Here is a 113,223-nt window from a genome sequence, read left to right as displayed (position 1 = left end):
GCCACGCGCCATCCATGGCGCGGGGCGGCGGCCCCCCAAATCCCTGTCGAATTCCGGCCAGCGTGGTTTAACGGGGCGCCTGAGATCAAGATCACAAGCAGATCAAAAGCAAGATCAAGAGCGGCTCGCTTCGTATCGTGGTTACGGTGTTGGTGCCTATGCCGCGATGGCGTGAGTCAGTCAGTCAGTCAGTCAGTCAGTCAGTCAGTCAGAAATAGAGTGACTGGCCCACCGCATTCGCGGGCAAGCCCGTTCCCACAGGTTTGACTGGCGTGTGGCCCTATTTATGCGTTTAGCCGTACTTGTTTTTCCAGCTCAAGCTTCAAGCCTGGTTCAAGTTTCAGTTGGCGTGCCAGTTCGTCCAGGTAGGCTTTTTCCATGAAGTTTTCTTCGTCCACCAGCATCACGCTGGCGATGTACATTTCGGCGGCCATTTCCGGGGTGCTGGCGGCGCGGGCAACGTCGGTGGGGTCCAGGGGCTTGTTGAGTTCGGCGTGCAGCCAGTGTTGCAGCTCCTGGTCGTTGTCCAGCTTGGTAAATTCGCCTTCGATCAAGGCGCGCTCGCGCTCATCCACATGCCCATCAGCCTTGGCCGCGGCCACCAGTGCCTTGAGAATGCCCTGGCTGTGTTGCTCCACCTGGTCAGCCGGCAGGCGGTCGATGGTTTGAGGCTCGCCTTGGGGCGCGTTGACCTGCTGGGCTTGCCAGTTGCCGTAAGCCTTGTAGGCAATCACACCCAGTGCGGCTAGGCCGCCGTAAGTGAGCGCCTTGCCGCCGAATTTACGCGCCTTCTTGTTGCCCAGCAGCAAGCCCATGGCCCCCGCCGCCAGGGCGCCGCCGCCGGCACCGCCGAGCATGCTGCCGAGCCCGCCACCGCTGAGCAAGCCGCCGAGGGCGCCCTTGTCATTGGATTTGCGTTGGCCGCCGGCCTTGTTTTGCAACATGTCCTGGCCAGACTTGAGCAACTGATCGAGCAATCCACGGGTATTCATTCGTAGCCTCCAGACACTTGGGTTCGTAGGACCAATAGGCCTCCAGCGTAAAACTAAGTGCCAAAAAGCCGCGATCTAGAGTGCTTCCAGATGTAACGTTCTCCTGCGATGCTGGAAATGTCTTGTTGCACATGCAACGCCATCATCCCGCCATCAACCAATTTGCCTTGTTCATCGAACCGCTTAAGCTATCCGGCGTCTGTTTATTGTCCGTTGCGTTTGGCCGAAGGCATGTCCGAACCGTTATTTCTGATCCGCTACGTGCCAGGAACGGCGCGGGATTTGCTCACGACAGGTTGTCTCTATGCACCGCAGGAATTTGCTCAAAGCATCCATGGCCATTGCGGCTTACACCGGTTTGTCGGCCAGTGGCCTGCTGGCCGCGCAGGCCTGGGCCGGGAATCGGGCTGCCGATGGCAAAGCCGTGGCGTTCGATTTCGAATCGCTCAAGGCCCAGGCCAAGCAATTGGCCACCCGTGGCTACCAGGACACTAAGCAGGTGCTGCCGCCGACCCTGGCCACCATGACCCCGCAGAATTTCAACGCCATCGGCTATGACCGTAACCATTCGCTGTGGAAGGAGTTGAACGGCCAACTGGACGTGCAGTTCTTCCACGTCGGCATGGGCTTCAAGACGCCGGTGCGTATGCACAGCGTCGACCCAAAGACCCGTGAAGCCCGCGAAGTGCATTTTCGCCCTTCACTGTTCAACTATGAAAAAACCACGGTGGACACCCAGCAACTGACCGGGGACCTGGGTTTCTCCGGCTTCAAGCTGTTCAAGGCGCCGGAGTTGGACCGCCATGACGTGCTGTCGTTTCTCGGCGCCAGCTACTTCCGTGCGGTGGACTCCACCGGCCAGTACGGCCTCTCGGCGCGTGGCCTGGCGATTGATACCTACGCAAAAAAACGCGAGGAATTCCCCGATTTCACGCAGTTCTGGTTCGAAACTCCGGACAAGGACGCCACGCGCTTTGTGGTCTACGCCCTGCTCGACTCGCCAAGCGCCACCGGCGCCTACCGCTTCGATATCGACTGCCAGGCCAACCAAGTGGTGATGGCGATCGACGCGCACATCAATGCGCGCACCGCCATCGAGCAACTGGGCATCGCGCCCATGACCAGTATGTTCAGCTGCGGCACCCATGAGCGCCGCATGTGCGACACCATTCACCCGCAAATCCACGACTCGGACCGCCTGGCCATGTGGCGCGGCAACGGCGAGTGGATCTGCCGGCCCCTGAACAACCCGGCCAAGCTGCAATTCAACGCGTTCGCCGACACCAACCCCAAAGGCTTCGGCCTGGTGCAGACCGACCATGAGTTCGCCAGCTACCAGGACACCGTCGACTGGTACAGCAAACGCCCAAGCCTGTGGGTTGAACCGACCACGGCCTGGGGCGAAGGCTCCATCGACTTGCTGGAAATCCCCACCACTGGCGAAACCCTGGACAATATCGTGGCCTTCTGGACCCCGAAAAAGCCCGTGGCCGCGGGTGATTCGCTCAACTACGGCTACAAGCTGTACTGGAGCGCACTGCCGCCGGTGAGCACGCCGCTGGCACAGGTCGACGCGACCCGTTCGGGCATGGGCGGTTTTACCGAAGGCTGGGCACCCGGCGAGCATTATCCGAAGGTATGGGCGCGGCGTTTCGCCGTAGACTTCAAGGGCGGCGGCCTGGATCGCCTGCCAGCGGGCACCGGCATCGAGCCGGTGGTGACTTGTTCCCATGGTGAGGTGAAGGATTTCAGCGTGCTGGTGCTGGATAACATCAAGGGCTATCGCATCCTGTTCGACTGGTACCCCACCAGCGACAGCGTGGAACCCGTCGAATTGCGCCTGTTTATACGAACCCAGGACCGCACCCTGAGTGAAACCTGGCTGTATCAGTACTTCCCGCCAGCACCGGAGCAGCGCAAGTACACCTGAAATTAACCGCCTGATCATTCCCACGCCGCAGCGTGGGAATGATCACAGGTGGCTTAGAACCGCGACACGCTTTTCATCGCACCAATCAGATACCGCATCGCCACCTGATCGCTCTCGGTCAGCGCCCGGTATTGCACCAGCAACTCCATCTCATCTGAACTCAACCTTCGACCCCGCAAGGACATCCGACGGCTCAGAAAAGACGCCACCGCACCCGCTACGCCATAGGACTTGGCCATGGACCGCTACTCCTGATATCAGTCAAACACTCCTGGTGCCCATTTCCAAACTCCCGGGAAGCGCAACGGCTTCGCGGACCAACCGCCTGTCTCCCTGGGCCAGGAGTCGGGCTTACCCTTAGCGTAGAAACTATCTCATCATTCGTGGGATTTTTTTAGAGTATTAACTTAAAAAATAACGGCGGTAATAAAAACCTACAGCCATTACTCACGCAGGGGTCGATACAGGTGAATGTCTAGCGGTTCTTGCGCATAAAGCTCAGCGTGGGGTTGCTGCAACAGACGGCAACCATGGCGCAGGTAAAAGTCCACAGTGTTACGCGACTCCGTCGCCGAGATATAGAGCGCTTGGGCCCCCACTTGCCGGCCGTGCTCGCAAGCCAGCGCCAACAACCGCCCGCCCAGGCCAGAACCGCGGGCACTGTGGCTGACATGCAGGAATTTCAGCTGCCGCATCAGCAGGCCCTGGTGATGGAACGGCCGATTGTCCACCACCACTGCGGCAACCAGCACCTGGCCGTCGAATACGCCCCACAACCACCCGCCGCGCTGGAGGCAGGCACGCAGCGCCACCGCATCCTGTTCAGCCTCGCCTTCGGGCCAGCCGTGCATGTCATGGTGTGTGGCATACAACACCAGTTCGCCGCAGTCCATGCGATAGCACGCCGGGATCAGCTCCGTACGATCGATGGTTGCCAGCAAAGGGATATCGTCTTCGGTTAACGCGCGTTCCACCAGCATAAGCTTCTCCTGCTTAACAACCGCCAAGGATCAGCCCTCCTATAAACGCGAGCAAGAAAAAACCCACCGTATCAGGGTGGGTTTGGCACAGAGATAAGTAGGGTCAATCCCGCAGATCCGACTCATGGATCGGCTGGTCCCGATGGGTTGCCCGCTGGTACTGCGCCGGCCAGATGGCTTTGCGTCCGCCCAGGTCATCGTCGGCATGCAACGGCCAGTACGGGTCGCGCAGCAGTTCACGGGCCAGAAAAATAATGTCAGCCTGGCAGGTACGCAGGATGTGCTCGGCCTGGGCCGGTTCGGTAATCATGCCGACCGTGCCGGTGGCGATGCCCGATTCCTTGCGCACGCGCTCGGCGAAGCGCGTCTGGTAGCCGGGGCCGGTGGGAATCTCGGCATTGGCGGCGGTACCACCGGACGACACGTCGATCAGATCCACCCCGAGGTCTTTCAGGCGGCGCGCCAATTCCACGGTCTCATCCGGGTTCCAGCCGTCTTCCACCCAATCGGTGGCCGACACGCGTACAAACAGCGGCAACTCCTCAGGCCACACGGCGCGCACGGCCTTGGTGACTTCCAGCACAAGGCGAATGCGGTTTTCGAAGGAGCCGCCGTAGTGGTCCTGACGCTGGTTGCTGATCGGCGAGAGAAACTGGTGCAGCAGGTACCCGTGGGCGGCATGGATTTCCACCACCTCAAAGCCTGCGGTCAAGGCGCGCCTGGCGGCGGCGACAAAGTCGGCGATTACTTGCTGGATCTGTGCTTCGTCCAGTGGCTTGGGCTGGGTGTGATTGGGGTCGAAGGCAATCGGCGAGGGCCCCACCGGCACCCAGCCGCCCTCCTCCGGCTTGACGCTGCCGTGTTTGCCGATCCATGGCCGGTGGGTGCTGGCCTTACGCCCGGCGTGGGCCAATTGAATACCCGCCACCGCGCCCTGGGCCGCGATAAAACGGGTGATGCGCCGCAATGGTTCGATCTGGGTGTCGTTCCACAGGCCCAGGTCCTGGGCGGTGATACGGCCATCGGCGGTCACCGCCGTGGCCTCGGTAAAAATCAGCCCGGCGCCACCCACGGCCCGGCTGCCGAGGTGCACCAGGTGCCAGTCATTGGCCAGGCCATCGTCGCTGGAGTATTGGCACATGGGTGAAACCGCGATGCGGTTGAGCAGGGTCAATTGGCGCAGGGTATAAGGTTCGAGCAGCTGACTCATGGCGCACCTCTTCTGGGTTCTGTGGGCACTGTTCAACAGTGCATAGAGCCTAGTCGACAACCATCGTTTGCACAGGGTTCAGAAAGGAAAGCGGGAGCCGATTGCCGGCTCCCGGTAGGCAGCGCCTTACATCTCGACCTGGGTGCCCAACTCGATCACACGGTTGACCGGCAGTTTGAAGAACCGCAGGTTGCCGTTGGCGTTTTTCAACATGAAGGCAAACAACACTTCACGCCAACGGGCCATGCCTTTGATGCGCGAGGCAATTACCGTTTCACGGCTGAGGAAGTAGGTGGTGCGCATCGGGCTGAAGTCCAGGTCATCCAGATGGCACAGTTTCAGCGCTTCAGGCACGTCCGGTTCATCGGTGAACCCGAAGTGCAGGATCACCCGGAAGAAGCCTTCGCCATAGGCATCCACCTCGAAGCGTCGCGCCGCAGGCACCCGTGGAATGTCTTCGTAGACCACGGTCAACAGCACCACCTGCTCATGCAGCACCTGGTTATGCAGCAGGTTGTGCAACAGCGCATGGGGCACGGCGTCGGGCCGCGCGGTGAGGAACACCGCCGTGCCCTGAACGCGATGGGGCGGCTGTACGCGGATACTGCTGATAAAGATCGGCAACGGCAGGCCACCCTCGTCGAGACGGCCGACCAGCAATTGCTTGCCGCGCTTCCAGGTGGTCATCAGCACGAACAGCACGATCCCCGCCAGTACCGGGAAGGCGCCGCCCTGGAGGATCTTCGGCGCGTTGGCGGCGAAGAACAGGCCATCCACCAACAGGCAGCAGAGCAACAGCGGCACGGCCAGCACCGGTGGCCATTTCCACAGCAGCAGCATCACCGCTGATACCAGGATGGTGGTCATCAGCATGGTGCCGGTCACCGCCACACCGTAGGCCGAGGCCAGAGCGCCGGAGGATTCGAAACCCAGCACCAGCAGGATCACGCCGACCATCAACGACCAGTTCACTGCACCAATGTAGATCTGGCCCTGTTCGGCACTGGAGGTGTGCTGGATATGCATGCGCGGGATGTAACCCAGCTGGATTGCCTGGCGGGTCAACGAGAACGCGCCGGAAATCACCGCCTGGGAAGCAATCACCGTGGCCATGGTGGACAAGCCCACCAACGGGACCAGTGCCCAGCTCGGCGCCAGCAGGTAGAACGGGTTGCGCGCCGCCTCCGGATCGCCCAGCAGCATCGCGCCCTGGCCAAAATAGTTCAGCACCAGCGCCGGCAGCACCAGCAGGAACCAGGCGCGGGCGATGGGTTTGCGGCCAAAGTGGCCCATGTCGGCGTACAACGCTTCAGCGCCGGTCAATGCCAGCACCACCGCGCCGAGGATCGCCACGCCAATACCGGGGTGAACCATGAAGAAGCGCACGCCCCATGCCGGATTCAGCGCATTGAGCACTTCGGGCTGCTGCAGGATGCCGTACACCCCCAGGCCGCCCAATACCAGGAACCAGGTAACCATCACAGGGCCAAACAGCTTGCCGATGCGGTCGGTGCCGTGTTTCTGGATCAGGAACAGCGCCACCAGCACCACCAGGGCAATGGGCACTACCCATTTTTCCAGGCCGTCGAACGCCAGTTCCAAGCCTTCGATGGCCGACAACACCGAAATTGCCGGGGTGATCATACTGTCGCCGTAGAACAACGCCGCGCCACACAGGCCACACACCACCAGGAAACTGCGCAATTTCGTGTGCTTCCCGGCAGCTCGCCGGGCCAACGCGGTGAGGGCCATGATGCCGCCCTCGCCCTGGTTGTCGGCACGCAGCACGAACAATACGTACTTGATCGACACCACCCAGATCAGCGACCAGAAGATCAGCGCCAGGATCCCCAAGACACCGTCATGGTTGACCTGCACCCCATAACCGCCGTTGAACACCTCTTTAAGGGTGTAGAGCGGGCTGGTCCCGATATCACCATAAACCACCCCGACCGCCGCCACCAGCATGCCAATCGGCTTGGCTTTTGAATGCTCGGCACCTGCTGCCTGACTACTTGCCTGACCCATCAACCACTCCTGCCCTTTGACCTGAGGTCTTTTATAAACAGCGCTTCTAAGCTGACCCTAGCATGCGCTGTTTTACTTCTCGTAACAGACGTTTTATTGACCCAAGGGCTTTACCCGTGCGCAACGGCGCGAAGCATAGCGCAGCACTCGTCGTATTTCCCCGTTCAAGTGAACGGGGTGTCGTTTTAGGCAATCAGTCATAGCGGGCACAGCAGCACTTTGGCGCCTTTTTGCCTGCATTGATCACATTTACGGCCAACCGTATATTCCTGGCCCGGCTCAGTCGTGCTGCGTGGGTGGTGTGAGCAGGAGCGCCTTGGCCGGATTACCTGATCAGTCATTCGTGCATTCGCATGGCGCGCAGTCGATATAAAAACTCAACTATCGGACTGTCTCTTTTAAGGTACACTCCTCATGTACGAAGTGAAACACGTACTGTCAATCAACGGCGTGGATATCTACCAGGCTTGGCTGGATACAGTGCAGGACACGCGTTCGAAAGCAAGAATCACCACCAGAGTGGATCGGGCGTCCCTTGGTCACTTTGGCGTTACCGAGCCAGTGGGTGATGGGGTCTTTGAGATGAAGCTCGACTTCGGCCCGGGGTTTCGCGTGTATTACGCAGTCCAGGATCGAAAAATCATTTTTCTATTGGGCGGTGGTTCGAAGGCCAGACAGCAGAACGATATCGATCAGGCCAAGGCTCTCTGGAAATCTTACAAGGTGCAGCAAAAATGACCATTCGTACCCGCCCGCACGAAGATAGCGTTCTGGAAATGCTTCGCAACGACGAGGCATTTGCCCTCGAATATTTATCTGTCGCGCTTGAGGAAATAGATGAAGCCGGTGGCGAGGACGCTTTCCTTGTCGCTATCCGTCGAGTGGCGGAAGCTCGTGGTGGGATGCTCAGCTTGTCGCAGAACACAGGACTCAATAGAGCAAACCTTTACAGGTCCATCGGCGTCGGCGGTGATCCTAAGCTCTCCACTTTGCTTAAAGTCCTCCAGGCGTTAGGTGTGGGCATGTCTAAAGTGGTATCGCACCGAACAGAACAAGACGTCCAGGCTTAAGCGCGCGCCAGTAGCTATGGGGATTACCCGGCGCAGCACTCGTCGTATTTCCCTGCATAAAGCTGGTCAAGTGCGTTAGCCGTCGATAGAATTGCGCACTTTTTGATCAGAGGCGCACCAAGCGCCCATCCGTTGCCTTGTCGTGCACGACCGGCAGCGTCATTCAATACCGAGGTTAGACATGTCCACCACCATCGCAAAAGCCAACCCTAAGGTTGGCTTTGTTTCCCTGGGTTGCCCGAAGGCGCTTGTCGACTCCGAGCGCATCCTCACGCAATTGCGTATGGAAGGCTACGACGTCGTGTCCACTTACCAGGACGCCGATGTGGTGGTGGTCAACACCTGCGGCTTCATCGACTCGGCCAAGGCCGAATCCCTGGAAGTGATCGGCGAAGCCATCAAGGAAAATGGCAAGGTCATCGTGACCGGCTGCATGGGTGTGGAAGAAGGCAATATCCGTAACGTGCACCCGAGTGTGCTGGCGGTGACCGGCCCGCAGCAGTACGAGCAAGTGGTCAACGCTGTGCACGAGGTGGTGCCGCCACGCCAGGATCACAATCCGCTGATCGACCTGGTGCCGCCTCAAGGCATCAAGCTGACCCCGCGTCACTACGCATATCTGAAGATTTCCGAAGGCTGCAACCACAGCTGCAGCTTCTGCATCATTCCGTCGATGCGCGGCAAACTGGTAAGCCGCCCGGTGGGTGATGTGCTCGACGAGGCCCAGCGCCTGGTCAAGTCTGGCGTCAAGGAGCTGCTGGTGATCTCCCAGGACACCAGCGCCTACGGCGTCGATGTGAAATACCGCACCGGTTTCTGGAACGGCGCGCCGGTGAAAACCCGCATGACCGAGCTGTGCGAAGCCCTCAGCAGCCTGGGCGTGTGGGTGCGCCTGCACTATGTTTACCCGTACCCGCACGTGGACGAGTTGATCCCGTTGATGGCCGCCGGCAAGATCCTGCCGTACCTGGACATCCCGTTCCAGCACGCCAGCCCGAAAGTGCTCAAGGCGATGAAACGCCCGGCGTTTGAAGACAAGACCCTGGCACGCATCAAGAACTGGCGCGAGATCTGCCCGGAGCTGATCATCCGCTCCACCTTCATCGTCGGTTTCCCCGGCGAGACCGAGGAAGACTTCCAGTACCTGTTGGACTGGCTGACCGAAGCGCAGCTAGACCGCGTCGGTTGCTTCCAGTACTCGCCGGTGGAAGGTGCACCGGCCAACCTGCTGGACTTGGCCGTGGTACCGGACGACGTCAAGCAAGACCGTTGGGAGCGCTTCATGGCGCACCAGCAGGCCATCAGCTCGGCACGCCTGCAACTGCGCATCGGCAAGGAAATCGAAGTGCTGATCGATGAAGTCGACGAGCAAGGCGCGGTAGGTCGTTGCTTCTTCGACGCCCCAGAAATCGACGGTAACGTATTTATCGACGATGCCAGCGGCCTGAAGCCGGGTGACAAAGTCTGGTGCACCGTGACCGACGCCGACGAGTACGACTTGTGGGCTGAAAAGCGCGACTGATCGCACGGTGATAAAAAAGCCTCGCCTCTGAGAAGATGCGGGGCTTTTTTAGGTCTATCGTATTGTCCATCAACCCCGAATACAGCAAGGGACAGCGGGCATGCGTCAGCATTCGGTGATTCACACACCTAAAACCAGCGACTACGCACGCCTGGTGCAGATCTGGGAGGACTCGGTACGCGCCACCCACGACTTCCTCCCGGACAGCTATATCGACATGTTGAAAAACCTGGTGCTGAGCCGCTATCTCGATGCGGTCATGCTGATCTGCACCAAGGACGTGCGCCAGCACATTACCGGCTTCGCCGGGGTGTCGGCGGGCAAGGTGGAAATGCTGTTTATCGACCCGCGCTACCGTGGCCAGGGGCTGGGCCGGCAATTGCTGGGCTACGCGATCGAACACATGAACGCCGATGAACTGGACGTCAACGAACAGAACCCCCAGGCCCTGGGTTTTTACCTCAAGCAAGGCTTCGAGGTGATCGGGCGAACGGACCATGATGGGCTTGGGCAGCCTTATCCGTTGTTGCACCTGCGTCTGCGCCAGCAGCAACAGGCCCGTAATGCCTGAACTGTGGGAGCTGGCTTGCCTGCGAAGGCGTCGGGTCAGTCTACCCATCCGGTGCTGGTATACCGCCATCGCAGGCAAGCCAGCTCCCACATTTAACCCGTGTTGTGTCAGTTAAGTAATTGTTATGGCCCATGTGCTGAAATGGGGCCGGGATTAACCGGCGCCAGGCAGGTACAATAGTGGCCCCCTTTTGTTACGGCCCTTGTCATGACTGACCCCATACGCCTCTCCAAACGCCTTATCGAACTGGTCGGTTGCTCCCGTCGGGAGGCTGAGTTGTTTATCGAAGGCGGCTGGGTCTCGGTGGACGGCGAAGTGATCGACGAGCCGCAGTTCAAGGTCACTGACGAGAAGGTCGAGCTGGACCCGGAAGCTAAAGCCACCGCGCCAGAGCCGGTGACCATCCTGATGCACGCCCCCGCAGGCATGGATGCTGAAACCGCCATGGCCTCGATCAGCGCCGAAACCCTTTCTGAAGAGCACCGCTTCGGCAAGCGCCCGCTCAAGGGGCACTTTCTGCGCCTGAGCGCCAGCGCCGACCTGCAAGCCAAGGCCAGTGGCCTGCTAGTGTTCACCCAAGACTGGAAGATTCTGCGCAAGTTGACCGCCGATGCCGCCAAGATCGAGCAGGAATACGTGGTGGAAGTCGAAGGCGACATGGTTGCCCACGGCCTTAACCGCTTGAACCACGGCCTGACCTACAAAGGCAAAGAGCTGCCTGCCGTCAAAGCCAGCTGGCAGAACGAGAACCGCCTGCGCTTTGCGATGAAAAACCCGCAACCCGGCGTGATCGCGCTGTTCTGCGAAGCCGTTGGCCTGAAAGTCATCGCCATCCGCCGCATCCGCATCGGCGGCGTGTCCATTGGCAAGGTGCCAGTGGGCCAATGGCGTTACCTGTCCGGCAAAGAAAAGTTTTAAGCCGTTCCCTTTTCCCGACACCGCCTGATTCCGGCGGTGTCATCAGTTGAATACCAGGATTGCCCATCATGATTCACAACGACGTACTGCGCAGCGTGCGCTACATGCTCGACATCAGCGACAACAAGATGGTCGAGATCATCAAGCTCGGCGGCATGGACGTGACCAAGGAAGACCTGCTGACCTACCTCAAGAAAGATGAGGAAGAAGGCTTCGTGTTCTGCCCGGATGAAGTCATGGCTCACTTCCTCGATGGCTTGGTGATTTTCAAGCGCGGCAAGGACGAAAGCCGCCCGCCGCAGCCGATCGAAACCCCGGTGACCAACAACATCATCCTGAAAAAGCTGCGCGTGGCCTTCGAACTGAAGGAAGACGACATGCATGCAATCCTCAAGGCGGCGGAGTTCCCGGTGTCCAAGCCAGAGCTGAGCGCGCTGTTCCGCAAGTTTGGTCATACCAACTACCGCACCTGTGGCGATCAGTTGCTGCGCAACTTCCTCAAGGGCCTGACCTTGCGGGTCCGTGCCTAAGCCATGAGTTACCAGGTCTCGCCCGTCGGCTTCGTACGCTCCTGTTTCAAGGAGAAGTTCGCCATCCCGCGCCAACCGCAACTGGCACCGGCTGCCCGTGGCGTGCTGGAGCTGGTGGCGCCGTTCGACCAGGGTGAGGCGGTGCAGGGGCTGGAGCAGGTCAGCCATGTGTGGCTGCTGTTTCTGTTTCATCAGGCCCTGGAAGACAAGCCACGCCTGAAAGTGCGCCCGCCACGCCTGGGCGGCAATACGTCCATGGGCGTGTTTGCCACCCGCGCAACCCATCGCCCCAATGGCATCGGCCAGTCGGTGGTGAAGCTGGACAAGGTGGAACCGGGGCGCCTGTGGATTTCCGGCATAGATTTGCTCGATGGCACGCCGGTGTTGGATATCAAGCCGTATGTGCCTTATGCCGATATCGTGGATGCGGCCACCAACGACATCGCCAGCGATGCGCCCGCGCTGATCGGCGTGCAATGGCTCAAGGCTGCACTGCAACAGGCGCAAGGCCATGCACAGCGCCTTGGTGAACCGTTGGTGGAGTTGATTGAACAGTGTCTGGCACAGGATCCGCGGCCGGCGTATCAGGTTCCTACCTCAGAACGGGAATACGGTGTGCGGTTCTGGGACGTGGATGTGCGCTGGCACTACCCGGAGCCGGGGATGATTTGTGTGCTGGAAGTGGTTTCGGCGCAGTAAATCGCAGAAACGCAAAAGCCCGCGCTGCCTTCACAGGCAACGCGGGCTTTTCTTTGCAACGCATTCGACTGTAGGAGCGAGCTTGCTCGCGAAAAACGAGCAGGCACCGCGTTCAGTCAAGATGCCAGCGTTATCGTTGGCGTTCTTCGCGAGCAAGCTCGCTCCTACAAGTGACCCGAAGTCACTTCTCGACGAACGCACGCTCGATCAGGTAGTCACCCGGCTCACGCATCCGTGGCGAAACCTTCAGGCCAAAGCTGTTCAACACTTCGCTGGTCTCGTCCAACATGCTTGGGCTGCCGCACAGCATGGCGCGGTCGTCCTCAGGATTGATTGGCGGCAGGCCGATGTCGCTGAACAGCTTGCCGCTGCGCATCAGGTCGGTCAGGCGGCCTTCGTTTTCGAACGGCTCGCGGGTCACGGTCGGGTAGTAGATCAACTTGTCACGCAGGGCCTCACCGAAGAACTCGTTCTGCGGCAGGTGCTCGGTGATGAATTCGCGGTAGGCGACTTCGTTGACGTAGCGCACGCCGTGGCACAGGATGACTTTTTCGAAGCGCTCGTAGGTCTCAGGGTCCTGGATCACACTCATGAACGGGGCGAGGCCAGTACCGGTGCTGAGCAGATACAGATGCTTGCCCGGCTTCAAATCGTCAAGCACCAGAGTACCTGTCGGTTTTTTGCTGATGATGATCTCGTCGCCTTCCTTCAGATGCTGCAACTGGGAAGTCAGCGGGCCATCGGGCACCTTGATGCTGAAGAACTCCAGATGCTCTTCCCAGTTCGGGCTGGCAATGGAGTAAGCGCGCATGAGCGGGCGGCCGTTGGGTTGTTGCAGGCCGATCATCACGAACTGACCGTTCTCGAAGCGCAGGCCCGGATCGCGGGTGCACTTGAAGCTGAACAGAGTGTCGTTCCAGTGATGAACACTGAGGACACGCTCGTGGTTCATGTTGCTCATGTACGGGGGACTCCTGGAAATGGGTCTGCGCCAAAGGTATGGATGCGCAATTGCACAGCATTCTAATGGCGGCGACAATATCTGTTAACTGGATTATTAAGATAAGGGTTATCGGTTATATCGATATGCGATTTACTCTCCGTCAACTGCAAGTTTTCGTCGCCGTCGCCCAGCAGGAAAGCGTCTCGCGCGCTGCTGGCCTTCTGGCCTTATCTCAATCCGCCGCCAGCACCTCGATTACCGAGCTGGAGCGTCAATCCAGCTGCCAATTATTCGACCGCGCCGGCAAACGCCTGAGCCTCAACGCCCTCGGTCACCAGCTGTTACCCCAGGCCGTGGCATTGCTGGACCAAGCCAAGGAGATCGAAGACCTGCTCAACGGCAAGTCCGGCTTCGGTTCCCTGGCGGTCGGCGCCACGCTGACCATCGGCAATTACCTGGCGACGCTGCTGATTGGCAGCTTTATGCAGCAACACCCCGAGAGCCAGGTAAAGCTGCACGTGCAGAACACTGCCCATATCGTGCATCAGGTTGCCCACTACGAAATTGACCTGGGTCTAATCGAAGGCGACTGCAGCCACCCGGATATCGAGGTACAGACGTGGGTAGAAGATGAGCTGGTGGTGTTCTGTGCGCCCCAGCATCATTTGGCCAAGCGTGGCGTGGCCACCATGGACGAGTTGACCCACGAAGCGTGGATCCTGCGAGAACAAGGCTCGGGCACGCGCCTGACCTTCGACCAGGCTATGCGTCACCACCGTAGCGCACTGAATATCCGCCTGGAGCTGGAACACACCGAGGCAATCAAGCGAGCTGTGGAGTCAGGCTTGGGGATTGGCTGCATTTCGCGGCTGGCGCTGCGTGATGCCTTCCGCCGTGGCAGCCTGGTGCCGGTAGAAACCCCGGACCTGGATTTGGCCCGGCAGTTCTACTTCATCTGGCACAAGCAGAAATACCAGACCTCGGCGATGCGCGAATTTCTCGAACTGTGCCGCGCTTTCACCGCCGGGGTGCAGCGCAGCGACGAGATCGTGCTGCCGAGTATCGCCTGATCGTCAGATCAGGATCACAACCCATACCAGGGTGATCATGGTCAGTGCCACGAATTGCGCGGCGCTGCCCATGTCCTTGGCGTTTTTCGACAGCGGGTGGCGGTCCAGGGAAATACGGTCAATGGCCGCTTCTACCGCTGAGTTGAGCAATTCGACGATCAGCGCCAACAAACACACTGCAATCAGCAGCGCCCGTTCAACCCGGCTGACCTGCAGGAAAAAGCTCAAGGGGATCAGGATGACGTTCAGCAACACCAACTGGCGGAATGCCGCCTCGCCAGTGAAAGCCGCACGCAGGCCATCCAGGGAATAGCCCCCTGCGTTGAAAATACGTTTGATACCGGTTTGACCCTTGAAAGGCGACATAGATGTAGGCAACTGAACCAAAGAAGTGGGGAAGCTAGATCACGCAAAGTCAAAAAAGCGTGAAGCGGCTGTAACTTAATGTTGCGAGATAGACTCAAGTTGCTGCAAAAGCAACGCCGCCTGAGTGCGCGTACGCACGCCCAACTTACGGAAAATCGCCGTAACGTGGGCCTTGATGGTCGCTTCCGACACACTCAATTCGTAGGCAATCTGCTTGTTCAACAAACCTTCGCAAACCATGGTCAACACCCGGAACTGCTGGGGCGTCAAGCTGGCCAGGCCATCGCGGGCGGCCTTGGCTTCATCGGACACATTGATTTCTTCAAACGCCTGGGGTGGCCAGGACACATCGCCGTCCAACACCGTGCGCACGGCTTTCTGGATATCTTCCATTGCGCTGGACTTGGGAATGAAACCGCTGGCGCCAAACTCCTTGGAGCGCACCACCACGTCGGCTTCTTCCTGGGCCGACACCATCACCACGGGGATCTGCGGGTATTGGCCACGCAGCAGCACCAGCCCGGAAAAACCGTAGGCGCCCGGCATGTTCAGGTCGAGCAACACCAGGTCCCAGTCGGATTTTTCAGTCAGGCGGGCTTCCAGTTCGGCAATGCTGGCTACTTCGACCAAACGTACATCGGGGCCAAGGCCCAGGGTTACGGCCTGATGCAGTGCGCTGCGAAACAGCGGGTGGTCATCGGCAATCAGGATTTCGTATGTGGCCATTGGTTAAATGATCCTGTTTTTTATGGGAGCCCTGATGGGTTCAGGGTTCACCAATACACGAGGCGACGGCCGGGCAGCGATCGCCACAGGGCCCGCTCAACGTCAAAAACACATGAAACGACGTCGATAATTCACGGTTGCGCCCAATCGGCGCACAGCATGCCCAGCGTAGCCTGGAGGGTCAAGCACTACGCCCGTGGGGATTTTAGCGGGTTGCGGGCTTACAGTGCCATCATGCAAACGTCGTCTGGTTATCCCGCCGGGATGTAGGGTGCAAGGCGCGTATGCACGGTGTCTGCCGCATCCAGTGGCAGTTGGAACTTGGCAGCCAGGTAATGGGTGCTGAACACATCGAGGTAGGCATCCAGCACTTCGCTGGCGACCAGGTCATCGGCCAGCTCCAGGCACAGCGCCGCCACCTCGGCGGTGCAGAAATGGTCATCGCGCTTGGAGCGCCGTAGTTTGTAACGCGACAGCTGCTCAGGCGCCAGGCTCAGCACCGGTAAATGTTCCAGATAGGGACTTTTGCGAAACATCTTGCGCGCTTCGCTCCAGGTGCCGTCCAACAGGATGAACAGTGGGCGCTTGCCCTCCTCCACGCGCACTTCACTGACCACCCGTTGCGGCGCAACGAATTCACCGGGAAATACGATGTACGGTTGCCACTGCGGGTCGGCCAGCAACCTGAGCAACTCGGGGTCGACTTCGGTACGCGACCAGGCGAATGCCGTGGTGTCGTGTATGACATCGGCGATCAGCCAACCCGTGTTGCTGGGTTTCATCGGTTCTACGTCATGCATCAACAGGCACATGGCGGACTTGGCTCCTACCTGAGGCCGCCAGGCACACAGGCAGTACTCAGGAATGACCCGGCAGCCGGGACAGCGCTCAGCACGGGAACCCCGATTGAGAAACGGCCTGACGGCACGCGCCAGACGCTGGGTACGCAAGCGGGAGACGGCGTGACTCATCGGGCACGCGGCGAAGTAGAAGAAATCGACACGGAACAAACTCGTGAAAAACAGAAGTCCAGCAGTTTACCAGCGATACGCCTGGCTGTAGTGGCAAGGGCTCACCTATAATTGCGCGCCACTGAACGCACAGCCCAGTGGCTGGTCTATGCACCAGTAACCGAATCAGGAGAGTTTCATGCTGCGTTCCATGCTGCGCCTTGTTGCCCCATCCGTCGCCCTTGCGCTGGTCTTGCCTATGGGCGCCCACGCGGCCTCGCTGCTGGAGGCTCAAATGAACAAGAAGCTGCAAAGCGTCGCGGCCGAAAGCAACAAGGACCTGCCCCGGGAAATCGATGAAAAAACCCTGGAAGTCGCCTACACCGTTGAAGGGATGCAACTGATCGATCACCTCAGCGTGCTGCCTGACCGTGCCGAACAGATGCGCGCCAACCCCAAGGCTGTGTATTTCCAGCTGGGCCGCAGTGTGTGCACCAACCCGGGCTACCGCGAGCTGATGGCCAAGGGCGCAGTGATGCGCTACGAAATTACCGAGAACAAGACCAATCGCCCGGTGGCTTCCGTCAAGTTCGCAGAGGCCGATTGCCCGGCTCCGGCGAAAAAGAAAAAGTAACCTCTGCTTGACCCTCCCGCGCTGCTTCCCAGCGGCGCGCACGCTTCCTCTGCGTTTGCCACCAACGACTAAACTGCGTAATGAACCCCCAATAAGCGGTTGCCAGCCAAGGGTTTTTCGGCCCATGATCAGTTCATCCCAGATGCCCGCCCACCACAGTTTTTAATGCTGTTCTGTCATATTTTCAGGGCAAAAAAAGGCCTGCCCTCTTGCGGCATGCCGCGACACAAGCAGTGTCGTGGCCCAGGCGACGTTCTCGTCGACTACCCAGGCCCTGTAAAGAAGGAGAAATTGAATGCCTTATGAATCGAATGATTTGCTGCTTCGTCATTTTGAAGAAAACGGGACCGACCTCACTCAGCAGGTCGACGCACAAATTCAGTTGATCGCCCCCAACAGCCCGAATATCCCTCTTTATCGAGACATGATCCTCACCGTCCTGCGCATGGCCCAAGACGACCGTGATCGCTGGAACGCCAAGATCACCCTGCGTGCCATCCGTGAACTGGACCATGCCTTTCGGGTGCTCGAACAATTCAAGGGCCGGCGCAAAGTCACGGTATTCGGCTCGGCGCGTACGCCAGTGGAAAGCCCGCTGTATGCGCTGGCCCGAGAGGTGGGTGCGGCGTTGGCACGTTCCGACCTGATGGTCATCACCGGTGGCGGTGGCGGGATCATGGCCGCAGCCCACGAAGGAGCGGGCCTGGAGCACAGCCTGGGGTTCAATATCACCCTGCCCTTTGAACAGCATGCCAACCCAACCATTGATGGCACCGACAACCTGCTGTCATTCCACTTCTTCTTTACCCGTAAGCTGTTCTTCGTCAAAGAAGCCGACGCGCTGGTGTTGTGCCCTGGCGGCTTCGGCACCCTCGACGAGGCATTGGAAGTGCTGACCCTGATCCAGACCGGCAAGAGCCCGCTGGTGCCGGTAGTGCTACTGGATGCGCCGGGCGGTGGATTCTGGCAAGGCGCCCTGGATTTCATCCGCAGCCAGCTGGAAGCCAATCGCTACATCCTGCCCACCGACCTCAAACTGGTCCGCCTGGTCTACAGCGCCGAAGAGGCGGTGGACAAAATCAACCAGTTCTACGCCAACTTCCACTCCACCCGTTGGCTTAAGCGTGAGTTTGTGGTGCGCATGAATCATCCACTGAGTGACCGCGCCCTGGCCCATATGCAGCAAGCGTTTGCCAGCCTGCGGCTCAGTGGCGAGTTCCAGCAACTCGCCTATACGGGCGAAGACCATGACGAACCGAGGTTCAGCCATTTGACGCGTTTGGTGTTCAATTTCAACGGTCGCGACCAGGGGCGATTGCGGGAGTTGGTGGATTACATCAACCTGCCGGAGAACTGGGCACAGGCCCAGGGCAAGGCACAGCAACGGATGACACCAGAAACAGCGTGATTTTTTGCAGGCAAAAAAAAAAGGCCCACTATTTTCATAGTGGGCCTTTTGTTTTTTGCTCAGTCGTCCATATCCCGACCGCTCAATAAGCGGCTGATCATGTCCATCGAAAACCCGCGATAACTCAAGAAGCGACCTTGCTTCGCACGCTCCTTGGCATCAATAGGAAGATGCCCAGCAAACTTGCGACGCCAGGTTTCCTCCAACTGCGACTGCCAACTGATACCGCACTCACGTAGCGCAAGTTCAATATCGGCACGTTGCAGTCCACGCTGGCTCAACTCTTCGCGAATCCGCGCAGGTCCATAACCGGAGCGTGCACGGTAAGACACAAAGCTTTCGAGGTAACGGGCTTCCGACAACAGCCCTTCTTCCGTCAACCGGTCGAGGGCTGTTTCGATCATCTCAGGCTCTGCGCCGCGCTGACGCAACTTACGTGTCAGTTCGACTCGACCATGCTCGCGGCGAGCGAGCAGGTCCATCGCAGTGCGCCGAACGGCGACGAGTGTATCCAGTACAACAGTCATCGCTTGCTTCAGACGTCAGTATCGGCTTCTTCCATTTCATCTACCGGCTCGCGGTTGGCAGCCGCCTTCACGTCCGGCGCTGCGGTCAACAGCTTGTCGCGGATCTGCTTCTCAAGCGTGGCAGCGATATCCGGGTTATCCGCCAGGAACTTGGCCGAGTTGGCCTTGCCCTGACCGATCTTGCTGCCGTTGTAGGCATACCAGGCACCGGACTTCTCGACGAAACCGTGCAGTACGCCCAGGTCGATCATCTCGCCGTTCAGGTAGATACCCTTACCGTAGAGAATCTGGAACTCAGCCTGACGGAATGGCGGCGCCACTTTGTTCTTCACGACCTTGACGCGGGTTTCGCTACCAACAACCTCGTCACCTTCCTTCACCGCGCCAGTACGGCGGATATCCAGACGGACCGAAGCGTAGAACTTCAGCGCGTTACCACCGGTGGTGGTTTCCGGGCTGCCGAACATCACGCCGATCTTCATACGGATCTGGTTGATGAAGATCACCAGGCAGTTGGCGTTCTTGATGTTACCGGTAATTTTACGCAGCGCCTGGGACATCAGGCGGGCTTGCAGGCCCACGTGCATGTCGCCCATTTCGCCTTCGATTTCAGCCTTGGGTACCAGGGCAGCCACGGAGTCGACCACGATCACGTCGATGGCGTTGGAGCGCACCAGCATGTCGGTGATTTCCAGGGCTTGCTCGCCGGTGTCCGGCTGGGAAACCAGCAGGTCATCAACGTTGACGCCCAGCTTGCCGGCGTATTCAGGATCCAGGGCGTGCTCGGCGTCGACGAACGCACAGGTGGCGCCCATTTTCTGCGCCTGGGCAATCACCGACAGGGTCAGGGTGGTTTTACCGGAAGATTCAGGACCGTAGATTTCAACGATACGGCCTTTTGGCAGGCCGCCAATGCCGAGCGCGATGTCCAGACCCAGAGAGCCAGTGGAAATAGCCGGGATCGCCTGACGGTCGTGATCGCCCATACGCATTACGGCACCCTTGCCGAATTGACGTTCGATCTGACCCAGGGCCGCAGCCAAGGCTTTCTTCTTGTTGTCGTCCATTAAAGTCCTCACGTAATCAATAAGGCCTGACGGCCAACACCTGTATAAGTAGACAGTATTGTTCCACAAAGATCCAAGATCGCCTACCCCTGATTGTCTATTTCTGCTGCAGCTCGTCGCAACAAGCCCTCCAGCGCGGCTTTTACCGTTTGTCGGCGGACCTCGTCGCGGTTGCCGGTGAAGTGCGCAAGCTCAGCCGTCACCTCTTCGCCCACGGCAAAAGCCAGCCAAACGGTGCCCACCGGCTTGTCCGGCGAACCGCCATCGGGGCCGGCAACACCGCTGACCGCCACGGCAAACCGCGCCAGGCTTTTTTCCTGCGCGCCGCGGGCCATCGCCTCCACCACTTCCTGGCTGACGGCCCCGACTTTGGCGAACAGTTTTTCCGGTACATTCAACTGCCGGGTCTTCTGTCGGTTGGAATAAGTGACATAGCCCGCCTCGAACCAGGCCGAACTGCCCGGGATCCGCGTGATGGCTTCGGCGATGCCGCCGCCGGTACAGGACTCGGCAGTGGTGACGTGGGCACTGAGCACCTGCAAACGGCGCCCCAGTTCGGCAGCCAGTTGAGTGATTTCCTTCACGGTCGTCTCCAGGAATGGGCGGGGGTTTGCCTACCCTACAGGAGCCCATCGACCATGCAAGGTACAGAGTGCATCAAGACGCTAATGCGCGACGGCCTGCACGTAGGCCTGGCAAGCACGCAAGGCGATCAGGGCGTTATCGCCGTCGTCGGTGATGCGGATAATTCGCTGAGCATGCGCCGGGTCAAGTCGGGCTCGCGAGGTTGCATGAACCACGCCGCCGGGGCTGGGGGCGGCAGGCACTGTGCAGCCAGTGGTGACGGTGGCGAGAAGGACTGACAGCCGCACATCAGCAGTGGCCAGGCGATCGCGCAGAGCCGCTTGATTACGCAGGGCATCGTTCAATTCCTGAATGTGTTGGTGATCGCTAGTAGAGATTTGCTGTTCAAGGGCCAGGCGTTTGGCCTGTTCAGCCTGTTGTTGCTGAAGAATTGCCTGGCTTTGTTGGCTGAGCGCCTGTGTATGTCGGACCGATTGCAGCTCCAGCTGCGCCCCGTATCGCCACGCCTGCACCTGCCAAACAAGCGCCATGAGCAGGCACACACCGACCAAGCGAAACGCACCTAGGAAACGCATAGCACCGCCTTCGCTCGCACCCATAACCGCAAACGATCGTCCAGACCGTTGAGCCCACCATTGATACGGCGAGTGATGGTGGTGAACTGGTCTTTGTCGGCGAGCTCATTGAGGCCGTTGCTTTGCCAGAACCAGGCGGCAGATTCGCAGGCCCACTGTGGCTGCTCCAGCAATTTTGGTTGTCGCAGCAGACGATCGTCACCAAACAGAGCTTGGCTGCACGCCATGTAATTACGGCGCCCGGTGATCTGGATCAACCCCCTGCCCCGATACATTTGCCCATCACCGTCCGCCTCAGGGGTGTTGCCCAGCCGCGCGGCCAAGCTACCGGTGTCGTACTTGCTCAGGTATTGATCGCTACCCAATTCGCGCACGTACTGTAACTGGGCAGACTCGTGACCGATTTGGGCGAGGAAGGCGGCGACGCGACGGGCCGTATTGATCTGATGCCCCGCAAAGGCCGCATTTAGAAAGGTTAAAAAAATGCCCGCGCGAAGGCGGGCTCCAGGCATTACACCCAGAAGCTGAGCATGTGTGATTACCATGGGTTTTACTCTAAGGAAGGATCTACACCGACAAACCGCTGGCCTGGACCGTACTCCGATAGCCACCTTTTCGCTCGCCCCTGGATTTCACCGTTTTAATCGACCAGCGCCCTTGCATGAACCTCGGCCACGACTCATCCAGCAGCAACAGGCCTTCAGCAGCCAGCGAAGGATTACCCGGGCAGACCACATCGATCTGCAACCCTTCGCGCCCCACCCGCCGCATCTCTCCTTGCGCCGCCGAGCGTGCTTCGTCCTCGCTCTGGTATCGCTGTGTCACCACTTTGAAGGGTGCGATGCCCACCTTGACGACACGCTGTTTTCCGGCTGCCGCGTCCCACCATGACGTTTGCGCGCCGTTGTATTTGGCACGGCTGGTTTCGGTGAAACTGGCGCTGATGAACGCGCGGTCACCTGGACGATTGTCATGGGTAATCGACAACCGAACATCCGGCAATGCCTTGCCCGACAGCGTCTTGATCTGGCCTTTGCGCCCCAGTACATACAGCTCATCGACAGGCTTGGCCACCGCATCGAAGCGCTTGGCCAGGCGCGTCAGAAAAGCCATGTCGCTTTCATTGGTCTGATCGATGTGCGCGATCGGCTCACCGTCGAGTTCAGGCGCCACACGCGGTGAAAAACCGTATCGGGTGGTCAGTTGGCGAAACAGCGCACCCAGGGTTATCGGCCCATGGCTGGCGGTGCGGCGCTGTTTGAATTCGTGCTCGTCGAACGGTGCCGCCGTGGCCACCAGCACCAGTCTCAATGGGAACATCGACGGCGTGCGCTGGGTAATCTTGAACACACCCTTATCCACCAGGCCCGATTCCAGATAGCCAATACGCAGGCCAATTTTGCCGCCCAGATCGGGCAGCCCTTCAAGCCCCTCGATATCGAGGGTCAACTTCAGTTGATCAGATACAAACCCCGCTGCGTCGGTATGCTCCCACTCCAATAGCCGCTCGTTGAATAACGCGGCATTGGCTCCGTATAGCTCCACTACAGGTGTAAATCCGAGTGCCATGATGGCTCCTTAATCCCAGGCAGAAACCGGCCGACTCGCAACCGGTTGCGCGTCCAATTCGGGCACCAGCACGCTGACGCCCGCCGGCAGTACCGCGCCCTGTTCGGCCAACTCCGGGTTCAAGCGCCACAACGCTTCTTCTGCGGCATCATCACTGCGCCCCAGTTCGCGGTAGAGCAACAGGTTCACCGAGTCGCCGGCAATGCTTCGAACCCTACGCATTGACGAACTCCTCCAGTAACAATGTCCAATTGATCACCATGGCCGTCCCGTCGTCGATCACGCTGGCTTGTTTTTCACTGATCGACTGGATGGTCCATAGCCCCCAGTTACGCCCCAACCCGTCCACCAAAGGCAACGGCGCCCGCAGGGCCTGCAGGGTGCGCAACTCATCCAGGCGCGCCATGCCATTGGCACGCGCAGCCTTGCCGCCCAATGCCAGCGTTTCGAGCCCCTGGCCGACCTGGCTGGATTTAGGTTTGCCGGCAATGATGTCGAGACTGACCCAGCCCCCGCTGCTACCACGATCAAGCGTGTCGTAGGCGAACCCACGGGACAGCCCGAAAATAAAAGTACCCAAGACCATCTGTTGTCGCATCACACAGCTCCATCGGTGAGTGCTGCGCCGCGTCGGGTCGCCAGCAGGTTGTCCATCGACAGCGGGGTAAATTGCGCTTCGATCTGTTGCACCACGAGCGCCGCCAGTTGTTGATGGCTGGCTTGCTCAGGCGCGGTGATGGTGATTTGCGGGGCGAAGTTGATTTGGCGGTTGTCGGCCTGAGGGGCGTTGAGGTTTTTGCTGACCTCCGTGGGGGATGGCAGGCGATCGCCCGTCCCCATCACTTTTTCAGCCAGCCACGCACCGACGTCACTGCCCACGAAAGTGCCCACGGCGCCACCGACTACCTTACCGATTGCGCCCCCGGCGACGCCGCCCATCACACCGCCCAACACTGTGCCGGCACCCGGAACAACCGAACCGATAACAGCTCCCGCCAGCGTGCCGACCGCTCGGCCTATCGCCATCCCGGCCACATCACCGACGACACCGCCGGCAACACCGCCGCCGATGGAGCCCACGCTAGTGCCAACCGCTTGACCCAGGTTTCCGGTCATCGCGCCTTGCGTCATCTCGACACCGGCCTGGGCCACCACCAAACCCAGGGGGACCCCTTTGGCCAGCTTGCTCACCTTCGCCGCTTTGCCAGAGATGCCAGGGCCGGAAGCAGACGGGCGATTACCGTTGTGCCCGTCATTACTCGGGGCTTTGCGCTGGCTGTCCGGCGGTGTGGTTTTATTCCCGGCTGCCGGCCCCTCTCCGAGCACTTTCCCTGCGACCTTTTCGAAAATCTTGTCCTTCACGGCACCGAAAACACCGGAAACCACCGGGATCAGCACCGCCCCCGCCAGGGTGACGGCAGCGGCAGCCTTGGGCAGGCCCTCCGCGAGCCAAGCCACGCCACTGACCAGGCCGTTCATGGCGGTCAGCTTGGCATCCACAACGGGGGCCAGCGCTGTATCAGAGGCAGTGCTCAAGCGCGTGGTACTGGCCTCGTAGGCTTGCCGACGTGCGTAAGTAGAGTCCGCACGAACCTCGGCCGAACGCAGCACCGAACCTTGGTCGCCCAGCGTCGAAGTGGCGTAGGTGGATTTTTCTGCGACCAGCGAAAAGGCCTGTTTCACGCTGTCGATCACCGGTACCAGGCTCAGAATCGTCTGGTTGCCGTCGAACAACTGCGTCGCCAGCACCGCCTGCCTTTCGGCAGGTTGCGACTTGAGCGCCTCCAGCACCGTAAGCACGGCCTGTGGGGCGTCCTGTTTCATGCCCGCCGCGAGTACTTTTGGATCAAGCTTGAGCTCTGCCCAGGCACTGCGTTGCCCTGCAGAGGCGTTGTCGCCTTTAGCCAGGACGGCGCTGATTTTTTCCAGCCCGGCACCAGCAACAACCTTGCTGTTACCTGCGCTCAACAACGCCGCCGAAAGCGCTGCAGCCTGTTCGGGACTCATGCCCGCAGCCTTCGCGGCAGCGCCTTGGAGTTGCACAACAGCGCCGATATCCGCCGATTCGGCCTTGAGCGATACCTGGGTGCCCAGCACGTTTGTTGCGTCGGCAAGGTCCAAGGCTTGTGCGCGATCAAGGTGCATTGACTCGCGCCAGCCGCCCATGATTTCGCCGGCATTTTTGACGTCGATCTTGAACGCCGTCGCCAGGATCGCAGCGTCGCGAGCGAACTGCTGCAGGTCTGCCCGGCGCCCAACGGGGTCGATATTGCCCGATGCGTCCTTGCGATCACTGCCGATACCGGAACGGGCGGCGGCATACTCGACCTTTGCGAGGTCGACGGCACTGGCACCACTGGCAGCCACCACCGGCTCGGACGCCATGGCAAGGTTGGCTTCACGCAATGCCTTGCGCTCATGCCGGGCAAGCATCAACAGTTGATCAATATCGGTCATCGCGGCGTCCAGCGCCTGCGAGGGTGTGCGCTTGTCTGTAGCCGCGACGGTCTTCGTAGCCTCTGCGTTCCCGGCAGTTTGAGCTTGCCGGGCGTCCATCACCTTGAGCAACGAGACGTTGAACAGCTCCAGCGTATCGACCAACCGTACCTGCCCGTCCGCCAGATGCTTGATCTGCAAGCTGGCATCGGCCAATGCCAGGGCCAAACTCGCCGCACTCCCCGGTGCCACCTCAAGCGGGCTCGGCAGCGCTTGGGTGATAGGTTTGAGACTGGCCTGCATTCCTGTCACCTGAAGTGCGCCCTGAGTCATCACGCCGTCCTTGGCAATGGCTGACCCTGCTCCATTATTACTATCTGCCATTGCGCTCTACTCCTGTTTGACGCCAAGACGACTGATTGCGATGTCGTAGCGGCGCAATGCTTTGCCGGCTTCCCAATCGAGGATTTCCGCTTCGTTTACCGAGTAAACCAGCGGCACTACATCGAGGATCACTTCGATGTCGCGCTCCGAAAGAAGTCCGCCGGTTTGTTTAAAAAATCGTCGATGCGCTCCTGCAGCTCGGTCCAGTCGGGCACGGTCAGGCCGGCAAGATCGGGAATCATCAGGCCGGTGCAGTGGGCGGTGATGAACTCGGCACGCTCTTTGTTAGTGGCTAGCTTTTTCATCACCTTGGTAGCGCGCAGGGCGGGCATTTCCAGGGGCAGTTCGGTCAGGGTTCGGCCGGCGGCTTCCAGGGGTAATAGCAGGTGGACAGGCTGGTCGTGGGTCGTCACGTCCTGTTCTTTCAAGAAGAACGAGGCCGGGCGCGTCGACATTTCGTGTACGTACTGCGCAATGCTCACGTAGTCCGGGCGTTTGAGTTGGTCGAGTTCTTTTTCCGACAGGCCGGTGGCGAGTTTCGCCAGTTCGAAGAACTGGTCGTCCTCGTCATCACCGGCCCGGGCCAGCGCGTCTTTTTGCGCGGCGTAGAACAACGGTTTGAGTTGAACCTGCTCGATCATTGCACCGGTGTCGGCGGTGATCGGGGACAGCAGGATGTGCAACGGTGGCATCCAGGCCATGGGGCAATTCCTTGTTGAACGGTATTGAAAAGTGCGAAAAATCTAAACCTGAGCATGGCCCCTGTGGGAGCTGGCTTGCCTGCGATGGCATCCACTCGATACACCAGGGATACCGAGTCGCCTGCACCGCAGGCAAGCCAGCTCCCACCTTGACCGTGCTCGCTTCAGATTGCGCCGGCCCTTAAGGCATCAGCACGGCGCGGCGGGCATCGCCAAGAATGTCGACGCCGTTGAGCACGAACTTCTGGGTGCGCACATCGATGTCGATCACCGAAATGCCATTTTCCAGACGGTTGTAGGTACGGCAGGACAGCTCCAGCGTGGTGGTGGCCTTGTCGCCCATTTTCAGCTTCGCCTCCTCCAGGGATTTGAGCTTGCCGCCCACGGTGTGGTAGGTGAAGTAGGTCTTGCCGTCCTGGTCTTGGCCGGCTTCACGCACGTTCAGCAAGATGTCGTCGCCCGTGCGCACGCCCAGGGCCAGCATGATTTCCGGGCCGGCACCTTGCAGCACCAGCTTGGCATTGAGCACCTTGCCGCTCTTGGCCATTTCCTCGGCAATAAAGCGCCCGCCGGACATGGGCTCCATGTCGAACTCGATCTTCGGCGGGGTGAACTCTTCCACGGTTGCGGACAACGGCAGGCCTTGAAGGGTGGCCGCAATGGCCTGTCTGACTCGGTTGGTAAACATTAGAGAACGTCCTCCAGGAACTGCTCGATGATTTCATCGCGGGCGTTGAGTTGATAAACCATGTGTTCGTTCGGTGCGTAGCGGCCGTAGTCGATGACGATGAACCAGGTGCCGTTTTTGTACTTCTCGACGCTGTTCAGCTCCGGGTGCAGGTACACGCTGCCGCCGGGGATGGTTTCGTCGGCCACCAGGGTTTGCAGCCAGTCGTTGATGCGCTTGACCTCCTGATCCATGAAGGACTTGGTGAGGTTCTTGGCCATGGCTTTCTGGCCGGCCTTGACCAGCTTGCGGCTGATGGCATCTTCCAGGCCGACGTAGCTGATGAACTTGCCGGTGATGGAGCGGTTACCCAGCAGCGAGAAGCCGCCGAGGATGGTGCGAGCGTAGTAGCTCACGCCGTAGCGGTTGAGCAGGTCGCCTTCGGTGGAGGTGTCGAGGATGTTGTACTCGACCACGCGGGAAACGTCCTCGGCGAAGGTCACCTGGTTACCTGGGCTTTCCCACTGCTTGACCTTGGCCAATGCGGCGATGGCCAGCGAGGATGGCGACAGGAACACGTTCTTCTTCGCGGCCTTGGAGTACACCGACGGCATGTTGTGCACCAGCAGGCAACGGTCGAAGCCCAGGTCGGCCCCGCCCAGTTCGCCGCTGTAGGTCACTTGGTCGGCAACGGACGCGTCCTTGCCATCTAGTACCACACGGGCCTTGATGCGCTTGCCGAAAGAGGCGAACTCACCAGCCACAGCCTTGGTGCCGGTAAAGCCTGGAGCGCCGATGATGGTCAGGTCTTCAGGCACGCTGCTCAGGGCCGCCAGGCCCAGTTTGCGACCGGTGACCGGGTCGTTGCCGCCGATCACATTATTGATCGTATCGGCCGGGGTAGCGCCTTCTTCGACGATGACCACATAGACCGGCACCTTCACCACTTTGAGGATCTGGTACACCGCTTGGAACAAGGTTCCCGACTCAGTGCCGGTAGGGTCCAGCAACGCCTGAGTGGTAAAGCTGTTGATGCGAAACGGCGCGTTTTTCGGGATCGACGCATGGGCATTCGGTGCAGTGCCGACCAGGCCGATGACGTTATCGCCAAGGCCACCCATGGCCTCGGGGGATTCAGTGGCATTTACAGTGATGCCGTTGTGCTCGAAGTTCAGGACTTCTGCCATGGTTATTCAGCCTTCTTGGGGGTGGAGTTGAGGGCGCTGGTCAGTTCCAGGCGGCCAGCGGTGCGCAGGGCGGATGCTTCGACGTCGAGCAGTTCCAGCTCCTCACCGGCGGTAGACCAATGGCCGTTGCCGGTGGGGAATGGGATGAGGACGGTGTAGGTTTGGCGGGTGGGCATGGGTGGAGATCTCCGGGATGGAAAATGTTAAAGCCCCTGCAGGAGGGGCTTTCGGGGGGCGAAAAAACCGCTTTCGCGGTGGGGGGCTTACTTCAGGAAGCGGGGCTTTTCAGGCCATACCACCGCGTCCGGGTCGGCACCCTGATCGGGGATGTCGCGCAGAGCTTTACGGTAGGCCACGAACACTGAGCGATCTTCGTCGGCCATTGGGTAATCAGGCATGGCCGCATAGTCGCTAGATGCCAGGTCGGCGTCCCGGGACTTACGAATGAGCGTCCACTTGATCAAAGGGTGAAGCTCAGCAGGTACAAATTCAGGTTTCATCAATATTCTCCTTAACCCAAAGCCAACATGGTTCCCCAGTCAGCGGGGTGGGCAACTACGCCCGTACAAGCGCCCGCCAGCATTACTTCAACAACTCCACCCTCGGAGTTGCGCATTGGATGAAGATGCGCGTAATACCCAAAACGCTGGGCCGGCAATACCACCTCAGAACACCAACGCCACTTACCCTTTTCGCTCTGTGTACTCCAAAAACCTGAAACAGCGCCCTCAATCACTCGAACAAAAGCTCCGAAAGTCATACACGAATTCAGACTCACGGGCGTCCCTCCGCTTGCCCTGTCGCTGTCAACAGAATAAGGAAACGCAAGCCACATGCCGCTCTGCGGGGTGCCTTGATTGTCCGACCATTTCATTTGCCAGACGTTAATACTGGTGCGCCAATATCCAGTCGAGCTTATGTCGAAATCTGGATATTGCTCACGCACATCCGCCTGTACCTGAAGCATAAAGTCGACGTCCGCCTGAGGCCGCCCCGCAGTGTGCGCCGCCGCGGTCACCGTCCGCAGTTTTGTAGCAGTTACCTGTTGATGAACAGCCCACCCATCAATCAGGGTTCCCGTGGCATCCGCTGTCATATTGAAGTTTCGCGTAAGCGCCAGCCTAGGCAACCTCTGCTCCAGGCTTACAAGCTGTGCCTCATATTTTCGACGCGAAGCTTCAAGCGCCTTATCAATATCATCGACCTTGCTCGTAACGATGTTCGTCAAATTATTTGCCGCGCTTACAACAGCGGCCAATTGCTGTTCAGTACTCACTGTTTGAACTCCCTGTATTCCATTAATATTTCCCCTGAGTTTTCAATCAAGCCCAAAGAGCGGCTTCATGGTGACAAGTAAAATGGCTCTGTCGCTAAGTCGCATTCTTTTCCAAAGCCATTACCCGAAATAGAACCCCTACACCTCGGGCCATGTTGTCGACGCTTGCCGCCGAAAGAGAAGCAAGCTCTTCGACCAGCAAAATATTGAGGTTTTCAGACCCCACTACCACCGTAACGCTATCCGCCGGCAACGGCGAGACATCCAGCGTAAACTTCTGCAGCACCCGCGCCGCCGCCGCTTTATACGTCAGCAACTTCCCCGCCACGGAATACACCGCCAACAACGTCCCGCTGGCGAGGTAAAACCCGAACTCGCCAATCTCATACTCACCATCGCCATCGAACAGCGCGGCCATCCTGAGTTGGCGCTCGCCCAGGTCTTCGTAATCAACGATGGCCACCCGTTGGCGCTCGTCACGCAAGGCCACTTCGCTGCCGTCGGGGTTGTAGCGTGCGGTGCCGGCGCCGATGTGGGTGATTTCGCCTTTGAGGCCCTGGTTCTTTGCCTGCAGCACTTCATCCAAACCTTTGGAGGTGAAGCGCACCAGGCGCGTGATTTCATCTGTCATGGCTGCGCCCTGAGGTCGTAATCGTTAATGGTGTAGTGCTGGGCAACCCCGGCACTGTTTAGTCGGGCCACCAGCGCCAGGTCCGGCAGCGCGCCGTTCAGATAGAACTCGCCGTCGCTTAAAGGCGCGTCGAGCACTTGCGTGAGCGCGAGCTGGCCTTCGGTCTCATGCACGATGGTAATCGTCGCCTGATCACGCTCACTTTTTGCCGCGTTGATGCGGCGGATCAGCCGGTTGTGATCGCCGCTGGACCAGCTGCGCCCGATGATCGCCTGCACGTCGAAGGTGTAAGGCACGCCCAGCGGACGTTGCTGGTACCAGGCGCTGATATTGGGCGTGAAGCCCAATGACTCCACCGCATGACTCAGCGCCTTGGGTGTGCCGGCCTGGCGCTGGATCTGCCAGGACAACGCTACGGTCAGACGCTTTTCCGCCTCGCTGGCCTCGGCATCCCATTCGCTGACGCCACGGTCGGCGGCCAGGTAAGGCAGGAATTCGCTGGGGGTGTGCAGCGGGTTCATCAGTGCCGGAAACGGCGGCGTGACACGCTCAATCAATGTGCCGAAGCCCAGGTCCAGGGCCTTTTCCAGCGGTGAACTGTTGGCAGGCAGCAAACTCGCTTTGGGTTCACTCATAGGGTGCGCACCTCCACCTCGACGCCCGTGCAATACGGGGCCTGGAACGCGGTGCTGACAATCGGCGCCAGCGGTTCCAGGATGTGCAGTTGCGCAGCGCCGGCGCTGTGGATGGCGTAGTCGATCCAACTGGGGTCGACCCGCCCTTCCAGGCGATGGCAGGACTCTGCGTAGTCTTGCAGCAGTTTCTGCGCCGCCACTTGGGTCAGCCCGGAGTCCGGGCCGGCGTTGATCTTGGCCACCACGCGAATTTTGTAGGGTTGAATCTGTGCGCCCTGAACGCTGACAAGGTCGGTTTCGGGCCGTACATCCGGCCGTGCGAAATGTCGACGTACACCGTCAAGCAAGTCGGCAGATGGCGTACCGTCACCCTCCCTGGAAAGCACGGTGACCATGACTTCGCCCGGTGCGATGCGTCGGGCGTTGCCGTCCTTGATCTGCGCCGCATAGCCGTCCGGGTCGAAGGTGTAGGTGACCGTCACCACACCCGGCGTCGCGCTCTGTACTTTCACCGCCGGGCGCTCGCCGAGGGTGAACACTTCGCGGCGATACTGCATGCGTGATCCCGCTGCCGGCGCGTGGGGGGCCAAGTAGTAACGCAGGCGAGCGTCGTCGTCGCTTTCCAGGGTTGGCGGCACCGGCGGGAACGCCGCCGGGTCGCCAGGGTCGAGCATTTGGCGTTCAAGGCCCATATCGGCCAGGCGTGCATCCAGGTTACTGTCGGTTGCCCACCACGCCAGCATCTGCTTGATGCGGGCGTTGTATTTGCGTTCGTGGGTTTGCAGACGCACGCAAAAAGCTTCCAGGGCCAGGGTCAGCAGTTCGCTCTCGTTGTCGAGGCTGACCTGGAGTTTGGCTGCGCTTTGCGGAGCGCGGGTGGCGACATAGTCGATGACAAACGCTTTGAATTCGGCCAGCAACGGTTCGAACTCATCCACCTTAATGATGGCCGGTTCCGCCAGTTGGTTCTGGCCGGGGATCAACATGCTCATGTCACGACCTCGAAGGATTGTTGGCGGTTTTTCCAGGTGCCGGCAAACCGCAACAGCAGGCCGGCGCCCTGGCGAGTGGCGACGATGACCTGAGGGTCGAAGTCGCCGATGCCGTTGTGGGTGTTGTAGAAGGCCTGCGCGGCGTGGCTCTGGGCGAGGATCAACAGGTCGTCGCCGAGGTTCTGGCCGAGCAACTGTGGGATCAGCGAGCCGTACAACGGGCGTTTTTGCCGAGTGCCCACAGGGGTGGTCAGCGCTCGGGTGGCGCGCTGCACAAATTGCAGCCAGTCGTCGACGGCCGCCCCGGTGTTCCTATCGATTCCAAGCATGGGGTGTCCTTATCGGGGGCTGATGACGCGTCCTTGATGGTCCACCACCGGGCCGCTGAAGTGCGCGCCGCCGGCATCCAGCAACAGGCTGGTACCGCCGATTTGCAGGGTGATGCTCTGGGCATTCATGGTCAGGCTGGCAGCGCCGACTTTAATGTCGACCTGTTCACGGGAGCCGCTGACGGTGGTTGGGCCGTTGACCCAGTTGAAGGTATGGCTGGCATCGTCGTAGTCGCTTTGGGTGCCGTCCTGGTGTCGACGCCGGGTCAGCGTCGCAACGCTGGAAACCGGCGGAAAGCGATCACTGTTAAGGCCGAACAGAGCCACGGATTGCACACCGCCCTCGCCCCCGCCGTAGTTGAGCAGCAGGCATTGTTCACCCACCGTGGGGATACGGGTTTCGGTTTGCGCACCGGCGCTGGGGTTGAAAAAACGGATCGCCGGGGTGAGCAAGTCACCATGGCTGACCTTGCAGGTGTTGCTGGCCGCGTCGACCTGCTGGCAGATGCCGATCCGGCAGAAGCTCTCGGCGCGGCGGTAGAGGTCCTCGAGCTGGGACTCCATCTCGGCCAGGCGTTCGACGATCGGTCCCAATTGCATGCGTAACAGCGCGTCGAACATGGGCTACTCCGCCAGTGGCTTGTATTGGGCCGGGTCGTCGATGTTGGAGACGTCCCAGGTGCAGGCAAATAGCGGTTGGCCTGTGGGATCGTCGAGTAGCGTCGGCCCCAGATAGAGGGTTTGCGTGAAGGAAACCGTCCAGGTGTCGTAGTCCGTTTCTACGGAAGTGCGCAAAGCGGGCGCAGCGACGATATTCGCTGGCAAATCGCACTGTGCCGGGGGCAGGTCCCATCGGTTATCCAGCACCAGGTCCATCAGTTGGCTGGCCAGGTCGCAGGCATCGAACGCCAATGCACCGGGAGCAACCATGGCCCTGAGTGAAATGGCCAAGACGTGGGCTTTGCGCCCCTCGCGAGAGCGAATGCCAGGGCCATTACCTTCGACCGTAACCATTACGCCGTTTTTTTCAGCGTCGCCCTGGAAATCCTGGTGGCTCCCCACCTTGAGGCCCGGGAGGGCTGCATGCAGCGCCGCGCCAATGGCCTGGGGCAGTTGCGATGGCTTTTCGATAAGCGTCATTTTAGTAGCGTCCTTGCAACAATTACTGCGGGTCCTGGCGGGAGCCTTGGTTGATCCCGATGCGCTTGGCCGCCCACCGCTCGTAAAGGCCGATAGCCACGTCGGCACCGGCCATGGCGGTCAGGCAACCAATGGCGCCGGCGGTCCAGATCGACATGCCGGCGGCGTAGCACAGCATCAAAGCCGAAACCCCGCAAACCATGCACGCCCCGGAACGCAGGGCCAGGCGGCGGATCAACGACCAACCGCGGGCGCCCTCCTTGTCGGCCCGCCACATCTCGCCGGATACACCGCCGATCACTGCCAGTACGATGACCAGCCAGATAGGCATCTCCGCTAACGCTTGCTGTTCACTTGTCATGTCACGCCTCCTGGCTGAGCAATAAATAGTCCGTATTTCATTTACAAATGCTTGAGTAGGTAGGCATTCCAAAAAGCCCGGTCGCCCGGGCTTTTCAGTAATGATGTCCTCGGACTTTCGGCGCTACTGGCGCGGTACGGTCCTTTCCTCGATGTTTTTCCGACCACGATCCCTGTCTGCCGGATAACTGCTTTTGGTGCTTTACGCTGCACACCCGGGTCAGTTGCCAACCCTCTGAACCGTTAAGGCCGGTTCATCGCTGCCTGTTGTTGAAGCGTTGAAACTAAAGAGCGTCGGCATCCTTGCCGGTGTTGCCTGGCATCCCTGTCATCGCTTCGATGGCGTCCTTGCCGATGTTGCGTGCCTTCCTTGTCTTCCTTGGCAGCATCCTTGCCGCCTCCACCAGGCCTTGTTGGCTGGCTTGAGATGAAGAATATGCATGTATGCATATACAGTCAATGCACAAATGCATTTATTTTTGCTATAGGAATGCACGGATGCATTGGAAGCCTGGCGGGCTTGGGCTTTGCCGGTTTTCTATGGACGAAAAAAAACCCGCACATGAGCGGGTTTCTTCTTACGCGTGGAGGTTAGCGGGCGTACATGCCCCACCAGAAAACATGACCGAGGATGCTGATCTGCTCGTCCTGGATATCCTGGAAGCTGTAGTCCTCATCGGGGTGTTCATCACGGTTGAAGCTGCGCAGGCGAATACCGGAAGGCAGGCGGTAGAGCTGTTTAACCCGCAACTGGCCGTTGTGATTGATGGCATACAGGTCGCCATCCACGATATCGCCAATGCCGCTCTTGCCGGCATTCACCCCTACCGTGGCGCCGTCGCGCAATACCGGCAACATACTGTTGCCACGTACCGTCACGCATTTGGCCTGGTCGAACTGCACACCATTATGCCGCAGGCTGCGCTTGCCGAACCGCAGGCTGGCCTTCTCGCTTTCCTCGATGACGAATCTTCCTGATCCAGCAGCCAATTCAACCTCGCGCAGAAAGGGGATCGACACCTCGTCATCATTAACGGGGGTGTCGTCGTCCCACAGGCTTATGTCCTTGAGTTCCGAATGCATCGGGTCGCGCCCATCGTCGCGCACAACGCCCACTGCTGCGCGCCCGCGCAGGTAATCAGTACTGACGCGAAAATACTCGGCGATGCGCGAGATGTGTTTATCCGACGGATCAACGATCTTGCCGCTGAGGATCCGGGACAGTGTGGATTGAGGCACGCCGGTGCGCCGATGGAGCTCCGTGGGGGAGATCCGGTCGCGATCCAGCAGTTCTCTTAAGACGATAGAAACGTTGCGTTTTTGCATAACGCGGATAGTGACGGGAGTTTCTGAGGTTGGCAAATGCTAATTTGCATATTTATGCATTAAACATCCGACTTTCAATTAATTCGAATCAAAATACTGTATATACAACCAGCTATCGGCATTCTACTATTCTGCCAGCTTGGTATTGCTGCCGATCAACACCTTGCATGTCGACAACTCAAGGCCTATGTATAAAACTCTTTGACAACGTAGCCAGCAACGACGGAGGTGCTCATGGCTTATTCAGCGCTAGCTGTTGCTAACGCCTTCATTGAACGCGCGAAGGAAGGCAAGGTTTCGGGCCTGACCCCGATGAAGCTGCAGAAACTGCTGTTCTATACACAGTCCTGGCATTTGCGCGAACGGGACCAGCCCCTGATGGATGACCACTTCGCCCGCTGGCAATATGGCCCGGTCATCCCGTCGCTTTACCATGAGTTGAAATCCTACGGTAATCGCCCGGTGACCGCGCTGCTCAGCAACCTGAAGCCCGACGCCGAAGACATTGTCTTCGTGACACCGAGGGTTCCTGAGAGCGATACCTACACCCATCGTTTGATTGACCGGATCATTAACAAATACGGCAAATGGTCCGGCACCCAACTGTCCAACCTGTCCCACGAGGACGGCACAGCCTGGGCCCTCAAGGGTGCCGACGGTTCCGCCATCGACTGGGAAGACATGGCAACACTCATTCACCCAAAGAGCCGCATCCGTGAGTGAAGAACTCGACAACCTGGAACTCACCCTGCCCCCCGCGGCAGGGCCTGACCAGGACACCCAAGCCGGTGGCGAGCAAGCCATAGGCACCGACGATGAAAGAAACCAGAACCTAAAAGACCAGAAGGCCGAACGGCAACTGCGCAAGAAGTATGCGGGACGTGCATTCTGGTTTGCCGCCTGCGGTGTGATCTTCTGGGCGGTTCTTTTGGTTTGGAATGGATGGTCGACGTATTACTCGGGTAAAGCGCCGTTCTCGGACAATGTAGTGATTGCCATCACTACGGCGACTTCAATCAATTTGTTTGCTGCGTTTCTTGGGGTGATCAGAGGGTTGTTTCCGGCCAGTGGGCGTAGATCCAAATAGTCTGATCGTATTCACGACCTGCGTTTCTATCTCGTATTGAGATATGAATGCGCGTGAGTCAGCCCCTGATTTTCAGGGCTCTGACCGGATTGTCTAACGCTGCTGCAATGCCTGATTGAACCGCTAACCTGTGGCGAGGGCGCTTGCTCCCGCTTGGCTGCGTAGCAGCCATTTTCCAGGGACGCTTCGCGCTCCAGCGGGAGCAAGCTCCCTCGCCACGGTTATGTTGGTGTTTCTTGAGGCGGCACCGCTTTCGTGGTTTACCTGGCCGCTTGCGACCTGCGAAGGTCCGACCTCGCGTGTTAACCTTGCCGCCATCGCAAAAAATGCTGGGCCAAGCGCCCCCTTTGCCCCATCACTTTCAACGAATTTGCCTATTACCCAATGAGTAAAAACTCCTCCGATCTGTCCTCCCACACCCCGATGATGCAGCAGTACTGGCGCCTGAAAAACCAGCACCCTGATCAGTTGATGTTCTATCGCATGGGCGACTTCTACGAAATCTTCTATGAAGACGCGAAGAAGGCCGCCAAGCTGCTGGACATCACCCTGACCGCGCGTGGGCAGTCGGCGGGGCAGTCGATTCCGATGTGTGGGATTCCTTACCACTCGTTGGAAGGCTACCTGGTCAAGCTGGTGAAGCTGGGTGAGTCGGTGGTGATCTGTGAGCAGATCGGCGACCCGGCCACCAGTAAAGGGCCGGTGGAGCGTCAGGTAGTACGCATTATTACGCCGGGCACGGTGAGTGATGAGGCGTTGCTGGATGAGCGTCGCGACAACCTGATTGCGGCGGTGTTGGGCGATGAGCGTTTGTTCGGCCTGTCGGTGCTGGATATCACCAGCGGCAACTTCAGCGTGCTGGAGATCAAGGGCTGGGAGAACCTGTTGGCGGAACTTGAGCGTATCAATCCGGTGGAGTTGTTGATTCCGGATGATTGGCCCAAGGACTTGCCGGCAGAGAAACGTCGTGGGACCAAGCGTCGTGCACCGTGGGATTTCGAGCGCGACTCTGCGCTGAAAAGTCTGTGCCAGCAGTTCTCGGTGCAGGACCTTAAAGGCTTCGGTTGCGAAACCCTGACCCTGGCCATCGGTGCCGCAGGCTGCTTGCTCAGCTACGCCAAGGAAACCCAGCGCACTGCTCTGCCTCACTTGCGCAGCCTGCGCCATGAGCGTCTCGACGATACCGTGGTGCTCGATGGCGCCAGCCGTCGCAACCTGGAACTGGACACCAACCTGGCCGGTGGGCGTGATAACACCCTGCAATCGGTGGTGGACCGTTGCCAGACCGCGATGGGCAGCCGTTTGCTGACCCGTTGGTTGAATCGTCCGCTGCGGGATTTGACGGTGCTGCAAGCGCGCCAATCTTCCATTACCTGCATGCTCGACGGCTATCGCTTTGAAAAACTGCAGCCGCAACTGAAAGAGATTGGCGATATCGAGCGCATCCTGGCGCGGATCGGCCTGCGCAATGCGCGGCCCCGCGACTTGGCGCGCCTGCGCGATGCCTTGAGCGCCCTGCCGCAGCTGCAAGTCGCGATGACCGAACTGGACACGCCGCACCTGCAACAGCTTGCCGTCACCGCTGGCACTTACCCGGACCTCGCGGCGCTGCTGGAAAAGGCCATTATCGACAACCCGCCGGCGATCATTCGTGACGGCGGCGTGTTGAAAACCGGCTACGACAGCGAGCTGGATGAGCTGCAATCCCTGAGCGAAAACGCCGGGCAGTTCCTGATCGACCTGGAAGCCCGCGAAAAAGCCCGTACGGGCCTGGCCAACCTGAAGGTCGGCTACAACCGCGTGCATGGTTACTTTATCGAGCTGCCGAGCAAGCAGGCCGAGTCGGCGCCTATCGACTATCAACGTCGCCAGACCCTCAAAGGCGCCGAGCGTTTTATCACCCCTGAGCTCAAAGAGTTCGAAGACAAGGCGCTGTCAGCCAAAAGCCGCGCCCTGGCGCGGGAAAAAATGCTCTACGAAGCCTTGCTCGAGGACTTGATCAGCCGCCTGGCGCCGTTGCAAGACACCGCCGCCGCCCTGGCGGAGCTGGATGTATTGAGCAACCTCGCCGAACGTGCGCTGAACCTGGACCTCAATTGCCCACGGTTTGTCAGCGAACCGTGCATGCGTATCGTGCAAGGTCGTCACCCGGTGGTAGAGCAGGTGCTGACCACGCCGTTCGTCGCCAATGACCTGTCGCTGGACGACGATACCCGCATGTTGGTGATCACCGGTCCGAACATGGGTGGTAAATCCACTTACATGCGCCAGACCGCGCTTATCGTGTTGTTGGCGCATATCGGCAGCTTCGTACCGGCAGCCAGTTGCGAATTGTCCCTGGTAGACCGCATTTTCACGCGGATCGGCTCCAGCGATGACCTGGCCGGCGGCCGTTCGACCTTTATGGTGGAAATGAGCGAAACCGCCAACATTCTGCACAACGCCACCGAACGCAGCCTGGTGCTGATGGACGAAGTGGGCCGCGGCACCAGCACCTTCGACGGCCTGTCCCTGGCCTGGGCCGCGGCCGAACGCTTGGCGCATCTGCGTGCGTACACGCTGTTCGCCACGCACTACTTCGAGCTGACGGTGTTGCCGGAAAGCGAGCCGCTGGTGGCCAACGTGCATCTCAATGCCACCGAGCACAACGAGCGCATCGTGTTCCTGCACCATGTGCTGCCAGGGCCGGCGAGCCAGAGTTATGGTCTGGCCGTGGCGCAGTTGGCCGGTGTGCCGAACGAGGTGATCACCCGTGCCCGCGAACACCTCAGCCGCCTGGAAACAACGGCGCTGCCCCATGAAACCGTGGTCGCCAGCCCTGCCAAGGCCAGCAAGAAACCTGCCGCGCCGCACCAGAGCGATATGTTCGCCAGTTTGCCCCATCCAGTGCTGGATGAGTTGGCAAAACTTGACCTGGATGACTTGACGCCGCGTAAAGCGCTCGAAATGTTATATGCACTGAAGACTCGGATATAACGCAGACGCTTGCAAGCTGATAGAATCTCGCGCGGTTTGGGATGCTGCGGGCTTTTAGCCTGGTCCGCAGACTATCGCTCTCAAACCTCGCGAACCCCACCACAAGGGGTTTCGCTGCCGCCGCCTGAGGAGAAAATTAGAAATGACCTTCGTCGTCACCGACAACTGCATCAAGTGCAAGTACACCGACTGCGTAGAAGTCTGTCCGGTGGACTGCTTCTACGAAGGCCCGAATTTCCTGGTTATCCACCCGGATGAGTGCATCGACTGCGCCCTGTGTGAACCAGAATGCCCGGCCGTCGCGATTTTCTCCGAGGACGAAGTGCCTGCGGGCATGGAGCAATTCATTCAATTGAACGTCGAGCTGGCCGAAGTGTGGCCAAACATCACCGAGCGCAAAGATCCGATGCCGGATGCCGCTGAATGGGATGGCAAGCCCAACAAAATTGAGCAACTAGAGCGCTAAAGCGCCGCTGCCCAACAAAAAAAGGCCCCTTGAGGGCCTTTTTTGCGTTCGGGTGCCTGCATTCACTTTTCTACAGGCAAAAAAAAGGGGCGGTATGACCCGCCCACATTTTTTCCCTAGTCCCTGTATTCCTTTTCATCATCCTGATGAATCGCATCCTGCGACGTTCCTTCAAACCATCGTTCCTTGATGGCTGTGCCAATCCGTGGACACGGGGCTGATGTTAGAGCGTTCCCAGAGAAGTTCAACGCGATCCCCACGGCGGGCTGACAAACTTTTCCGCTCGCCAGAATTAAAATAATCTTTATTTTTCAAAAGCTTAGATAATAGCTTCGTCGATTCAAGACGTACGTAACCGCTAAAAAAACCAAACACTTACGGAAAAGTAAGCGAATGCTTACACGCGCATTACGCAAAGTAGCAGCAAGCCCTATTGGCGCCCCACCTGTAGGAGCGAGCTCGCTCGCGAAAAACCTGAGAGCACCACGGATCGTCAGGCTTTTCGCGTAACCGTTAAAGCCTAATCAATCGTCGCTCACGGTAATGGTCGGCATCGCCGGCGTCGTCGCTTCCTGCAAAACAATCCGCGCACCGACGTGACGGGCCAATTCCTGATAGATCATCGCGATCTGCCCATCAGCCTCTGCCGCTACGGTAGGTTTGCCACCATCGGCCTGCTCGCGAATCTCCATCGCCAATGGCAACGATGCCAACAGTTCAACGCCATACTGGGTAGCGAGCTTCTCGCCCCCACCTTCACCGAACAGATGCTCGGCATGCCCGCAGTTGGAACAGATGTGCACCGCCATGTTTTCCACAACACCCAGCACCGGGATGTTGACCTTGCGGAACATCTCCACACCTTTCCTGGCGTCGAGCAGCGCCAGGTCCTGAGGCGTGGTGACAATCACTGCACCGGCCACCGGAACTTTCTGCGCAAGGGTCAACTGAATGTCGCCGGTGCCTGGCGGCATGTCGATCACCAGGTAGTCGAGGTCGCCCCAAGCCGTTTGTGTGACCAGTTGCAGCAACGCACCGGAGACCATCGGCCCGCGCCAGACCATCGGCGTGTTGTCATCGGTGAGAAACGCCATGGACATCACTTCCACACCCAGCGACTCGATGGGCACAAACCATTTTTGATCCTTCACCTTCGGCCGCGTGCCTTCGGCGATGCCGAACATCACGCCCTGGCTCGGCCCGTAGATGTCGGCATCGAGAATGCCCACGCGCGCACCTTCCCGCGCCAGGGCCAGGGCCAGGTTGGCCGCCGTGGTCGATTTACCCACACCGCCCTTGCCGGACGCCACCGCCACCACGTTCTTGACGTTGGCCAGGCCCGGGATCTGCGCTTGGGCCTTGTGCGGCGCGATCACACATTGGATATCGACCTTGGCCGAACCCACGCCGTCCAGGCCCTCGATGGCCATTTGCAACATCTGCGCCCAACCGCTTTTGAACAAACCCGCGGCATAACCCAGTTGCAACTGCACCGACACCTGGTCGCCCTGGACCTCGATGGCACGCACACAACCGGCACTGACCGGGTCCTGGTTCAAATAAGGGTCGGTGTACTGGCGAAGAACGGCTTCCACCGCTGCGCGATTGACGGCGCTCATGGGCTACTCCCGAAAAAAGACTGACTGAAACAGGCGGCTATCCTAACCGTTCCAGCCGCCGAACGGCATGCTTTCGAAGGTGCGCAAGACACTGAAACAGCGTCACGGGGTGAAATAAATTTCCCGGCGCTTTATAGTGGCCGACCTCCGTTTCATCAAGTAGCCGAGCCCCATGTCCGAGCCACGCAAGATCCTCGTTACCAGCGCCCTGCCCTATGCCAATGGTTCGATCCATCTTGGCCATATGCTTGAGTACATCCAGACCGATATGTGGGTGCGCTTCCAGAAGCATCGCGGCAATCAATGCATTTATGTCTGCGCGGACGACGCCCACGGTTCGGCCATCATGTTGCGCGCCGAAAAGGAAGGCATCACCCCGGAACAACTGATCGCCAACGTGCAGGCTGAACACAGCGCCGACTTTGCCGAGTTTCTGGTGGACTTCGATAACTTCCATTCGACCCACTCGGACGAAAACCGCGAGCTGTCGAGCCAGATCTACCTGCGGCTGAAAGAAGCCGGGCACATCGACCAACGTTCGGTGACCCAGTATTTCGACCCGGAAAAGAAGATGTTCCTGGCCGACCGTTTCATCAAGGGCACCTGCCCGAAATGCGGCACCGAAGACCAGTACGGCGACAACTGCGAAAAATGCGGCGCGACCTACGCACCGACCGACTTGAAGGATCCCAAGTCAGCGATCTCCGGCGCCACTCCGGTGCTCAAGGACTCGCAGCACTTCTTCTTCAAGCTCCCGGATTTCCAGCAAATGCTGCAAACCTGGACGCGCAGCGGCACCTTGCAGGACGCCGTGGCCAACAAACTCTCCGAATGGCTCGACAGTGGCCTGCAGCAGTGGGACATCTCCCGCGACGCGCCGTACTTCGGCTTCGAGATCCCGGGCGAGCCGGGCAAGTACTTCTATGTATGGCTGGACGCGCCGATCGGCTACATGGCCAGCTTCAAGAACCTGTGCGACCGCACCCCGGAGCTGGACTTCGACGCGTTCTGGGGCAAGGACTCCACCGCCGAGCTGTACCACTTCATCGGCAAGGACATCGTCAACTTCCACGCGCTGTTCTGGCCAGCGATGCTTGAAGGCTCGGGCTATCGCAAGCCGACCGGTATTGCCGTGCACGGCTACCTGACGGTCAACGGCCAGAAAATGTCCAAGTCCCGTGGCACCTTTATCAAGGCGCGCACCTACCTGGACCACCTGTCGCCGGAATACCTGCGCTATTACTACGCGTCCAAGCTGGGCCGTGGCGTCGACGACCTGGACCTGAATCTGGAAGACTTCGTACAGAAGGTCAACTCGGACCTGGTGGGTAAAGTCGTCAACATCGCCAGCCGTTGCGCCGGGTTTATCCACAAGGGCAACGCCGGTGTACTGGTAGCCGAGAACGCCGCACCGGAACTGACCGACGCCTTCCTGGCCGCCGCGCCGAGCATCGCCGACGCTTATGAAGCCCGCGACTTTGCCCGCGCCATGCGCGAGATCATGGGCCTGGCCGACCGCGCCAACGCCTGGATCGCCGACAAGGCGCCGTGGTCACTGAACAAGCAGGAAGGCAAGGAAGCTGAAGTCCAGGCGATCTGCGCCACCGGAGTCAACCTGTTCCGTCAGTTGGTGATCTTCCTCAAGCCGGTGCTGCCATTGCTGGCCGCCGATGCCGAGGCGTTCCTCAACGTACCGCCGTTGAGCTGGAACGATCACACCACCTTGCTCGGCAATCATCAGTTGAACGCGTTCAAGCCCTTGATGACCCGAATTGACCCGGTGAAAGTCCAGGCAATGACCGACGCTTCGAAAGAAGACCTGGTCGCCAGCCAGACTGATACCGGCCAATCCACGCCGGCGGGCAATGGCGAGCTGGCCAAGGACCCGATTTCCCCGGAAATCGATTTCGACGCCTTTGCCGCCGTGGATCTGCGCGTGGCGCTGATCATCAAGGCCGAAGCCGTGGAAGGTGCCGACAAGCTGCTGCGCCTGACGCTGGATATCGGCGACGAGCAGCGCAACGTGTTTTCCGGCATCAAGAGCGCTTACCCGGACCCGTCCAAGCTCGATGGCCGCCTGACCATGATGATCGCCAACCTCAAGCCACGGAAAATGAAGTTCGGCATTTCCGAAGGCATGGTGATGGCTGCGGGCCCTGGCGGCGAAGAAATCTACCTGCTGAGCCCGGACAGCGGTGCCAAGCCGGGTCAACGCATCAAGTAACCTCTGCAAAATGCCCCGCTGTTGCTAACGGCGGGGCTTCTCAGCTTGCCCTCCTCCCTGGGCCGGGCGTCAACGCTATGATCACAGCATGAACCTCATTCAACGTATCGACGCGCTGCTGCCGCAGACTCAATGCGGCAAGTGCGGGCACCCGGGTTGCAAGCCTTACGCAGAAAGCATCGCTAAAGGCGAAGCCATCAACAAGTGCCCGCCCGGTGGGCAGGAAACCATTGAGGGGCTCGCGCAACTGCTGCGCCTGCCGGTACTGGAGCTGGACACCAGCCGTGGAGATGCGCCTGCGCAAGTCGCCTATATCCGCGAGGGCGAATGCATCGGCTGTACCAAATGCATCCAGGCCTGCCCGGTGGACGCCATTGTGGGTGCCGCCAAGTTGATGCACACCGTGATTGTCGACGAGTGCACAGGTTGCGACCTGTGTGTTGCGCCCTGCCCTGTCGACTGTATCGAGATGCGCCCGCTTGCTGACGTTGTGCCTATCGTCGGTGACTTGGCCAGCAACGATGATGAACGGCGTGCACGCGACCTCAAACGCAACCGGGCGCGGCGACGCTTCGAACAACGTAACGCCCGCCTGCAACGTGAAGAAGCCTGCAAGCTCGCCGAACGCCTGGCACGAGCCAAGCGCGCAGCGCCGATGGAGGTTGCACCGGTCGATAACACTCAGGCCGCTCAGGACGCTGCGATCAAGCAGGCCAAAAGCAGCGTCGCCATGAGTCGCGCTCAGTTGCACAAATCCTTGAAAGCGTTTGGGCATCCGCCGACCTTTGAGCAACAGTCGCAATTGATTATGCTGCAGCGACAGCTCGAGGCATCCGAGCAGGCGCTTGCCGCACTGGAGGCCAACACCTCACCGCAGCCACCGAAGACGGCCACAAAAAGCGCCGAGTTCAAGCGCGCAAAAATCCAGCTGGCCATGCGCCGTGCAGCGTTGAAGAAGGCTCAGGATCACCATGCTGAAGAGCATCAATTGGCAACCTTGAAAGCTGCATTGAATGACGCCGAGCAAACGCTGCAAGATGCCGAGGCCAACGGCTGACCCACTGCGCTGTGTATTACTAACATCACGCCGACCGCCTGCAAGGAAACGTCTGTCCCTATGAATGCCGCAAAACGCCTGGAAATCTTCCGCAGGTTTCACGAAGACAATCCGGAACCGAAAACCGAACTGGCCTACTCCTCACCGTTCGAATTACTGATTGCGGTGATCCTTTCGGCTCAATCCACGGACGTTGGCGTTAACAAGGCCACGGCGAAGTTGTACCCTGTGGCCAATACACCCGCCGCGATTTACGCTCTGGGTGTGGAAGGCCTGTCCGAATACATCAAGACCATCGGCCTGTATAACAGCAAGGCCAAGAATGTGATCGAAACGTGCCGCCTGCTGTTGGAGCTGCATGGAGGCGAGGTACCACAAACCCGCGAAGCCCTCGAAGCCTTGCCTGGCGTGGGCCGCAAAACGGCAAATGTGGTGCTCAATACGGCGTTTCGGCAGTTGACCATGGCGGTGGACACGCACATTTTCCGCGTCAGCAACCGAACCGGCATTGCACGGGGCAAGAATGTGGTTGAGGTGGAAAAGCAATTGATGAAGTTCGTGCCCAAGCCCTATCTGCTCGACTCCCACCATTGGCTGATCCTGCACGGACGCTACGTTTGCCAGGCCCGCAAGCCGCGCTGCGGCAGCTGCCGTATCGAAGACTTGTGCGAATACAAGGACAAGACCTCCGACGATTGAGCGATCATTGGTTTTTGTGATCAGACGATTGAAAAAATCTTTTTTACCCGTTCGCGGATTATCGCTATAAGGAGCCCCAACGGCAGTCTTAGCCTGGAGTTGACCTTATGAGCGCTGGCAACGAACAACTGGAAGTGGAAGACGACCTCGTTGAGTCGGATGACGATGTGGTAGAGGCACCTGTGGCAGAGGTGGCCAAGACCAATTTAAGCAAACGCCGCACTATCGACAATCTTCTGGAAGAGCGACGCTTGCAAAAACAGCTGGCCGATTACGACTTCGATCTCTGATCGAGCCGTTGACGGCCGGAAGCCTCCCTGACGGAGGCTTTTTTCTGCCGGTTACACGGGTATTCAAGGGGGGCAATATCCTCCTAGACCAAGCCGTTGCGCTGGGCCAGTTCGATCAGGTCCACGAGGGACCTGGCATTGAGCTTGAGCAGCAAGCGCGTCTTGTAGGTACTGACGGTTTTGTTGCTGAGGAACATGCCATCGGCAATTTCCTTGTTGGTTTTGCCACGGGCCAGTTGCTGCAGCACCATCATCTCCCGTCCCGATAAGCGTTCGACCATGTCGGCTTCACTGGCATTGCCCATGGTTGACCGCACTGAGTTGAGCGCCTGGTTCGGGAAATAGCTATAGCCGGAAAGCACCGCCTTGATGGCACTGAGCAACTCTGTCAGATCCTGCTGCTTGCACACATAGCCGGCGGCACCCGCCTGCATGCAGCGCATGGAAAAATGGCCAGGCGCCTGGGACGTCAGCACCAGCACCTTGAACGAGACGGCTTGCTTGGTCGAAGCCAGCCGACAAATAACTTCCAGACCGTCGAGCTTGGGGATTCCGATATCCAGTATCACAATATCCGGCATATGTTCCCGTGCAAGTTGCAACGCATCGACACCGTTATCAGTCTCGGCAACGACCTCATAACCATGACGCTCCATTAGCATGCGCACAGCAAGACGAATGACGGGATGATCATCCACGATCAGCACTTTATTCATGAGAAAGTCCAATTTCGCTGTTCGAATTATTTAGAGCAAACACAATAGCCTAGTCGATTACTAGTTGGCATAGCATTCCCCCCCGAGCAAGAGCAGGCAGAGACCCAACCCACAAGAAGATAGGAATTAGCCTACAAAAATTCGCCAACTTAGATGCATAGAGCTTTATGGTTGCTTTCAGACCTTTCTCGACGCGTACATATTTTGATTGAAAGATCATGACCATCAGCCCGTGAAAGTAAACGTGCCGCACAAGTCTTTCAGGAAATACCCCTTGTTTGTCGCAATGGCGCCAGCAAACCGCCCCGAAAAAACTATCCGCATTAGTTCCATTTAACATATTTCGACACTTCCATAATTCCTACAGAAAATTCAACAACTCACATATCCATTGCAGCTACATGAGTGAATTTTCTGTCAGACATAGTTCCTCCTCAGATGTAAAAAATCATTCAACCTTAAAAACATAAAGATAAACTGGATAATAATTGCGCAAGTTACGGAAAAATCCTTAAACACACGCTAAACGCTAATAAACAGCGCCGCATCTAAAATCCAGGCAAAAAAAATGACCCCTTGCAAAAGGGGCCATTTTTCACGACGGGCGCACGGTTCAGAACAACGAGCGGCCCTTGTTGGCAGCAATGCGCATGCGCAGTGCGTTCAACTTGATGAAGCCTGCCGCGTCCGCCTGATTGTAGGCGCCGCCGTCTTCTTCGAAGGTGGCGATGTTGGAGTCGAACAGCGACTCATCGGACTTGCGGCCGGTGACGATCACGTTGCCCTTGTACAGCTTCAGGCGCACGACACCGTTCACGTGGGCCTGGGAAGCGTCGATCATCTGTTGCAGCATCAGACGCTCAGGGCTCCACCAGTAACCGGTGTAGATCAGGCTGGCATACTTGGGCATCAGCTCGTCTTTGAGGTGCGCGACTTCACGGTCCAGGGTGATGGACTCGATGGCGCGGTGGGCACGCAGCATGATGGTGCCGCCCGGGGTTTCGTAGCAACCGCGAGACTTCATGCCCACATAACGGTTCTCGACGATGTCGAGACGGCCGATACCATGCTGACCGCCGATACGGTTCAGGGTCGCCAGTACGGTGGCCGGGGTCATTTCAACGCCGTCCAGCGCAACGATGTCGCCGTTGCGGTAAGTCAGTTCCAGGTACTGCGCCTTGTCTGGAGCGTTCTCCGGGGAGACCGTCCATTTCCACATATCTTCTTCGTGCTCGGTCCAGGTGTCTTCCAGCACGCCGCCTTCATAGGAAATGTGCAGCAGGTTGGCGTCCATTGAGTACGGCGACTTCTTCTTGCCATGGCGCTCGATCGGAATAGCGTGCTTTTCAGCGTAATCCATCAGCTTTTCACGGGACAGCAGGTCCCATTCACGCCACGGCGCAATGACTTTAACGCCTGGCTTGAGTGCGTAGGCACCCAGTTCGAAACGTACCTGGTCGTTGCCCTTGCCGGTGGCGCCGTGAGAAATGGCGTCGGCGCCCGTTTCGTTGGCGATCTCGATCAGGCGCTTGGCGATCAGCGGACGTGCGATGGAGGTACCCAGCAGGTACTCACCTTCGTAGACAGTGTTGGCGCGAAACATCGGGAAAACGAAATCGCGGACGAACTCTTCGCGCAGGTCGTCAATGTAGATCTCTTTCACGCCCATGGCTTGCGCCTTGGCACGTGCAGGTTCGACCTCTTCACCCTGACCCAGGTCAGCGGTGAAGGTCACCACTTCACAGTTATAAGTATCCTGCAGCCACTTGAGGATCACCGAAGTGTCCAGGCCGCCGGAATACGCGAGAACGACCTTGTTTACGTCGGCCATGCCATCACTCCACGGGGTTGTACGGAAAGGCGACGATTCTACCGATCAAAACCGTGAAATTACAGGGGCGCGACAGCAAATGAAGATAAAGCGACAGATTATGTCGAGTGGGCGACCGATGGTCGCCTCTTATGAGGTAGCCGCCGAGTTGCTCGGCGCAGTGGCCTGAGGCGCCGGTTTCTCTGGGGCAGCCACCCGCTCAAGCTGAATATTTACACGGCGGTTACGCGCACGGTTGGTGGCATTAGTGTTGGGCGCCAAGGGGTAGCTTTCGCCATGGAAGCGCATCGTGATTTGCGATTCCTGAATGCCGTTGGCCTTGAAGTAGTCCATCACCGCCAGGGCGCGGCGCCGTGAGACGTCACGGTTGGTCAGGCGATTGCCACTGTTATCGGAATGACCGTTCAACTCGACATGATTGACCGTGGGATCGGCTTTCATGAATGCCAGGATCACCGACAACTTCTTCTTGGCCGCCGCGTCCAGCTCAATACCACCACCGGGGAAGCCCACTTCAGTCTGTTTGACCTGGTCGTAATTCATGGGCAGCAGCTTGGTGGTGCACACCTGATAATCGTTGTAAGCCTTGTTGAACTTCACAGGCAGCAGGCGAATTTCCGAGTAGCCGCCTTGACGCCCGTAATGCCGCACGGTCGGGCTGCGCCCTTCAAGCAAACCCGTGAACAGGCGGCCGGCCTGGGCCTGGGAGCTATTGAACAGGACGTCGCCGCTGCCGACACGCACGGCCCCAAGGTTGATATCACCTCGGCCCGGCTGCCACGGCGCGGCCGCGGCCAATAAGGTTGCCGAGCCGGCGCCAAGGGTGCCGCCATAGGTTTTCAGACGAAACGTTGCCTGCTCGCCGGCCCGGCGCACGAACTCACCGGAACCAAAATCGGTGATCGGCTGGGTCAGGCGGCACTCGAACTGATCGCCCTCTACCTTCCACTCAATATTCTCCAGACGTGTCTGGAACGTGAGGGCCGCCGCAGGCAGGCTGGCGAACACACTGAGCAGGGCTAGATAATACTGGCGCACGGGAGGCTCCACTGGTTTCTACAACACTTCAAAGCGTCATACATCGTTAAGGCATACCCGGAGATATCGGTAGCATCCGGCAAAACTTGATAGCGAGTGCCTGCAAGAGTCTTTTCCGGTAGCATTCCCACCAGATTGACCCGCCTGGAATCCCCAATGTCCGACCGCCTGACCCTGCTGCGTCCCGACGACTGGCATATTCATCTTCGCGATGGTGCTGCGTTACCCCAAACCGTGGCCGATGTGGCCCGCACGTTTGGCCGTGCCATCATCATGCCTAACCTGGTACCTCCGGTGCGCAATGCCGCAGAAGCCGACGCCTATCGCCAGCGCATCCTCGCTGCACGACCGGCCGGCAGCCGCTTCGAACCGTTGATGGTGCTCTACCTGACCGACCGCACCCAGCCTGAAGAAATTCGTGAAGCCAAGGCCAGCGGTTATGTGCACGCCGCCAAGCTGTACCCGGCAGGTGCGACCACCAACTCCGATTCCGGTGTAACCAGTATCGACAAGATCCTGCCGGCGATCGAAGCCATGGCGGAGGTCGGCATGCCATTGCTGATCCACGGGGAAGTCACCCGTGGCGACGTGGATGTGTTCGATCGCGAAAAAATCTTCATCGATGAACACATGCGTCGTGTGGTCGAGTTGTTCCCTACGCTCAAAGTGGTGTTTGAACACATCACCACCGCCGATGCGGTGCAGTTCGTCAGCGAAGCGTCGGCCAACGTTGGCGCGACCATCACCGCTCATCACCTGCTCTACAACCGCAACCACATGCTGGTGGGCGGGATTCGGCCGCATTTCTATTGCCTGCCTATTCTCAAGCGCAATACCCACCAGGTCGCACTGCTGGATGCCGCCACCAGCGGCAGCCCGAAGTTCTTCCTCGGCACCGACTCTGCGCCACACGCCCAGCACGCCAAGGAAGCCGCATGCGGCTGCGCCGGCTGCTACACCGCGTTTGCCGCCATCGAGTTGTACGCCGAAGCTTTCGAACAGCGTAACGCGCTGGACAAACTCGAAGGTTTCGCCAGCCTCAACGGCCCGCGTTTCTACGGCCTGCCGGCGAATACCGACCGCATTACCCTGGTCCGTGAAGACTGGACCGCCCCTGCCAGCCTGCCGTTTGGCGAGCTGACCGTTATCCCGCTGCGCGCCGGTGAAACACTGCGCTGGCGCCTGCTGGAGGAAAGCAAGTGAGTGAAGACCATTACGACGACGAACAAGAGCACGGCGGTGGCGGCTCGCGCCATCCGATGGCCGAGCGTTTTCGCGGCTATCTGCCGGTCGTCATCGACGTAGAAACCGGTGGTTTCAACTGCGCCACCGACGCCTTGCTGGAAATCGCCGCAACCACCATCGGCATGGACGAACAGGGCTTTGTGTACCCGGAACACACCCATTTCTTCCGCGTCGAGCCGTTTGAAGGCGCCAATATCGAAGCCGCTGCCCTGGAATTCACCGGGATCAAGCTCGACCACCCACTGCGTATGGCGGTAAGTGAAGAAGCGGCGCTGACCGATATCTTCCGTGGCGTGCGCAAGGCGTTGAAGGCCAATGGCTGCAAACGTGCGATCCTGGTCGGCCACAACAGCAGTTTCGACCTGGGCTTCCTGAACGCCGCCGTGGCGCGGCTGGACATGAAGCGCAACCCGTTTCATCCGTTCTCCAGTTTCGACACCGCAACGCTTGCCGGCCTGGCCTACGGTCAGACCGTTCTGGCCAAAGCCTGCCAGGCGGCCGGTATCGACTTTGACGGGCGTGAAGCCCACTCGGCCCGCTACGACACCGAAAAGACCGCCGAGCTGTTCTGCGGCATCGTCAATCGGTGGAAACAGATGGGCGGCTGGGAAGACTTCAACGACTGAAGGCAAATCCCACGCATAAAAAAACCGGCCTTTTCAGGCCGGTTTTTTTGTACCGTGACGTTGGCTTACAGCTTGCCAGCGTTCTCGGTCAGGTAAGCCGCAACGCCTTCTGGCGAAGCGTTCATGCCTTTGTCGCCTTTTTTCCAGTTGGCAGGGCAGACTTCGCCGTGCTCTTCGTGGAATTGCAGCGCGTCGACCAGGCGGATCAGCTCTTCCATGTTACGGCCCAGCGGCAGGTCGTTGATGATCTGCGAGCGCACAACGCCCTTGTCGTCGATCAGGAACGCGCCACGGAACGCCACGCCGCCTTCGGACTCAACGTCGTAGGCCTTGGCGATGTCGTGCTTCATGTCGGCAGCCATGGTGTATTTGACTTTGCCGATGCCGCCGTCGTTGATGGCGGTGTTGCGCCAGGCGTTGTGGGTGAAATGGGAGTCGATGGAAACCGCGACCACTTCAACATTGCGCGCTTTGAAATCGTCCATGCGGTGGTCCAGGGCGATCAGCTCTGAAGGGCAGACGAAGGTGAAGTCCAGCGGGTAGAAGAACACCAGGCCGTATTTGCCTTTGATGGCTTCAGACAGCTTGAAGCTGTCTACGATTTCGCCATTGCCGAGGACGGCTGGTACGTCGAAATCCGGGGCTTGTTTACCGACGAGTACGCTCATTGGATATCTCCTGATATAGGGGTGACGATTGAAGTAAAAGGACCGGTCGAGTCTGCCTGTGGAAACAGACAGAAATATGACGCAATCACGCTTCGTGAAGACCGACCATCATACACCGAAAAAACCGTTCGTCAGCGCACGGGCAATTCCCCCCGGATTGCTGCTGAAACTATTTTGACAATCATTCTCGTTAACATTAAGATCCATCGCACTTAAGCCATAAACCCGCGACGGTTCTCACTTATGTATGTCTGCCTCTGCACTGGCGTCACCGACGGACAAATCCGCGAAGCAATCTATGAAGGTTGCTGCAGCTACAAAGAAGTGCGTGAAACCACCGGCGTTGCCAGCCAGTGCGGCAAATGTGCTTGCCTGGCCAAGCAAGTGGTACGGGAAACCCTGACGCAGCTGCAAACAGCCCAGACCGCACTCCCCTACTCGACAGAATTTACACACGCCTGATAGGCATGTTTTAAAGAGCCGGACCTTGTGTCCGGTTTTTTTATGCCTGTAATTCAATTAGTTAGCGCCAAGACGCGGAACACAAACATTCTTATTCCGATTAATTTTCATTTATTATTCAATAACTTAGGTTTGACACTAGGATTTTCACCGCTCAGACTCCGCCCTATACACAGCTATTACAGGGCAGGACCCCAGTCATGAAAGGCGACATCTCAGTCATCCAGCAACTCAACAAAATCCTTGCCAATGAACTAGTCGCGATCAATCAGTACTTCCTGCATGCGCGCATGTACGATGACTGGGGCCTGGAAAAGCTCGGCAAGCGTGAATACAAAGAATCGATCAAGGCCATGAAGGACGCCGACGCGCTGATCAAGCGCATCCTGTTCCTGGAAGGCCTGCCGAACGTGCAGGACCTGGGCAAGCTGAACATCGGCGAGCACACCCAGGAAATGATCAGCAGCGACCTGGGCTTTGAGCGCAAGAGCCACAGCGACCTGAAGGCTGGTATCGCTCACTGCGAAACCAAGGGCGATTTCGGCAGCCGTGAACTGTTGGAAGATATCCTGGAAGATCAGGAAGAGCATATCGACTGGCTTGAAACCCAGTTGGGCCTGATCGACAAGGTCAGCCTGGAGAATTACCTGCAATCGCAGATGGGTGAATAACCCGTAGCGTTCAGGCACAAAAAAGCCCCGCTCTCACCAGAGAAGCGGGGCTTTTTATTGCTCGCCAATTAGGCGTCAGTCTTGACTGCTGCTTTTTGCGCTGCGTCTTTGATCAGCGCTTGCAGCGAGCCATCAGCTGCCATTTCAGTGATGATGTCGCTACCGCCAACCAGCTCACCGGCTACCCACAACTGCGGGAAAGTCGGCCAGTTGGCGTACTTTGGCAGGTTGGCGCGGATTTCAGGGTTTTGCAGGATATCCACGTAAGCGAACTTCTCGCCACATGCCATCACAGCCTGGGACGCTTTTGCGGAGAAACCGCACTGAGGCGCGTTAGGTGCGCCCTTCATGTAAAGCAGAATGGTGTTGTTGGCAATCTGCTCTTTGATCGTTTCGATGATATCCATGGAACACCTCTGCAGGAACTTTGCGACTCACGGGTCGGCACGGTGGCGCATTGTAACGCAAAAATCCAGCAGGATGCTCAGGCCGCCGCCACCTTCACCGGTACGCCGTTGAGCGCCGCATTACCCGACAACTCGTCCAATTGCCGCTCGTCGGTCAAGTCATTGGCACTCGCCCCCGGCTGGCTGCTCGCGATGCTCATCTGCACGCCCGGACGACCGTGGCCCCAGCCGTGAGGCAGGCTGACCACACCCGGCATCATGTCCGTGCTGGCCGCTACTTCCACCTCGACCATACCGATACGCGAACTCACCCGCACCCGCTGGCCATCGCTCAACTGACGGCTAGCCAGATCATCGGGGTGCATCAGCAGTTGATGGCGTGGCTTACCCTTCACCAGCCGGTGATAGTTATGCATCCAGGAATTATTGCTGCGCACATGCCGCCTGCCAATCAATAGCAGTTCGTCGGCCACCGGCACCGGCTGCGCGGCGAAACGCGCCAGGTCTGCCAGGATCACGGCCGGTGCCGCTTGCACCTTGGCATCCGCGGTTTTCAAACGTGCCGCGAGGTTGGGCTTTAGCGGCCCCAGGTCGACGCCATGGGGATGATCCGCCAGCATGGCCACCGACAGTTTATGACTGGATGCGTCACCATAGGCACCCGCACGCAGGCCAAAGTCGATCATCTGTGCCGGTGGCAGGGTGGGCTTGAGCACCGCGCCAGTGTGCGCCGCAAACGCCTTGGCCAAGCCGACAAAGATCTCCCAGTCATGCAATGCACCCTCAGGCTTGGGCAGGATGGCGCGATTGAAGCGTGTGACATTGCGTACCGCGAACAAATTGAAGGTAGTGTCGTAGTGATCGTTTTCCAGCGCCGAGGTGGAGGGCAAGATCAGGTCGGCATAACGCGTGGTCTCGTTGATATACAGGTCGATGCTGACCATGAACTCCAACCCGTCCAGGGCTTGTTCCAATTGGCGGCCGTTAGGCGTGGACAGTACCGGGTTGCCGGCCACCGTCACCAGGGCGCGGATCTGCCCTTCACCCTCGGTCAGCATTTCTTCGGCCAGGGCTGACACCGGCAGTTCTCCGCCGTACTCCGGCCGCCCGGACACGCGGCTCTGCCAGCGGTTGAAATGGCCGCCGCTGGTGGAGGCCACCAGGTCCACCGCGGGGCTGGTGCAGAGCGCGCCGCCGACACGGTCCAGGTTGCCGGTCACCAGGTTGATCAGTTGCACCAGCCAATGGCACAGCGTGCCAAACGCTTGGGTCGAGACCCCCATGCGGCCATAACAAACGGCCTTGTCAGCGCCGGCGAAGTCCCTGGCCAACTGGCGAATCTGCTCGGCAGGCACCGCACACTGGCGGCTCATGGCCTCGGCATCGAAGCCGGCAATCGCCTTGCGTACATCATCCAGGCCTTGCACCGGCAAATGGCTGTCGCGTGTCAGCCCTTCGGAGAACAAAGTGTTGAGCACCCCAAACAACAATGCCGCATCGCCGCCGGGGCGTACGAACACGTGCTGGTCCGCGATGGCTGCCGTCTCGCTGCGCCGAGGGTCGACCACCACCACTTTTCCGCCCCGCGCCTGGATGGCCTTGAGGCGTTTCTCCACATCGGGCACAGTCATGATGCTGCCATTGGAAGCCAGCGGGTTGCCGCCGAGAATCAACATGAAGTCGGTCTGGTCGATATCGGGTATGGGCAACAACAGGCCGTGGCCGTACATCAGGTGACTGGTGAGGTGATGAGGCAGTTGGTCTACCGAGGTCGCGGAAAAACGATTGCGCGTCTTCAACAGCCCTAGAAAGTAGTTGCTGTGGGTCATCAACCCATAGTTATGCACGCTTGGGTTGCCCTGATACACCGCCACCGCGTTCTGCCCATGCCGCGTCTGGATACCCGCAAGCCGCTCGGCCACCAGGGCAAAGGCTTCATCCCAGCCAATCGGCTGCCATTCGCTGCCCACCCGCCGCATGGGTTGGTGCAGGCGGTCCGGGTCATTCTGGATGTCCTGCAGGGCCACCGCCTTGGGGCAGATGTGGCCGCGACTGAAACTGTCCAGAGGGTCGCCCTTGATCGAGGTGATCGCCAGGCTACCGTCTTCGGCTTGGGTGGTTTCCAGGGTGAGGCCGCAGATGGCTTCGCACAGGTGGCAGGCACGGTGGTGGAGAGTCTTGGTCATGGCCAGTCTCTTTTATAGGGGCTTTGACTCAACTATGGGCCGCGACCACTTGGCGCGCCAGCAACCTTCGCGTTGTGAATCGACGGGCATAGGCCAGGGCATGGCTAAGCATGAGCAAATGTTTCAGAAACCTTGTCAGCAGGCGCTGAAACCGACGCGACCTGGCCCAAGCCCGCCCCCGCGCATTGCAAAAGGCCTGGACGCCAGTGTACAAATGGTTCGCTGCTGTCAGGAATTCGTCTTCAAACGCGCGCCAGCGCCCTGCTTGAACACCCCTAAAGCCGTAGCCCTATTGGTAAAACGCGACATTTAATGTCAATATCGCGTCTTCCCCTATTTCGTCGCCCCGTGCGGCTTTCGCCGCAGGTCTCGCCCGTTGTCGCAATAAACAAGGCTTTGAGTATCTGCGGTCTGTTGCAAAAGGTAGTTAATGATGAGCGCAAGGCACTTTCTCTCCCTGATGGATTGCACGCCCGAAGAGCTGGTCAGCGTGATCCGTCGAGGCATTGAGCTTAAAGACCTGCGTAACCGCGGTGTACTGTTTGAGCCGTTGAAAAACCGGGTACTCGGGATGATTTTCGAAAAGTCCTCGACCCGCACACGCCTGTCGTTCGAAGCCGGCATGATCCAGCTGGGTGGCCAGGCCATCTTCCTGTCACCGCGCGACACCCAATTGGGCCGTGGTGAGCCGATCAGCGATTGCGCCATCGTGATGTCGCGCATGCTCGATGCCGTGATGATCCGTACCTTCGCCCACAGCACCTTGACCGAATTTGCCGCCAACTCCCGTGTGCCCGTGATCAACGGCCTGTCCGATGACCTGCACCCCTGCCAGTTGCTGGCCGACATGCAAACCTTCCTCGAACACCGTGGCTCGATCCAAGGCAAGACCGTGGCCTGGATCGGCGATGGCAACAACATGTGCAACAGCTATATAGAAGCGGCGATCCAGTTCGACTTCCACCTGCGCATCGCCAGCCCTGAAGGCTACGAGCCCAGCGCCGAGTTCATGGCCAAGGCCGATGGCCGTGTGCAACTGCTGCGCGATCCGAAAGACGCAGTGGTCGGCGCGCACCTGGTCAGCACCGACGTCTGGACCTCCATGGGCCAGGAAGACGAAACCGCCAAGCGCCTGGCCCAGTTCGCGCCGTTCCAGGTGACCCGTGCGTTGCTCGACCTGGCCGCGCCAGACGTGCTGTTCATGCACTGCCTGCCCGCCCACCGGGGCGAAGAAATCAGCCAGGACCTGCTCGACGATTCGCGCTCAGTCGCGTGGGATCAGGCCGAGAACCGCCTGCATGCGCAAAAAGCCTTGCTCGAATTCCTCGTACCACCGTCGTACCACCACGCATGAGCCAGTCATTACTGCTGAACCTGCGCAATCTGGCATGCGGCTATCAAGACCAGCGCGTCGTGCAGAACCTCAACCTGCACCTCAACGCCGGCGATATCGGTTGCCTGCTCGGCTCTTCAGGGTGTGGCAAAACCACCACCCTGCGCGCGATTGCTGGCTTTGAGCCGGTGCATGAAGGCGAAATCAGCCTGGCGGGCGAAGTCATCTCCCGTGCCGGTTTCACCCTCGCCCCGGAAAAACGTCGTATCGGCATGGTGTTCCAGGACTACGCGTTGTTCCCGCACCTGAGCGTGGCTGACAACATCGCCTTTGGCATTCGCAAGCACCCGCAAAAAGAGCGCGTAGTTGCCGAGTTGCTGGAACTGGTCAACTTGAAGAACCTGGGCAAGCGCTTCCCCCATGAGCTTTCCGGTGGTCAGCAACAACGCGTCGCTCTCGCCCGGGCCCTGGCGCCGGAGCCGCAACTGCTGTTGCTGGATGAACCCTTTTCCAACCTCGATGGCGAACTGCGCCGCAAGCTCAGCCATGAAGTGCGCGACATCCTCAAGGCTCGCGGCACCAGCGCGATCCTGGTAACCCATGATCAGGAAGAGGCCTTCGCCGTCAGCGATCACGTCGGGGTCTTCAAGGAAGGCCGCCTTGAGCAGTGGGACACGCCCTACAACCTCTATCACGAACCGCAGACGCCTTACGTCGCCAGTTTCATCGGCCAAGGGTATTTCATCCGTGGTCGGCTGAACTCGCCCGAATCGGTCAGCACTGAACTGGGCGACCTGCGCGGCAACCGTGCCTACACCTTGCCGACCGGCGCTGCGGTGGACGTGCTGCTGCGCCCGGACGATATCGTGTATGCGCCGGACAGCGCGTTGAAAGCCCGGATCGTCGGCAAGACCTTCCTCGGCGCCTCAACGCTGTACCGGTTACAGCTGCCGACCGGCGCTCAGCTGGAGTCGATTTTCCCCAGCCATGCCGATCACCAAGTGGGCGCGGAGGTGGGGATTCGTGTGGCGGCTGAGCATTTGGTGGTGTTCCAGGCATCCGGCAGCACAGCGGCGCAAATTCCTGCTGTTGAGTCAGGCGTGCGCCGCCACAGCGTCGCTCACTGATAAAACCGGGTCGGAATGTAGGAGCTGGCTTGCCTGCGATGCAGACAACTCGGGTTATCTGTTACACCGCGTTGATGCTATCGCAGGCAAGCCAGCTCCCACATTTGATCCTCATAGACTTCAAAGAATGAATATCAGGCCCGCCCGATCGGTGCGAATTTGGCCTGGGTGTGTTCAGCCAACACCGCCGCTGGCAATTCAACTTCCAATCCTCTTCTGCCCGCGCTGACAAAAATCGTTGCAAAGGGTTGCGCCGTTTCATCGATAAACGTGCGCAGCCGCTTCTTCTGACCCAGCGGGCTGATGCCGCCCAACAGATAACCCGTGGAACGCTGCGCCGCTGCCGGGTCAGCCATTTCGACTTTCTTCACACCCGCAGCATGAGCCAGGGCTTTCAAGTCCAGACTTCCGACGACCGGCACAACCGCCACCAACAATTCACCCTTCTCACTGCTCGCCAGCAGCGTCTTGAACACTTGGGCCGGGTCCAGGCTCAATTTTTCCGCGGCCTCCAGCCCATACGAGGCTGCCTTGGGATCATGTTCATAACTATGCACACGATGTTCGGCGCGAACTTTTTTCAACAGGTCCAATGCAGGGGTCATAACGGCTCCGGGCGGGCAAACTGATGGCCAATTCTAGGCCAAGCCTACCTAAAACGCTCTAGCACAGACCTATCACCGCAAAAGCAACGTGCCTTGGCCATGATCATTCACCACACCAATAGTTCGGAAATGACCAATGGTTCACTTTCGACCTTTGACAGCGGTCATTCTTGTCTATATTTTTTCGTTTCCGAATACCGTAGGAATAATTCTCTGGTACTCCGCAGTGAGCCACGATCCAGGATGGGGATCCTTCTCGTGGTGAATATCGCGCAACTGCCCGTTGAGGCCGTGCGCAAGACAAGAACAACAATTGAGGTTTTCCATGACAACTGCTCTTCAACAGCCTTCACTTTCGAGCCAATGCATGGCCGAATTCCTGGGCACCGCGCTGCTGATCTTCTTCGGTACAGGATGCGTCGCCGCGCTCAAGGTCGCGGGTGCGAGCTTTGGCTTATGGGAAATCAGTATCATCTGGGGGGTCGGCGTGAGCATGGCGATCTACCTGAGTGCCGGTATTTCCGGGGCTCACCTCAACCCGGCGGTCAGTATCGCCCTGTGCATCTTTGCCGATTTTGAAAAGCGCAAACTGCCCTTCTATATTCTTGCCCAGGTCGCCGGCGCCTTTTGCTCCGCCGCCCTGGTGTACACGCTCTACAGCAATCTGTTTTTCGATTACGAACAAACCCACCACATGGTCCGCGGCTCACAAGCCAGCCTGGAATTGGCGTCGGTGTTCTCCACCTATCCCCATGCGCTGCTGAGCACGGCCCAGGCATTCCTGGTGGAGATGGTCATCACCGCCATCCTGATGGGCGTGATCATGGCTCTGACCGATGATAACAACGGCCTGCCACGCGGCCCCCTGGCACCTCTGCTGATCGGTTTGCTGATCGCCGTAATCGGCAGCGCCATGGGCCCGCTGACTGGCTTTGCGATGAACCCGGCACGGGATTTCGGTCCCAAGCTGATGACCTTTTTCGCCGGTTGGGGTGAAATGGCCTTTACTGGCGGTCGCGATATTCCTTATTTCCTGGTGCCGATTTTCGCTCCGATTGTCGGCGCATGCCTGGGCGCTGCGGCCTATCGCGGGCTGATTGCTCGCCACCTGCCGAGCGCCGCACCGGCTATCGCTGAAGAAACACCTGACACGGCTGTCAACGGCAAGACTCGTATTTCCTGAAAGCGCCAGCCTGGTCCCCTGCCCTTCGCGGCCCAGGCTGATTTCTGACTTCCTTATTTCGTCCAAGGCAATTGACATGACCGACCTTCAGAATAAGAACTACATCATTGCCCTTGATCAGGGCACCACCAGTTCCCGGGCGATCATCTTCGATCGTGACGCCAACGTGGTGTGTACCGCCCAGCGTGAATTCGTCCAGCACTACCCGCAGGCTGGCTGGGTTGAACATGACCCGATGGAAATCTTCGCCACCCAGAGCGCGGTGATGGTCGAAGCGCTGGCGCAGGCCGGCCTGCACCATGACCAGGTGGCCGCCATCGGTATCACCAACCAGCGTGAAACCACGGTGGTCTGGGACAAGATCACCGGCCGCCCGATCTATAACGCTATTGTCTGGCAGTGCCGCCGCAGTACCGAGATCTGCCAGCAGCTCAAGCGCGACGGCCATGAGCAATACATCAGCGACACCACGGGCCTTGTGACCGACCCATACTTCTCCGGCACCAAGCTCAAGTGGATCCTCGACAACGTCGAAGGCAGTCGCGAACGTGCGCGCAATGGCGAACTGCTGTTCGGCACCGTCGACAGCTGGCTGATCTGGAAATTTACCGGCGGCAAGACCCACGTCACCGACTACACCAACGCGTCGCGCACCATGCTCTTCAACATCCACACCCTGGAGTGGGATGCGAAGATGCTGGAGATTCTCGACATCCCACGGGAAATGCTCCCTGAAGTGAAGTCGTCGTCGGAAATCTATGGCCGTACCAAGAGCGGCATCGCTATCGGTGGCATTGCCGGCGACCAGCAAGCGGCCCTGTTTGGCCAGATGTGCGTGGAAGCGGGCCAGGCCAAGAACACCTACGGCACCGGCTGCTTCCTGCTGATGAACACCGGCGACAAGGCGGTGAAATCCAAGCACGGCATGCTCACCACCATTGCCTGCGGCCCGCGCGGTGAGGTGGCCTATGCCCTGGAAGGCGCGGTCTTCAACGGTGGCTCCACCGTGCAATGGCTACGTGACGAGCTGAAGATCATCAACGATGCCCACGACACCGAATACTTTGCCGGCAAGGTCAAGGACAGCAACGGCGTGTACCTGGTACCCGCTTTCACCGGTCTCGGCGCGCCCTACTGGGACCCGTATGCCCGTGGCGCACTGTTCGGCCTGACCCGTGGCGTACGCGTAGACCACATTATTCGCGCAGCCCTGGAGTCGATTGCCTACCAGACCCGCGACGTCCTCGACGCCATGCAACAGGACTCGGGCGAACGCCTCAAGGCCCTGCGCGTGGACGGCGGCGCGGTTGCCAACAACTTCCTGATGCAATTCCAGGCCGACATCCTCGGCACCCAGGTAGAACGCCCGCAAATGCGCGAGACCACCGCCCTCGGCGCAGCCTACCTGGCGGGCCTGGCGTGTGGCTTCTGGGGCAGCCTGGACGAGTTGCGCGGCAAGGCGGTAATCGAGCGCGAGTTCGAGCCACAGCTGGACGAGGCGGCCAAAGAGAAACTCTACGCCGGCTGGCAAAAAGCTGTGAGCCGCACCCGTGACTGGGAGCCGCACGAAGGCGCCGAATAAGCCAAGCGCTGGCTTACGGCAGGTTGTAACTGGCAGGGAGCGGATTCCTGCGTCATCATGGGCCACTTTTGTATGGCAGCCCAAAGGACGCCCCATGAATCTGCCTCCCCGCCAACAACAAATCCTCGAACTGGTCCGCGAACGCGGGTACGTCAGTATCGAGGAAATGGCGCAGCTATTCGTTGTCACCCCGCAAACCATCCGCCGCGATATCAACCAGCTGGCGGACGCCAACCTGTTGCGCCGCTACCACGGCGGCGCAGCCTATGACTCCAGTGTCGAGAACACCGCGTACGCCATGCGTGCCGACCAGATGCGCGACGAGAAGCAACGCATCGGCGAAGCCATCGCCGCGCAGATTCCCGATCATGCCTCGCTGTTCATCAACATCGGCACCACCACCGAATCCATCGCCCGTGCGCTGCTCAATCACAGCCACCTGAAAATCATCACCAACAACCTCAACGTTGCCACCATGCTCAGCGCCAAGGACGACTTCGATGTGTTGCTCACCGGCGGCAATGTACGCCGTGACGGCGGCGTGGTGGGCCAGGCCAGTGTCGACTTCATCAACCAGTTCAAGGTCGACTTTGCCCTGGTGGGCATCAGCGGGATCGACGAGGACGGCAGCCTGCTGGACTTCGATTACCAGGAGGTGCGGGTTTCCCAGGCAATCATCGCCAATGCGCGGCAGGTGATCCTGGCGGCGGACTCCAGCAAATTCGGGCGCAATGCCATGATTCGCCTGGGGCCGATCAGCCTAGTGGACTGCCTGGTGACTGACCAGCAGCCGGTGCCGGCGTTGGTGCAAGTGCTGAATGAGCACAAGGTGCGGCTGGAAGTCGTGTAGCGCCTGTTCAGGCGTCATCGCGGGCAAGTCCGACTCCCACAGTTTGAAATGCGATCAAATGTGGGAGCCGGGCTTGCCCGCGATGACGGCCTCACTCACACCCATACATTCACCTTTGTTCATAATTCTTCCTTTCCCCACCCTTCGATGAGTTTTTTCAATCGAAGTCGGGTGGCTGTGCCCGCAATTATCAGCTACCATTTTCGCAAATGAACATTAATGTTCGAATTCCAAGACGAAAAGATCGCGAGGCCAGCCGATGAACCCTTCCACCTTGCCTGCTCCACCGCTTGCCGAAGTCTATGACGTTGCCGTAATTGGTGGCGGGATCAATGGCGTCGGGATTGCAGCAGACGCAGCCGGTCGCGGTTTGTCGGTATTCCTTTGCGAAAAGGATGACTTGGCCAGCCACACCTCATCGGCCAGCAGCAAGCTGATCCACGGTGGACTGCGTTACCTGGAGCATTACGAATTCCGTCTGGTGCGTGAAGCATTGGCCGAACGCGAAGTACTGCTGGCCAAGGCACCGCACATCGTCAAGCAAATGCGCTTCGTACTGCCGCACCGCCCGCACCTGCGCCCGGCCTGGATGATTCGTGCTGGTCTGTTCCTTTATGACCACTTGGGCAAGCGCGAAAAGCTCGCGGGTTCCAAAAGCCTCAAGTTCGGTGCCGACAGCCCGCTGAAAAGCGAAATCACCAAAGGCTTTGAATACTCCGACTGCTGGGTCGACGACGCCCGCCTGGTGGTACTCAACGCCATGGCTGCCCGCGAGAAAGGCGCGCACATCCACACCCAGACCCGTTGCGTCAGCGCCAAGCGCAGCAACGGCATGTGGGAAATGAACATGGAACGTGCCGACGGCAGCCTGTTCTCGATCCGCGCCCGCGCCCTGGTGAATGCCGCCGGCCCATGGGTGGCCAAATTCATCCGGGACGACCTGAAGCTGGATTCACCGTACGGCATTCGTCTGATCCAGGGCAGCCACCTGATCGTGCCGAGACTGTACGAGGGTGCTCACGCGCATATTCTGCAAAACGAAGACCAACGCATCGTCTTCACCATTCCGTACCTGAACCACCTGACCATTATCGGCACCACCGACCGCGAATACACCGGCGACCCGGCTGCAGTGGCGATCACCGAAGGTGAAACCGACTACATGCTTAAAGTGGTCAACGCGCACTTCAAGAAACAGCTGAGCCGCGACGATATCGTCCACACCTACTCCGGCGTGCGCCCACTGTGCAATGACGAGTCGGACAACCCGTCGGCCATTACGCGTGACTACACCCTGTCGCTGTCCGGCGGCACCGGCGAAGCGCCGATCCTGTCGGTGTTCGGTGGCAAGCTGACCACCTATCGCAAACTGGCTGAGTCGGCCATGGCCCAACTGGCGCCGTACTTCACCCAGATGCGCCCAAGCTGGACTGCCACAGCCAGCCTGCCCGGTGGCGAACACATGACTACCCCAGAAGCCCTGGCCGATGCCATCCGCGCCAAGTTCGACTGGGTACCGAGCGAGATCGCCCGTCGCTGGTCCACCACCTACGGCAGCCGCACCTGGCGCTTGCTGGAAGGCGTGCAATCGCTCGCCGATCTGGGTGACCACTTGGGTGGCGGCCTCTATACCCGCGAAGTCGACTACCTGTGCGCCGAAGAGTGGGTAACACAACCGCAGGACGTGCTGTGGCGCCGTACCAAGCTTGGCCTGTTCACCACGCCGCAAGAGCAGGAAAACCTGCAGCGCTACTTGTCCAAGGTCGAGCAGAACCGCAGCAAGATCGAAGCCGCCTGACCGCCCCAGTGTAGGAGCGAGCTTGCTCGCGAAAAACCCGAGAGCGCCGCGTTTATTCAGCATAAACGCGGCGTTTTTGCGTTTTTCGCGAGCAAGCTCGCACCTACGGACTATTCGGTTTTCCGAACGCGCCCCTCTGCCCTATTCGGTTTGCCGGACTACCGACCGAAAATACTGCCGACACAAAAAGTTAATTTCCATATAAATCATGAAGTTATCCTTTTGTTTTCGGTATGGCACGACTCATGCTCTACACTCTTCAACGATTGCCTGAGGCGCCTTAGGAGCCGTCACGGGCAGTCGCTGTACAAGAGAGCCGTTCAGCTGGCTTCATAAAAAAAACAAATGTCGAGGAAGTATTGATGCGCATCGTTCCCCATATCCTGGGCGCAGCTATCGCTGCTGCTCTGATCAGCACTCCAGTTTTTGCCGCCGAACTCACCGGCACACTGAAGAAAATCAACGACTCCGGCACCATCACTCTCGCTCACCGCGACAGCTCCATTCCGTTTTCCTACATCGCGGATGGCTCGGGCAAACCCGTGGGCTACTCCCACGACATCCAGTTGGCCGTTGTCGAGCAACTGAAAAAAGACCTGAACAAACCCGACCTCAAAGCCAAGTACAACCTGGTGACCTCGCAAACCCGTATCCCGTTGATCCAGAACGGCACCGCGGATCTGGAGTGCGGCTCCACCACCAACAACACCGAACGCGCCCAGCAAGTTGATTTCACCGTCAACATCTTCGAAATCGGCACCCGCCTGCTGGTCAAGAAAGACAAGGAAGGCAAGCCGTCCTACGCTGACTTTGCCGACCTGAAAGGCAAAAACGTCGTGACCACCGCCGGTACCACGTCCGAGCGCATCATCAAGGCGATGAACGCCGACAAGCAGATGGGCATGAACGTTATCTCCGCCAAAGACCACGGCGAATCCTTCCAGATGCTCGAAAGCGGCCGCGCCGTTGCATTCATGATGGACGACGCCCTGCTGGCCGGTGAAGAAGCCAAGGCCAAGAAGCCGGACGACTGGGTCATTACCGGTACTCCGCAGTCCTTTGAAGCCTACGCTTGCATGGTTCGCAAAGGCGACCCGGACTTCAAGAAAGCCGTGGATGACGCCATTGTCGCCCTGTACAAGTCCGGCGAGATCAACAAGATCTACGCCAAATGGTTCGAAAGCCCGATCCCACCGAAAGGCCTGAACCTTAACTTCCCGATGAGCGACAAGGTCAAGGAGCTGATCGCTAACCCTAGCGACAAACCAGCGCCAGAAGTAAAAATCTGATACCTGACTAAGCTTATGTCCTGAGGGAGCCAACCCTCCCTCAGGCGTCTGTAATTACCTGCTGGTTTTTAACTTGGAACACTCGACCTGGCGGTTTTCGAGCCGATCGTGTGTGCCTGGCGTTCAACGTCAGGCGGGAACGGATCTTCCCCAAGCGGGTGCTTGTACATCGATCGATCTCGAGGGGAGACCCTAATGAATTACAACTGGGACTGGGGCGTGTTCTTCAAGTCCACCGGCGTGGGCAGCGAGACTTACCTCGACTGGTACCTCTCCGGGCTGGGCTGGACCATCGCCATCGCTGTCGTGGCATGGATTATCGCCTTGCTGCTAGGCTCCATTCTGGGGGTCATGCGCACTGTGCCAAACCGCCTCGTATCGGGCATCGCGACCTGCTACGTGGAACTGTTTCGTAACGTGCCGCTGCTGGTTCAGCTGTTCATCTGGTACTTCCTGGTACCGGACATGCTGCCGCAGAACCTGCAGGACTGGTACAAACAAGACCTGAACCCGACCACCTCGGCCTACCTGAGCGTCGTGGTGTGCCTGGGCCTGTTCACCGCCGCCCGTGTGTGCGAGCAAGTGCGTACCGGTATCCAGGCGCTGCCACGCGGCCAGGAATACGCGGCGCGCGCCATGGGCTTCAAGCTGCCGCAGATCTACTGGAACGTGCTGCTGCCCCAGGCTTACCGCATCATCATTCCGCCGCTTACCTCGGAATTCCTCAACGTGTTCAAGAACTCCTCCGTGGCGTCCTTGATCGGCTTGATGGAACTGCTGGCGCAAACCAAACAGACCGCCGAGTTCTCGGCCAACCTGTTTGAAGCCTTCACCCTGGCCACGCTGATCTACTTCACCTTGAACATGAGCCTGATGCTGCTGATGCGCGTGGTCGAGAAGAAAGTCGCAGTGCCCGGCCTGATCTCCGTGGGGGGCAAATAATGGACTTCGATTTCAGCGGCATCATCCCCGCCATTCCAGGCCTGTGGAACGGCATGGTCATGACCTTGAAGCTGATGGTCATGGGCGTGGTCGGCGGCATCATCATCGGGACCCTCCTGGCCCTGATGCGCTTGTCGTCCAACAAACTGCTGTCCCGCGTGGCCGGCGCCTACGTGAACTACTTCCGCTCGATCCCCTTGCTGCTGGTGATCACCTGGTTCTACCTGGCGGTGCCGTTCGTGCTGCGCTGGATCACCGGCGAAGACACCCCTATCGGCGCGTTCACCTCCTGCGTCGTGGCGTTCATGATGTTCGAGGCCGCGTACTTCTGCGAAATCGTACGAGCCGGTGTGCAGTCGATTCCCAAGGGCCAGATGGCGGCGGCACAAGCCATGGGCATGACCTACGGCCAGACCATGCGCCTGATCATCCTGCCCCAGGCGTTCCGCAAGATGACGCCGTTGCTGCTGCAACAGTCGATCATCCTGTTCCAGGACACCTCCCTGGTCTACACCGTGGGCCTGGTGGACTTCCTCAACTCCGCCCGCTCCAACGGCGACATCATCGGCCGCTCCAATGAGTTCCTGATCTTCGCCGGTGTCGTCTACTTCATCATCAGCTTTTCCGCCTCGCTGCTGGTCAAGCGTCTGCAAAAAAGGTTTGCCGTATGATCTCTATCAAGAACATCAACAAGTGGTATGGCGACTTCCAGGTGCTGACCGATTGCAGCACCGAGGTTAAAAAAGGCGAAGTGATCGTGGTGTGCGGGCCATCCGGCTCGGGCAAATCCACCCTGATCAAGTGCGTCAACGCACTGGAACCGTTCCAGAAGGGCGACATCGTGGTCGACGGCACCTCCATCGCCGACCCGAAGACCAACCTGCCAAAACTGCGTTCGCGCGTAGGCATGGTGTTCCAGCACTTCGAGCTGTTCCCGCACCTGACCATCACCGAAAACCTGACCATTGCGCAGATCAAGGTATTGGGCCGCAGCAAGGAAGAAGCCACCAAGAAGGGCCTGCAACTGCTCGAACGCGTGGGCTTGTCGGCACACGCCCACAAGCACCCAGGCCAGCTCTCCGGCGGCCAGCAACAACGTGTGGCGATTGCCCGCGCCCTGGCCATGGACCCGATCGTCATGCTGTTCGACGAACCGACCTCGGCGCTGGACCCGGAAATGGTCAACGAAGTGCTCGACGTGATGGTGCAACTGGCCCACGAAGGCATGACCATGATGTGTGTGACCCACGAAATGGGCTTTGCGCGCAAAGTGGCCGACCGCGTGATCTTCATGGACGCCGGCAAGATCATCGAAGACTGCCCGAAAGAAGAGTTCTTCGGCGACATCAGCGCACGCTCCGAACGCGCGCAACACTTCCTCGAGAAAATCCTGCAGCACTAAAAGCAACACCGTTCGTCCTGTAGGAGCCGGGCTTGTGTGGGAGCTGGCTTGCCTGCGATGGCATCGCCTCGGTGCAACTGTTACACCGAGGCGCCTGCATCGCGGGCAAGCCCGGCTCCCACACAAGCCCGCTCTTACACTGGCGAGAAGTAGCTGACCCAAGGCATCTGTGATGAAATGCGACCCCAATCAATATCGCGCCGCGCCGCCATCACTTGCCGTGAAGCCTCGTCTGATACGCCAACTGTTCCTGCCGCCGTTGATCATCGCCCTGATGGTCGGCCTGGGTTATATCGGCTTCTGGGTCAGTGACTACTACGGCATCCGCACCCTCAGCGACAACGGCGAACGCCAGTTGGAGCTGCACGCCCGCACCGTCGAAAGCGAACTGAGCAAGTACACCTACCTGCCCAGCCTGCTGGAACTGGAGTCCAGTGTTTCCCAACTGCTCGCCGACCCGAACCAGGAAACCCGCAAGACGGTCAACGACTACCTCGAAGGCCTGAACCGCCGCAGTCGCAGCCGCGCCATCTATGTGATGGACACTACCGGCCGCGTGCTGGCCACCAGTAACTGGCGCGATGCCGACAGTTACCAAGGTGAGGACCTGTCCTTTCGCGCCTATTTCCAGAACGCCGTACGCGGCCAGCCCGGTCGTTTCTACGGCATCGGCAGCACCAACGGCGAACCCGGCTATTACCTGGCCCACGGCCTGGAAGAGCACGGCAAGATCATCGGCGTCGCCGTGGTCAAGGTGCGCCTCGAAGCCCTTGAAGAGCGCTGGCAACGTGCGCGCCTCGAAGCTTTCGTGAGCGATGAGAACGGCATCATTATTCTTTCCAGCGACCCGGCGCGTCGCCTCAAGGCTGTACGCCCGCTGAGCGATGACACCAAGGACCGCCTGGCCCACAGCCTGCAATATTACTGGGCGACGCTCAATGAACTGCAACCCCTGGCCCGTGAGCGCCTGAACGAAGGCACCGAGAAACTGACCTTCCCGGCCAACACCGAAGTGGTCAACGACCAGCACGCCGTCAGCTACCTGGCGCAGACCCGCCCGCTCAACGACACGCCGTGGAACTTCACCCTGCTCACCCCGCTCAACGACCTGCGCCGCGCCGCGATCAACCAGGGCATCCTGGTGGCCGTCGCCTTTGGCCTGGTCGCCTTCCTGCTAATCGCCTGGAACGAACGGCGCAAGGTCATCGCCACCCGCCTCGCCGCACGGGAAGCCTTGCAGGAAGCCAACAGCCAGCTTGAGCGTCGGATTGCCGAACGCACCGCCGACCTGCGCGCCAGCAACGAACGGCTCAAGGGCCAGATTCGCGAACGACGCCAGGCCGAAGAAACCCTGCGCCACGCCCAGGACGAACTGGTGCAGGCCGGCAAACTCGCGGCCATCGGCCAGATGTCCACCAGCATCGCCCATGAACTGAATCAGCCGCTGGCAGCGCTGCGCACGCTGTCGGGCAACACCGTACGCTTCCTTGAGCGCGGCGCCCTGGACACTGCCAGCACCAACCTCAAGACCATCAACGAACTGATCGACCGCATGGGCCGCATCACCGCCAGCCTGCGTTCCTTTGCCCGGCGCGGTGACGACCAGGGCGAAGCCAGCCTCGGCAAGGCCGTGGACGCCGCGTTCCAGGTGCTCGGCGCGCGCCTGGACAGCCTGCCGTTGACCGTGCACCGTGACTTTGCCAACGCCCAATTGCAGATCGACCAGACCCGCCTGGAGCAGATCCTGGTCAACCTGATCGGTAACGCGCTCGATGCGATGCAGGCCCAAGCAGTGCCGCAACTATGGCTGGAAGGCCAGAGCGGCGATGGCAAATACCGCCTGTTGGTGCGTGATAATGGCCACGGCATCGACCCCGAGGCGCGCAAGCATTTGTTCGAACCCTTTTTTACCACCAAGCCCGGCGAACAAGGCCTGGGCCTGGGCCTGACCCTTTCCGCGAGCCTCGCGGCCGCCACCGGCGGTAGCCTTGCCGTGGAACATCCGGCCAATGGTGGTACCGCCTTTGTCCTGAACCTGCCATTGGTGGGCGCTCAACGAGCTGAGTCGACATGAATACACAAGCCCAAGACCTTACCGTCCTGATCGTCGAAGACGACCCCCATGTACTGCTCGGTTGCCAGCAAGCATTGGCGCTCGAAGACATCACTAGCGTCGGCGTGGGCAGCGCCGAAGAAGCACTCAAGCGCATCGGCGAAAACTTTGCCGGCATCGTCATCAGCGATATCCGCCTGCCGGGCATCGATGGCCTGGAACTGCTGACCCGCCTCAAGGCCCTGGATAAAAGCCTGCCGGTGGTGTTGATCACCGGGCATGGCGATATCTCCATGGCGGTGGGCGCCATGCGTAACGGCGCCTACGACTTCATGGAGAAACCCTTCTCGCCCGAACGCCTGGTGGACGTGGCACGCCGCGCCCTGGAACAACGCGGGCTGGCGCGGGAAGTCTGGTCGCTACGCCGGCAACTGGCCGAACGCGACTCACTGGAAGGCCGCATCATCGGCCGCTCGCCGGCCATGCAAAACCTGCGCGAACTGATTGCCAATGTCGCCGATACCTCGGCCAACGTGCTGATCGAAGGCGAGACCGGCACCGGCAAGGAACTGGTCGCGCGCTGCCTGCATGATTTCAGCCGGCGCCATACCTACCAGTTCGTCGCCCTCAACTGCGGTGGCCTGCCGGAAAACCTGTTTGAAAGCGAGATTTTCGGCCACGAGGCCAACGCCTTCACCGGCGCCGGCAAACGTCGCATCGGCAAGATCGAGCATGCCCATCAAGGCACGCTGTTCCTCGATGAAGTAGAGAGCATGCCGATCAACCTGCAGATCAAATTGCTGCGGGTGCTGCAAGAACGTACGTTGGAACGCCTGGGTTCGAACCAGAGCGTGGCGGTGGATTGCCGGGTAATCGCTGCCACCAAGTCCGACCTCGACGAGTTGAGCCGCGCCAGCCAGTTCCGCAGCGACCTGTACTACCGCCTCAACGTCGTCACCCTGGAACTGCCGCCTTTGCGCGAACGGCGCGAAGACATCCTGCAACTGTTCGAACACTTCCTGCAGCAATCGTCGCTACGCTTCGACCGGGCGGTGCCGGAGCTGGACAACCAGACCCTATCCAGCCTGATGAGCCACGACTGGCCAGGCAACGTGCGTGAGCTGCGCAACGTCGCCGAACGTTTCGCCCTCGGCCTGCCCGCCTTCAAGAAAAGCGGCGCCGGCAGCGGCAACCAAGGGGTTGCCTTTACCGAGGCGGTGGAAGCCTTTGAGCGCAACCTGCTCAACGATGCCCTGCAACGCAGCGGCGGGAACCTGACCCAGGCCAGCCAGGAACTGGGGATGGCCAAGACCACCCTGTTCGACAAGGTCAAGAAATACGGGTTGAGTCACTGATGGATCTGTTCCTGAAGGCTGCACTTGGCGCCGCAGTGGTGCTGATCCTGGCGGCGCTGGCCAAGACCAGAAACTATTACATCGCAGGCTTGGTGCCGCTGTTTCCCACTTTTGCGCTGATCGCCCATTACATCGTCGGCAAAGGCCGAACGGTTGCGGACTTGAAGACCACGATCCTGTTCGGGATGTGGTCGATCATTCCGTACTTTGTGTATTTGGCGACGCTGTATGTGATGGTCGATCGGCTGCGGTTGGAGGCATCGCTGGCAGTCGCCGCCGTGGCCTGGTTGATGGCCGCGACGGTGTTGGTCAGCGTGTGGGTACGCCTGCACACCTGACGCAACACGGCAGATCGTTCCCACGCTCCCGCGTGGGAATGCAGCCAAGGACGCTCCGCGTCCACACGCGTGACGCAGAGCGTCACCAGAGGCACTCCCACGTGGAGCGTGGGAGCGATCATGAGTTACCACACTCAGATCAGCGCACGATCTTGTCGACCTGAATCCCCAGCTTCTTCAGGCGATACCAGAAGCTCCTTTCGGAAATCCCGATCCGCTGCGCCGCCGCGGCCTGCACCCCATTGCTCTCCTGCAGCGCCGCAAGAATATAGGCTTTCTCCACTTCGGCCAGCGCCGCATCCAGATCCCGCGGCACGCCTGGGCCGTCGCTGAGGATCGCGGTCACATCACCCTCGCTCGGTGTGGAAGCAAACAGATACCCCGGCAAATCAATATCCTCGATCACCGATGAAGCCGCCACGATGGTTGCGCGCTCCACGCAGTTTTGCAGCTCGCGGATATTGCCCGGCCAGTGATACGCCGCCATGGCCTGCAACGCCTCGGGGCTGAAACCGGTGATACGTTTGCCAGTGGTGGCGCTCAAAGTGTGAGCGAAGTGGCGCGCCAGGGGCGCGATGTCTTCCACGCGTTCGCGCAACGACGGCAACGGAATCGGAAAGACATTGAGGCGGTAATACAGGTCTTCGCGAAACTCCTTGGCCGCCACCGCATCCAGCAGGTTCTTGTTGGTGGCGGCAATTACTCGTACATCCACCTTGCGCTCGCGGGGGTCGCCTACCGGCTCGATAACCCTCTCCTGCAAGGCGCGCAGAATCTTGGCCTGCAACGCCAAGGGCATATCACCGACTTCATCCAGAAACAGCGTGCCCTTGTCGGCCTGCATGAAGCGCCCTACCCGGTCAGCCACGGCGCCGGTGAACGCGCCTTTGCGATGGCCGAACATTTCGCTTTCCAACAAGCCTTCAGGAATGGCTGCGCAATTGACCGCCACGAAGGGTTGGTCGGCACGGCTGCCATGCTTGTGGATGGCGCGGGCGACCATTTCCTTGCCAGTGCCGCTTTCGCCGGTCAGCAGGATAGTAGCGTTGCTGTCACGCACCGAATCCACCGCCTGGAGCACTTGGCGAAACGCCGGACTGTCGCCCACCAGGCTGTCGAACTGAGCATGCTCGTCCAGCTCGGCGCGCATGCGCGCGTTGTCGCGCATGATGTCGCGAAATTGCAGGGCCTTGGCCACGGTGATGTCCAGCTCGTCGATGTCGAACGGCTTGGCAATGTAGTCATAGGCACCGTTACGCATCGACTGCACGGCGTTTTTCACCGTGCTGTAGGCCGTCATCACGATTACCGGCAAAGTCGGATAACGCACCTTGATCTCGGCCAGCAACGCCGGCCCGTCCATGCCCGGCATGCGCCAGTCGCTGATGACCAGGTCGATGTCCTCCTCCCCCAGCACCTTGAGCGCATGCAGGCCATTGCCCGCGCTGAACACCTGGATGCCGTTCTGGCTCAAGGCCTGGGTCAGCAGATCACAGAGCTTGGGCTCGTCGTCGACCACCAATACGTTATGCGTCATGCCCGTCCTCATCTTCACCGTCGTCTTCACCGTCAGCCGGAATGTACAGGCTGAAGGTCGCGCCGGCATCTTTCTCACTGGCGCATTCGATGCTGCCGTCGTGACTTTCCATGATCGAATAGACTTTGGCCAGGCCCAGGCCTGTGCCCGAGGCCTTGGTGGTGACGAATGGCGTGAAGATGCGCTCCACCATGTCCGCCGGGATGCCTTCGCCGGTATCGGCGATGCTGATCACAGTGTTGTCGCCCACGCTGCGAATGCCCAGGGTCAGGCGCCCGCCGTCGGGCATCGCGTCGACGGCGTTGAGAATCAGGTTGAGACAGGCCTGTTTGAGCTGCTTGGCATCGGCGTAGATCGTCGCGCCAGGCGCCTGGTCGTCGATCTGCGCGTCAATGCGATGGCTACTCAGCTCCGGGCCGCAGAAACCGAGGATTTCTTCCACCAGGGCGCGTGCCGGTTGCTGCACGCGTATCGGCGGGTTGGGCTTGGCGAAATCGAGGAACTCGGTAATCAGCTCGTTGATGCGGCTGACTTCGCTGATGACATATTCCAGGTGACGCTTGTCGGTTTCCGCCAGGTCAGCGCGCCGATGCAACAGTTGGGTGGCGGTCTTGATGATGCCCAGTGGGTTGCGGATTTCGTGAGCCAGGCCCATGGCGACTTCACCCAGGGCATGCAAGCGGTCACGCCGACGCAGTTGGGCTTCCAGGTGATGCAACTCGCCCAGGCGTTCGGTCATGTGGTTGAAGGTGCTGCTCAATTGCGCCAGTTCGTCACCGCCACTGACCACCACACGGTGCGCATAACTGCCCGAGATCACCGCATCCACGCCTTGGGACAAATCGCGCAGGGGCTTGGTCAGGCGCCGCGACACCAACAACCCGGCCGCCAGTGACAGCGCCGAGCTGACCAGGAAGATCAGCACGAACAAGTTGCTCTGGTTCACCAACCCCACCAGGCTGGTATGGCGTAGCAGGCCGCTGAAGATCACGCCTTGCAACTCGCCGGCATCATTGAAAATCGGCCAATACAAACCGCTGTACTGGTTAGTGAACTGCTCGCTGGGCTGCTTGGTGCTGCGCAGGTAGGCCTCGACATTCTTGGGGATGCGCGAGGGGTGATTGGCGAAGCGCTGGGTGGAAAATATTTCGGAAAAACCGGCAGGGTTGGCCAGGTACAAACGCAGGTCGAGGGAATGCACATCGGCCACGCTGGTGAGAAAACTGCTGTCCAGGTAAGTGGCGACCAGCAACAGGTAATCAACGCCGTCACGGCTGGTTTCGAAGGTGGACACCACCAGGCCCGTGCTCACGCCGGCGACTTGCACGGTTTGCAGCACCGCGTTGCTGGTGAGGTTGATCTGCCTGACGATGTCATCGGCGGCCGTGCTGAACATCACTTTACGGTCGCTGGTGCGGATCAGCGCGACCACGTCGATATCGGTGGCATCGGCAATGTCGGCGGTGAGCCGGTCATGCTTCTCGGCATTTTTGGACGACGGCGGGCTGGTATAGCGCAGGAACAGCTTGGCCATGCGCGCGTTGTCGTGAAGGATGTCGCCGATTTCGTCCTTGACGATCTTGGTCGACTCTTGCAGCCAGATACGCACGTTGCTGTCGAAAATCTGCGACAGCGTGGTGGCTGCCAGCTCAGCCGCGATCATGGTGGGAATCACGCTGACCAGCCAGAACGCCAGCACCAGCTTGCGCTGGACGCTCCAACGCGAGATGGCAAAGGGGCGGGCTTTCTGGCGGGTCTTGGTAATCATCAGGTTTCGCTTATCGCAGCAGCCATGGCAGGGTCGGAACGATCCGGTCGAATAAACAGTTTTACAAGCTTGAGCAGGCCGTTGACCAGCCGGTTACGGTGGCGGAAGAACAGGCTGTTGCCCTCGAACTCGCACCCCAGGCGCAGTTTACTGGCATACCCGGCCTGGCCACACTCGTACACCGGAATACGGTGTTCAATACAATAGTCGACATTGGTCAACCAACTGCGGAAGTACAGGTTGTACTCGCGGCTGAACTCAAGGTCATGGCCAAAGAACTTGTCCACCAGCCGATGCTCATCCAGCAGGATAAGGTTGAACGCCACCAAGCGCTCGTCCACCCAGTACAGAACACAGACCGCCCGCTCGTGCAGGTGTTCGAGCACGCCCGTGAAGTAACCGGCGGGCAGGCGTTCGAACTGCAAGTCTGCGCGCGCGAGCGTGGCTTCATACAGGCGCATGACCTCAGGCAGCACGTCATCGATATTACGCCGCCACTCGACCCGCGGCCCTGGTGCGCGCAGTTTGCGGCGCAGGTCCTTGCGCGTGGATTTGCCCAGCGAACCCAGGTAGGCATCCACCGAGCCATAAGGCAGCGGCAACACCCCCGTGGGCAAGCTGGGCATGCTTTGAAAACCTGCGGCAAGGCAGCTCTGGGTCCAATGCGGGTCGTTGGTGGGCGCATCCTTGACCGCCAGCAAGCCGATACCGAGCGCGTCGGCATCGCTGCGCGCAGCCTCCAGTAACTGCTGCAACAGCAACGGGCGCCGGGATTCGGGCACATGGCTCGCGACACCGGCATCACAGCGTTCAGCCACCGGCGAACCGATGGCGTACAACGCCAATTGCAAAACGCCAGGCCACAGCTGCTCCAGGCGCTCGGTCAAGCGCTTGCCGGCCCCCGACACCGTGGTGTCGAGGCGATAATGGGTGACGAACGCGGCAGCCACGGCCACCAGCGTTTGATCCTCGAAGACCGCGAGGTAACGCCACTGAAAGTCATCGATCGCGGCGTTTTCCACGGCCAGGTAATAGTCCCAATCCTCCAGGGCACCGGGAAAACAGTCGTTCCAGGCATCGCGCTGGATAGCCCGGATGGTCGGGAAGGCTTGGGTGGTTATCACAGTTTTTCCTTATCAACGCCGTTCTACTGTAGGAGCGAGCTTGCTGTGGCGAGGGAGCTTGCTCCCGCTCGACTGCGCAGCAGTCGCAGGCTTTTGGGGGTGCTTCGCACCCCAGCGCAAGCAAGCTTGCTCGCCACAGCAAGCTCGCTCCTACAAGTAAACTAATCACGCCACACGATTGAGTTGCACTGCGTGCTGCTCGACAAACCTGGCACTCAACTCGATCACCCGCCGGTACTGCAAATCGACGGTGATCATGTGGTAGCAGTTGTCCAACAGGATCTTGGTCACCGGCCCGCCGAGGTGGCGCTCCACGTAATCGGCGTTCCAGCGGCTGGTGATGTCGTCCTCGATGGAGTGCAGCACCAGCGCCGGCACCTTGATCTGGGGCATGCGCTTCTTGACCACGGCGTTCATGCGGTGCAGCTCGCGCACGGTGATGCCTTCCATGGTCAGCAACCCCGCCTCGCTGCTCTCGCCTTCCTTCATCTGCCGCTCGACGATGGCCCGCAGGCGCTCGTTCTTGATGCCGTAGGGCGGCTTCTCTTCGAAGCTGCAAATGTGTACGCCGAATGGAATCTTCATCAGCAACGGCGTGAGGAACGCCAGCTTGTTGATGCTCCAACCGTCGTACTTCAAGGTGGTGGAATACATCAGCAACCCGGCGACTTGCCCAGGATGTTCGGACGCCACATACATCGACATCACCGCGCCCATGGACAAGCCACCGACAAACACCTGCCCGTGGCGTTGCTTGACCTGTACGAAGGTCTTGCGCACGCCTTCGTACCAGTCCTGCCAGCCAGTGGCCTGCAAGTCGCTGTTGTCGCCGCAGTGCCCCGCCAGTGTGGGCACATACACCGTGCAGTTACCCACCTTGGCCAGGCCCTTCGCGACCTGGCGCAACTCGGTCGGCGTGCCGGTCAGGCCGTGGATCAACAGGATCCCGACCGGACCTTCACCGAGAACGAAACCGGCAGTGCCTTCACCGAGGTCGATCCCTTGAGCATTCACCGCGTGGTCGCTCGCACCAGCAGTTGCTCGAGCAACTTCAGGCCCAGATCGATTTCCGGGTAGCTGATTTCCAGGGACGGCGCCAGGGTGATCACGTTCTTGTAGTAACCGCCTACGTCGAGGATCAGCCCGAGTTTCTGGCCGTCTACCAGCATGTCGCCTTTCATGCCTTCTTCGACCATGTAGTCCAGGGTCGCCTTGTCCGGGGTGAAGCCATCCGGGCCGCAGATTTCGCAGCGCAGCGCCAGGCCCAGGCCGTCCACATCGCCGATGATGGGGAAGCGTTTTTGCAAGTCTTGCAGGCCTTCCAGGAAGTATTTGCCCTTGGCCATGACCATGGCGCCGTAGTCGACTTCGCTGGTCATCTTGAACATTTCCAGGCCCACCGCGGTACCCAACGGGTTGGAGGCGAAGGTGGAGTGAGTCGAACCTGGCGGGAACACCTTCGGGTTGATCAACTCTTCACGGGCCCAGATACCGCCCAATGGGTTGAGACCATTGGTCAACGCCTTGCCGAACACGATCACGTCCGGCTGTACATCGAAGTGCTCGATCGACCAGAGTTTGCCGGTGCGATAGAAGCCCATCTGGATTTCATCGGACACCATCAGGATGCCGTGCTGGTCCAGGACGTGCTTGAGCTCGCGGTAGAAATTCATCGGCGGGATCACGTAGCCGCCGGTGCCCTGGATCGGCTCGACATAGAAAGCTGCGTATTCGCACTGGTTGGTCTTAGGGTCCCACACGCCGTTGTATTCGGTCTCGAACAAGCGGGCGAACTGCTGCACGCAATGGCTGCCGTACTCTTCCTTGGTCATGCCCTTCGGGCCACGGAAGTGGTAAGGGAATGGGATGAAATTGGCGCGTTCGCCAAAGTGGCCGTAGCGACGACGATAGCGGAAGCTGGAGGTGATCGACGAGGCGCCGAGGGTGCGCCCGTGGTAGCCGCCTTCGAAGGCGAACATCAAGCTTTTGCCGTTGCTGGCGTTGCGCACCACCTTCAGGGAATCTTCGATGGACTGCGAACCGCCGACGTTGAAGTGCACACGGCCATCGAGGCCGAACTTGTTCTTGGCATCGACCGCGATCATTTCCGACAGCTCGATCTTGCCTTTGTGCAGGTACTGGCTGGCGATTTGCGGCAAGGTGTCGATCTGCTTTTTCAGCGCGTTGTTCAGGCGCGGGTTGGCATAGCCGAAGTTGACGGCCGAGTACCACATCTGCAGGTCGAGGTAGGCCTGGTCTTCGGTGTCCCACACATAAGAGCCTTCGCAGCGGCTGAAAATACGCGGCGGCTCGATGTAGTGAACGGTGTCGCCGTAGGAGCAGTACTTGGCTTCTTTATCCAGGAGAACCTGGTCTTCGGCGGTAGCGATACGGATATCAGACATGATGGAAGAGTTCCTGATTGTCAGAAGAGGTGTTGAAGGTGGTGGCGTTGGCGGCGAGGCCTTGTGGCAGCTTGGCCAGCAACGCCGGCACTTGCGCAAAGGTGTCGAAGCGCGCATGAGGAATCTGGTGGGCGACGCAGTAGTCGGCGAGGCTGCCCTTGGCGAACACGAAGTCGGCGGTGGAGGCCACGCACATGTCGGACTTGCCGTCGCCGATCACCAGCACGCGCTTGTTGCGCGGCGTGGATTTGCACTTGCAGTTGCCGGCAGCAGCGCGACAGGCATCGCTGGCATACGGGAAGTCGATGCGCCAGCTGTCCTGGTCAACCTGGCGCAGGCGGTTGGCGAGGATCGGCAGCAGGGTCACGTAGTTGCGCGAAAGGATGCGGGCAATGCCCTGCTCGATGCCGTCGCTGACCACTTCGATGGAAGCACCCAGGCCCATGACGTGATCGACGAAATCCGGGAAGTCCGGGTCGATCTCGACACTGTCAAAGTACGCCAGCAGTTCAGCCGGGGTGGCCTTGATCAGCGCCAGTTGGCGGCTCAGGCATTCGCGTGAACCGATATGCCCATCCAGCCATTCCTGCTCAATGGTTTCCCACTCGGGGCCGGCGAAGCGTTGGAGGACGTTGTCGATGACATCCGTGGGCGTAATGGTCCCGTCGAAGTCACACACGATATGCCAGTTGATCATCTGCCTTTCCTTTAGGTAAAGGGCCTTGGAGGAGCGCGCTGTATGCGCTTGCCAAGGGATACAGCAGGGACTGTGCCAACTGGCGAAAACCCCGCAGGGCTGGGGGTTAGGGCGAAATGCGCGGTGATAGGTGTCGCGGGAGCTACAATTTTTGTAGCTTGCTACAAACAACATGAGTGCTTGCGCAGGCGCGTCGGTTTGCGCGTTCATGCGCGCCTGCCCACCTTCAGGAAACGTCCCCATGTCCAAGCTCGCTGCTGCTGTATTCACCGGTTTACTTGGAGGGTGGGGCCTTTGCAGCGCCGCGTGGGCAGAAGGCATCACGGGCGACGTGGGCGCGGGCCTCAGCTATCAGCCCCACGACCCCAGCGGCAGCCGCTACGAAACCCGGCCTGTGCCTTACCTGGACCTGGATTGGGGTGACGTCAGCCTGAGTACCGATGACGGCCTCACCTGGAGCGCCCTGGATACCCACGGCCTTACCGCTGGCCCCTATATCAACTACCTGCCGGGGCGTACTTCCAACGGCGAGTTGCAGGGCCTGCGCAACGTGTCGGACATGGCCGAGGTGGGCGGTTTCGTCCAATACGCCCCGGCCGATTTCTGGCGGGTCTACGCGCAATTGGGCCAGGCCGTGGGCGGCGGGCATTCCCAGAGCGGCGCCCTGGGTAAAATCGGCGGAGAACTGGGTTACCCCGTGGGTGGCGGGATTATCGGCAGCAATAGCCTGGTTGCGCATTTTGCCGATGCGCGGCAGACCAATACCTTCTTCGGCGTGGACAACAACGAAGCCGTCGCTTCAGGCTTGCGGCCCTATAAAGCGAGCGGGGGCTTCCAGAACGTGACGCTGAGCCAAAGCTTCGCCTTCCCCCTGGCGCCCCATTGGTCGCTGCTGACCAGCGCCAGCTGGGTACACTTGGTGGGGTCGGCGGCCAAGAGCAGCATCGTCAAGGAGGCTGGCCATGTGAATCAGGGCCAGGTGCAGACGGCGATCAGTTACACCTTTGACTGAATCACCTGGGAGCAAAATGTGGGAGCGGGCTTGCTCGCGAAAGCAGTGTGTCAGTCACCCGATACTTCACTGATCCACCGCATTCGCGAGCACGCCCGCTCCCACAATGGGCCTGTGTTTCATATCTATCTTCAGTGTTCTTCGCCCTCAGCCAACAGTGCGATACCAACGATAATTACCACCACGCCCACCCAATGCAACACGCTGATGTGCTCCCCCAACCCCAGCCAAGAGCCCAGCAGCACCGCCACGAACACCAGCGAACTCAGCGGAAACGCCAGGGACAAACTGCTACGCCGCAGGATCAGCATCCACACAAAAAACGCACCCAGATAGCTGGCAATCGCCGCCAGAATCCCCGGGTTGCGCGCCACGTCCGCCAGCCATTGCCAACTGAAGTCCATCGGCCCCAACTGATCGCCGGCCACCTTGGTGAACAACTGCCCGGCGCTTTCGGTGGCGATCAGCAGTGCCCATAGCACCAGGGTGCCAACACGCCCGTGCAGCCAGCCGGTATTGATTGTTTGCGTTGTCATGCCTGATTCCCCGCGATCGCTACCAACATCACACCTAAAGTAATCACCAGCGTGCCCAGCCAACGACGCCGACTGACGGTCTCCTTGAGCACCACCCTGCCTGCCAGTACCACCAGGCAATAGGCCAACGCCGCCAGCGGAAACAGCAGACTCAAGGGCGCACGGGACAGCGCTTCGAGCCACACAAAAAACTCAATTACGTAGGCGCCGACGCCGGCCCACAACAGCGGCGCATTGAACACCTGGCCCCAGAACGCACGCAGGCGAAAACCGCCATCGAGTTGCGGCAAACGGTCCACGCCCAATTTGAAACACAGCTGGCCAATCACATCGAGGACGATGGAAAACGCCAGTAACAACACCACGGTCAGGGTCACGGGAACAGTTCCTCAAACAGGTCGATCAAGGCTTCATTGGTTGCCGCATTACGCTGCAAGTCTTGCGGGCTCCAGCGCTCCGGTGGCGGCTGGTCGGACTTGGCTTCCCAGCGCTTGAACGCGTTGCTGAATGCCGGCGTAGCGAACTCACCGCAGACGTCGATGCCAATGATGCGTTTACCCGCCGCCAACGCCCGCAGGGCCTGGAGCAAATGGGTCAGGCGCATGCCGCCCTGGTCCCAGTTGGTGGCGGCGTCTTCACTGGCGAGCACATCTTTGTCGATGGTGATCCAGATCGCCTCGGTGGGCAGGCTGGCAATCATCTGGTCGAGGAAGGCGCCCCAATCCAGGTCCGCCAGGTTGCGCCAGTGCAGGTGGTTTTCCTGTTGCTGGTGGCCGGCGCCGTCCCCCACCCGGCCCCAGACCTTGGACGGCGGATGCTGCCAGGGAAACAGCTGCAAACGCCCGCGCTTGAGGGCGCCAAGGTTGCCGCCGCGCAGTTGCGGGTTATGCAGGTCATCGCTGCACGGGCCGAGGGTGACGATGCGTTGGATCGCTGGCATCTTCAGCGCCCGGTTGACCCACGAACCACAGTGCCGCTTGGGCGCAAAGCGCACCCAGTCTGGGTGGTTGTCAAAGTGAATCAGGCTGACGGGCTCTTTGAGGTCGGCCAAAAACGCCGGCGTAAGGTGGTGATAATCCCCGGAACCGACAAACAGGATTTCCGGACGCGCGTCACGGGGCCGTGGCCGTTGGGCCAGGCGCTCGACGAAACGCTTCCAGGTTTTTTCGGTGGACCACAAACGCAATTTCGGGCCCAGGTCCAGCAGGTCCAGGCGCGTGGCCCGACCGCTGGCCAACCGCCGGGCAATCGGTGCCTGGCCGGTGAGGCTGTGGTCAAGGTCAAGAATATTCAAGGTAAGTTTCACCCCTAATGGCAGTGCCCAACCGCAGGCCGGTTGGGCTTTAGGGGGGTAATGCAAGGGATGGGCCAGCGCTTCTCTTAATGCCGACACAGATCAAATGTGGGAGCTGGCTTGCCTGCGATGGCCATAGGTCTTCACACAACTTTGTGAGTTGTAACAGCAGACGCTAACTACGATGCGAAGCGAGTCGCTCTTGCTCTTGCTCTGCTTTTGATCTTAAGCGCCCCGTTAAACCACGCTGGCCGAACGCAGGCTTGAATTCGTGGGTAACCCGGCAGGACGCCGGGTTAGCCGCCCCGCGCCATGGATGGCGCGTGGCGGCGGCCCACGGATTCAAGCCTGTGTTCGGGCACACCGAGCCTAAGCGAGGTGCCGAGTGGTGGGGCAAGAGCGTTTTGCTTACTTTTGCGCTTTTCAAAAGTGAGCCGCTGTCAGAGCGGAACCCTAAGTGGCCGTTACCGCAGCAATGGATATGTACACGGTCCAACTGTGTCGCCTGCCAGGCCGCCTTCGCGAGCAAGCCCGCTCCCACAGTTTGATCGCGGGGTGCCAGGTAGATAGGCGTTGGCTGGTAGGCCGTCTTCGCAGGCAAGCCAGCTCCCACATTTGGATCGTGGTGTGTCAGTTAGATCAGCGCCGGCTGTCAGTCCGTCACGGGAGCAAGCTCCCTCGCCACAGGTCCAGCGTCACACCAAAGCTGTGTAGATACCTATGCTGCGATGGCAGTGTTTCAGCCAACTCATTTGCAACTGACAGCCAGCTCCCACATTTTGCTGCGTGCCCGGCCTCAGGATTTCGATTCGTTGATGATCTGGCGAATCGCGCCGACGAAGGCTTCCGCCGGTTGCCCACCGCTCACCGCATATTGGTCATTGAAGACAATGGTCGGCACCGAACTCACCCCACGAGAAACCCACAGCTGTTCCTGCTCGCGGACTTCGGCGGCGTATTCATCGCTGGCAAGAATCTCGGCGGCGCGCGCAATGTCCAGCCCTACGCTCTCGGCGATGATCGCCAGCGTCGCGTGGTCGGAAGGGTCCTGGCCATCGCTGAAATACGCCTTGAACAGCGCTTCCTTGAGGTTGTATTGCAAACCTTCCAGCCCGGCCCAATGCAACAGGCGGTGCGCGTCGAAGGTGTTGTAGATACGGCTCTGGCCGTCGGTGCGGAACGCAAAGCCCAATGCGGCGCCCATGTCGCGGATACGCGCACGATTAGCCTGGGACTCTTCAGCCGTGGAGCCGTATTTTTCAGTGATGTGCTCGACGATGTTCTGACCGATGGCGGGCATGTTCGGGTTCAGTTCGAACGGCTGGAAATGAATCTCGGCCTGCACTTCGCTGCCGAGCTGGTCGAGGGCTTCGGTCAGGCCGCGCAGGCCGATGATGCACCAGGGGCAGGATACGTCGCTGACGAAATCGATTTTCAGGGGAGTACTCATGGTGGGCAACCTCGCGTGCAGTCATGCGTATACATAAAGGTTGCACGATACACCACCTTCACAGCACCTTCGAAGGCTCGCTCAAATCGATCTGCGCCCAGTGCGCGGCATCCTGGCGATGGGCTTGCAGGTAGGGCAACACCGCCGCCAGCAAGGGCGCCTTGAACGCTTCCTGAAAACGGTGGGCCAGGCCGGGAATCAATTTCAACTGGCTGCCCTGGATATGCGCGGCCAGGTGCACGCCGTGCATCACCGGCAGCAAAGGGTCGGCGGTGCCGTGGACGACCAACGCAGGCACGCGCAGTTGGTTGAGCAAGGGCACACGGCTTGGCTCGGCCAGGATTGCCATGATCTGGCGCTTCACGCCTTCGGGGTTGAAGGCGCGGTCATAGGACAGCGCCGCCTGGTGCAGCAACGCCTGGCGATCGTCCTTGATATCCGGGCTGCCCAACGCCGCGAGCAAATCCGCCTGTTGCTCCAGCGCCACCTCACGATTGGGCGCGCTGCGCCGCGAGAGCAATTGCACCAGCGCCGCGTTCGGCGCGGGCAAGCCCTCGGCGCCGGAGCTGGTCATGATCAGGGTCAGGCTTTCCACGCGCTGTGGCGCCATGGCCGCCAGGTGTTGAGCGATCATGCCGCCCATGCTCGCGCCGAGTACGTGAAATTGCTGCACCTGCAGCGCGTCCATCAAGCCCAGGGCGTCGTCGGCCATGTCGGTCAACGTATAAGGCGCAGCCACCGGCAAGCCGAGCTTGTAGCGCAGCACTTCGAAGGTCAGGTTGGCGCTCGCCGGCGCCTGCCGCCAGGTGGACAGGCCGACGTCGCGGTTGTCGTAGCGAATCACCCGAAAGCCTTGTTCGCACAGGGCCACCACCACTTCGTCCGGCCAGTGAATCAACTGCCCGCCCAGGCCCATTACCAGCAGCAACGCAGGGTCGGACGCACGGCCGATACTTTGATAGGCGATGCTCACCTGAGCCAGGTCGACCGTTTGGGTCGGGACATTGACATCACATCGAGACGCCGCAAAAGACGGCAGGCCGAACAGTAGAGCGGCCACTAAAAACAACGCACGCATGAAAAACACCAAAACGCAGAACCCCAGTAGAGCGCGAGTCTGATGAAGTTTGTTCAAGCGCGCTGCCACAGTTCGATGACAGTTTGATGAAGAGCGCCCAGTGGTCATGGTCGACACGCCCCACAACATGAGACAAAATCAAGCATTCCGTATTCGTCGCAAATTTTCTTCATGGAGCGCCTGTGCTCGAAATCCGTCACTTGAAAACCCTGCACGCCTTGCGCGAAGCCGACAGCCTGGTGGAAGCCGCCGAACGCCTGCACCTGACCCAGTCCGCCCTCTCCCATCAGTTCAAGGAACTGGAAGAGCGCCTGGGCATGCCACTGTTCGTGCGCAAGACCAAACCGGTGCGCTTCACCAGCGCCGGCCTGCGCCTGCTGCAATTGGCCGACGCCACCCTGCCGTTGTTGCGCGGTGCCGAGCGCGATATTGCGCGGCTGGCCGGGGGTACCGCTGGGCGCTTGCACATGGCGATCGAATGCCACAGTTGTTTCCAGTGGCTGATGCCGACCATCGACCAGTTCCGCGATGCCTGGCCGGAAGTCGAGCTGGACCTGGCCTCGGGCTTTGCCTTCGCGCCGCTGCCGGCCCTGGCCCGTGGCGACCTGGACCTGGTGGTGACCTCCGACCCGCTGGAACTGCCGGGTATCACCTACGTGCCGCTGTTCACCTACGAAGCCATGCTGGCGGTGGCCAACCAGCACGCGTTGGCGAACAAGTCCTACATCGTGCCGGAAGACCTGCTGACAGAAACCCTGATCACCTACCCGGTGGAACGTGACCGCCTGGACATCTTCACCCGCTTCCTGGAACCGGCCGACGTTGAACCGACCCAGGTGCGGACTTCGGAGCTGACCGTGATGATGATGCAACTGGTGGCCAGCGGCCGTGGGGTGTGCGGTATGCCCCACTGGGCGCTGCATGAATACAGCTCACGCGGGTATGTGAAGGCCAAGCGGTTGGGTGAGAAGGGTTTGTTCGCCACCTTGTATGCGGGCATTCGTGCCGACATGCTGGATGCACCTTATATGCGCGACTTCTTGCTGACGGCCAAGGACACCTCGTTTTCCACCTTGGATGGCGTAAGCGCGGTGCGTTGAGCGGGCTCTGAGTGTGCGGGCGAGTGCCGATCGTTCCCACGCTCTGCGTGGGAATGCCGCCAAGGACGCTCTGCGTCCACGTGGTGACGCGGAGCGTCACGGGATGCGTGCCCACGCAGAGCGTTGGAACGATCAATGTAGCTCGCGCCACATGTGGATCTTGTCGAAGTATTCGACGCCTACCCGCACGGCCAGTGGCTCCAGGCCGTACTGAATGAAACCGCAGCGCTGGTAGAGCGCAAAGGCCGCGTCATTGCCGGCGGTGACGGTCAGCTGGATCAGTTTGAGGCGCGGGTGGCGGCGGGCTTCTTCCAGTGCGGCTTGCACCAGCTGCCGCCCCAGCCCTTGCTGTTGATAAGCCTCGGTCACGTACATGCCGAACAAGGTCACCTTGTGCCGCGCCTTTTCGCGAGGCTCGTAGGCCAGGCCAACGATGCCGGCCAGTCGCGCCCCATCAAAGCCGCCCAACAGGCAATCCAGCGGGCTGTCGAGACGCTTTTCCCACCAGCTCAATGGCATCGAGGCGCGCTCCGCGACACTGGACGTGAACGCTTGCGGGTACGCGCCATAGGCCTCGAGCATCAATGCCCGATAGGCTTGCGCATCGTCGGCGTCCAGCGGGCGAATCATCATGCGGTAGCCAGCGAATCACGATAGAACGGCAGGATCAAATCGCGCGTCAATGGCGCCAGATGCAAGTCACCTTCGCCCATGGGATCGATCCAGCACACCTCTTCAATCTCTGCTGCAGGGGTGACGGCGACGTCGACCTGCACCTTGAACAACTCCGCCTCTACGGTAAAACCCGGTTCGTTGGCCGCGGGTGCCGAGAACTGGCCAAGATAGACGGCTTGGCTCGGATCAACGCGCAGGTTCAGCTCCTCGTGCAACTCACGGACGAGCGCCTCGGCAGGTTGCTCGCCGGCGTCGATTTTGCCGCCCGGTTGCATGAAAGCCAGGGTATCGCGCTTGCGCACAAGCAGGGTTTGACCGTCGCCACGGACCAACAGCGCGGCTGCAATGCGGATAGTCTTGGACATGGAAGGCCCTCTCTCGGATTGAAAAGCGGCCAAGGATCCCACGCGCATTCTGCACACGCAACTCGCGAGTGCAGGGCGATTTTTTCCGACATACATACACCGCAGGGTCCAGTTTCGGCCACCCTAAACTCGCAAACTCATATTCAGCAGGGCTCGCTGCACCTCGGTGCGCCGCGCTCTTTTATAAGAGTTTACTCATGCACAATTCATTGCCCACCCTCAAAGAATCATCCACTGACGAACCACAACCGCTGCCGGCCGACAGCACGTCAACCCCTACCGTGCAACCGATGACGCTTGCGGTCGTGCCGCCGGCTTCACTTTCTGCCGAAGAACAACTGGCTTACCTCACCCGTGAACTCGACAAACTCAATGCACAGACCTCTGAGCTGGTAAGGCGACAGCCGAGTGTCGGCCGCGTGTACCAGCAGCAATTGGCCGAGATGTTTCCCGATGCACATCTGCCCATCAATCCCAACCAGATTTTTTATAGCCGCTATCGCGAAGACCAGGAAGGACAAAAGCACCTGCTGTCCTGCGAACCACTGGGCTCGCTGCTGGCCACCTTACGCGCGCCTGGCGCAGAGTCTTATCTGACCCAGGAGAGCGGCGCCTTCTACCGCGAATGCAACACCCTGGACACCGATAAAATCCTCTCTGCCAATGCCTCGACGACAACCCTGGCCGCCAGGCTGGAAATAGCCATCACGTTGAGCCTGAATACATTCTGGGGGGCTGGCGAGCCCTCCCAACCCAACACGGAGGAGCAATTGGTCGCATTGCGCCGACAAGTGCTAGCCCATCAACTGGCATTGCGCTCGGTGGACGGCACGTTGTCGGCGCATGCACGGACGCTGGCGCAGAACGTGCTCAAGTACCCAAGTGCTGCGGCACGTGAACAGGTGTTTACCGTCGACAACAGGCCCACGGTGTACCGACTGGCCCTGGAGAATGGCAGTGAATTCGCCGGCGCATTCATTCTGACCCCCACGGGCACGACGCCTCTGACGGGCAAAGTGATGCTCTATAGCCCAAGCGAGGAGTTTGAGGAGTTTGAAAACCTGGCGCGTTTGAATGACACCGTCGCAGCCCGCATACAAGACGGCGCAGCGCCAGGCAAGCTGTTGATCGCAAGCCTGCCGACAGCCGCTCGTGCCGCGCTGAGCGGCTTGCCCGTACTGACGACGACCCCGTCCCAGATAGACGCTGACGTGATTGCTGACAGTGTCCGCGCATTGCGAGTCAGGCAACATTTCTCCGTTCGCGAAGCCTTGCGCAGGGAGACGTTGCCCTCCACAGGCGAGCTCGACCTGGCCGCAGACCTGACGCCACAGTGGGATGTCGCTAATGCTTTTATGGTGCGCAATCTACGCCTGTTGACGGCCGAACCCGCATGGTTGAAAACCTCCGGCGAGCAAGACCAGGCTCGGTACAGGCAACTGGAACAAGAACTGATCGACAGCAATGAGGAACTCACACCTCATCTTGAGAGAATCTTGACACTGGAAGCGTTCTCCCAACAGGAGACCGACAAGGTGCTGAAAAAACAGAAACCTGTGTATGCCAACGTTGATATTGACCCTTATAGAAGCCTGGTTCACCTGCGCGTCACAACGTCCTCCCGGTCGGCCGAGATGACGGGGTATCGTAACGAGGAAGCCACCATTGTCTACATCAGCGAAGACCGCAAGATCAATATCCCGCAGTGCCTGCCAGGCAAAAAACTGATGTGGGGCACCTGGCGTACCCAAACCGTGGTGGATCTGCGCACACTGGGAAGTTATACCCAACGTAATGTCGACCCATGGTCGGTGCATGGCATACATAGAACGATCAGTGCCACCGCCAACATTATTGACACAGCCGGCAACCCTCACGGAAAACTTGGCAACGATGATTTGCGCGCACTCGCAACAGAAGCTGACATTGGCCAAAAATACGATACGTATCTGCGGTCAACCTTCTCGCTGAGCAGCGGGACAAGCAGCTTCGCTACAGTCTGGCAGCGCGCCAACGCGGCAAAAATGAATAAGGACGCGCTTGAGAACCGTCTCAACCCTGACGCAGCCAAACTGTTTACGTTCCAGACGCCAGGCAGTGGGTTTGACTGGATAAAAGCTGTCACTGAACACCCTGATTCAACCACCCGCCCCCGAGTCAGCGAATTCGAGATAGAGGTCAACCTGCTGGTATTGGGCGCCGCGCAAGAGAGGGGCCAAGGCGGGCAGGTCATGCATCGTGTCCTGGTCATTCATCGAAAAGGCACCAAGCCTGACGGGGTCAGTGTGCTGTATACCCCGGATGCACCAGATGGCGTTGCCTTCCGGGAGCTGACCAAGGGGCTGGTGGAGCTGGACACGCTGAAAGCAAAACCGGAATGGCAGGCCTATTTCACTTCCCAGATGGCCACTAAGGATACGAAAGAGATCACACGGATCTTCAACGATACGCGCAGTGTGTACCGCTATACCTTGACGCCGATAACCGGCAATTTCCACGCATACCTGTATTCGGCGCAACTGGGTTTTCAACTCGCGCACGCCGACTACCGTTCACGGAGCAATGCGCAAATTTTCCGCGAATCGGCAGTAAACGCCTTTATGTTCGGGGTGGAAACCGCCGATTTTCTGCTCGGGTTGATACCCGGCAAAACCGCCCTGTCGTTTTTGCGCCGAGCTATCAACCGCGGATTAGGCGTGGCCAAGCAGCTGGGGCGGCGCATTCCGGGGCTGGCCAGTAAAGTCGGTACGGACAGGAGCACCGCCATTGTACTGACGGGTGCCTCCCTCCGCCCGTTGGAACCCGCCTGGGTCAATGTGATGCCGTATCGGTTGCCTGAGCAAATAGAGCCGTTCTTTGACGTAGTGGAGTTTGCCAACACCCACCGATACAGACTGTCGCGCCAGTCGGGCCGCGCACCGTGTTTTTTTGATAAACACAATAACCAGTTCATCGCGATGCGCGACCCAACAGGCCGCTATCACCTGTATCAGTCCTATGTAGAAGACGGCGCACGCTATGTAAAAGACCCGGCAGGTCACCACGTGGACTTTATGGTCGTACCGGGAGACGCAAAGAGCTGGAAGCCCCGTTTCGAACGAAACGCTGTGGGCGGAGGTTCCGTTCTGGGTGCCCTGCGTCCTCTCACCCCTGAACAGCAAGTGGATGCGGACCTGATCGCGGCGATGCGGCTTTTTGCAACAGAAGGGGAAATGCGGGATTTCGTGCGCGTCATAGAACAAACCGACGCTTCCCTGAAGCTCGATTTGATCACTCGCGCCCGACAACAGCTTGGCACCCTGGATGAAGCTGAATTTCGCCGCTGGATGTCGAACTCGAAAAGCTTGAGCCGAGCCAATCAAGAGAGGTTACGTAGTTCCCTGTTAAACCTGCGGCTCGAACTGGCCACGGTTGAACATATACACCTGTCGACACAACATTTTGCGCAACCCCTGTCTGCGCGGGACAAGGAAGAACTGTTTAAAAAAGTCAAAAGGCTCATTGGCAAAAACGAGAACCTCGACAAACAAATCAGAACATCGATTGCCGTTGCCGACCCCGATACTGGCGCACAATTTGTCGGGTACGCCATCACCCACAAACACCAGCATGCGATGGATAAATTCGCAGCAAAATATGAACTTTATACTTGGCGGGATGCTGCACTGAAAATGTTTGCATACAAGCCCGAACACCTCGTACATATTAATCAACTCGCCTCAGATCTCGGAATTACACGCCAGGAAGCGATACGTCGATTCTTATTGCTGCCTGAGACAAAAAGCACCCTGGATGCCTTCATGACGGAGACCTTCAAGGCCAAACTCGCCAAGCTTCAAGTCACCTCCTTTTCAGAGGATTTCAAAAAATCCGGTATTCCCTATATCGCCCTATCCCGAGGCCAGCATGGGGCAGATACTGGCGTAGCGATGGTAGACAGTAGAGATGTCACAGCATTCGAAAAAGCCCTGCCCAAGTTTGCAACGCCTCTGGAGTTTGAAGTCCCCCGCGTTCAAACCCATAGAGTTGAAAGGCCAGCGCCGGCGCTGCCTGTCGGGCCGGAAGTCGTGCCCACTCGCGATCCGCACATCAACATCGTGAAGCTGGATGAACTGGCGCAAACCCAGAAAAAACTCCTGCCCACCCCCGCCACCGCCAAACTTGAGGAGATCACCCAGGATATCCAAGCCGGTCGCCTCAGCCGCAAGCGAATAGGCAACTTCACCTACGTCGATCTCCCCCAGGTGCAGCCCGGCACAGGCCGTGGTCTTTGGCGCGTGGCAATTGAACAAAACGGCAAAGAAGGTGGCAAAGATGTCTACATCATCAGGGGTATCTTTGATTACCACGCCAGCAAGCACGTAGCCTGGGGCGTATAACTACAGGAGGGGCGGCACCTCGTCCGGCGCCCTGATAAACACACTGTACTTGGCGCCCTCCATCGCCTCGAACGCGATCAGCTTGTCCACCAGCGGCAGGTTCAGCACCTTGCCGGCATTGAGCAATAACATGCCGTTGTCGGCATTGAGGTTGCGCGCCAGCACCATGCCGGCTTCCAGCTCACGGGTGGAGAGGACTTTTACCGTCGGATCACCCAGGGTCACATCGCTGAGGAAGGTCGCGCAGGCTTGCACGAAATCTTCCACCAACGCCGGGTCATACAGGCGCCCGGCGTACTTGCGGATATACAGCAGCGCCTCGTCGCTGTTGAGGTGCCGCTCCAGGATCAGGCCTTTCTGCAATTCGATAAAGTCCACCGCCAGCTTCAGCAGCCGTGAACCGGGCGGGATCGCATCGCCCTTGAGGTGGTCGGGAAACCCCGTGCCGTCCCAACGTTCCTGGTGATGACGAATGATCCGCGCCGCGTCCTTCATCGGCTCAAGGGTCATCAGCAGCGACTCGCTCTGCCCCGGATACTCACGGTACAAGCCGCGGTCGGTGCTGTGCAGTTTGTCCGACGGTGCAACCATCATGCTGTCCGTCCAGCTCAACTTGCCGATGTTGTACAACGCGGCGGCCATGGTCAGGTCACGGGTGCTGGATTCGTCCATGGACTGGGCGGCGCAATACACCCGGATCAACTCGATCAACGCACGGTTGGTCTGTTTGTCCTTGGGCAAGCGCAGGTTGGCCAACAGCGAAAACACTTCGGTCCCGGTCACGTAGCTGCGCTTGAGCTCATCGTAGGCCAGGTCGAGCATGTCGGCGGTTTGTTGCAACTCGGCGGTACGCGCCGCCACGCGTTTTTCCAGGGTGGCGTTGAGCAGCTTGAGCTGTTCGGTCTGGTCTCGGGCCAGGCGTTCAAGGCGTTGGTGCTCGAGGGTTTGCTGCAACACCAGTTGCAACTCTTCGTCGTTCCAGGGTTTGCTGATGTAGCGGTGGATCTGCCCGTCGTTGATCGCCTTGATGATGGTGGTGAGGTCGGCGTAGCCGGTGAGCAGGATGCGGCTGGTGGCGGGATACAGGCGGTGGACCTCGGCCAGCAGCGTGGCGCCGTCCATGCCGGGCATGCGCGCATCGCTCATCACCAGATCGATAGGCCGGGTCGCCATGATCTCCAGCGCCTGGGCGCCGCTGGTGGCCAATACCACCTCATAGGGCTGGCCGCGCAACAGGCGGCGCAGGCTGTTAAGGATCGACTCTTCATCGTCGACCAGCAAAACAGCGGACTTCGTAGCGAGTTGTTCATCCATGGCGACTCTGCCTTCAAATTAAACGAAGTTAGGCTAAATTGAATCCGCGCAATACAAAGCGCGATTGATTTGACGCCAACTGGCCGTCGATATCAAGGGAACTCAACTATGCTGCACTGCATGCTCGCGCCCCGTTCAGTTGTAGAACCAGGGAAGGAATTGTCATGCCATCAAGCCTTTTGCACGTGCCGAGTGCGCCATGAGGACGGAATCGGGCCGGGCCAACCGGCGCATCCTGATCGTGGATGACACGGCTTCGATCCACCAGGATTTTCGCAAGATCCTCTGTGCCGACGAGCACGGCGAGCCCTCCCTCGACACCCTGGAGTCCACCCTCTTCGGCACCACCGCGCCGGCGCGCCAGGCGTTTGACCTGGATTCGGCCTACCAGGGCCAGGAAGCCTTGGCGCTGGTCAAGAAGGCCCTGGACGCCCACTCGCCCTACGCCATGGTGTTTATCGACATGCGCATGCCCCCAGGCTGGGACGGCCTGCACACCATCGAACAGCTATGGGAGGTGGACCCCAACCTGCAAATCGCGCTCTGCACGGCCTATTCCGACTATTCCTTCGAGGCCATCGAAGCGCGCCTGAAGTACAACGACCAACTGCTGATCCTGAAAAAGCCCTTCGACCACCTGGAAATCCGCCAGATGGCCAGCGCCCTGACCTGGAAATGGCAACTGGCCCAAGACGCGGCCCTCAAGGTGATCAGCCTGGAGCGCACCATCGAGGAACGCGTGCAGGAGCTGCTCAAGGTCTCGCATTTATTGCAATACGACGCCCTGACGGAGTTGCCCAACAGCACGTTGCTGGGCGACCGCCTGACCCAGGCGATCGCCTTGGCCCGCAGGCACGACACGCAACTGGCGGTGATGTTTCTGGGGCTCGACCGCTTCAAGCGCATCAACAACGCCCTGGGCTATCCGGCCGGCGACGAGGTGCTTGCGCAGGTGAGCCTGAGCCTGGTGGCGGCGATACGGGCCTCGGACTCGGTGTTTCGTTATGGCTCTGACGAGTTCGTGGTGCTGCTTAACGATATCCAGCATCCCCAGCAAACCCAGCACATTGCGCAAAAAGTACTAAATGCTGTCAGCGCGACTCGCCATGTCGCGGGGCATGACCTGAGTGTGAGCGCCAGCCTGGGCATCAGTATTTACCCCGATGACAGCGACAATGCCGTGGGTTTGCTCAAGCACGCTGAAACCGCGATGCGCACCAGCAAAGAACGCGGCCCGGGGGATTTCAGCTTTTACACCGAAGACATGAACCTGCGCGCCCAGCACCAGCAAAACCTGGAAAGCGCGATCCGCCAGGCGCTGGACCGCGATGAGTTTGTGCTGCATTACCAACCCAAGCTGGCGCTGGAGTCCGGGCGCATCGTCGGTGCGGAAGCGCTGACCCGCTGGTTTCGACCGCAGTCGGGTTGGGTCAGCCCGGCGGAGTTCATTCCGGTCGCCGAAGACAGCGGCCTGATCGTGCGCCTGACTCAGTGGGTCCTGCGCCAAGCCTGCACACAAGCCCAAGCCTGGCGTGAGATGGGCCTGGCGCCCCTGCGCATGTCGGTGAACATCTCGGCGATCGACTTTCGCCAACGGGACTTCGTCGACAACCTGGCCGCCATCCTGAAAGAAACAGGCCTGCCGCCCACCCAACTGGAACTGGAAATCACCGAAAGCGTGCTGATGCAGAACGTCGACGAAACCGTGGAGACCCTGCAAAAGATCAAGGCCATGGGCATCCGCCTGGCCCTGGACGATTTCGGCACCGGCTACTCCAGCCTCAGCTACCTGCGGCGCTTTCCCATCGACGTGCTGAAGATCGATCAATCCTTCGTGCGCGGCCTGCGCATCAATAGCCAGGACGAACAACTGATCAGCGCTATCATCGGCATGGGCAAGAGCCTGGAGCTGAACATCATTGCCGAAGGTGTGGAAACCGTCGACCAATTGAACTTCCTCAAAGCCCAGCGGTGTGAGGAGGGCCAGGGCTTTCTGTTCAGCAAGGCGCTGCCTTCGAAAGATTTTGTGCAGCTGCTGCAAACGGATAGCGCGACACTGATGCCGGATCAATAAAATAAATAGCCCTGGGCCTGCAAGGAGTGCTCGCTTGAGCAATGTCGTAAACCACCGTTCCGGCCTGATGTTCGCGTTATGCCTGAGCACCGCATCGCTGTCAGCCGCACCGCTGGACGAAGCGCTCAAGCCCTTGCCGGCGGTTCCAGTACTGGACCCGGCCAAGGTTGAGTTGGGTCGCCAGTTGTTCAATGAGCCGCGCTTGTCGGTCAACAACACCTTGTCCTGCGCGAGCTGTCACCAACTGACCAGCGGCGGCGCCGACAACAAGCCATTCTCCATTGGCTTTGACGGCAAACCGGTGCAGATCAATACCCCTTCCGTATTCAATGCCAGCCTGAACTTCAAACAGTTCTGGAACGGTCGGGTGGACACGCTGCAGGCCCAGGTCGAGCAGGTGGTGATCAGCCCGGTGGAAATGGGCAGCGACTGGAATAGCGTGGTGCGCAACCTGTCCGCCCTGCCCGCCTACCAGAACGCGTTCAAACAGGCCTATCCCGATGGCGTCACCGCTTCCAATGTGCAAAACGCCCTGGCCACCTACGAGCGTACGCTGCTGACACCCAATTCGCGGTTTGACCAATACTTGCTGGGCAACACCGATATCCTGACCCGCCAGGAAAAATACGGCTACCAACGCTTCAAGGATTACGGCTGCATTGCCTGTCACCAGGGCGTGAACATTGGCGGCAATATGTTCCAGAAATTCGGCGTGATGGGCGATTACTTCAAGGCCCGCGGCAACCCGCTGGAATCGGACCTGGGGCGCTACCTGCTGACCCAGGATGAAGAAGACCGCCATGTGTTCAAGGTGCCCAGCCTGCGCAATGTGGCCGTCACGGCGCCGTACTTCCACGACGCCTCGGCCAAGACCCTTGAAGAGGCGGTTGACGTGATGTTCAAGTACCAGTTGGGGCGCAACCCGTCCCAGGAAGACAAGGACCTGATTATCCAGTTTCTCAAGACCCTGACCGGCGAATGGGCGGGCAAGCCGTTATGAGACCCTTGTCACGCCGACGCACCAGCCAAATCCTGCTAGGCCTCATCACCCTGTTCCTGGCCTCCACCCTGGTGTTTTTGTACCTCAAGTCTTCACGCGACCAGACAGCCACTTATACCCAGTCGCGCGACTTGATCCGCCAACTCCAGCAGCTCAATGCTCAGTGGGACAGCGAAGTGCTCAAGGCCCGCATCGCGATCACCCACAACTACGACCCACTGGTCACGCCGCTGACCGAAATGACCCGTATCGGCGCTGAACTGGAAAGCCGCGACACCTACCACAGCGCTGCCGACCTGCCCGGTTGGCAAGCCAGCCATGCGGCGTACCTGACGGCCATCGAGGAAAAAGCCCGGCTCGTCGACCAGTTCAAATCCCACAACGCAGTGCTGCGTAACTCATTGGCTTTTTTACCGACGGCCGAAGACGACATCCAGGCCCAATTCAACAGCATGACCGACGAAGGCCGCCTGCAACTGCAAAGCGTGGCCACCGACACTTACGACCTGCTGCTCAGCAGCCTGGAGTTCGCCCAAGTCACCAGCGACGAACGTGCCGCCGATATCCTGGTGGGCCTGGGCAAGCTGGCCATCAACCAACAGAGCCTGCCCAGCGAGTTCCAGGCACCGGTGGAGATCCTCAGCAATCATATTTCGCTGATCCTGCGCGAACAGCCACTGGTCAACAGCCTGCTCGAGCGGATTGCCGCCGTGCCGGTGGCCGAACACCTCGATGACCTGACCACTCACCTCAATCAGGACCAGCAGGCTACGGACCTCATCGATCATCAGTACCATCGCTACCTGCTGATCTTCTCGACCTTGCTGGTGGTGCTGCTGCTTTACCTGGCGGTGCGCCTGTTGCGCAGTTTCGCCGAGATCAACCGCGTCAACCGCGCGTTGCAGGCCGCCAACGAAACCCTGGAACAACGGGTGGAGCGGCGCACGCAACAGCTCAAGGATGCCCAGAGCGAGCTGATGAACAGCGCCCGCCAGGCCGGCATGGCGGAGATCGCCACCAACGTGCTGCACAACGTCGGTAACGTGCTCAACAGTGTGAACATCTCTGCCGACCTGGTCAGCCGCAAGCTGCGCAGCAGCAAGGCACTCGGCCTGGGCAAGGCCATGCAACTGATCAACGCTCACCAAGGCGACCTGGGCACCTTCCTTACCGAGGATGAAAAGGGCAAGTTGCTGCCGGGCTATCTGAACCAGTTGGTCGAAGCGATTGCCATCGAACAGCAAGGCATGAGCGATGAGCTGGCGCAGTTGAGCAAAAGCGTGGACCACATCAAGGACATCGTCTCAACCCAGCAATCCTATGCGGGTGCGTCTACCTTGCTGGAGCCGGTCAATATCAGCGCCTTGATGGACGACGCCCTGCGCATGAACGCCGGCGCGCTGAGCCGTCACCATGTCACTGTTGTGAAGGCGTACGCCCCGGTGCCGGAGATCTTGGCGGACAAGCACAGGTTATTGCTGATCATGGTCAACCTGATCAGCAACGCCAAATACGCCATGGACAAACTGTCTGAGCGGCCACGGCAAATCACCCTGGCGGTGGAATCGGTAGGCGACGAGACCCTGAAGATCAGTGTGAAGGACGATGGCGAAGGCATACCGCCCGAGAACATGGCACGCATCTTCACCCACGGTTTTACCACCCGCAAGGAGGGCCACGGTTTCGGCCTGCACAGCTGCGCCCTGGCCGCCGTGGAAATGAACGGCCAGCTCAGCGCCCACAGCGACGGGCCGGGCCTTGGCGCCGTCTTCACCTTGACCATCCCCATGACACTTGCCGGAAGCAGCTCATGAACCAACCTCCCAACCGGCGCATCCTGCTGATCGATGACACACCGTCCATCCATGAGGATTTTCGCAAGATCCTGATGCCCGACGAAGCCTCAACCGAAGCGCTGGATGAAATGGAGTCGGCGTTGTTCGGCGACACCGCCAAACCTCAAGCCCAGGCATTCGAACTGCACGGCGCGTATGGCGGCGAGGAAGGCCTGGGCTTGCTGACCAGCGCCATGGCGCAACAGCGCCCCTATGCCTTGGCCTTCGTTGACATGCGCATGCCCCAGGGCTGGGACGGCGCCAAGACCATTGAAGAACTGTGGAAAGTCGCCCCCGACCTGCAAGTGGTGGTATGCACCGCCTACTCGGACTATTCCTGGGATGACCTGTTGTTTCGCCTGCACGCCCACGACCGCCTGCTGATCCTGAAAAAGCCGTTCGACAACATTGAAGTCCAGCAAATGGCCAACACTCTGGCCAACAAATGGGACATGGCGCGCCGCGCTTCCCTGCAAACCTCGCAGCTGGAGCGGTTGGTGGAAGAGCGCACCCAAGCGCTGCAACTGGAAATTGAAGAGCGCAAGCACCTGGAAAGCCAACTGGTGCAGTCGGAAAAACTCGCCTCGCTGGGGCAACTCGCGGCCGGCGTCGCCCATGAGATCAACAACCCCGTGGGCTTTATTTCCTCCAACCTCAGCACCCTCGACAGTTACTTCAAGCAGCTGCAACAGATGCTCGATGCCTACCAGCGCAGCGAAGCGCACATCGGGGCGCCAGAACATCGCGAACCGCTCACGGCATTGCGCAACGAGCTGGACCTGGATTTTCTCAAGGACGACATTCCGATCCTGATCCGCGAATCCAAGGACGGCATCGGCCGTGTGGTGCAGATCGTCAAGGACCTGAAGAACTTTTCACGGGTGGATAACGACCAGACCTGGCAATTCGCGAACCTGCAGCAAGGCATCGATTCGACGCTGAACATCGTCGCCAGCGAACTCAAGTACAAGGCCGATGTGGTCAAGCACTACACGCCGCTGCCAGAAATCGAGTGCCTGGCTTCGCAACTCAACCAGGTGGTGATGAATCTGGTGATCAACGCCGCACAAGCCATGGGCCCTGAGCGCGGCACCATCACCATCAGCAACGGGGTGGACGGCGAGAACGTGTGGCTGGAAGTCGCAGACAACGGCTGTGGGATTGCCCCCGACACCGTGCAGAAGATTTTCGACCCGTTCTTCACCACCAAGCCTGTGGGCGAAGGTACCGGGCTGGGTTTGTCGTTGTCTTACGGGATCGTCAAGAAACACCGTGGCGATATCAGCGTCAGCAGTGAGGTGGGCAAGGGTACGAAGTTTCGGGTAGTACTGCCGATTCGGCAGACGGCGGCGTAGGCACGCCGCCGAATCATGCTCATGCGTCAGCTTTTTTCGGGCTCGACCCAAACGATGCAAAACGCTTGTTGAACCCGGCAATCCGGCCTTCGGCCTGGGTCTTGCGCTGCTGGCCGGTGTAGACCGGGTGCGAGGCGCTGGAGACGTCCAGGGGGATGTAGGGATAGGTGTTGCCGTCGCTGTGTTTCTGGGTGCGATCACTGTCGGCGGTGGAACCGATGAGGAAGAACACATCGGCGGCGGTGTCGTGGAACAGCACGGTGCGGTAGTCGGGGTGGATACCAGCTTTCATGAGGCCTCCGGGGCGTCTGGGTGCGGTTGATTTGTTATACAGTAACACAACACCGAGCATCCAAACGAGAACCTCTTGCAATAAAGGTAGAGCGCGAGGAGCTATGGGGCCTTCTGGAAATCCGTTTCCTGGGACGTCCAACCATTAAAAACCAAACTGGCTTAACTGCTGATCTTATCCAGTGCTGACTGGGCCTCATTCGGCTTGGCTTCGTTGTTCTTCACGGCATTGATATACCCTTTAACGACGCCGACAAGATTTCCTCTCGTAGCGCTGGCGAGCGCTTCATCGAAACCATCAGCCCGAGTTTTGTCAAAACCCGCCTTCGCCCCTTTGATAGCTCCGATCACTCCCGGTTCCGAATCGCCAATACCTAGAAGAATGTTGCTGAGTCCAGGGATAAACCGGGTTCTCTTTCCAGCCTCGCCGGCAGCCCATTGCACGTTATCTTTGTTGGTGCCGTCCTTCCTGACATGGGTGTCGCTGGTACTATCCAGACGGTGATGCTCACGCAAGGCTAAATAACCCTGCTCCGTAAAGTCTTTCCACACGCCTGCAGGTGTACCGTGCCGAGCGTCGCCGCTATGGGTAATGCCTTCAAGGTCGCCATTGCCGTGGGCCTTGCCTCGGTGTTCTCCGTCAGCCGATAAGGACGTATCGATATAGTTGAGCACCCGCGCAGCGTTGAAGGCTGCATCAGCCCGTGCGTCCGGGTCTTTGTTGTTGCTCGTCCAATCCCCAAGAAGTTTGTAAGCCAATGAGCGATTGATATCTTTTTGATGACCCAGTTTTTTGAGGATCGGATTATCGTTGATGATTTGTTCGGCGGTGCGGTTATCACCCGGTGGGCGGCCTGTGGCGATCTCCGGCTTTCGGCTCACATCCTGCTCAGGTTTTTCGATGCCTTCAATGCGTTTGTGTTCTTGGGCGACTTGCTCCCGTAGCGGGCCGGTTAACTGGCTTTTATTCCAATCGTGGCTGGAGGGGGCAGAATTCCAGACATTGGAAAAAACATTCGCTACCGCTATCGATGTCGTCATAGGTAAGTCACTCGTTTTGGTCGTTATAAACTCCCTCTTGATAAAGTGTCCTTACTTCACAGCGCCCGGTCACAACCAGACACTCAATGAATGGTGACGGGGCAGCAATACGTTCCTGATCAAGCTGATAGTTTTTTTGTCGGTACAAATACGCAGAGGCTCAAATAGCTGACTGGACGATCAATCCTTGTCCGTGCTTTGTCGACAGGTGCAGAATGGTTAATCGACCTGAAGAGTCCGAACCCAAGGAAACCGTATGAGCCTGTCCTTGTTAAGCCGCTACGCCTTCTTTGCTGTGTGCGTCATTTTCACCCTCGCCAGCCTCCCCTTTATCGAACATGAATGGCTGTGGCCGATCACGCTGGTAACCGGCGTACTCAGCCTGATCGGCATTGTCGACCTGCTGCAAAGCCCCCATGCGGTGCGTCGCAACTATCCGATCCTGGGCAATATCCGTTACCTGGTAGAAACCATCCGCCCGGAAATCCGCCAGTACCTGCTGGAGTCTGACAGCGACGCCCTGCCCTTCTCCCGCGCCCAGCGCTCGCTGGTGTATTCGCGCGCCAAGAACGAAACGGCAGACAAACCCTTCGGCACCCTGATTGACGTGTACCAGTCAGGCTTCGAATTTATCGGCCACTCCATGCGCCCTGCGCCACTGAGCGACCCCAGCAGTTTTCGCGTGATGGTCGGCGGCCCACAGTGCACACAGCCGTACTCGGCGTCGGTGTTCAATATCTCGGCGATGAGTTTCGGCTCATTGAGCGCCAACGCGATCCGGGCACTCAACCACGGCGCCAAGCTCGGCAACTTTGCCCACGACACCGGCGAAGGCAGCATCAGCCCCTACCATCGCGAAAACGGCGGCGACCTCACCTGGGAACTGGGCAGCGGTTACTTCGGCTGCCGCACCAGCGACGGCCGTTTCGACTCCGAACGCTTCGCTGTGCAGGCCCAGAACCCGCAAGTGCGCATGATCGAAATCAAGATGAGCCAAGGCGCCAAGCCCGGCCATGGCGGGATTTTGCCCAAGCACAAGGTCACCCAGGAAATCGCCGACACCCGCGGCATCATGATGGGTGAAGACTGCATCTCGCCGTCGCGTCACAGCGCGTTTTCCACGCCGATCGAGCTGATGCAGTTCATCGCTCAGTTGCGCGAACTGTCCGGCGGCAAACCTGTGGGCTTCAAGTTCTGCCTGGGCCATCCGTGGGAATTCATGGGCATCGCCAAGGCCATGCTCGAAACCGGCATCCTTCCGGACTTTATCGTGGTGGACGGCAAGGAAGGCGGTACCGGTGCCGCGCCGGTGGAATTCACCGACCATATCGGCGTGCCGCTGCGCGAAGGCCTGCTGTTCGTGCATAACACCCTGGTGGGCCTGAACCTGCGCGACAAGATCAAGCTCGGCGCCAGCGGCAAGATCGTCAGCGCCTTCGACATCGCCAGCGTCCTGGCCATCGGCGCCGACTGGGCCAACTCGGCGCGTGGTTTCATGTTCGCCATTGGCTGCATTCAGTCGCAGTCATGCCACACCAACAAATGCCCGACTGGCGTCGCCACCCAAGACCCGCTGCGCCAACGCGCGCTGGTGGTGCCGGACAAGGCCCAGCGCGTGTTCAACTTCCACCGCAACACGCTGCACGCTTTGGCAGAAATGCTCGCCGCCGCCGGGCTCGATCACCCGTCGCAGTTGTCGGCCAAGCACTTGGTACGACGCATGTCGGCGACCGAGATCAAACTGTTTTCGCAGTTGCATGTATTCCTCAAGCCTGGGGAATTGCTCACAGGGGAAGTGAACGGCGAGTTTTATTCGCGGATGTGGCAGATGGCGCGGGCGGACAGTTTTGAGCCGCATGAAATTGCTGCAGCCTAAAGGACACCTAGCATGTTGAAAGTTCATCGCCGAAGACTTTATCAAGCCCGAACATTTGGAAACCGTGCGCCCTTGGTACGCTGAACTGGTGGAAAAAACCCGCCAGGAACCGCTGTGCATCGCCTACGATTTGTTCATCGATCAAAAAGACCCTGGGCACTTCATTTTTATCGAGCAATGGCCAGATCAAGCGGCGCTGGATGCGCACTGCCAGACCGAGCACTTCACCCGGTTGGTGCCCCAGATCAATGAGCATCAAGCCAAGCCGTGCCGGGTCTTGTTGATGGACATTTTCTGACAAGACCCACCGCCTGCTGAACCGGACCACCGACGGCATCGTTGAAAACAAGGAGATTCACATGCCGTTACTGGACTTCGCCGTAATCGCCGCGCAACTGCCCGACAGTTGGACATCCACACGCCTGGGCCAGGTTGGCCCGGCGCGGATCAAAGTACTGCGCATGGATGAACAGACGTACGAGGAAGAAACCCACGACTACAACGAAGGGTTGTTGGTGATCAGTGGGTACTTGCACCTGCGCATCGGTGATCAAGCCATCAGGGTGGACGCCGGCCAGATGTACCTGGTGGAAGCCGGCACTGCCCACGGTGTGCTCGCCGGCAGCCAGGGCACCCTGGTGATCATTGATCTCTAGAGACATTCAGTAATACCCAGCCTTTGCAATTGCTTACAAATACCGCCAACCTCCGCCCGCCCGACGTGCGGCGACGCCCGCGCTCACCTATCGTCATTAAACAACTTGTTCAAGAGCCCGCTGCCATGCTGAACGGACGCGACCCGCGCATCGACTTTTTTCGGGGCCTGGCGTTGATCTTCATTTTCTGGGATCACGTGCCTCACAACCCCCTCGCCAACATCACCGTGCAGAACTTCGGGTTCAGTGACGCCGCGGAAATCTTCGTGTTCCTGGCCGGCTACGCAGCCGTGCTGGCCTACGGCAAGATTCTGCAGCGCGAGGGCTATCTCTTCGCCTGCCTGAAAATCCTGCGTCGGGTGTGGACACTCTACGTGGCGCATATTTTCCTGTTGGCGCTGTTGATGGGCATCGTGATTTTCGCCAACAGCCATATCGAGACTCGCGACCTGGTGCAGGAAATGGGCCTGGGGTATTTTCTCAGCGATACCCAACAGGCCTTGATGGATGAGTTGCTGCTGCGCTTCAAGCCCAACCTCACCGACCCGTTGCCGTTGTACATCGTGCTGATTCTGAGCCTGCCGCTCACCCTGCCACTGCTGGTGTATGTGCCCAACGTGATGGTGGCGATCTCGGTGGCGGTGTACCTGCTGGCGCCCTGGCAGGGCTGGAATTTGCCCGCGAGCAACGGCGGAGTGTGGTACTTCAACCCCATCACCTGGCAATGCTTGTTCATCCTCGGCGGCGCAGCCGCGTTGCGCTCACCCAGCCGCGCCGAAGCGCGGCCGTTGCTGCGCCAACCCTTGTTCGTGGCCGCTGCGCTCTACGTGTTGGTGACCTGTGTGATCACCTTGTCTTGGCGCTGGCCCGAGGTGCATGACGCCTGGATGCCACGCGTGATTGGCGAATGGCTGTACCCCATCAGCAAGACCGACCTGTCGCCGGTGCGCCTGCTGCACTTCCTGGCATTGGCCTACGTCACCGCCAAATTGCTCCCCGACGTCGGCTGGACGCAGCAGTGGCTGGCCCTGCAATTGGCGAGGATGGGGCGTTACTCCCTGGAAGTGTTTTGCCTGGGCGTGGTGCTGGCGCCACTGGCCGACATGCTCAATGCCATGGCCGGCGACAGCCTGGCGATCAAGTTATCCACGGCCTTGGCGGGCGCTGTGTTGATGGGCTTATTGGCGGCATGGCTGGACCTGAACAAGCGCCTGGACCAACGCTACGCCAGCCGCGCCGTCGTCACGACTACATAGTTAGCGACCCCGCCGGACAGCGGGATGGCAACTGAACCACCGCTTTCGCAGGCAAGCCAGCTCCCACATTGGTCGTGTATTGCCCACAGGATCAACGCCCGGCACAGATCCCCCTGTGGGAGCGGGCTTGCTCGCGAAGGCTGCGGGCCAGTCAATTAATCTGCAACTGAACCACCGCTATCGCAGGCAAGCCCGCACATTTAAACGGAGCGGGTCGCGCTGCTATTGGCGACGGCGGGCTGCAACTTGAATACGTAGTACAACACGGTCAACAGCACCAGGAACGCAGGCCCGACATACAGCGCCACACGGGTCTCCGGGAAGTACGCCATCAGGCCCACCACCAGCACCAGGAACGCCAGCGCCAGGTAGGAACTGACCGGGTACAGCCACATGCGGTACTTGAGGCCCGCCTGCTCCGCCGGGCTCAGGCCTTTGCGGAATTTGAGCTGGGCCAGCAGGATCATCAGCCAGGTCCAGATCGCGCCGAAGGTGGCGATGGAGGTCACCCATACGAACACCTGGTCCGGCACCAGGTAGTTGAGCAGTACGCCCAATAACAAGGCAAAGATCGACAACAGCAAGGCCTTGCGTGGCACGCCGTTACTGGAGGTGGTGCCGAACGTCGCCGGCGCCTGGCCGTTCTGCGCCAGGCTGTAGAGCATACGCCCGGTGCTGAAGATGCCGCCGTTGCAGGACGACAGCGCGGCGGTGATCACCACGAAGTTGATGATACCCGCGGCAGTCTTGATGCCCAGACGCTCGAAGGTCATCACGAACGGGCTGCCCTGGGTGCCGATTTCATTCCACGGGTAGATCGACAGGATCACGAACAGCGCGCCCACGTAGAACAGCAGGATGCGCCAGAACACCGAGCCGATGGCGCTGGGAATGGTCTTCTGCGGGTTACGCGCTTCACCGGCGGTAAGGCCGATCATCTCGACGCCCAGGTAGGCGAACATCACCATTTGCAGGGACATCAACACGCCCTGCACACCATTGGGCATGAAGCCACCATGGGTCCACAGGTTGGAAATGCCCAACGCCACGCCGTCATTGCCGAAACCGAAGGCGATGATACCGACGCCACCGATCACCATTGCAATGATGGTGACGATCTTGATCAGCGCGAACCAGAACTCGAACTCACCGAACGCCTTGACCGCGATCAGGTTGATGGTGCCCATGCTGATCAGCGCCGCCAGTGCCCAGATCCAGCGTGGCGTGTCGGGGAACCAGACCCCCATGTACACCGCCACTGCGGTAATTTCTGCGACGCAGGTCACCAGCCACAGGAACCAGTAGTTCCAACCGGTGAGAAAGCCTGCCAATGGACCGAGGTAATCCTGCGCATAGCGGCTGAACGAACCGGCCACCGGGTTGTGCACGGCCATCTCTCCGAGGGCGCGCATGATTACCAGGATCGCCAGGCCGCCAATGATGTAGGAGAGCATGATCGCCGGGCCGGCCATTTCGATGGCCTTGGCCGATCCCAGGAACAGCCCCACACCGATACACGCGCCGAGCGCCATCAGGCGGATATGCCGTTCGCCGAGTTCGCGTTTGAGCGGGCCGCCTTGAGCGGTCTCGCCAGGGGGCAGTGGTTTGCCGACAGGCATAGGAATACAACCTCATTTTGTTATTGGATTTAGCCACCGAGCCTGGGCGTATCCGCGGATGGGCTGATACACCGGCTGGACCGAACTCGCCTCATGGGCAAATCCGCCTGGTGCGACTCACGCGCACAGGTCAGCGGGCGTGCAGTATAAAAAGCTAACGTCAGGTCTTTTCACTCAATAAACAAGGAAATTTGGCGATAAGCCCCGAGAAAAACCGCTTGGACGGTGCAAGCACCAAGCGTCTACATCGGCCTTCCCGGCGCAAAACGGCGCAGAGTATTGCATAACCGGTCAGGATCGGGACACCTGGGGGCGAGCACATGATGGCGCGGTTCTGCACCCCGAGGCCGTTCAAATGTGGGAGCCGGCGTGCCGTTCAGTCCACACTGAAAAACAAACGTCTGGCCAGCAGCCGGGAAATGCTCGCACGGTCGATGTCCAGGGTTTGCTGCACGCGCCCGGTCTGGCCGCTGCGCATGCGGGCGAACGCCTGGGCTTCAGCTTCGGCCTGGGCCTGGCGCCCCAAGCGCTGCTGCTCGGGGCTTTTGATGTGGGCGGCGGTGTAGTGATCGTCCGGGCCCAGGCGGGTTCCATAGTGAAAGTGCGCGTAACACAGCGGCTGCGCCGTTTGCGCATCCTGCACAACATAGACTTGCAGAAAATCCACGGTTTTACCCTTGAGGCGTACGCGGGCACCTTGTCGCTGGATGCGCACCTCATTGAGCGCGTGCAGGAAATCGACATCTTCGGCCCGCGTCAGCTTGAGTTTGCTGGCCCGGACACGCGCCTCGACACCCGCCGCCTCCAGGCGCGTCGCCGCGGCCCGCAAGTCGCTGGCCCGCACCCTGGCGTTGGCCTGCTGGGTGGCGGCCAGCCGTGAAACGTCCAGGCTGCGTAATTTTCTGTCGATATCCGCCGCCACCATGCGCCGACTGTTGGCTTGCGCCGCCAACAGGGCTTGCAGGGATTCGGGCTCACACCTGTCCGACATGCCTTGCACCTTCGCAATCGCGTTGTCGACGCCTGCCAACAGCCGCAGGCCCTTGTTCACCAGCGCTCCCAGTTGCGGGTTGGCCGTACGGGGTTTGGCCGGCGGTTCCACCGCTTCCCATACGCCGTCGTCGGCCTCGGTGAAGGTGGCGATCACACTGCCCTTGTCGTCCACCAGCTCTGCGGTGCCGGTCGGGCCTTTGACCCGGGCCACATACACATCGCGGTTGCGCGTGCGGATGATCTTTTTTTGCCGCGAGCCTGCTGCCTCTGCCTTGACCGACACCACGCCGGGGGCGGTGTCCAGCAGGTCAGCCAGTTGCTCCTCAACCTGACGGTGCAGGCCAGACAGCAACGTCTGGAGTTTTTGCAGATTGGCCAAGTCAAAGGTGTCCGGCGCCATGGCGCGCCAGAACTGAATGTGGTCGTCGGTGAGCGCATAGATGCGCCCCAGGCTTTTGAGCACTTCTACACGTTCTTCCCGCGCGATGGAAAGATGCTCCAGGTCGGCCAGGGAGCGGCTGGCCCAGCGGGCACGATTGATCACCTGGTTCAAGCTGTCAAAAAACTCCGCCTCCAGCGGTGGGCCTTCGATATCAATGGTGATGCCCCACAGTGTGGTCACTTGCAACGCTTGCAAATCCAGGACCGAAGGCCTTGCAGCCAAGTCATTTTGCAGCTCGCGGGCCTTGTTGCGCCCAAGCCGCGGCACTGCCCTGAGTTGGTCAATATAGGTTTTTTCCAGCGTGCGCCAGCGAATCGCCGCCTCCTCGGCTGCCACTTGCTCACGCATGTTGCGGTCCAGGTCAGCATGGGCCTGGCGATTAAGATCGGAGCCGGCTTCGTCCTCACTCTCATCTTGCAGGACATCGAGCAGAGGGCGGATGCGCGCATTGATCTGCAGCATCTGCTCACGCGTGTCGGCATCCAGTAATTGCAGGCCCAGAATCAGTGATTCCAGCACTTCACAAAGTTCTTCTTCATACCGAGGCCGTGGCTTGATCGCACGCAAACGCATCAGCAATTGCAGCTCTTGTTGCGAGGACGTCACCTTATTCTGCATTTCCTTGCGGTAGCGTTCCTCAAGTTGCGCCAACTGTGCCTCGGTAACCTTGCCCTTTGATTCGCGCGCCAGCTTACGCGCCACGATCATGGCTGCACCGGCCCTGTCACGTGCGCGCCCAGCATCACGATATTGCTGTTCAAGGCTCGGCTCGGACACTTCAAGTGCCTGCAGTTCGGCTTCGAGCGCGGAATCGGCATTGCCCCCTGGCAAGTGCAATCGCGCATCAAAATCCCAATACCCGTCACCCAAGGATTTCAACCAGGGACCTTTCTCGCGGCCATCGGCGCTGACGACCCGCACCGCATTGGCCTCGTCCACCACCCGATACACGTGCCCGCGTACCAAGGCATGCCATTGCGGTGGTGAAAAGGAAGTGTCATAGACCAAACCCTGGCGCGGGCCGCTTTGCTCGGCGTTGCTCCATTCTCCGGAGAAAACCCTGAGGCTCAGGCGGCGTGCCCGAGCATTCTGCGCGGTGGTCAGGTCTTTACGCGCATTACTCCAACGGATCGGGGTGTGGAACATTGCAGGCACGGGGACACGAACAGGCGCCGACGCGGCGGGCTCGGCGTGCGCCAACGGCGCAAAGACGGGGTGCTCCAGTTGCAGCGCCTGATGGGGGGCGTGGGGCGTGGCCTGGTGCGCAAGAATTGCCATCAGGTTGCTCAGTACATCCGTAACGGCTTTGTTCCTGGCCTGTTCATCGTCGCTGGCCAGGTCCTGAATATCCTGCTGCAGGCTGTCGACCAATTGCACCAGCCATCCGCCCAATTGCAACGGCCCGCTGGTCAACGGCAGGACACTGGCAAACAACAGCCAACCTACCTCTTTCATATGGGCCCAGCGTTGTTCGGCGTTCGATACCGATTGCCGGTCAGCCAGGGCAACCAGAGCCTTTGCCGTGCCGTTGAACACCAGGGTGCAGGGGCCTTGCGTGCCCAACTGCTTGTGCAGTTGCGCCGCCGGCGGTTTGTCATACACGCCGAACTCATCGCCAGGCAAAAAGCGACGGATATGCGGTTCATTGAAGCCGCCGTTGGCGTAGACCGCCTGGCGTGCCGGAGCGATCCAGGTCAACACGCTGTCCTGTAATGGGCCTGGCGCCTTGATGGCCTCGAACAACGCGTGGATCGACGCGTACTCCTGCAACATCGGTTCGAGCAATGGCCGGTACAGCAGATGCACGCCCGCCTGCCCGGCCCTTGGGCCAATGATGAAGTGCGCGGTCACCTCATCGGCGTCAGCAGCCGCCGAAGCCTTGAACGCCAGCGGCCACAGCGCCATTGCCTGGTCCTGTACCGTACGATCGGCCAGGCGCGATTGCAGCGCAGCCTGCACGCGCCTGAAGCCATCCAGCGTCAGGCCGTGCTCGTCCTTGATCTTCAGTTCCAACGCCAGCATCGGCAACTGCACGCGTAATTGGCGCTTGAACAACTGCAAGCGCCGAGCGTTTTCGGTTGGATCATCCAACAGCTTTCTTTTCAACAAAGCCGGGTAAGCCTGGCCGACGTCAGCCGTTTGCACACACCCGCTCAGCAGGTCGTAAGTCAACCAACCGGGCGCCGGGGCGTCGTTCAACGTGATGCTGGTGACGGTGTGAGGGAACCCGGCCAGGTTTTCCAGCGCCAGTTCGGTCAGGCTTACGGTGATCAGGTCGACTTCGCCCGCTATGAAACCTCCCGGCACCGGCACTGCGGCGGCAATCACCCGTTTAAAGGTCAGCCGGACATCGGCAGGCAGCACTTTGCGCGCCGCAGGTTGAGCGTGCAGGCACGTTTTGAGCGCGTCATCGGCAAACTGACGGATTGAGTCGATACCGTCGAGAAACTGTTTACCGCCATTTTGCTCACGGGCCAGCACCAGTGCCTGGAGCAGGCGCGCGTAGGCGATGCTGTCTTGCTCGTCGGCGTGGGCCAGCCACAGCGGCATGGCGCTGCGCAGCGCTTGCTGACGTGCGCCCAGGCTGGCGACGAACCAGCGTCGCGGATCGGTGATGTAGTCGAGCAACGCCTGATGCTGCCCCGGTGCAAGTGCCAGGCTGCGGTCAATCCGGTCGATATCGCGCAGTTGACGTGCCAGGTAGCTCGCCGCCAGGGCGTCGAACGGATCGCTGTCAACGTCCTCGGCAAACCATTGCTCTACGCGCGCGCCCTCAGCAAAAGCCGGCAACCATGCAGCGATTTCGTCCTCGTCGCGCAGCGGGTGCAGGCCACTGGCCGGGCTGAACAGCAAGCGCTGTTGTCCGTGAATAAGGACCAGCACCGGCAGCATCTCGACGGGCGGCCCCGCCAGGTAAACCGCCTGCACCCGCAATGCATCGCCGTGGGCGCTCCACTCGTTATCCGGACGAATCGGATGCAGCAGGGTTTTGGGGAACAGTGTGGCGAATTGCTCTTCGCTGTATCCCGGCGGCTTGGGTGAGTCATACAGCAGTGTCAGCAGGTCATCCGACAGGTAGCCCCAGCGCGTCATGTTCACCGGCAACTCTTCACACCACCAGGCTTGCAGGCGTCGTACGTAGGTCGTCCACAACAGCGCGCCGCAGCGGTTGATCAGCCGCTCCAGTTCAACCAGGCTCGGGCCACCTTCCACAAACACCTCGCGCACCCGTTGGGCGACCACGTGATAGTCCGCCACCAGCAACACCGGGCCGGCGAGGGCCAGGCGTTGCAGCAGCCACTCGGACAAGGCCTGGTAAACGAGGCTACCGTCAGTGTCGGCGGGCGCAGCGATATAAATCAGACCGGCCTGCCATTTGTGTTCAGCAAAATGCTGGTCAAGGTAGGCCTGGGCGCTTTCTTGCGCTACCGCCAGCAATGACGGCGGCTCGCGAAACAACGTTTCGATTTGCTCGCTCGTGATGAGGTGCTGTGAGTCGGCTGGAGGGGTGGAAGCGGTCATGTTGATACTCTGAGGGCAGTTAAAATCAAACGCTAACCGCCGCCGAGCGACCCGCTGGCCTAGACAATTAACGCCTGCCATGACGCGCTGTGTGCTGCCCCGTCGACAAACTTCATGGGCAAGGCAATTCGCGTCTACGCTTCAGACAAGTCCGATCAATCTGTAGGAATGGATCAGTCGACTATGGGCGCACTGTGGCAAACCGACTCGCACAAGGCTGAAGCCGACAGCCCGTCACCCGCCCCATTGCCGAAAAAATTCAGACCGCCCCGGCCATGGCGCCGGCTGTTCTGGCTGATCCTGCTGCTGGTGCTGCTCGCCCTGGGTTTTGCCGTGTTGCGCGAGATGCACAGCGCTCGCTGGCAGGCTCGCACCCTCAGCCAATGGGCCGCGCAGTTGACCTACCGCGTCGAACCCGGAGCCAGCGATGCGATCCTGTACCCCGGCGCCGGGCCCTTCGATCAGCGCCTGGGCTACAGCGCCCTGGGCGACTTCCTGCCGCGCCTGCTCAAGCGTAATTACGTGATCGAGTCCCAGGCACGCTTCTCCGCGGCGCTGATGAACTACAGCCGTCACGGTCTGTTTATTCCCTACGCAGAAAAAATCCAGGCCGGGCTGAGCATCACCGATTGCCGCGCCGCGCCGCTGTATCAATTCAATTACCCGACGCAGTTGTATGCGCAGTTCAGCGACGTGCCACCGTTGATGGTGCGCAGCCTGCTGTTTATCGAAAACCGCGAGTTGCTCGACCCGCAGCCAGCCCAGGCCAACCCGGCGGTGGACTGGCCGCGCTTTGCCAAGGCCGCGTGGTCACAGGTTGCGCGCCAGCTGCACCTGCCGGGGCAAACGGCGGGCGGCAGCACCCTGGCCACGCAGTTGGAAAAGTACCGCCATTCGCCGGACGGCCTGACCCTGTCGGGCAGCGAAAAACTGCGCCAGATGCTCTCGGCCAGTGTGCGCGCCTATCAGCACGGCCCCGACACCCTCCTCGCTCGGCAGAACGTGGTGCGCGACTACCTCAACAGCGTGCCGCTTTCGGCAGTGCCCGGCCACGGCGAAGTGCACGGCATGGCCGAAGGCCTGCGGGTGTGGTATGGCGCCGACTTCAACCAGGTCAACCGGGCCCTGGCCGACACCACGAACACCGCGCCCAGCCTGGCGGCCCGTGGCCTGGCGTTGCGCCAAGTGCTGTCGCTGATGATCGCCCAGCGCCGCCCGTCCCACTACCTGACCAAGGGCCGCGATGAGCTGGCGCAGTTGACCGACAGTCACTTGCGACTGCTGGCGCAACAGGGCGTGATCGAGCCGGGATTATTGAAGGCAGCGCTGGCCAGCCAGGTCACCTACCGCGACTGGCAGCAACAACCGACCACCCAGAAGATCGAGGCCAACAAAGGCATCAGCGTGGCCCGCAGCCGCCTGGCCGCGCTGCTCGATCGCCCGCTGTACGACCTCGACCGCCTGGACCTGTCCGCCACCAGCACCTTGCAAGGCCAACTGCAGGAGCAGATTACCGCCTACCTCAAACAACTGGCCGACCCGGCCTATGCCAAAGAGATCGGGCTACTGGGCGAGCGCTTGCTCACCCCCGCCAGCACGCCGCAGGTGCGCTACAGCTTTACCTTGTTCGAGCGCACCGCCGACAGCGCGCGCGTGCGGGTGCAGACCGACAACACCGACCAGCCGTTCGACATCAACGAGGGCAGCAAGCTTGAATTGGGTTCTACCGCCAAGTTGCGCGTGCTGACCACCTACCTGCAAATCATCGCCGAGCTACATGAGCGCTACGGCGCATTGGCGCCAGCAGCGTTGAAAAAAGTCGAGGTCGCCGAGCAGGACCGCCTCAGTCGTTGGGCCGTGGACTACCTGCTGCAAAATCCCGGCAAATCCCTGGCAGACATGCTCGAAGCGGCCTTGGACCGCACCTATTCGGCCAGCCCCGGCGAGAGCTTTTTCACCGGTGGCGGCCTGCACCGCTTCCATAACTTTCGCAACCAGGACAACGGTCGCAACCCGAGCCTGCGCGATGCCCTGCGCGAATCGATCAACCTGCCGTTCATCCGCCTGATGCGCGACCTGGTGCGCTACGTCACCTACAGCAGCGCCAACAACAGCGCGCAGTTGCTCAAGGACGACAGCGAGCCACGCCGCCAGGAATACCTGGCGCAATTCGCCGACCGCGAAGGCACGGCTTTTTTGCTCAAGTTCTGGAAGAAGTACCAGAAAAAAGACACCCAGGCGCGCCTGGAAACCTTCCTCGACAGTCTGCACCCCACACCGATCCGCCTGGCTGCCGTGCACCGATACCTGCTGCCCGACGCCAGCCGCGAGAGTTTCAACAGCTTTCTGCGTGCGCGCCTGGCGGGAACCAAAGGCCAGCAGACACTCACCAACAAACGCCTCGACACGCTGTACGACAGCTACGGCCCAGGCGCCTATGACTTGCCTGACCAAGGCTATATCGCCAAGGTGCACCCGCTGGACCTGTGGCTGATGGGCTACCTGCTCAACCATCCGGACGCGACGTTCAGCGAGATCGTCAAAGCCAGTCAGTTCGAGCGCCAGGAGGTCTACAGCTGGCTGTTCAAAAGCCGCCATCAGAGCGCCCGCGACGGGCGTATCCGCACCATGCTGGAGATCGAAGCGTTTCTGGAAATTCATCAGCGCTGGAAAGCCGTGGGTTATCCGTTTGATCATCTGGTGCCATCGTTGGCGACCGCCATCGGCAGCTCCGGCGACCGCCCGGCAGCGCTGGCCGAGTTGATGGGCATCATCCTCAATGACGGCGTACGCATTCCGGTGCTGCGCATTGACAGCCTGCACTTTGCTGCCGGCACGCCCTATGACACCCGCCTGATCAATGCCCCCGACCGCGCCCGCCGAGTGATGCCTTCCGAGGTGGCGACGGCCCTGCGCGGCGCGCTCTCCCAGGTGGTCGATGCCGGCACCGCCAAACGCGTCGCCGGCAGTTTCAAACACGCCGACGGCACACCGTTGGCCATGGGCGGCAAGACCGGCACCGGCGATAACCGTATCGAAGCCATCGGTGCCGGCGGGCGCATTCTCAGCTCCAAAGCAATCAACCGCACCGCCACCTTTGTGTTTTATATCGGCGAGCGCCACTTCGGCACGCTCACCGCCTTCGTGCCCGGCAGTTCGGCGCAGGGTTTCACCTTCACCTCGGCGCTGCCTGTGCAGGTGCTCAAAGGCATGGCGCCCCTATTGATGCCATACCTGCAAGGCGACGAGCAGAACGCCTGCGTGAGCAGCACCGGTAAATGAACATACAGCGCAAAGTGCGATGCAGTGGTTATGTATTGGCCTTTCATGGGCATAGGTATCTACACAACTTTTGTAGCCACTGCCGACGCTAACCACGATGCGAAGCGAGCCGCTCTTGCTCTTGCTCTTGCTCTTGCTCTTGCTCTTGCTCTTGCTCTTGCTCTTGCTCTTGCTCTTGCTCTTGCTCT

Annotated in this window: 107 protein-coding genes; 48 read left to right on the top strand and 59 right to left on the bottom strand. The window is 59.7% G+C overall.

Features of this window, described 5'->3' with window-relative positions:
• Positions 1 to 284 precede the first annotated feature (284 nt).
• The gene (locus AC1RAC_RS22515; protein WP_492617002.1) at positions 285 to 992 is read right to left on the bottom strand and encodes a tellurite resistance TerB family protein; all 708 of its coding nucleotides are present in this window, start codon (positions 990 to 992) and stop codon (positions 285 to 287) included.
• 304 nt (positions 993 to 1,296) lie between these two features.
• Here AC1RAC_RS22515 and AC1RAC_RS22510 point away from each other — a divergent pair, with 304 nt between their 5' ends.
• Entirely contained in the window at positions 1,297 to 2,922 is a 1,626-nt protein-coding gene (locus AC1RAC_RS22510) for a glucan biosynthesis protein D (RefSeq protein ID WP_054917809.1), read from the top strand.
• A gap of 53 nt (positions 2,923 to 2,975) precedes the next feature.
• Here the strand turns inward: AC1RAC_RS22510 and AC1RAC_RS22505 are convergent, their stop codons facing one another.
• The 4 genes from AC1RAC_RS22505 to AC1RAC_RS22490 form a co-directional block, all read right to left on the bottom strand.
• Positions 2,976 to 3,161 (bottom strand): hypothetical protein, encoded by a 186-nt coding sequence (locus AC1RAC_RS22505; RefSeq protein WP_014717190.1) that lies wholly within the window; start codon positions 3,159 to 3,161, stop codon positions 2,976 to 2,978.
• A 204-nt stretch (positions 3,162 to 3,365) separates the two neighbouring features.
• A complete protein-coding gene (locus AC1RAC_RS22500) occupies positions 3,366 to 3,902 on the bottom strand; it encodes a GNAT family N-acetyltransferase (RefSeq protein ID WP_197900801.1) in 537 nt (178 codons plus the stop codon).
• Positions 3,903 to 4,005: 103 nt separating this feature from the next.
• The gene (locus tag AC1RAC_RS22495; RefSeq protein ID WP_034126499.1) at positions 4,006 to 5,112 is read right to left on the bottom strand and encodes an NADH:flavin oxidoreductase/NADH oxidase; all 1,107 of its coding nucleotides are present in this window, start codon (positions 5,110 to 5,112) and stop codon (positions 4,006 to 4,008) included.
• A gap of 126 nt (positions 5,113 to 5,238) precedes the next feature.
• Positions 5,239 to 7,140, bottom strand: a complete 1,902-nt coding sequence (locus AC1RAC_RS22490) for a potassium transporter Kup (protein ID WP_014717187.1) — start codon at positions 7,138 to 7,140, stop codon at positions 5,239 to 5,241.
• Positions 7,141 to 7,554: 414 nt separating this feature from the next.
• On the opposite strand from AC1RAC_RS22490, the gene AC1RAC_RS22485 reads away from it, so the two are divergent.
• The 7 genes from AC1RAC_RS22485 to tsaA all read left to right on the top strand — a co-directional run bounded on the left by AC1RAC_RS22485 (position 7,555) and on the right by tsaA (position 12,450).
• Entirely contained in the window at positions 7,555 to 7,878 is a 324-nt protein-coding gene (locus AC1RAC_RS22485) for a type II toxin-antitoxin system RelE/ParE family toxin (RefSeq protein ID WP_034126497.1), read from the top strand.
• Positions 7,875 to 8,210: an addiction module antidote protein gene (locus AC1RAC_RS22480; protein ID WP_034126496.1), complete on the top strand. Its 336-nt coding sequence runs from the start codon at positions 7,875 to 7,877 to the stop codon at positions 8,208 to 8,210. The genes AC1RAC_RS22485 and AC1RAC_RS22480 overlap by 4 nt, the downstream gene beginning before the upstream one ends.
• A 181-nt stretch (positions 8,211 to 8,391) precedes the next feature.
• On the top strand, positions 8,392 to 9,732 hold the full coding sequence (gene rimO / locus AC1RAC_RS22475) for a 30S ribosomal protein S12 methylthiotransferase RimO (RefSeq protein ID WP_003231334.1): 1,341 nt from the start codon (positions 8,392 to 8,394) through the stop codon (positions 9,730 to 9,732).
• A gap of 100 nt (positions 9,733 to 9,832) precedes the next feature.
• A complete protein-coding gene (locus tag AC1RAC_RS22470; RefSeq protein WP_072447648.1) occupies positions 9,833 to 10,303 on the top strand; it encodes a GNAT family N-acetyltransferase in 471 nt (156 codons plus the stop codon).
• A 207-nt stretch (positions 10,304 to 10,510) separates the two neighbouring features.
• Positions 10,511 to 11,221, top strand: a complete 711-nt coding sequence (locus AC1RAC_RS22465) for an rRNA pseudouridine synthase (RefSeq protein WP_014717183.1) — start codon at positions 10,511 to 10,513, stop codon at positions 11,219 to 11,221.
• 68 nt (positions 11,222 to 11,289) lie between these two features.
• A complete protein-coding gene (locus tag AC1RAC_RS22460) occupies positions 11,290 to 11,751 on the top strand; it encodes a YehS family protein (RefSeq protein WP_005785469.1) in 462 nt (153 codons plus the stop codon).
• A gap of 3 nt (positions 11,752 to 11,754) precedes the next feature.
• On the top strand, positions 11,755 to 12,450 hold the full coding sequence (tsaA, locus tag AC1RAC_RS22455; protein ID WP_054917804.1) for a tRNA (N6-threonylcarbamoyladenosine(37)-N6)-methyltransferase TrmO: 696 nt from the start codon (positions 11,755 to 11,757) through the stop codon (positions 12,448 to 12,450).
• A gap of 181 nt (positions 12,451 to 12,631) precedes the next feature.
• On the opposite strand, the gene fpr is transcribed toward tsaA, so the two are convergent.
• On the bottom strand, positions 12,632 to 13,411 hold the full coding sequence (fpr, locus tag AC1RAC_RS22450) for a ferredoxin-NADP reductase (protein ID WP_003189055.1): 780 nt from the start codon (positions 13,409 to 13,411) through the stop codon (positions 12,632 to 12,634).
• 125 nt (positions 13,412 to 13,536) lie between these two features.
• On the opposite strand from fpr, the gene AC1RAC_RS22445 reads away from it, so the two are divergent.
• Positions 13,537 to 14,463: a LysR family transcriptional regulator gene (locus AC1RAC_RS22445; protein ID WP_003189054.1), complete on the top strand. Its 927-nt coding sequence runs from the start codon at positions 13,537 to 13,539 to the stop codon at positions 14,461 to 14,463.
• Positions 14,464 to 14,466: 3 nt separating this feature from the next.
• On the opposite strand, the gene AC1RAC_RS22440 is transcribed toward AC1RAC_RS22445, so the two are convergent.
• The 3 genes from AC1RAC_RS22440 to AC1RAC_RS22430 all read right to left on the bottom strand — a co-directional run bounded on the left by AC1RAC_RS22440 (position 14,467) and on the right by AC1RAC_RS22430 (position 16,526).
• The gene (locus tag AC1RAC_RS22440) at positions 14,467 to 14,829 is read right to left on the bottom strand and encodes a diacylglycerol kinase (protein ID WP_252950948.1); all 363 of its coding nucleotides are present in this window, start codon (positions 14,827 to 14,829) and stop codon (positions 14,467 to 14,469) included.
• 75 nt (positions 14,830 to 14,904) lie between these two features.
• Positions 14,905 to 15,555 carry a response regulator transcription factor ErdR gene (gene erdR / locus AC1RAC_RS22435; protein ID WP_003189050.1) on the bottom strand — a complete coding sequence of 217 codons (651 nt, stop codon included), beginning with the start codon at positions 15,553 to 15,555 and terminating at the stop codon, positions 14,905 to 14,907.
• A gap of 251 nt (positions 15,556 to 15,806) precedes the next feature.
• The gene (locus AC1RAC_RS22430) at positions 15,807 to 16,526 is read right to left on the bottom strand and encodes a tRNA-uridine aminocarboxypropyltransferase (RefSeq protein ID WP_294164427.1); all 720 of its coding nucleotides are present in this window, start codon (positions 16,524 to 16,526) and stop codon (positions 15,807 to 15,809) included.
• 178 nt (positions 16,527 to 16,704) lie between these two features.
• Between AC1RAC_RS22430 and AC1RAC_RS22425 the strand changes: the two genes are divergently transcribed.
• A complete protein-coding gene (locus AC1RAC_RS22425; RefSeq protein WP_034126491.1) occupies positions 16,705 to 17,139 on the top strand; it encodes a PA3611 family quorum-sensing-regulated virulence factor in 435 nt (144 codons plus the stop codon).
• Positions 17,140 to 17,434: 295 nt separating this feature from the next.
• On the top strand, positions 17,435 to 18,547 hold the full coding sequence (locus tag AC1RAC_RS22420; RefSeq protein WP_492617001.1) for an LOG family protein: 1,113 nt from the start codon (positions 17,435 to 17,437) through the stop codon (positions 18,545 to 18,547).
• Between the two features lie 59 nt (positions 18,548 to 18,606).
• On the opposite strand, the gene recX is transcribed toward AC1RAC_RS22420, so the two are convergent.
• From recX to AC1RAC_RS22300, 24 genes are all read right to left on the bottom strand, one after another.
• Positions 18,607 to 19,074 carry a recombination regulator RecX gene (gene recX / locus AC1RAC_RS22415; RefSeq protein WP_198791399.1) on the bottom strand — a complete coding sequence of 156 codons (468 nt, stop codon included), beginning with the start codon at positions 19,072 to 19,074 and terminating at the stop codon, positions 18,607 to 18,609.
• Between the two features lie 8 nt (positions 19,075 to 19,082).
• On the bottom strand, positions 19,083 to 20,141 hold the full coding sequence (recA, locus tag AC1RAC_RS22410; protein ID WP_014717176.1) for a recombinase RecA: 1,059 nt from the start codon (positions 20,139 to 20,141) through the stop codon (positions 19,083 to 19,085).
• Positions 20,142 to 20,224: 83 nt separating this feature from the next.
• The gene (locus tag AC1RAC_RS22405; RefSeq protein ID WP_054897099.1) at positions 20,225 to 20,725 is read right to left on the bottom strand and encodes a CinA family protein; all 501 of its coding nucleotides are present in this window, start codon (positions 20,723 to 20,725) and stop codon (positions 20,225 to 20,227) included.
• An 81-nt stretch (positions 20,726 to 20,806) separates the two neighbouring features.
• Entirely contained in the window at positions 20,807 to 21,301 is a 495-nt protein-coding gene (locus tag AC1RAC_RS22400) for a lysis system i-spanin subunit Rz (protein ID WP_034126487.1), read from the bottom strand.
• A complete protein-coding gene (locus AC1RAC_RS22395; RefSeq protein ID WP_034126486.1) occupies positions 21,289 to 21,846 on the bottom strand; it encodes a glycoside hydrolase family 19 protein in 558 nt (185 codons plus the stop codon). The genes AC1RAC_RS22400 and AC1RAC_RS22395 overlap by 13 nt, the downstream gene beginning before the upstream one ends.
• 22 nt (positions 21,847 to 21,868) lie before the next feature.
• Positions 21,869 to 22,870, bottom strand: coding sequence for a contractile injection system protein, VgrG/Pvc8 family (locus tag AC1RAC_RS22390; protein ID WP_236281437.1), 1,002 nt, complete (start codon positions 22,868 to 22,870; stop codon positions 21,869 to 21,871).
• Positions 22,871 to 22,879: 9 nt separating this feature from the next.
• Complete coding sequence (locus AC1RAC_RS22385; RefSeq protein ID WP_014717172.1) at positions 22,880 to 23,092, bottom strand: tail protein X; 213 nt, start codon at positions 23,090 to 23,092, stop codon at positions 22,880 to 22,882.
• On the bottom strand, positions 23,085 to 23,468 hold the full coding sequence (locus AC1RAC_RS22380) for a phage tail protein (protein WP_014717171.1): 384 nt from the start codon (positions 23,466 to 23,468) through the stop codon (positions 23,085 to 23,087). Before AC1RAC_RS22380 ends, AC1RAC_RS22385 begins: the two co-directional genes overlap by 8 nt.
• On the bottom strand, positions 23,468 to 25,690 hold the full coding sequence (locus tag AC1RAC_RS22375; protein WP_492617000.1) for a phage tail tape measure protein: 2,223 nt from the start codon (positions 25,688 to 25,690) through the stop codon (positions 23,468 to 23,470). The genes AC1RAC_RS22380 and AC1RAC_RS22375 overlap by 1 nt, the downstream gene beginning before the upstream one ends.
• Positions 25,691 to 25,696: 6 nt before the next feature.
• Positions 25,697 to 25,822: a hypothetical protein gene (locus AC1RAC_RS22370; RefSeq protein WP_014717169.1), complete on the bottom strand. Its 126-nt coding sequence runs from the start codon at positions 25,820 to 25,822 to the stop codon at positions 25,697 to 25,699.
• The gene (locus AC1RAC_RS22365) at positions 25,819 to 26,391 is read right to left on the bottom strand and encodes a phage tail assembly protein (RefSeq protein WP_054917796.1); all 573 of its coding nucleotides are present in this window, start codon (positions 26,389 to 26,391) and stop codon (positions 25,819 to 25,821) included. Before AC1RAC_RS22365 ends, AC1RAC_RS22370 begins: the two co-directional genes overlap by 4 nt.
• Positions 26,392 to 26,572: 181 nt before the next feature.
• Complete coding sequence (locus AC1RAC_RS22360) at positions 26,573 to 27,079, bottom strand: phage major tail tube protein (protein WP_054897092.1); 507 nt, start codon at positions 27,077 to 27,079, stop codon at positions 26,573 to 26,575.
• Positions 27,079 to 28,245: a phage tail sheath protein gene (locus AC1RAC_RS22355; protein ID WP_032877508.1), complete on the bottom strand. Its 1,167-nt coding sequence runs from the start codon at positions 28,243 to 28,245 to the stop codon at positions 27,079 to 27,081. The genes AC1RAC_RS22360 and AC1RAC_RS22355 overlap by 1 nt, the downstream gene beginning before the upstream one ends.
• A 2-nt stretch (positions 28,246 to 28,247) precedes the next feature.
• Positions 28,248 to 28,421, bottom strand: a complete 174-nt coding sequence (locus AC1RAC_RS22350; RefSeq protein ID WP_172415461.1) for a hypothetical protein — start codon at positions 28,419 to 28,421, stop codon at positions 28,248 to 28,250.
• 87 nt (positions 28,422 to 28,508) lie between these two features.
• Positions 28,509 to 28,745 (bottom strand): tail fiber assembly protein, encoded by a 237-nt coding sequence (locus tag AC1RAC_RS22345; protein WP_054917790.1) that lies wholly within the window; start codon positions 28,743 to 28,745, stop codon positions 28,509 to 28,511.
• Positions 28,746 to 28,756: 11 nt separating this feature from the next.
• Positions 28,757 to 29,521 carry a hypothetical protein gene (locus AC1RAC_RS22340; RefSeq protein WP_072447636.1) on the bottom strand — a complete coding sequence of 255 codons (765 nt, stop codon included), beginning with the start codon at positions 29,519 to 29,521 and terminating at the stop codon, positions 28,757 to 28,759.
• A 94-nt stretch (positions 29,522 to 29,615) separates the two neighbouring features.
• A complete protein-coding gene (locus AC1RAC_RS22335; protein WP_072447634.1) occupies positions 29,616 to 30,152 on the bottom strand; it encodes a phage tail protein in 537 nt (178 codons plus the stop codon).
• On the bottom strand, positions 30,149 to 30,787 hold the full coding sequence (locus tag AC1RAC_RS22330) for a phage tail protein I (RefSeq protein WP_072447632.1): 639 nt from the start codon (positions 30,785 to 30,787) through the stop codon (positions 30,149 to 30,151). The genes AC1RAC_RS22335 and AC1RAC_RS22330 overlap by 4 nt, the downstream gene beginning before the upstream one ends.
• A complete protein-coding gene (locus AC1RAC_RS22325; RefSeq protein WP_492616999.1) occupies positions 30,784 to 31,779 on the bottom strand; it encodes a baseplate J/gp47 family protein in 996 nt (331 codons plus the stop codon). Before AC1RAC_RS22325 ends, AC1RAC_RS22330 begins: the two co-directional genes overlap by 4 nt.
• The gene (locus AC1RAC_RS22320; protein WP_032893295.1) at positions 31,776 to 32,108 is read right to left on the bottom strand and encodes a phage baseplate protein; all 333 of its coding nucleotides are present in this window, start codon (positions 32,106 to 32,108) and stop codon (positions 31,776 to 31,778) included. The genes AC1RAC_RS22325 and AC1RAC_RS22320 overlap by 4 nt, the downstream gene beginning before the upstream one ends.
• Positions 32,109 to 32,117: 9 nt before the next feature.
• Positions 32,118 to 32,729 carry a phage baseplate assembly protein V gene (locus AC1RAC_RS22315; protein WP_057976049.1) on the bottom strand — a complete coding sequence of 204 codons (612 nt, stop codon included), beginning with the start codon at positions 32,727 to 32,729 and terminating at the stop codon, positions 32,118 to 32,120.
• A 3-nt stretch (positions 32,730 to 32,732) separates the two neighbouring features.
• Entirely contained in the window at positions 32,733 to 33,248 is a 516-nt protein-coding gene (locus tag AC1RAC_RS22310; RefSeq protein WP_200582760.1) for a hypothetical protein, read from the bottom strand.
• Between the two features lie 22 nt (positions 33,249 to 33,270).
• Positions 33,271 to 33,609 (bottom strand): phage holin family protein, encoded by a 339-nt coding sequence (locus tag AC1RAC_RS22305; RefSeq protein ID WP_034126475.1) that lies wholly within the window; start codon positions 33,607 to 33,609, stop codon positions 33,271 to 33,273.
• Between the two features lie 590 nt (positions 33,610 to 34,199).
• The gene (locus AC1RAC_RS22300; RefSeq protein ID WP_169918753.1) at positions 34,200 to 34,943 is read right to left on the bottom strand and encodes a LexA family transcriptional regulator; all 744 of its coding nucleotides are present in this window, start codon (positions 34,941 to 34,943) and stop codon (positions 34,200 to 34,202) included.
• A 225-nt stretch (positions 34,944 to 35,168) separates the two neighbouring features.
• On the opposite strand from AC1RAC_RS22300, the gene AC1RAC_RS22295 reads away from it, so the two are divergent.
• The 4 genes from AC1RAC_RS22295 (at position 35,169) to fdxA (ending at position 39,463) form a co-directional block, all read left to right on the top strand.
• Positions 35,169 to 35,657 carry a Panacea domain-containing protein gene (locus AC1RAC_RS22295; protein WP_034126473.1) on the top strand — a complete coding sequence of 163 codons (489 nt, stop codon included), beginning with the start codon at positions 35,169 to 35,171 and terminating at the stop codon, positions 35,655 to 35,657.
• Positions 35,650 to 36,021, top strand: coding sequence for a hypothetical protein (locus AC1RAC_RS22290; protein WP_054897085.1), 372 nt, complete (start codon positions 35,650 to 35,652; stop codon positions 36,019 to 36,021). The genes AC1RAC_RS22295 and AC1RAC_RS22290 overlap by 8 nt, the downstream gene beginning before the upstream one ends.
• Positions 36,022 to 36,405: 384 nt before the next feature.
• The gene (gene mutS / locus AC1RAC_RS22285; protein WP_054917775.1) at positions 36,406 to 38,997 is read left to right on the top strand and encodes a DNA mismatch repair protein MutS; all 2,592 of its coding nucleotides are present in this window, start codon (positions 36,406 to 36,408) and stop codon (positions 38,995 to 38,997) included.
• Between the two features lie 142 nt (positions 38,998 to 39,139).
• A complete protein-coding gene (gene fdxA / locus AC1RAC_RS22280) occupies positions 39,140 to 39,463 on the top strand; it encodes a ferredoxin FdxA (RefSeq protein ID WP_003172109.1) in 324 nt (107 codons plus the stop codon).
• A 524-nt stretch (positions 39,464 to 39,987) separates the two neighbouring features.
• Here the strand turns inward: fdxA and apbC are convergent.
• On the bottom strand, positions 39,988 to 41,082 hold the full coding sequence (gene apbC, locus AC1RAC_RS22275) for an iron-sulfur cluster carrier protein ApbC (RefSeq protein ID WP_034126470.1): 1,095 nt from the start codon (positions 41,080 to 41,082) through the stop codon (positions 39,988 to 39,990).
• A 172-nt stretch (positions 41,083 to 41,254) separates the two neighbouring features.
• Between apbC and metG the strand changes: the two genes are divergently transcribed.
• From metG to AC1RAC_RS22255, 4 genes are all read left to right on the top strand, one after another.
• Positions 41,255 to 43,306, top strand: coding sequence for a methionine--tRNA ligase (gene metG, locus AC1RAC_RS22270; RefSeq protein WP_034126469.1), 2,052 nt, complete (start codon positions 41,255 to 41,257; stop codon positions 43,304 to 43,306).
• Positions 43,307 to 43,394: 88 nt separating this feature from the next.
• A complete protein-coding gene (rsxB, locus tag AC1RAC_RS22265; RefSeq protein ID WP_492616998.1) occupies positions 43,395 to 44,363 on the top strand; it encodes an electron transport complex subunit RsxB in 969 nt (322 codons plus the stop codon).
• A gap of 60 nt (positions 44,364 to 44,423) precedes the next feature.
• Positions 44,424 to 45,062: an endonuclease III gene (gene nth, locus AC1RAC_RS22260; RefSeq protein ID WP_003188989.1), complete on the top strand. Its 639-nt coding sequence runs from the start codon at positions 44,424 to 44,426 to the stop codon at positions 45,060 to 45,062.
• Positions 45,063 to 45,169: 107 nt separating this feature from the next.
• A complete protein-coding gene (locus AC1RAC_RS22255) occupies positions 45,170 to 45,352 on the top strand; it encodes a PA3496 family putative envelope integrity protein (RefSeq protein WP_014717144.1) in 183 nt (60 codons plus the stop codon).
• Between the two features lie 83 nt (positions 45,353 to 45,435).
• Here AC1RAC_RS22255 and AC1RAC_RS22250 read toward each other — a convergent pair whose 3' ends face one another.
• The 3 genes from AC1RAC_RS22250 to AC1RAC_RS22240 all read right to left on the bottom strand — a co-directional run bounded on the left by AC1RAC_RS22250 (position 45,436) and on the right by AC1RAC_RS22240 (position 48,937).
• Positions 45,436 to 46,068 (bottom strand): response regulator transcription factor, encoded by a 633-nt coding sequence (locus AC1RAC_RS22250; RefSeq protein ID WP_003188986.1) that lies wholly within the window; start codon positions 46,066 to 46,068, stop codon positions 45,436 to 45,438.
• Positions 46,069 to 46,681: 613 nt separating this feature from the next.
• On the bottom strand, positions 46,682 to 47,899 hold the full coding sequence (locus AC1RAC_RS22245) for an argininosuccinate synthase (RefSeq protein ID WP_003188984.1): 1,218 nt from the start codon (positions 47,897 to 47,899) through the stop codon (positions 46,682 to 46,684).
• A 129-nt stretch (positions 47,900 to 48,028) separates the two neighbouring features.
• On the bottom strand, positions 48,029 to 48,937 hold the full coding sequence (locus AC1RAC_RS22240) for a flagellar protein MotY (RefSeq protein WP_236453982.1): 909 nt from the start codon (positions 48,935 to 48,937) through the stop codon (positions 48,029 to 48,031).
• Between the two features lie 156 nt (positions 48,938 to 49,093).
• Between AC1RAC_RS22240 and pyrC the strand changes: the two genes are divergently transcribed.
• Both pyrC and rnt read left to right on the top strand, forming a co-directional pair.
• Entirely contained in the window at positions 49,094 to 50,140 is a 1,047-nt protein-coding gene (gene pyrC, locus AC1RAC_RS22235; RefSeq protein WP_032893318.1) for a dihydroorotase, read from the top strand.
• Positions 50,137 to 50,808, top strand: coding sequence for a ribonuclease T (gene rnt, locus AC1RAC_RS22230; RefSeq protein WP_003188980.1), 672 nt, complete (start codon positions 50,137 to 50,139; stop codon positions 50,806 to 50,808). The genes pyrC and rnt overlap by 4 nt, the downstream gene beginning before the upstream one ends.
• A 65-nt stretch (positions 50,809 to 50,873) precedes the next feature.
• Here the strand turns inward: rnt and AC1RAC_RS22225 are convergent, their stop codons facing one another.
• The gene (locus AC1RAC_RS22225; protein ID WP_003172097.1) at positions 50,874 to 51,476 is read right to left on the bottom strand and encodes a peroxiredoxin; all 603 of its coding nucleotides are present in this window, start codon (positions 51,474 to 51,476) and stop codon (positions 50,874 to 50,876) included.
• A 243-nt stretch (positions 51,477 to 51,719) separates the two neighbouring features.
• Between AC1RAC_RS22225 and AC1RAC_RS22220 the strand changes: the two genes are divergently transcribed.
• Both AC1RAC_RS22220 and bfr read left to right on the top strand, forming a co-directional pair.
• Positions 51,720 to 51,938 carry a bacterioferritin-associated ferredoxin gene (locus tag AC1RAC_RS22220; protein WP_054917766.1) on the top strand — a complete coding sequence of 73 codons (219 nt, stop codon included), beginning with the start codon at positions 51,720 to 51,722 and terminating at the stop codon, positions 51,936 to 51,938.
• 200 nt (positions 51,939 to 52,138) lie between these two features.
• Entirely contained in the window at positions 52,139 to 52,609 is a 471-nt protein-coding gene (gene bfr / locus AC1RAC_RS22215) for a bacterioferritin (RefSeq protein ID WP_054898039.1), read from the top strand.
• 68 nt (positions 52,610 to 52,677) lie between these two features.
• Here bfr and grxD read toward each other — a convergent pair whose 3' ends face one another.
• On the bottom strand, positions 52,678 to 53,016 hold the full coding sequence (gene grxD / locus AC1RAC_RS22210) for a Grx4 family monothiol glutaredoxin (protein WP_054898038.1): 339 nt from the start codon (positions 53,014 to 53,016) through the stop codon (positions 52,678 to 52,680).
• Positions 53,017 to 53,093: 77 nt separating this feature from the next.
• Positions 53,094 to 55,202, bottom strand: coding sequence for a molybdopterin oxidoreductase family protein (locus tag AC1RAC_RS22205; protein ID WP_492616997.1), 2,109 nt, complete (start codon positions 55,200 to 55,202; stop codon positions 53,094 to 53,096).
• A 433-nt stretch (positions 55,203 to 55,635) separates the two neighbouring features.
• Here AC1RAC_RS22205 and argF point away from each other — a divergent pair, with 433 nt between their 5' ends.
• Both argF and AC1RAC_RS22195 read left to right on the top strand, forming a co-directional pair.
• Positions 55,636 to 56,556 carry an ornithine carbamoyltransferase gene (gene argF, locus AC1RAC_RS22200; RefSeq protein ID WP_492616996.1) on the top strand — a complete coding sequence of 307 codons (921 nt, stop codon included), beginning with the start codon at positions 55,636 to 55,638 and terminating at the stop codon, positions 56,554 to 56,556.
• The gene (locus AC1RAC_RS22195; protein WP_034126462.1) at positions 56,553 to 57,662 is read left to right on the top strand and encodes an ABC transporter ATP-binding protein; all 1,110 of its coding nucleotides are present in this window, start codon (positions 56,553 to 56,555) and stop codon (positions 57,660 to 57,662) included. The genes argF and AC1RAC_RS22195 overlap by 4 nt, the downstream gene beginning before the upstream one ends.
• A gap of 134 nt (positions 57,663 to 57,796) precedes the next feature.
• Here the strand turns inward: AC1RAC_RS22195 and ybaK are convergent, their stop codons facing one another.
• Positions 57,797 to 58,267, bottom strand: a complete 471-nt coding sequence (gene ybaK / locus AC1RAC_RS22190; protein ID WP_014717137.1) for a Cys-tRNA(Pro) deacylase — start codon at positions 58,265 to 58,267, stop codon at positions 57,797 to 57,799.
• Positions 58,268 to 58,592: 325 nt separating this feature from the next.
• On the opposite strand from ybaK, the gene AC1RAC_RS22185 reads away from it, so the two are divergent.
• From AC1RAC_RS22185 to AC1RAC_RS22135, 11 genes are all read left to right on the top strand, one after another.
• Entirely contained in the window at positions 58,593 to 59,450 is an 858-nt protein-coding gene (locus tag AC1RAC_RS22185) for an MIP/aquaporin family protein (RefSeq protein WP_014717136.1), read from the top strand.
• Positions 59,451 to 59,526: 76 nt separating this feature from the next.
• On the top strand, positions 59,527 to 61,032 hold the full coding sequence (gene glpK, locus AC1RAC_RS22180; protein WP_032893327.1) for a glycerol kinase GlpK: 1,506 nt from the start codon (positions 59,527 to 59,529) through the stop codon (positions 61,030 to 61,032).
• A gap of 94 nt (positions 61,033 to 61,126) precedes the next feature.
• Positions 61,127 to 61,882, top strand: a complete 756-nt coding sequence (locus AC1RAC_RS22175; RefSeq protein WP_003188962.1) for a DeoR/GlpR family transcriptional regulator — start codon at positions 61,127 to 61,129, stop codon at positions 61,880 to 61,882.
• Positions 61,883 to 62,141: 259 nt separating this feature from the next.
• The gene (gene glpD / locus AC1RAC_RS22170; protein ID WP_034126461.1) at positions 62,142 to 63,680 is read left to right on the top strand and encodes a glycerol-3-phosphate dehydrogenase; all 1,539 of its coding nucleotides are present in this window, start codon (positions 62,142 to 62,144) and stop codon (positions 63,678 to 63,680) included.
• A 362-nt stretch (positions 63,681 to 64,042) separates the two neighbouring features.
• Entirely contained in the window at positions 64,043 to 64,969 is a 927-nt protein-coding gene (locus tag AC1RAC_RS22165; protein ID WP_003188957.1) for a glutamate/aspartate ABC transporter substrate-binding protein, read from the top strand.
• Positions 64,970 to 65,164: 195 nt separating this feature from the next.
• Positions 65,165 to 65,911, top strand: a complete 747-nt coding sequence (locus AC1RAC_RS22160; RefSeq protein WP_492616995.1) for an amino acid ABC transporter permease — start codon at positions 65,165 to 65,167, stop codon at positions 65,909 to 65,911.
• Positions 65,911 to 66,582 carry an amino acid ABC transporter permease gene (locus AC1RAC_RS22155; RefSeq protein ID WP_056790065.1) on the top strand — a complete coding sequence of 224 codons (672 nt, stop codon included), beginning with the start codon at positions 65,911 to 65,913 and terminating at the stop codon, positions 66,580 to 66,582. Before AC1RAC_RS22160 ends, AC1RAC_RS22155 begins: the two co-directional genes overlap by 1 nt.
• The gene (locus AC1RAC_RS22150) at positions 66,579 to 67,313 is read left to right on the top strand and encodes an amino acid ABC transporter ATP-binding protein (protein ID WP_007916729.1); all 735 of its coding nucleotides are present in this window, start codon (positions 66,579 to 66,581) and stop codon (positions 67,311 to 67,313) included. The genes AC1RAC_RS22155 and AC1RAC_RS22150 overlap by 4 nt, the downstream gene beginning before the upstream one ends.
• A gap of 172 nt (positions 67,314 to 67,485) precedes the next feature.
• On the top strand, positions 67,486 to 69,387 hold the full coding sequence (gene aauS, locus AC1RAC_RS22145) for a two-component sensor histidine kinase AauS (protein WP_034126460.1): 1,902 nt from the start codon (positions 67,486 to 67,488) through the stop codon (positions 69,385 to 69,387).
• A complete protein-coding gene (gene aauR, locus AC1RAC_RS22140; protein WP_492616994.1) occupies positions 69,384 to 70,721 on the top strand; it encodes a two-component response regulator AauR in 1,338 nt (445 codons plus the stop codon). The genes aauS and aauR overlap by 4 nt, the downstream gene beginning before the upstream one ends.
• Entirely contained in the window at positions 70,721 to 71,059 is a 339-nt protein-coding gene (locus AC1RAC_RS22135; RefSeq protein WP_014717129.1) for a GlpM family protein, read from the top strand. The genes aauR and AC1RAC_RS22135 overlap by 1 nt, the downstream gene beginning before the upstream one ends.
• 139 nt (positions 71,060 to 71,198) lie before the next feature.
• Here AC1RAC_RS22135 and AC1RAC_RS22130 read toward each other — a convergent pair whose 3' ends face one another.
• From AC1RAC_RS22130 to AC1RAC_RS22105, 6 genes are all read right to left on the bottom strand, one after another.
• Positions 71,199 to 72,596, bottom strand: coding sequence for a sigma-54-dependent transcriptional regulator (locus tag AC1RAC_RS22130; RefSeq protein ID WP_034126458.1), 1,398 nt, complete (start codon positions 72,594 to 72,596; stop codon positions 71,199 to 71,201).
• Positions 72,586 to 74,364: a sensor histidine kinase gene (locus AC1RAC_RS22125; protein WP_057976061.1), complete on the bottom strand. Its 1,779-nt coding sequence runs from the start codon at positions 74,362 to 74,364 to the stop codon at positions 72,586 to 72,588. The genes AC1RAC_RS22130 and AC1RAC_RS22125 overlap by 11 nt, the downstream gene beginning before the upstream one ends.
• Positions 74,364 to 75,488 carry a GNAT family N-acetyltransferase gene (locus AC1RAC_RS22120; protein ID WP_054897710.1) on the bottom strand — a complete coding sequence of 375 codons (1,125 nt, stop codon included), beginning with the start codon at positions 75,486 to 75,488 and terminating at the stop codon, positions 74,364 to 74,366. The genes AC1RAC_RS22125 and AC1RAC_RS22120 overlap by 1 nt, the downstream gene beginning before the upstream one ends.
• 165 nt (positions 75,489 to 75,653) lie before the next feature.
• Positions 75,654 to 76,502 (bottom strand): alpha/beta hydrolase, encoded by an 849-nt coding sequence (locus AC1RAC_RS22115; protein ID WP_054897709.1) that lies wholly within the window; start codon positions 76,500 to 76,502, stop codon positions 75,654 to 75,656.
• Complete coding sequence (locus AC1RAC_RS22110; protein ID WP_003188936.1) at positions 76,499 to 77,893, bottom strand: aspartate aminotransferase family protein; 1,395 nt, start codon at positions 77,891 to 77,893, stop codon at positions 76,499 to 76,501. The genes AC1RAC_RS22115 and AC1RAC_RS22110 overlap by 4 nt, the downstream gene beginning before the upstream one ends.
• The gene (locus AC1RAC_RS22105; RefSeq protein ID WP_054897708.1) at positions 77,886 to 78,590 is read right to left on the bottom strand and encodes an MtnX-like HAD-IB family phosphatase; all 705 of its coding nucleotides are present in this window, start codon (positions 78,588 to 78,590) and stop codon (positions 77,886 to 77,888) included. Before AC1RAC_RS22105 ends, AC1RAC_RS22110 begins: the two co-directional genes overlap by 8 nt.
• 241 nt (positions 78,591 to 78,831) lie before the next feature.
• Between AC1RAC_RS22105 and AC1RAC_RS22100 the strand changes: the two genes are divergently transcribed.
• Positions 78,832 to 79,602 carry a MipA/OmpV family protein gene (locus tag AC1RAC_RS22100; protein WP_034126453.1) on the top strand — a complete coding sequence of 257 codons (771 nt, stop codon included), beginning with the start codon at positions 78,832 to 78,834 and terminating at the stop codon, positions 79,600 to 79,602.
• A gap of 131 nt (positions 79,603 to 79,733) precedes the next feature.
• Here the strand turns inward: AC1RAC_RS22100 and AC1RAC_RS22095 are convergent, their stop codons facing one another.
• From AC1RAC_RS22095 to AC1RAC_RS22075, 5 genes are all read right to left on the bottom strand, one after another.
• Positions 79,734 to 80,138: a transporter gene (locus tag AC1RAC_RS22095; RefSeq protein WP_492616993.1), complete on the bottom strand. Its 405-nt coding sequence runs from the start codon at positions 80,136 to 80,138 to the stop codon at positions 79,734 to 79,736.
• Positions 80,135 to 80,515, bottom strand: coding sequence for a DMT family transporter (locus AC1RAC_RS22090; RefSeq protein ID WP_003188930.1), 381 nt, complete (start codon positions 80,513 to 80,515; stop codon positions 80,135 to 80,137). The genes AC1RAC_RS22095 and AC1RAC_RS22090 overlap by 4 nt, the downstream gene beginning before the upstream one ends.
• Positions 80,512 to 81,432, bottom strand: a complete 921-nt coding sequence (locus AC1RAC_RS22085; protein WP_096144226.1) for an arginase family protein — start codon at positions 81,430 to 81,432, stop codon at positions 80,512 to 80,514. The genes AC1RAC_RS22090 and AC1RAC_RS22085 overlap by 4 nt, the downstream gene beginning before the upstream one ends.
• Before the next feature lie 796 nt (positions 81,433 to 82,228).
• Complete coding sequence (locus tag AC1RAC_RS22080) at positions 82,229 to 82,882, bottom strand: DsbA family oxidoreductase (protein ID WP_034126450.1); 654 nt, start codon at positions 82,880 to 82,882, stop codon at positions 82,229 to 82,231.
• A 58-nt stretch (positions 82,883 to 82,940) separates the two neighbouring features.
• Positions 82,941 to 83,960, bottom strand: a complete 1,020-nt coding sequence (locus tag AC1RAC_RS22075) for an alpha/beta fold hydrolase (protein WP_034126527.1) — start codon at positions 83,958 to 83,960, stop codon at positions 82,941 to 82,943.
• Positions 83,961 to 84,142: 182 nt separating this feature from the next.
• On the opposite strand from AC1RAC_RS22075, the gene metR reads away from it, so the two are divergent.
• Positions 84,143 to 85,060 (top strand): transcriptional regulator MetR, encoded by a 918-nt coding sequence (gene metR / locus AC1RAC_RS22070; protein ID WP_054897703.1) that lies wholly within the window; start codon positions 84,143 to 84,145, stop codon positions 85,058 to 85,060.
• Between the two features lie 132 nt (positions 85,061 to 85,192).
• Here metR and AC1RAC_RS22065 read toward each other — a convergent pair whose 3' ends face one another.
• Entirely contained in the window at positions 85,193 to 85,693 is a 501-nt protein-coding gene (locus AC1RAC_RS22065; RefSeq protein ID WP_054897702.1) for a GNAT family N-acetyltransferase, read from the bottom strand.
• Complete coding sequence (locus tag AC1RAC_RS22060; RefSeq protein ID WP_034126447.1) at positions 85,690 to 86,100, bottom strand: NUDIX hydrolase; 411 nt, start codon at positions 86,098 to 86,100, stop codon at positions 85,690 to 85,692. The genes AC1RAC_RS22065 and AC1RAC_RS22060 overlap by 4 nt, the downstream gene beginning before the upstream one ends.
• 197 nt (positions 86,101 to 86,297) lie before the next feature.
• On the opposite strand from AC1RAC_RS22060, the gene AC1RAC_RS22055 reads away from it, so the two are divergent.
• Entirely contained in the window at positions 86,298 to 90,479 is a 4,182-nt protein-coding gene (locus AC1RAC_RS22055; RefSeq protein ID WP_492616992.1) for a dermonecrotic toxin domain-containing protein, read from the top strand.
• Here the strand turns inward: AC1RAC_RS22055 and nosR are convergent, their stop codons facing one another.
• Positions 90,480 to 91,793 carry a response regulator c-di-GMP phosphodiesterase, NosR family gene (gene nosR, locus AC1RAC_RS22050; protein ID WP_054897699.1) on the bottom strand — a complete coding sequence of 438 codons (1,314 nt, stop codon included), beginning with the start codon at positions 91,791 to 91,793 and terminating at the stop codon, positions 90,480 to 90,482.
• Between the two features lie 199 nt (positions 91,794 to 91,992).
• Between nosR and AC1RAC_RS22045 the strand changes: the two genes are divergently transcribed.
• The 4 genes from AC1RAC_RS22045 to AC1RAC_RS22030 all read left to right on the top strand — a co-directional run bounded on the left by AC1RAC_RS22045 (position 91,993) and on the right by AC1RAC_RS22030 (position 98,057).
• Positions 91,993 to 93,867, top strand: a complete 1,875-nt coding sequence (locus tag AC1RAC_RS22045) for a putative bifunctional diguanylate cyclase/phosphodiesterase (RefSeq protein ID WP_089041309.1) — start codon at positions 91,993 to 91,995, stop codon at positions 93,865 to 93,867.
• 67 nt (positions 93,868 to 93,934) lie between these two features.
• Positions 93,935 to 94,867 (top strand): cytochrome-c peroxidase, encoded by a 933-nt coding sequence (locus AC1RAC_RS22040; protein ID WP_373456462.1) that lies wholly within the window; start codon positions 93,935 to 93,937, stop codon positions 94,865 to 94,867.
• On the top strand, positions 94,864 to 96,681 hold the full coding sequence (locus AC1RAC_RS22035; protein WP_034126442.1) for a DAHL domain-containing protein: 1,818 nt from the start codon (positions 94,864 to 94,866) through the stop codon (positions 96,679 to 96,681). Before AC1RAC_RS22040 ends, AC1RAC_RS22035 begins: the two co-directional genes overlap by 4 nt.
• A complete protein-coding gene (locus AC1RAC_RS22030) occupies positions 96,678 to 98,057 on the top strand; it encodes an ATP-binding protein (protein WP_057976086.1) in 1,380 nt (459 codons plus the stop codon). Before AC1RAC_RS22035 ends, AC1RAC_RS22030 begins: the two co-directional genes overlap by 4 nt.
• Before the next feature lie 19 nt (positions 98,058 to 98,076).
• On the opposite strand, the gene AC1RAC_RS22025 is transcribed toward AC1RAC_RS22030, so the two are convergent.
• Positions 98,077 to 98,349: a type B 50S ribosomal protein L31 gene (locus AC1RAC_RS22025; protein WP_034126440.1), complete on the bottom strand. Its 273-nt coding sequence runs from the start codon at positions 98,347 to 98,349 to the stop codon at positions 98,077 to 98,079.
• 161 nt (positions 98,350 to 98,510) lie between these two features.
• The gene (locus AC1RAC_RS22020) at positions 98,511 to 99,389 is read right to left on the bottom strand and encodes a hypothetical protein (protein WP_089041311.1); all 879 of its coding nucleotides are present in this window, start codon (positions 99,387 to 99,389) and stop codon (positions 98,511 to 98,513) included.
• Positions 99,390 to 99,645: 256 nt separating this feature from the next.
• On the opposite strand from AC1RAC_RS22020, the gene AC1RAC_RS22015 reads away from it, so the two are divergent.
• From AC1RAC_RS22015 to AC1RAC_RS22000, 4 genes are all read left to right on the top strand, one after another.
• On the top strand, positions 99,646 to 101,265 hold the full coding sequence (locus AC1RAC_RS22015) for an FMN-binding glutamate synthase family protein (protein ID WP_259284991.1): 1,620 nt from the start codon (positions 99,646 to 99,648) through the stop codon (positions 101,263 to 101,265).
• 55 nt (positions 101,266 to 101,320) lie between these two features.
• Positions 101,321 to 101,563: a putative quinol monooxygenase gene (locus tag AC1RAC_RS22010; protein ID WP_492616991.1), complete on the top strand. Its 243-nt coding sequence runs from the start codon at positions 101,321 to 101,323 to the stop codon at positions 101,561 to 101,563.
• 61 nt (positions 101,564 to 101,624) lie between these two features.
• Positions 101,625 to 101,921, top strand: a complete 297-nt coding sequence (locus tag AC1RAC_RS22005; RefSeq protein ID WP_054897691.1) for a cupin domain-containing protein — start codon at positions 101,625 to 101,627, stop codon at positions 101,919 to 101,921.
• A gap of 125 nt (positions 101,922 to 102,046) precedes the next feature.
• Positions 102,047 to 103,177 (top strand): OpgC family protein, encoded by a 1,131-nt coding sequence (locus AC1RAC_RS22000; protein ID WP_034126436.1) that lies wholly within the window; start codon positions 102,047 to 102,049, stop codon positions 103,175 to 103,177.
• Positions 103,178 to 103,377: 200 nt separating this feature from the next.
• On the opposite strand, the gene AC1RAC_RS21995 is transcribed toward AC1RAC_RS22000, so the two are convergent.
• On the bottom strand, positions 103,378 to 104,796 hold the full coding sequence (locus tag AC1RAC_RS21995) for an amino acid permease (protein ID WP_054897689.1): 1,419 nt from the start codon (positions 104,794 to 104,796) through the stop codon (positions 103,378 to 103,380).
• Positions 104,797 to 105,172: 376 nt separating this feature from the next.
• Complete coding sequence (locus AC1RAC_RS21990) at positions 105,173 to 109,753, bottom strand: coiled-coil domain-containing protein (protein ID WP_492616990.1); 4,581 nt, start codon at positions 109,751 to 109,753, stop codon at positions 105,173 to 105,175.
• A 183-nt stretch (positions 109,754 to 109,936) separates the two neighbouring features.
• Between AC1RAC_RS21990 and AC1RAC_RS21985 the strand changes: the two genes are divergently transcribed.
• A complete protein-coding gene (locus tag AC1RAC_RS21985; RefSeq protein ID WP_492616989.1) occupies positions 109,937 to 113,035 on the top strand; it encodes a transglycosylase domain-containing protein in 3,099 nt (1,032 codons plus the stop codon).
• The last annotated feature ends 188 nt before the right edge of the window (positions 113,036 to 113,223 follow it).

This window comes from Pseudomonas sp. GW823-FHT02F05, from assembly GCF_058797315.1.
This window is presented reverse-complemented; position numbering and strand designations above follow the sequence as displayed.

Coding starts and splice junctions, on each gene's coding strand:
- AC1RAC_RS22330 (WP_072447632.1), bottom strand. CDS start 30,787: ATGAGTGAACCCAAAGCGAGTTTGCTGCCTGCCAACAGTTCACCGCTG.
- AC1RAC_RS22125 (WP_057976061.1), bottom strand. CDS start 74,364: ATGATTACCAAGACCCGCCAGAAAGCCCGCCCCTTTGCCATCTCGCGT.
- AC1RAC_RS22035 (WP_034126442.1), top strand. CDS start 94,864: ATGAGACCCTTGTCACGCCGACGCACCAGCCAAATCCTGCTAGGCCTC.
- AC1RAC_RS22445 (WP_003189054.1), top strand. CDS start 13,537: ATGCGATTTACTCTCCGTCAACTGCAAGTTTTCGTCGCCGTCGCCCAG.
- AC1RAC_RS22025 (WP_034126440.1), bottom strand. CDS start 98,349: ATGAAAGCTGGTATCCACCCCGACTACCGCACCGTGCTGTTCCACGAC.
- AC1RAC_RS22335 (WP_072447634.1), bottom strand. CDS start 30,152: ATGACAGATGAAATCACGCGCCTGGTGCGCTTCACCTCCAAAGGTTTG.
- pyrC (WP_032893318.1), top strand. CDS start 49,094: ATGTCCGACCGCCTGACCCTGCTGCGTCCCGACGACTGGCATATTCAT.
- AC1RAC_RS22065 (WP_054897702.1), bottom strand. CDS start 85,693: ATGATGATTCGCCCGCTGGACGCCGACGATGCGCAAGCCTATCGGGCA.
- AC1RAC_RS22345 (WP_054917790.1), bottom strand. CDS start 28,745: ATGAAACCTGAATTTGTACCTGCTGAGCTTCACCCTTTGATCAAGTGG.
- AC1RAC_RS22490 (WP_014717187.1), bottom strand. CDS start 7,140: ATGGGTCAGGCAAGTAGTCAGGCAGCAGGTGCCGAGCATTCAAAAGCC.
- AC1RAC_RS22375 (WP_492617000.1), bottom strand. CDS start 25,690: ATGGCAGATAGTAATAATGGAGCAGGGTCAGCCATTGCCAAGGACGGC.
- AC1RAC_RS22100 (WP_034126453.1), top strand. CDS start 78,832: ATGTCCAAGCTCGCTGCTGCTGTATTCACCGGTTTACTTGGAGGGTGG.
- glpD (WP_034126461.1), top strand. CDS start 62,142: ATGAACCCTTCCACCTTGCCTGCTCCACCGCTTGCCGAAGTCTATGAC.
- AC1RAC_RS22380 (WP_014717171.1), bottom strand. CDS start 23,468: ATGCGACAACAGATGGTCTTGGGTACTTTTATTTTCGGGCTGTCCCGT.
- AC1RAC_RS22015 (WP_259284991.1), top strand. CDS start 99,646: ATGAGCCTGTCCTTGTTAAGCCGCTACGCCTTCTTTGCTGTGTGCGTC.
- AC1RAC_RS22165 (WP_003188957.1), top strand. CDS start 64,043: ATGCGCATCGTTCCCCATATCCTGGGCGCAGCTATCGCTGCTGCTCTG.
- AC1RAC_RS22400 (WP_034126487.1), bottom strand. CDS start 21,301: ATGCGTTTCCTAGGTGCGTTTCGCTTGGTCGGTGTGTGCCTGCTCATG.
- AC1RAC_RS22350 (WP_172415461.1), bottom strand. CDS start 28,421: ATGCCCACCCGCCAAACCTACACCGTCCTCATCCCATTCCCCACCGGC.
- AC1RAC_RS22045 (WP_089041309.1), top strand. CDS start 91,993: ATGAGGACGGAATCGGGCCGGGCCAACCGGCGCATCCTGATCGTGGAT.
- AC1RAC_RS22305 (WP_034126475.1), bottom strand. CDS start 33,609: ATGACAAGTGAACAGCAAGCGTTAGCGGAGATGCCTATCTGGCTGGTC.
- AC1RAC_RS22500 (WP_197900801.1), bottom strand. CDS start 3,902: ATGCTGGTGGAACGCGCGTTAACCGAAGACGATATCCCTTTGCTGGCA.
- recA (WP_014717176.1), bottom strand. CDS start 20,141: ATGGACGACAACAAGAAGAAAGCCTTGGCTGCGGCCCTGGGTCAGATC.
- AC1RAC_RS22505 (WP_014717190.1), bottom strand. CDS start 3,161: ATGGCCAAGTCCTATGGCGTAGCGGGTGCGGTGGCGTCTTTTCTGAGC.
- AC1RAC_RS22385 (WP_014717172.1), bottom strand. CDS start 23,092: ATGCGTAGGGTTCGAAGCATTGCCGGCGACTCGGTGAACCTGTTGCTC.
- AC1RAC_RS22465 (WP_014717183.1), top strand. CDS start 10,511: ATGACTGACCCCATACGCCTCTCCAAACGCCTTATCGAACTGGTCGGT.
- argF (WP_492616996.1), top strand. CDS start 55,636: ATGAGCGCAAGGCACTTTCTCTCCCTGATGGATTGCACGCCCGAAGAG.
- glpK (WP_032893327.1), top strand. CDS start 59,527: ATGACCGACCTTCAGAATAAGAACTACATCATTGCCCTTGATCAGGGC.
- AC1RAC_RS22515 (WP_492617002.1), bottom strand. CDS start 992: ATGAATACCCGTGGATTGCTCGATCAGTTGCTCAAGTCTGGCCAGGAC.
- AC1RAC_RS22220 (WP_054917766.1), top strand. CDS start 51,720: ATGTATGTCTGCCTCTGCACTGGCGTCACCGACGGACAAATCCGCGAA.
- AC1RAC_RS22000 (WP_034126436.1), top strand. CDS start 102,047: ATGCTGAACGGACGCGACCCGCGCATCGACTTTTTTCGGGGCCTGGCG.
- fpr (WP_003189055.1), bottom strand. CDS start 13,411: ATGAGCAACATGAACCACGAGCGTGTCCTCAGTGTTCATCACTGGAAC.
- AC1RAC_RS22480 (WP_034126496.1), top strand. CDS start 7,875: ATGACCATTCGTACCCGCCCGCACGAAGATAGCGTTCTGGAAATGCTT.
- AC1RAC_RS22135 (WP_014717129.1), top strand. CDS start 70,721: ATGGATCTGTTCCTGAAGGCTGCACTTGGCGCCGCAGTGGTGCTGATC.
- AC1RAC_RS22020 (WP_089041311.1), bottom strand. CDS start 99,389: ATGACGACATCGATAGCGGTAGCGAATGTTTTTTCCAATGTCTGGAAT.
- AC1RAC_RS22055 (WP_492616992.1), top strand. CDS start 86,298: ATGCACAATTCATTGCCCACCCTCAAAGAATCATCCACTGACGAACCA.
- AC1RAC_RS22425 (WP_034126491.1), top strand. CDS start 16,705: ATGCTGCGTTCCATGCTGCGCCTTGTTGCCCCATCCGTCGCCCTTGCG.
- AC1RAC_RS22205 (WP_492616997.1), bottom strand. CDS start 55,202: ATGACCAAGACTCTCCACCACCGTGCCTGCCACCTGTGCGAAGCCATC.
- AC1RAC_RS22395 (WP_034126486.1), bottom strand. CDS start 21,846: ATGGTAATCACACATGCTCAGCTTCTGGGTGTAATGCCTGGAGCCCGC.
- AC1RAC_RS22005 (WP_054897691.1), top strand. CDS start 101,625: ATGCCGTTACTGGACTTCGCCGTAATCGCCGCGCAACTGCCCGACAGT.
- AC1RAC_RS22495 (WP_034126499.1), bottom strand. CDS start 5,112: ATGAGTCAGCTGCTCGAACCTTATACCCTGCGCCAATTGACCCTGCTC.
- AC1RAC_RS22430 (WP_294164427.1), bottom strand. CDS start 16,526: ATGAGTCACGCCGTCTCCCGCTTGCGTACCCAGCGTCTGGCGCGTGCC.
- AC1RAC_RS22510 (WP_054917809.1), top strand. CDS start 1,297: ATGCACCGCAGGAATTTGCTCAAAGCATCCATGGCCATTGCGGCTTAC.
- ybaK (WP_014717137.1), bottom strand. CDS start 58,267: ATGACCCCTGCATTGGACCTGTTGAAAAAAGTTCGCGCCGAACATCGT.
- AC1RAC_RS22155 (WP_056790065.1), top strand. CDS start 65,911: ATGGACTTCGATTTCAGCGGCATCATCCCCGCCATTCCAGGCCTGTGG.
- AC1RAC_RS22150 (WP_007916729.1), top strand. CDS start 66,579: ATGATCTCTATCAAGAACATCAACAAGTGGTATGGCGACTTCCAGGTG.
- AC1RAC_RS22390 (WP_236281437.1), bottom strand. CDS start 22,870: ATGGCACTCGGATTTACACCTGTAGTGGAGCTATACGGAGCCAATGCC.
- grxD (WP_054898038.1), bottom strand. CDS start 53,016: ATGGATATCATCGAAACGATCAAAGAGCAGATTGCCAACAACACCATT.
- AC1RAC_RS22255 (WP_014717144.1), top strand. CDS start 45,170: ATGAGCGCTGGCAACGAACAACTGGAAGTGGAAGACGACCTCGTTGAG.
- AC1RAC_RS22315 (WP_057976049.1), bottom strand. CDS start 32,729: ATGTTCGACGCGCTGTTACGCATGCAATTGGGACCGATCGTCGAACGC.
- AC1RAC_RS22365 (WP_054917796.1), bottom strand. CDS start 26,391: ATGGCCTGGATGCCACCGTTGCACATCCTGCTGTCCCCGATCACCGCC.
- AC1RAC_RS22355 (WP_032877508.1), bottom strand. CDS start 28,245: ATGGCAGAAGTCCTGAACTTCGAGCACAACGGCATCACTGTAAATGCC.
- AC1RAC_RS22185 (WP_014717136.1), top strand. CDS start 58,593: ATGACAACTGCTCTTCAACAGCCTTCACTTTCGAGCCAATGCATGGCC.
- AC1RAC_RS22485 (WP_034126497.1), top strand. CDS start 7,555: ATGTACGAAGTGAAACACGTACTGTCAATCAACGGCGTGGATATCTAC.
- AC1RAC_RS22095 (WP_492616993.1), bottom strand. CDS start 80,138: ATGACAACGCAAACAATCAATACCGGCTGGCTGCACGGGCGTGTTGGC.
- fdxA (WP_003172109.1), top strand. CDS start 39,140: ATGACCTTCGTCGTCACCGACAACTGCATCAAGTGCAAGTACACCGAC.
- AC1RAC_RS22030 (WP_057976086.1), top strand. CDS start 96,678: ATGAACCAACCTCCCAACCGGCGCATCCTGCTGATCGATGACACACCG.
- metG (WP_034126469.1), top strand. CDS start 41,255: ATGTCCGAGCCACGCAAGATCCTCGTTACCAGCGCCCTGCCCTATGCC.
- AC1RAC_RS22460 (WP_005785469.1), top strand. CDS start 11,290: ATGATTCACAACGACGTACTGCGCAGCGTGCGCTACATGCTCGACATC.
- AC1RAC_RS22320 (WP_032893295.1), bottom strand. CDS start 32,108: ATGCTTGGAATCGATAGGAACACCGGGGCGGCCGTCGACGACTGGCTG.
- AC1RAC_RS21990 (WP_492616990.1), bottom strand. CDS start 109,753: ATGACCGCTTCCACCCCTCCAGCCGACTCACAGCACCTCATCACGAGC.
- erdR (WP_003189050.1), bottom strand. CDS start 15,555: ATGGCCACATACGAAATCCTGATTGCCGATGACCACCCGCTGTTTCGC.
- AC1RAC_RS22440 (WP_252950948.1), bottom strand. CDS start 14,829: ATGTCGCCTTTCAAGGGTCAAACCGGTATCAAACGTATTTTCAACGCA.
- AC1RAC_RS22075 (WP_034126527.1), bottom strand. CDS start 83,960: ATGCGTGCGTTGTTTTTAGTGGCCGCTCTACTGTTCGGCCTGCCGTCT.
- AC1RAC_RS22225 (WP_003172097.1), bottom strand. CDS start 51,476: ATGAGCGTACTCGTCGGTAAACAAGCCCCGGATTTCGACGTACCAGCC.
- AC1RAC_RS22420 (WP_492617001.1), top strand. CDS start 17,435: ATGCCTTATGAATCGAATGATTTGCTGCTTCGTCATTTTGAAGAAAAC.
- AC1RAC_RS22130 (WP_034126458.1), bottom strand. CDS start 72,596: ATGACGCATAACGTATTGGTGGTCGACGACGAGCCCAAGCTCTGTGAT.
- AC1RAC_RS21995 (WP_054897689.1), bottom strand. CDS start 104,796: ATGCCTGTCGGCAAACCACTGCCCCCTGGCGAGACCGCTCAAGGCGGC.
- AC1RAC_RS22110 (WP_003188936.1), bottom strand. CDS start 77,893: ATGTCTGATATCCGTATCGCTACCGCCGAAGACCAGGTTCTCCTGGAT.
- AC1RAC_RS22175 (WP_003188962.1), top strand. CDS start 61,127: ATGAATCTGCCTCCCCGCCAACAACAAATCCTCGAACTGGTCCGCGAA.
- AC1RAC_RS22470 (WP_072447648.1), top strand. CDS start 9,833: ATGCGTCAGCATTCGGTGATTCACACACCTAAAACCAGCGACTACGCA.
- AC1RAC_RS22245 (WP_003188984.1), bottom strand. CDS start 47,899: ATGGCCGACGTAAACAAGGTCGTTCTCGCGTATTCCGGCGGCCTGGAC.
- apbC (WP_034126470.1), bottom strand. CDS start 41,082: ATGAGCGCCGTCAATCGCGCAGCGGTGGAAGCCGTTCTTCGCCAGTAC.
- AC1RAC_RS22040 (WP_373456462.1), top strand. CDS start 93,935: ATGTTCGCGTTATGCCTGAGCACCGCATCGCTGTCAGCCGCACCGCTG.
- AC1RAC_RS22325 (WP_492616999.1), bottom strand. CDS start 31,779: ATGAGCATGTTGATCCCCGGCCAGAACCAACTGGCGGAACCGGCCATC.
- aauS (WP_034126460.1), top strand. CDS start 67,486: ATGAAATGCGACCCCAATCAATATCGCGCCGCGCCGCCATCACTTGCC.
- AC1RAC_RS22310 (WP_200582760.1), bottom strand. CDS start 33,248: ATGACGCTTATCGAAAAGCCATCGCAACTGCCCCAGGCCATTGGCGCG.
- AC1RAC_RS22195 (WP_034126462.1), top strand. CDS start 56,553: ATGAGCCAGTCATTACTGCTGAACCTGCGCAATCTGGCATGCGGCTAT.
- AC1RAC_RS22250 (WP_003188986.1), bottom strand. CDS start 46,068: ATGAATAAAGTGCTGATCGTGGATGATCATCCCGTCATTCGTCTTGCT.
- AC1RAC_RS22080 (WP_034126450.1), bottom strand. CDS start 82,882: ATGAGTACTCCCCTGAAAATCGATTTCGTCAGCGACGTATCCTGCCCC.
- nth (WP_003188989.1), top strand. CDS start 44,424: ATGAATGCCGCAAAACGCCTGGAAATCTTCCGCAGGTTTCACGAAGAC.
- tsaA (WP_054917804.1), top strand. CDS start 11,755: ATGAGTTACCAGGTCTCGCCCGTCGGCTTCGTACGCTCCTGTTTCAAG.
- AC1RAC_RS22160 (WP_492616995.1), top strand. CDS start 65,165: ATGAATTACAACTGGGACTGGGGCGTGTTCTTCAAGTCCACCGGCGTG.
- recX (WP_198791399.1), bottom strand. CDS start 19,074: ATGACTGTTGTACTGGATACACTCGTCGCCGTTCGGCGCACTGCGATG.
- AC1RAC_RS22060 (WP_034126447.1), bottom strand. CDS start 86,100: ATGTCCAAGACTATCCGCATTGCAGCCGCGCTGTTGGTCCGTGGCGAC.
- AC1RAC_RS22295 (WP_034126473.1), top strand. CDS start 35,169: ATGGCTTATTCAGCGCTAGCTGTTGCTAACGCCTTCATTGAACGCGCG.
- AC1RAC_RS22105 (WP_054897708.1), bottom strand. CDS start 78,590: ATGATCAACTGGCATATCGTGTGTGACTTCGACGGGACCATTACGCCC.
- nosR (WP_054897699.1), bottom strand. CDS start 91,793: ATGGATGAACAACTCGCTACGAAGTCCGCTGTTTTGCTGGTCGACGAT.
- aauR (WP_492616994.1), top strand. CDS start 69,384: ATGAATACACAAGCCCAAGACCTTACCGTCCTGATCGTCGAAGACGAC.
- mutS (WP_054917775.1), top strand. CDS start 36,406: ATGAGTAAAAACTCCTCCGATCTGTCCTCCCACACCCCGATGATGCAG.
- rimO (WP_003231334.1), top strand. CDS start 8,392: ATGTCCACCACCATCGCAAAAGCCAACCCTAAGGTTGGCTTTGTTTCC.
- rsxB (WP_492616998.1), top strand. CDS start 43,395: ATGAACCTCATTCAACGTATCGACGCGCTGCTGCCGCAGACTCAATGC.
- bfr (WP_054898039.1), top strand. CDS start 52,139: ATGAAAGGCGACATCTCAGTCATCCAGCAACTCAACAAAATCCTTGCC.
- AC1RAC_RS21985 (WP_492616989.1), top strand. CDS start 109,937: ATGGGCGCACTGTGGCAAACCGACTCGCACAAGGCTGAAGCCGACAGC.
- AC1RAC_RS22360 (WP_054897092.1), bottom strand. CDS start 27,079: ATGTTTACCAACCGAGTCAGACAGGCCATTGCGGCCACCCTTCAAGGC.